Origin of the sequence: Acidithiobacillus ferrivorans, from assembly GCF_016250455.1 — a bacterium.
GTDB lineage: Bacteria > Pseudomonadota > Gammaproteobacteria > Acidithiobacillales > Acidithiobacillaceae > Acidithiobacillus > Acidithiobacillus ferrivorans.
In genome coordinates this window covers 2,975,001-3,089,702 of the sequence record NZ_CP059488.1, presented here as the reverse complement: position 1 = coordinate 3,089,702, position 114,702 = coordinate 2,975,001, and the positions used below count along the sequence as shown (strand labels likewise).

The window sequence follows — 114,702 nt, the reverse complement described above, 5'->3', positions numbered from 1 at the left end:
AGATCGCGGAGTTGGGTATCTACCCAGCCCTTGATCCACTCGACTCCTTCAGCCGTCAGCTCGACCCGGCGATTGTCGGTCAGGAGCACTACGATGTGGCCCGTTCCTGCCAGAAGACGCTGCAACGCTATAAGGAATTGCAGGATATCATCGCCATTCTCGGCATGGACGAGCTGTCCGAGGACGACAAGCTGCTGGTCTCCCGGGCGCGCAAAATTCAGCGCTTCCTGTCGCAGCCTTTCTTCGTGGCTGAAGTGTTCACCGGCAGCCCCGGCACCTACGCCTCATTGAAGGAGACGATCCGTGGCTTTAAGGCGATCGTGGCCGGTGAGTATGATCATCTGCCCGAGCAGGCCTTCTACATGGTAGGTACCATCGACGAAGCGCTTGCCAAGGCCCAGAAGTTGCAGCAGGGCTAAGCCATGGCGATGACCATAGATGTGCAGGTAGTCAGTGCCGAGGGCAGCATCTACTCGGGGGTCGCCGATATGGTGGTGGCCCCCGGCGAGATGGGCGAACTCGGCATTCTGCCGCGCCATGCCCCGCTGCTGACCGGGCTGCGTCCTGGTGAGTTGCGGATTATACATGGTACAGAGACGGAGTATCTTTTCGTCAATGGCGGGGTGCTGGAGATTCAGCCCCATCTGGTAACGGTGCTGGCCGACTCGGCAGAGCGGGCGACGGACATCGATGAAGCCAAAGCCATAGCGGCCAAGCAGGCAGCTGAAGCACGGATGGCCGGGCAGACGGATCAGATGGAGTATGCGGCGGCTCAGGCGGAATTGCTGGAGCAGATCGCGCGTCTGAAGACGGTGCGCCGTTTGCGGGAACAGGGGCTGCTGCGCTAACGCTCCGGCGAGCTCGCATGCTGGTTCAGGCGTATCATACAGACCCCAGTCGCCATCAGGCCACTGGGGTTTATTTATGGTAGGGCAGTTGGGCCGGAGTGTTGGCGGATTTTGTGGAGGTGAATAGTGCTATGTTGACGGATATCGTAATACTCGCCGCCGGGCAGGGCACGCGCATGCGCTCTGCTTTGCCGAAGGTGCTGCAAGCGCTTGGAGGCAAACCAATGCTTGCCCACGTGCTGGCTACAGCGGCGGAGTTGTCGCCACGGCGTATCCACGTGGTGATCGGTTTCGGCGGCGATGCCGTGCAGACTGCCTTCCCTGCCGCGCCGGTAAGCTGGTGGGCGCAGGTCCAGCAGCTCGGCACCGGTGATGCGTTGAAATCCGCATTACCCGGCCTCACGGGAGCGGAACGGGTATTGGTGTTGTATGGTGATGTGCCGCTCTTGACGGCTGCGACACTGCGCGAATTTCTCCAACAAACTCCGGCATCAGGACTAGGCCTGACGACTGCATCCCTCAGCGAACCCCACGGCTACGGGCGGATTCTCCGCGATGCGAACGGTCAGGTACAGGGTATTCGTGAGCACAAGGACTGTCAGCCGGACGAAAGCGTCATCCGCGAAGTAAATCTTGGGATGATGATATTGCCGGTGGCGCCTCTGCAGGGGTGGTTACAAGGACTGTCGGCCCAGAATGCGCAGGGTGAGATTTATCTGACGGACGTGGTGTTGGCCGCGCGGGCGGATGGCTATGCCGTCTGGCCCTTTACGCTGGCGGATGCGACTGAGGCCCTGGGGGTGAATGACCCCATGCAGTTGACGGATCTGGAACGCGTGTTTCAGCGGCAGCAATTGCGTGCTCTGCAGATGCGGGGATTACGGGTGGCGGACCCGGCACGTATCGATATTCGTGGTGAGGTCACCTGCGGCCAGGACTGTTGGGTGGATCCCAATGTGTTGTTTGTTGGTGCGGTGCATTTGGGCGATCGCGTACGCGTGGGTGCCGGTGCGATTTTGCAGGACGTACAGATTGGCGATGATGTGGAAATTTTGCCCTACAGCCTCATCGAAGGTGCGCGAATTGCCGCCGGGGCACGGATTGGACCTTTTGCGCGAATTCGCCCGGGAACGGAGATCGGCGAAGCCGCACATATCGGTAACTATGTCGAGGTAAAGGCCTCAAAAATTGGTGCCGGCAGCAAAGCCAATCACCTGAGCTATATCGGTGATGCGGAGATCGGTACCGGAGTGAATGTGGGCGCGGGTACGATTACCTGCAATTATGACGGCGCCAACAAGCACCGCACCATTATCGGCAATGATGTGTTCATCGGCTCGGATAGCCAGTTGGTGGCGCCGGTGACCGTCGGCGACGGCGCCACCATCGGTGCGGGCAGCACCATTACCAAAGAGGTTCCAGCGGGTGCTTTGACGCTGAGTCGCAGTCCGCAGCGTACTGTTCCGCATTGGCAGCGGCCACGGTGTGAGAAAAAATAGCGCCAGATAGTACCGGCATTGTCTTCGATTACAGGGGAGCAGGATTATGTGCGGGATTGTCGGTGGAGTGAGCCAAACAGATTTGGTCCCCATGATTGTGGAAGGGCTGCGGCGTTTGGAGTATCGCGGCTATGATTCAGCCGGCTTGGCGATCCTGAAGGAGGAAACGCAAGGCACAGAATTGCTGCGGGTGCGCAGCGTGGGGCGCGTTGCTGAGCTGGCTGCCGCCGTTGCCGAGCGTGGCTTGCAGGGCGGGGTGGGCATTGGCCACACGCGCTGGGCCACCCATGGCGGCGTCACCGAAAGCAATGCCCACCCCATGATCTCCCATGAACAGATCGCTGTGGTCCATAACGGCATCATCGAGAACTTTCATGCCTTGCGTGCGCGTCTGGAAGTGGCGGGATACGCCTTCACCTCCGAGACCGATACGGAGGTCATCGCGCATCTGGTACACCATTATCGGCAGACGGCCCCGGATTTGTTTTCGGCGACCCGCTTGGCGGTGGGTGATCTGCGTGGCGCTTATGCCATCGCGGTAATTTCGACCCGCGACCCGGAGACCGTGTGCGTGGCACGGATGGGCTGCCCGCTGCTGCTGGGCATCGCCGATGACGGATATTACTTTGCCTCGGACGTGGCAGCGTTGCTGCCGGTGACCCGGCGTGTGCTGTATCTGGAAGATGGTGATGTGGCCTTGCTGCAGCGCCGGGCTTTGCAGATTACGGATCAGGCCGGGGCGCCGCAGCAGCGTGAAGAACATTGGAGCCAGCTCAGTGCGGCGGCTGTTGATCTGGGACCTTATCGTCACTTCATGCAGAAAGAAATCCACGAGCAACCCCGCGCCCTGGCCGACACCCTGGAGGGTGCGCTGAACAGCCAGCTCGATCTGGCGGATCTCTGGGGTGCAGACGCCGCGGACGTTTTCCGGGATGTGGATAGTGTGCTGTTTCTGGCCTCCGGCACCAGTCACTACGCGACACTGGTGGGGCGCCAATGGCTGGAAAGCATTGCCGGGATTCCGGCGCAGGCCGAGCTGGGGCACGAGTATCGTTACCGGGATTCCATTCCGAACCCGCGCCAGTTGGTGGTGACCCTCTCGCAGTCTGGTGAAACGCTGGATACCTTCGAGGCCTTGCGCCGTGCCAAGGAACTCGGCCATACCCGCACGCTGGCCATCTGCAATGTCGCGGAGAGCGCCATTCCGCGGGCGTCGGCATTGCGTTTCCTGACCCGGGCCGGCCCTGAGATCGGCGTGGCTTCGACCAAGGCGTTCACCACCCAGCTGGCGGCGCTTTATTTGCTGGCCCTGTCCCTGGCCAAGGCGCAGGGGCGTCTGCACGATGCGCAGCAGGCGGATCACCTGGACGCCTTGCGGCAATTGCCGGGCAGTGTTCAGCACGCCCTGAACCTGGAGCCGCAGATTCAGGGCTGGGCGGCGCGTTTTGCCAGCAAGGACCATGCGCTTTTTCTGGGGCGCGGCCTGCACTACCCCATCGCGCTGGAGGGCGCGCTCAAACTCAAGGAAATCTCCTATATCCACGCCGAGGCTTATCCCGCGGGCGAATTGAAGCATGGCCCCCTGGCCCTGGTAGACCGCGACATGCCGGTGGTGGTGATCGCACCCAATGACCGCCTCCTCGAAAAGCTGGCCGCCAATATGCAGGAAGTCCACGCCCGTGGCGGTGAGCTCTATGTTTTTGCCGATTCGGACAGCCACTTTAACGCCAGCGAGGGCGTGCATGTGCTGCGTCTGCCGCGTCATGCCGGTCTGCTCTCCCCCATCGTCCACGCTATCCCGGTGCAGTTGTTGGCCTATCACGCGGCGCTGGTGAAGGGCACCGATGTGGACCGGCCGCGTAACCTCGCGAAGAGCGTGACGGTGGAGTGAGGTGTATGGATAAAATAAAGATGTTTGTTAACGGACAAAAAAGTATCATCCCGGACAAAATAGTTTCATCCTGAACAAAAAAGTATCATCCTGCATTTTCAGCTTTGGAATGAAGGTGTATGCTGATCCACAGATCACCAGGTTGGGGATACCTACTATGGCTCGTTGGCGTTACGAGTTTGATGAAGGCAAAATCGCGCGCTTCCAGAAAGAAGGGCGAGGGCAAGGCCGCGGTACAAGTTACAAGCCGTGGCTGACCATACAGGATGTGGCCTCCTATGGCCGCTCACATCGAATTGCCGGAATCAAGACCGGCCGCGTACACCACTTCCTCTCCGACATTGAGCGAGATACTTTTTACCAGTTTGACTGGGCGGATACCGTTACGGACATCCGCGAGCAGTATCCCCTCGACCGTGAATACACCCGCCGTATTGCCGCGGATCTCGATATAAAGCATCCGCGAGACGCCGCTACAGAAATAGTCATGACTACGGATTTTTTGGTCGATATCGCTTATGAAGGGAAGCTGAGGCAGTTGGCCCGTGCCGTCAAGCCCGCCAGCGAACTCGAGAAACCTCGCGTCATTGATAAGCTGGAAATCGAACGGCGCTATTGGGTACAGCAGGGCGTGGACTGGGGAATCATTACTGAGCGAGATATCCCCGAAGCAATAGTCACCAACATTGCATGGCTGCATCCCTATATTACACTTGACCAATTGACCGCGCCTTACGAAGGTTACTATCAAGAAAAGGCACGCCTGCTGTTGCGGGCACTCCCGTCCCATCCCGCAACCACCTTGAGGCAATTCTGTCTGGCCATGGACCAGCAACTTGCTATGCATGTGGGCGACAGTCTCCTGCTTATCCGTCACCTCTTGGCACGGAAGGCGATTTCCTGTCCCATGGATACGGCTATTACGGACACCTGGCCATTGCGTCAATTTCAGGTGCCCACGGATGAATCCAGGAGGGCCAGCGGATGAAGGATTTGTCTGTGAATCTTTTGCTGGAGTTTCCAGAGGAACACCGAGTTGAGCGTGTGCTCTGGATTGATCCAGGAATGCGGGGTCTATATGCCATCGACATTCGCGATGCCAATGCTCTGCCAGAATTCTACCAAGCGGAAGAAATAGAGAAGATGCGCGATGCCGGCGAGTGGCGTGTGGTTGAGAATGACCCATGGCTACTCGCACTGGCGGATGAAAACATATCAGAGGTCTACCGAGACAAACGCGACTCCGCTTGGGAGACGATTCGTCCGCTGATTTTTGATCAACCGGCCATTTTCGATGCCATTGCCCGTAGTGAAGCGGTTAAAAGAGGCATGGAAGAATCTGGAGTAACCAAGCAAACGATTTACCGTTTTTTGCGACGGTATTGGCAGCGCGGCATGACACCCAACGCTCTACTGCCTGATTATGCGCGGTGTGGTGGGCTGGGCAAAGACAAGTCCGTTTCTGAAAAAAAACGCGGGCGCATTCCTGATCGAGATGATCTGGGCGTCAACGTGACGTCAGAGATGCGGCAGCTATTTCGTGCTGTTGCCACAAAGAAGTTCATCACCAATAGTCAGTTGGATTTTCGGGGTGCCTACGACGAGCTGATTGCCGATAATTTTTGCGAACGCGTCATCAACGAACACACCGGCCAGCAGGAACTGGTTCCGCAAAAAGATATTCCCAGCTTGCGGCAATTCCGCTACTGGTATGAGAAGGATAACGACGTCTTCCGTCTGGATCGTATACGCCGCACCCCCAGAGTATATGACAAGGATATGCGGGCAATCCTGGGATCCTCCACGGCCGAAACCGTTGGCCCGGCATCGCGTTATCAGATTGATGCCACCATCGCGGACGTATACCTGGTTTCCAGATACGACCGCACCATGATCGTGGGGCGACCCGTACTCTATATCTTGATAGACGTTTTCAGCAGAATGATTACGGGCGTATACGTGGGCCTGGAAGGTCCGTCCTGGGTCAGCGCGATGATGGCGCTGACGAACGCCGTAACGTCAAAAGTGGCCTATTGCCGTCAGTTCGGTGTTGATATTCAGGACGCGGATTGGCCGTGTCAGGCCATGCCCGACGTCTTGCTGGGCGATAAGGGAGAAATTGCGGGCAAGACCATAGAGACGCTCATCAAGAATTATCAGGTGCACGTCGAGAATGCCGCACCGTACCATGCGGACTGGAAAGGCATCGTGGAACAGCGGTTTCGTTTGCTTCCCGGGCGTTTCAAGGCCTTTACGCCGGGCTTTGTTGCTCCGGATTACCAAGAGCGCGGCGCCAGGGACTACCGCCTCGACGCGACTCTCGATATAGACCAGTTCACCCGCATCATTCTCTACTGCATCCTGTATTACAACAATCAGCACCCGCTCAGTGAATATGAAAAGTCACCGGATATGATCGCCGACCGGGTACCGGAAATTCCTTGCGAGTTGTGGGAGTGGGGTGTTGCCCATCGTAGTGGCAGCTTACGCGCATTCGCGCCGGAAAAAGTCCAGTTGAGCTTGATGCCGAGCGACGATGCGACCGTCACCGCTACAGGAATCCGCTATGCGACCTGCTTTTACACCTGTGAAAAAGCGATGGAAGAGCACTGGTTCGAACGCGCACGCCAAAAGGGACGCTGGAAAGTTCGAATCTCCTATGATCCTCGCCACATGGACGAGATTTATCTGCACGAAGACGTCAAGCGCGGGAAATTTATCCCCTGCACGCTCACAGAGAAAAGCCGTCATCATCGGGGTCGAATGCTATGGGAAATTCTTCAGGTAAATGGCGAAGAGAGGCGAAGCCAAAGGAATCATGAGCCGCAAGCCCTTCGTGGCCGCATCAACTTGAATGAAAAAATTAAGGGGATCGTGAATGAGGCGGAAGCCATGCGATCGGAAGCACCCCCACCCTCTGGCAGCGCGCGTCAGCGGATAGGAAACATCCGCGAAAATCGTAGCAAGGAGAGTCAGGAAAACAGAAAGCGGGAGGCTTTCAGGATGCTTCCTCCCGGTGAGGAAGCGCCGGGAACTGCGGCAGTCCTGCCTTTTCCCAAAACAAAAGAGACCGACGATTATCGTCTCCCCGGGATAGCGGATATTATGCGCGGGCAACGGGAGGATCAGGGCGATGACGACCACGGCGGATGAGGACCTCACGTTGCCCGAATATCGGGATAACCCCTTTATCGCAAAATTGCCGCCTCCCATGTCCACGCATGATGCCTTGCTGGCCATGGCGGCTCCACCCACCTTCAACGCGGCGGAGCGCGATTATCCCGCGCATCTGCGCGCCCATTGCATCTCGCGGCTTAAAGGCTATTTTGAGCCGCTGGAAACCCACCTCAGCCTGGAAGCAAAATTTGGCCTTCTGATCCGTCAAGGTTATCTGTGTCGCAACCCCACCACGGCTGACTATACCCGCCGCGTCCGGGAAGGCGCTACCCGGGTATTTGAAAAGGATCTCCCGAGTTCGACAGTTAATCTCGCAACTCCTTGATATTGAAAATAGCGATTTCAAAACGCTCCACTACAACAGCGTCAATTGCTGAGACGCGGCTGGTTTTTTTACCCGGAGGGCATGCAGAACCTCGCTTTGACATTCCTGGATGGAAGACACCCCGGATACGGGTGGGGCGCCATTGAGACGAACTCGGTGATGCTGAATGCGGTGGAGTTGCTCCAAGGCTCGTTCCGGCGTCAGCCCGGTGTGACTCGCACGTAAACGACTGCGCATGACCCGATGCAGAATCAGCGCCATGAAGCAGATCGCTGCGTGCGCCCGTATCCTGTCGGGCAGGCGGTGGTAGACCGGGCCGATTTCCAGCTCGGATTTGAGCACTTTGAAGCCCCGCTCGATATCGGCGAGAGACTTATAGCGGGCCACGACCTCCGCCGGTGACAGGTCCTGCACATTGCTCACGAGCAGGAGCTTGCCATCCATCTTTTCCGCCAGGGTGCGTGCGCTTTTGTCGATGTCGTAGCTAAACTGCTGTGCGGCCATATCGACTTGGATGATGCGCGATAAATGCGCCTCGCAGACGGCATGGTAGAAGCGTGCCTTGGCACCGCTGTCGGAGAGTTTGCGTCCCCGATGCTTTTTGCCGTCGTCCTGATCATCCAGTTTGCCGGCCCACTGGTCGCCCTGAGTAATCAGCGCTTCGATCCGCGCATTCCGCTTGGCGGTCTGGTCCGCCGCCGTCATGGGATCATGGGCGATAACCAGCCGCAGGTCGTTCCAGGTGCGCTCACCGATGACTTCTTCAGTGGCAGTGTTGCACGACTCCCGCTGGAAACTATCCAGCAGATCGGTAAATTCATGGTACCGCCGCCCCGGTACGGCCAGGATAAACTCCAGCGACTGCCCGTTGGCCAGCCGGATCGCCTGCAACGCCTCCAGATTGTCCAGACTCAACAACCCGCGATCCGCGATGAGCACCAGGCGCCGCACTGTCGGAAAGCGCTCCAGCACTTTGCCCAGGGTCGGCAGCAGCGTTTTGGTCTCAGCGGTGTTGCCATCGAAGACCTCATGGTAGATCGGCAAACCTTCTGCAGTCTGCACGACCCCCAGCATGAACTGGCGAGCGATCAGACCTTCCTTGGCCATCCCGAATTGACGGACGTCCTGGGGAACCGTGACCAGGCCTTCACTGCGGATCGTGGTGAGGTCATAGAAGACCACGGACAGGTCCTGATCGATCAGGGGGCGCAACAGTCCGGCTACCACAGCATCTACGGCACTCTGTTGCTCCATCAGGGCATCCATGCTGCGCAGGAGTTGCTGGTGGGTAATCGTTGTCACGGTGACATCCGGCAAGGCGACGGTTTCCACCCAGCGCAGTACGCCCAGTTTCGATTCGGGATCGCAGAGCCGGTTGAGGACCATCACCCGGATCAGCGCTTCCACATCGGTCGTATGGCGGGTCTTGCGGAACACCTGACGTAGGGCGCTGAACCCCAGCTCCTTCCAGAGTTCGGTCAAGGCCCAGACATCGCCAAAAGCACGCGCTGCTTCAAAAGCGATGGATGGTGGAGAAATCATTGGCGTCGGGGTGGGTACCTGGCCGCTGACCTTCATCAGGCCCTGAATCACGGCATTCAACTGACTGTCGACCTGATCCAGCCGCCCAAGTGTGGCGACGGTACGCTTTTTGACCTTTCCGGCATCATCCCGGTAGGACTCGACAAGCTGGACATAGCGGCGGCTGCCGGAGGTGGTGATCTTCACATGCATGCCGCCACTTTATCAGCGTTCATAGGCATGTCAATAAAAGAGCCTAAGTGATAAAACGTGCCACCACAGAAGTTTTAGAAAATACGCGCTGAAACCCCTATGAATGCTGGGGCGACGTTACGAAATTGACGATTTTTGCCGATGAACTGTCGAACTCGGGGCGCCTGTTCGCGGATGGACCAGTCGATGCGGGTGTTTTGGCGCACGGTATCGGCCACCTCTTTTGCAATCATTTTCAGGGCATCGTCACCCATGGCCTGTACGGCGGAATCATTGGTCGCCAGGGCATCATAAAATGCCGCTTCGTCCTTGCTGAGGCCCAGTGCAGCATGGCGTTGATCCAGCGCCTGTAATGCTTTGGCCAGCTCGATGAGTTCCTGCATCACCTCAACGGTATCCACCGAGCGGTTGTGGTATTTGCGCAGGGCTTCTTCCAGCTTCTCTGAAAACGCCTTGCTCTGGATCAGGTTGCCCTTGCCCTCTTTGCGTACCTTGTCCTGCAACAGGCGACGCAACATTTCCAGGGCCAGATTCTTTTCTGGCATGGCTTGAATCTGCTCGATGAAGGCATCGGACAGCAGGGATATTTCGCCCTTGGGTAGTCCAGCCACGGCATACAGGTCCACCACACCTTCCGGGGCAATCGATTGGTCGATCAACTGGCGGATGGCATATTCCTGCTCTTCCACCAGGGATTCCGCGTCGCTTGTCTTGTCTAGTGTGGCGCGGACACTCAGGAAGAATACGATCTCGGTGCGGCAGCGTTCTACCATGTCATCGCCGTCGGCCAAAGTTGCCGCCTTTTTCAGGCCGGATGTGGCATTTCGATACCGCCTCTTGATGCCTTCTTCTGTGATCTCTTGGGACAGGATGAACTCGGTGGCCTTACGCAGGGTGGCGACCTTCTCGGAACCATCCCCAGTCAAATAGTCCTGATAATCGCAATCATGGAAAATGCTACGGCAGATATCCAGCTTTTCCAGCAGTACCTTTATCGCAGCCTGCACGGTTTCCGCTGGATTGCCCTTGCCACCGGATCGGGTGTACGTCTCAATGGCGTTTTTCAGGTCCTGGGCGATGCCGATGTAGTCCACCACTAGGCCCCAGACTTATTGGTAAATACCCGATTGACCCGTGCGATGGCCTGAATGAGGCTGTGCCCACGCATGGGCTTGTCCACATAGAGGGTGTTCAGGGCCGGGGCGTCGAATCCTGTCAGCCACATATCCCGCACGATGACGATCTCTAGGGGTTGCACCCCGGCAGGGGGGTCATCGGGATCTTTCAGGCGGTCGCCAATATCCTCACAACCTCTTTTGGTGCGGATGTGTTGCTTCCATTCGATGGGATCGCTGGCGTTTCCGGTCATAACCACCTTGATGCGGCCCTGGGTGTCGTCATCGCTGTGCCAGTCTGGACGCAGTTTGGTGATGGCATTATAGAGTTCCACGGCGATTCGGCGGCTCATGGCGACGATCATGGCCTTACCGGACAGGATGCTCTTGCGCTTTTCCCAGTGATCCAGAATATCGGCGGCAATCTGCTCGACCCTTTTCGGCGCACCCACTAGGGCTTCCAGTTGCGCCCAGCGGGTTTTCAGGCGTTCCTTACAATCGAAATGGAAAGGTTTTTCGAGCTGCCCTGCACTTGAAGTCCGCCTGGCCACTGGTACAGATACTTGTACGGGACGTGCTCAGAAACGGACCGGTCGGCAAAACGCGTGTTTACCAGCGAAGCTGGCAGCGCTGCCCAGTTCTTCCTCGATACGCAGCAACTGGTTGTACTTGGCCACCCGTTCGCCACGCGCCGGAGCACCCGACTTCAGATGCCCCGTATCCAGGGCGACGGTGAGGTCGGCGATGAAATCGTCGGTGGTTTCGCCGGAGCGATGCGAGACAAAGGCCCCCCAGCCGTGATATTGCGCCAGCCGTGTGGCGGTGATGGTCTCGGTCACCGTACCGATCTGATTGAGTTTGATGAGGGTGGCGTTGGCAATATTGTCTTCCATGGCGCGGGTGATGATTTTGGGGTTGGTACAGAAGATGTCGTCGCCAACCAGTTCGATGACGCCACCGAGCTTCTCATTCAGCAACTTCCAGCTCTCCCAGTCGTTCTCCGCGAGGCCATCTTCCAGCAGAACCACCGGATAATTGCGGACGATTTCTTCGTAGTAGGCCACCATCTCCACACTGCTGATGGCCCGCTTCTCGGTACGTAGCTGATAGACGCCGTCCTTGAAAAACTCCGAGGATGCGGGGTCGATGGCGATGCCGGCGTCCCGGCCCGGTTCAAACCCAGCCTTACGGATGGCGTCCAGCAATAGATCATAGGATTCATGGTTGGAGGACACCATCGGCGCAAAACCGCCTTCATCACCGACGCCGACGGAGAGATGTTTCTCCAGCAGGATGGCCTGCAGGGCGTGATAGATTTCCGCCCCCCAACGCAGGGCTTCACGGAATGTGTTCGCGCCATAGGGCACCAGCATGCACTCCTGGAAGTCGGCGCCTTGCCAGTGGGCGTGAACGCCACCATTGAGTACGTTGAAACAGGGGACCGGCAGGCGGGTGGCGCCTGGGCCGCCCAGATAGGCGTAGAGGGGCAGATCGCTGTAGTTGGCCGCAGCGCGGGCGCAGGCCATGGAGACGCCGAGCAGGGCATTGGCGCCAAGCCGACTTTTGTTGTCGGTGCCGTCCAGTCCGATAAGGGTGTCGTCGATGGCCTTCTGTTCCCGGACATTCAGATACTGCAGGTCCGGGGCGATGATTTCTTCAATGTTCCGAATGACTTTTTCCACACCCTTGCCGTCATAGCGACGCGGATCGCCGTCGCGCAACTCTGCTGCTTCCCTGCTGCCGGTGGAGGCACCGGAAGGTACTGCCGCCCGGGCGCGGCTGCCGTCGGCCAGGAATACTTCTACTTCCACCGTGGGATTACCCCGTGAGTCCAAAATTTCGCGGGCGATGATATCTTCAATACGGCTGTCCATAAATGCTCCTGTCTCGCCGATCTTGCGTGTCGCGGCTATCGGTAGTAAACGAGAAAAATTAGTAGAGTGTCAAACATGGGTTAGTTGCGATAGGTCAACTGCACTGTGAATCTCGCGCAGCATGTCATCATCACTATCTATGGAGACCCAGTTCCGAAAAGCACCCGAACGTGCGAGTAACGGCTCAACCGACCGAAGCACTATAATGATTGTAAAAATGTTATTTTTTAATTACTTTTAACTGCTTGACCTAGCCATCACGCTTTACTACTATAATTAACATGAGTGGCGATGGAGTCCGCCCAATAACCGCCTTTATAGGCTAATGACTGCTACTGATCCTGATCGCAAGGTCGGGCGGTGGGGAGTTGGAAACCTATATAAAGGGGGAGGCATGCTCGGCGATATCGTCTTGCAGTGTGGACAAGTCTTGACGGTGATATGGTTATCACCGCTCTTGCACGGCTTCGTTGTCACCATGGAAGAGCGCGTTCAGCGCGGACAAGGGCCGTCCATATTCCAGCCCTATCGGGATCTCTGGAAACTCTTCCACAAAACCCTGCTGATACTGGAATCTGCGTCCTGGGTGTTTTTCTGGGCGCCGGTGGTGGCTTTTACCGCCATGCTCATCGTGCTGATGCTGATTCCGGTGCTGACCAATTTCCCGCTGCCCCTGTCCGATATGGGGGATATCCTCGGCGGCGGCCTGATTCTGACCCTCGGTGGTCGGCCTGCAGGAAACCCAACGCGGCGGGCAGGCCAGTCTCTATATGCTGGCCCTGTTGGAAATCGGCGCGGTGGCGTTGTTGCTCTGCCTGGTGCTGCTCGGCGCGAGCGATACGCAGTTTGCCGTCTGGGCAGCGAGCTGGTCCACTTATGGCACGGCGGCCTTCGGAGTGGCGGTGCTGTTTATCATCGGCTTCGGCGCCAAGCTCGGCATCCTGCCCTTTTACGAATGGTATCCGGGTGCTTACGGGAGTGGCAGTGGTGCTTCGGGGGCACTGCTTTCCGGCATTGTGCTGAACGTCGCGTATTTCGCCCTGGGACGGGCCATGCTCGACTGGTTGCCGGTCAGCGCCGCCACCGGTGTGGGCATTCTGCTGGTGGCCCTGGGGACGGTATCCGCCATCCTCGCTATTCTCTACGCCTTTCAACAGGAAGACTGGCGACGCCTGCTGGCATTTTCTACGGCGGAAAATGCGGGGCTGGCGGTGGTCGCGCTGGGTGCCGCCTCCCTGTTCCGGGCCGACGGCCTGTCCATGCTGACGACTCTGGCCTGGACGGTAGGCCTGATTCATCTCGGCGGCCATAGTCTGGCCAAGGGTGCCATGATGCTCAGCGCCGATCGGGTGGCGGCGGTGCGCGGCAACTATCAGATCGCGCAGAGCCGGGTACTGGCCCTCGCCCCTTGGACTTTAGGCATCGGCGCCCTGTTCGGGGCCATGAGTCTCGCCGCCATGCCGCCCATGGCGGGTTTTGCCAGCGAATGGTACCTCTTTCAAACCGTGTTTCAGGATTTCCATCTGACTTCTTCTGCCGCCCGGGTAGCGCTGGCGCTGAGCGGTGCTGGCCTGGCCCTGACCGCTGCCATTGCCCTGGCGACCATGGTCAAAGTCTTCGGCATCGGCCTGCTGGGACGGGAGGAAAACCCGACCGAAGTCACGGGCCGCTGGCCGCTTCTGGGTCTGGGTCTTTTGGTGCTGGCCTATGCCGTGGCGCTGCCCTGGACATTAGCGGCACTGGTCCGGGACGGCTGGCCCGCCGTTCCCGCCGCTGTGGCCGCCATGGTGCGCGGCCCGATACTGGTGCCATTGACTCCTCATTTCGCCTTTATTTCGCCCCCTTTGTTGCTGCTCATGGGAGTATTACTGGCACTGATTCCCCTGGGTTTGCTGGGCTGGAGCCAGCACAGTCACGGCCGCCGCCGGGTACCCGTATGGGGTCACGGCCTGCGCCGGATACCGGCGGACAATGCGGTGACTGCGCTGGCTTTTTCCAATGCACTGCGGGAATTTTATAGCTTTGTGTACCGGCCCAGCACCAATACCGAAAAAAGCCATACGGACCGCCATTATTTCGTTCATGAGGTGCACTTCAATTACAGTCAGGCCCCCGTCTTTGGACCCTGGTTGTTTCGCCCGGCAGTACGCCTGGTGCAGAATCTCAGCGACCGGATTGGTCTGACCTTGCAAAATGGCTCACTCAACGCCTATCTCGCTTATATCGGGATACTGTTGATCGTCATTTTGGGCAGCGTCTTTTATTTGTAATAGGAAGGAGTAAGGATGTTCGCAACATTCGGATATGTTACTTTTTTTGCCTTGATTGGCGTCTGGGCGCGCTATGGTCAGAATTTGCTGGTGCAGACCGTGTTTGGCCGTAATTTTCCATGGGCGATTCTGAGTATCAATGTGATGGGCTGTTTTCTCATGGGGTTTCTGTTTTTTGAGACCTTGGATCGTATCTCTGTGAGTCCAGAATTACGCACAGGCATACTTACTGGCGGATTAGGCACCTACACCACTTTTTCGACTTTTTCTGTGGAAACACTGGTACTTTTTGAAAATGGCGAGCCGGTTAAGGGCCTCATCTATGTATTTTCGACAATGGTTTTATGTCTGGGTGCGACTTTTTCCGGTGCCTGGGTTTCGCGCAGTATTTGAGAGGTGACTCATGACAACCGTATCTGTAGTACGTATTTACATTAAAGAAGGTGACAAGCATAGCGGACACAATCTTATGCAAGATATTTTCCGCATGCTCCATGATCAGTACAAGGTGCGTGGTGTTACCGCCTTTCGCGGTATCGCGGGTTTTGGCAGCAAAGGCGAGGTTTTTGCTGATGACATTATGCATTTCAACGTCCATCTGCCGCTGGTGCTGGAATTTTTTGATGAACCAGAGACGGTGGACATCGTGATGCCGCACCTGCGGGAATTGGTGCCACCAGGCCATATTCTGCGCTGGGAAGCCGATTGCGGCTGCGAATGAACCATCATTACTGCCCGCTCTGTTATGCGGAAATGCCCATCGGCTCAATCATCTGTCCGACCTGCGGGCAAGATGTTGAGGGCTGGGAACGTCACACACCGTACTACAACCGCTTGATCTGGGCGCTGAAAAATCCCCATTCCGAAGTACGGATGGGAGCTATTCTCAGCTTGCAGAATCACAGACGTGACGGTGCGGCAGGGCCGCTGGCGGAATGCGCCATGAACTGGCCTATTGATGTGGTGCAGGGAATGGCCGTTGTCGAGGCCATAGCCAAACTGCCGGACGGCGCCGAGAAAACCGCTGCCTTACGGCAATTACAGCAACATGAAGCCCATGCAATACGCGTTGCTGCAGGAGAACTGCTGGCAAAGGGAGCAGATAACGATGGTCATTCGACTTAAACAGTCAGTGGATGCACTGGCAGAGCGCGTCGTCCGTAAAGCCAGTGAATACCCGCGTATCGGCGTAGCGCTGTGGATATGCCACAACGGATCAGCCCATGTTGTGCCTGTGAAGGATTCCGTACTGTCCGGCCCTGGCACTGCTGAGCCCTGCCTGTTGATTGGTCATTATCGGACGCCCTGTGAACCTGAGAATATTGTCGAAGATATTGAGTGGGTGGTCCGCGCCGTCCATATGGGACGGCCACATTAGAATCACAGGGAGCACTTTATAAAATGCGTATCAGAAGGCTCGTACTGGATGTTGATAAGGCTTTTGCTCAGCCCAGTCTGTTCGATATTGCCGCCGCTATCGAAAAAGTCAGCGGTGTGGAGGGTTTTAACATTTCGGTGGAAGAAGTCGATCAGGAAACAGTCGGCACACTGATCAATGTGGAAGGTGACAATATCGATTATATCGGATTGCTCGCGGCCATCGAAAAAAGTGGTGCCGCCGTGCATGGTGTCGAGGAAATTGTCGTCGGCAATCGCATGGTCGATTACCGGCGACGGGCTAGCAAATGAAAATATCGCGCCGGGAAATATTTCCCATAGTACTTGGCCTTGCCGACGGAACATGCACGGCGCTCGTGCTCGCCAGTCAAAAGATGATGACGGGCGGCATCGACGTCTGGCAGGCCTTTCGTATTGGCATTATCACCTCTGCATCAGGCTTCTTACCCCTATGGGTAGCGGAATACGCCGGGCTGCGTAATGATCTGGTACGCATGGCGAAGCAACTGAATATGGCTTCTGCCCATGCTCTGCAAAAAAGCGACCTGGGCCTGCAAACCTTGCGTAACTCCTGGTTTATGGCGAGCCTTGCAACCGCCAGCAGTTTCGGCGGGGCGGCCATACCGTTGGCCCTGGCCGTACTCTTTCCGCGACTGATTTTTCTACCGCTTGTTGCGGCTAATCTCACCCTGATGGGTGTAGGTCTGGTACTTGGTTACTGGGTACAGGGCGCGCGCTGGAAGTGGGCGCTGGGACTGATGGGCATTGGCAATGTGCTGGCAGTGCTGGGCTACAAGGTGGGTTTCTCGTGATCAGCAGGAGACACCCATGACAGCACTGGGGACGCGTTTCGCGTTAAACCTCGCACAGGTCGCTTTTTTGCTGATTTTCGCCCCCTTGGTCGAAGGTGTGCTACATCGCCTGGAAGAAATCATTCAGGGCAAACGCGGACCCAGCATCTGGCAGACCTACCGGGATATCTGGAAGCTGTTCGGCAAGGATGAAGTCATCTCCGAGGAGTCCACCTGGGTTTTCCGTTTTGCGCCGATTATCGCTTTTGTCATGCCGATGTTTGTGGTGCTGCTGATTCCGGCGCTGACTGCCTACCCCCTCTTTTTTGCCTTCATGGGGGATATGGTCGCGGTGGGCTTTCTGATGGCTGTTTCCGGGTTTTTTGTCGCGCTGGCGGGCATGGACACGGGCAATGTCTACGCTGCGGTGGGCGCCAGCCGCACCCACATGGTCGGTTTTTTGGCCGAACCGGTGTTCATCATGGTGTTTTTTAGTGTGTCCTATGTGGCGAACAGCACCATCCCCTATTTTGTGAATGCCACCTGGGGGGCATCGTGGGGCAGCATGCTGCAACCTTCGCACTTACTGGTGATTCTCGCCTTTTTCCTGCTCATTCTCGCGGATGAGGGACGCATTCCGGTAGACAGCGCCGCAGGCAAGGTAGAAATTGCCATGATCAGTCACTCCAAAGGCCTCGAATATTCGGGTACCAGCGCAGCACTCATAAAATGGGGCGGGACAACCAAACTAATGGTGCTAGCCATGATCTTCGTCAATGTATTGGTGACGCCGTGGGGGCTCGCACAGGGTACGCAATGGACGGCGATACTCGCCGCGATCGGCCTGGTGCTCATCAAGCTGCTGGCTTTTGTGATTGTGCTCGCTTTCATCGAAACCACCCTCGCCAAACTGCGGCTCTTCCGGATTTCGGAATTTTTGTCGGTGGCCTTCGTGATCTGCCTCTTTGCCGTCAGCGTGCGCCTCGTGGGAATCGGTTGATGGATGCCACTGTGAGTCCCATCGCCCTCAGCCTGGACGGCTCCATCGCCGCCCTCTTCGTCGTGCTCGGTCTCGGGGTAATGGTATCCCGACAGATGCTGGGGACCCTGCGCTTTTTCATGTGGCAATCCGTCGCGCTGACGGCCTCGGCGCTGGTGCTGGCCGATGCTTTGCAGGCCATCAACCTGCTCTGGGTGGCGCTGATCACCTTCAGCACCAAGGTCATTGCGGTGCCGCTGGTACTGCGCTGGGCTGCCGGAGAGGAGATCTATGGGCGGCGCGAAGTGGATCAGGCCTTGAGCATTTCGGCCTCGGTATTGGTGGCGGCGACACTTGCGCTGGTGGGCTGGTTCGCTGTGGCGCCGGTACTGCCGATCCTCCATGGTACTCCGTTTGCGCAACTGAATTTGCCTACCGGCCTGATCATGGTGCTCTGGGGCGCCTTTACCGTCGCCCTGCGCCGGGAAAGTGTCGCCCAGTTGATGGGCCTCCTGATCATGGAAAACGGGGCTTTCTTCGGCTCCATCGCCATCGTCCACAATCTGACGGTCATTGCCGAGATTGCCGCAGCGGTGGACGTGCCGATTGTTGCGCTGGTCATCGGCCTGCTGATTCGCAGCATCCGCCGGGTGACCGGCACCACGCGGGTGGGCGGCATGGATACACTCCATGAACGCTAGCTGGCTACCGGCACTCATCCTGCTCATACCCTTCGTCGGGGCGCTGCTCGCCCTATTGAATCGGCGGGCCGCACCCTATATGACCCTGCTGGCGGCGGCCATCACTCCGATACTCGCCATACTGGCGGCGCTACAAGTGGAAAGCCACGGCCTGCTGACCGGAACGGATGGCCTCTTTGCGCTGGATGCCCTCGGGGCGCTCTATTTGCTGCCGGTGAGCTTCGTTTATTTTACCTCATCCCTCTATGCCATTGGTTATCTCCGGGCACGCCGTCAGGAACATCCCGCAGGAACGCCACCTCGTTACCGGGAATATTTCCCCCTGATGAACATCTTCGCGCTGGTGATTTTAGCCGTGCCGCTGGTCGCCAACCTTGCTCTGATGTGGATTGCCATTGAGCTGACCACGGTATTCTCGGCCTTTCTGGTGGCTTATGAGGACCGTGCCGAAGCGCTGGAAGCGGCATGGAAGTACGTGGTCTTGACCAGTATGGGGGCGATGATCGCGTTGCTCGGCGTGCTGATGCTCTATTACGGCACCCACGCCGTCGACCAACCGCCTACCTGGGACGGACTGCTGAAGGCGGCTCCGCAAATACCCGCGCCCCTGCTGCTCCTCGCTTTTGTCCTCTGGCTGATCGGCTTCGGTGCCAAAACCGGGCTGGTGCCCATGCATACCTGGCTGCCCGATGCCCACAGCCAGGCTCCGGCTTCGGTCTGTGCCGTGCTCTCCGGCGTCGAGACCAGTGCTGCCCTCTACATGCTCTTACGCATCTATCCGGTGCTGGCATCCAACCCCGGCATTCATGATCCGGCGGCCTGGTATATGACGGCAGGACTCATCACCGTCGGCAGCGCCGCCTTCATGCTTTTGCAGGTCCATGATTTTAAGCGGATGTTTGCCTACTCCACCATCGAGCACATGGGGATCATTCTGACCGCCTGTGGCATCGGCGCCGCCGTCCACGAGCAGGGCACGGTCTATCAGCTCTTCGCCCACGGCTTTACCAAGTCGCTGTGCTTTTATGCGGCGGGACTGGCGGGGATCGTCTTCGGCACGCAGGAAATCGCCAAGGTGCGCGGCCTCATCAGTCGCGCACCCGCAGTGGGCTGGGCTCTGGTGATCGGTACCCTGGCCATTGCCGGGGCGCCACCCTTCGCGCTCTTTCTGTCGGAGTTCGAGATTCTCTACACGGGTTTCCGCACCGGCCAGTATCTGCCCACCAGTTTGCTCACCGTCTTCATCGTGCTGGCCTTCATCGCCCTGGCCTACCAAGCCTCGCGCATCGCCTTCGGGGAGCCCGCCGGCCGATCGCTGCCTAAGGTGCGCCTGCCGCGTACTAGCCTGGCAGCCATGGCCATGGCCATTATTCCGGTCTTTATTTTCGGCTTTTATCTGCCACCGCCCCTCGCCCATCTGGTACACCAGGCAGCATACCTGCTGGAGGTCCACGGATGACGGCCGGTGCGAAAATCAGTGACTGGTTGCAGCAGCAGACGGATGTCACGGTGCGCGAGATTTATGCGGGCTGGCTGCAACTCGGCTGTAAGGCCGATCAACTCGTCACCCTGACCACTGCACTGGTCAACCACTGGCGGGCGGAGTTTGCCACCCTGCTGGTGGAAGAGACCTCAGCGGAAGCCCCCCTCGCCGTGCATTATCTTTTCTATCTGCCGGAAGACGGTTGCCTGATCGAACTGAAAATTCTGGTACGTCCGGGGGAGGAATTGCCCGCCATCAGTGACACCGTCCACGCCGCTGACTGGCACGAGCGCGAGGCCTGGGATTTATACGGCCTGCGTTTCAGCGGGCATCCCTTCCTCGGCGATTTTGTACTGCATGACGACGACTGGCCGGAGGGCCTCGACCCCATGCGACACCGTTTTGATGGTCGTCGACGGCCCGACGTGCATGGCTCCGGAGCAAACTGGGTGCCGCCGAAAATTCTCCAGGAGGAAGGCTCCATCCTCTTCCCCATCGGTCCGATCTGGGGGGATTTCAACGAATCCGGCCTGTGGCTGCTGGAGACCCCGGGCGAGCAGATTCGCTATCTGCACACTCGCCTCTTTTACAAATACCGGGGCGTCGAGAAGATTGCCGAAGGGCAGACGGTGGATCGCGCCTTGCTGCTGGCCGAACGCTTTGCCGGGGCTTCCGCTTTCGCTCACGCCTGGGCCTATTGTCAGGCAGCAGAGCGAATAGGCGATTGCACGGTGCCCGCCCGCGCCCAGAGCCTGCGCCTGATCATCGCGGAACTGGAACGCATCCGTCATCACGCAGCCAATATTGCGGAAATAGCCGGCTCCACGGCACTGTCCGTGGCCAAGGCCATGGCCCAGGGAATTGTCGAAGATCTGTTGCGGCTCAGCGCGAGGCTCTGCGGACATCGTTATTTCTTCGGTTTGCTGACGCTTGGTGGCTTGAACTTTGATCTTGACCCTGCGCAGCTCACCCTATTGGCCGAGACCCTGCCGACGCTGAATGGGCGCATGCGAGAACTGGAGCTTCTGCTGGAAAACAGCTCCAGTTTTCTCGACCGTATTGAGGAAATGGGCGCCCTGAGCCCGGAGCTCGCCCACACCTATGGCGTGGTCGGTCCCATCGCCCGTGCTTCGGGACGAGCCATCGACCTGCGTCGTACCCTGCCGTACGGCAACTACCAGACACTGCCCATGGACATCCCGGTGGAGCAGGAGGGAGATGGTTATGCCCGGCTGCGGGTCCTTTTTGCCGAGAGCCGTATCAGCACTGCCCTGATCCTCCAGGCACTTCAGGACGTGCCGACCGGCCCGGTGCGAATTGCCTGCCCCCTTCGGGAAGGTCATGCCCTCGCCTGGGTAGAGGCACCCTCTGGAGCAACCTTCCACTGGCTGCGCTGCGCTGCCGATGGCCAGGTGCTGCGCCTGCGCCTCGGAACCCCTGGCTTCCGCAACTGGCATGCTTTTGAGCGGGCGGTAGAGGGTGCAGCCTTTCAGGACTTCCCCATCATCCTGGCCACCTGGGGCCTTTCCGTGGCGGAGAATGATCGCTGATGAGCTTCTGGCCTTATTACGGATTAAAACGCGGCATTCAAACGACACCTTGGCCCGCAACGGAAGAGCAGACGCCGGGCGTCACGCCAGGACGACCGCAGGCGAGCCAAGTGGTCAATGCCGAGGCACTGGCGCAGGGTTGCCCAACCGGCGCCTTACAGGCGGTCGCTGCAGGAGTGGCCGTGGACTTTGCGCGCTGCATTCACTGTCAACGCTGCCGCCACGGCGACAACGCGCTGCACTGGTCGGAGGACTTTACCTGGACCAGTACCGGCGGGATTGGGTTGCCCCCGTTGGGCAGCCGCTTCCGGCGCTCCCTGCATGTCCTCTATATCGACGCCGGAGCCTGTGGCGCCTGCGTCAACGAAGTCCGGCTGATTGATGCGCCCGCCTACAACCTGCACCGGCTGGGTATTTTTATCACCGCCAGTCCTCGGGATGCCGATGTGCTGCTGGTCGCCGGTCCCATCACCGACGCCATGCGCACCGCCATCGGCAAGGCCTACGCCGCCATGCCTGAACCGAAACGGGTGGTGGGCATGGGCGTTTGCTCCATGAATGGCGGCATCTTCGGGGAGAGCTTCGCCTGTGCCGGTGGGCTGGGAAAAATCATCCCGGTGGATGTATGGATTCCCGGCTGCCCGCCACCACCGCTGGCTATTCTGCACGGACTGCTGACGGTGGTCGGGCGTGCCATACCGACGGCCCTGAAGGAACAGCCCTGATGCTCTATATCATCGCCTACCTGCTCTTCGCCGCTGGCCCGTTGCTGGCCCTGCTCCCCGGACGCCGTATCCCGTCCGTCCTGGCTTGGAGTACCATGACCACAGGCTGCGTACTCATGGGCACTGAGGGCGTCATCGCCATCGATGGTCTTGCGGCGCAACCCCTGATTCAGTTGGCCCTGCCCATCATTGGGCCATTCGACTTCGTACAGACACCCCTCGGCGGCTTGCTCATCCTGATTACGGCTTCGGTCTTTGCCGTTGCCCTGCCCTTCGTCGCACGGGATGCCAGCGCTTTTCCTCAAGGAAGACGTGCCCTTTTCCTCGCCATTGTCATGCTCACCCTGGCGGCGATGATTGGCTTTTTTTCCGCCGCGACCATCGTCTCCTTTATTTTCTGCTGGGAACTGGCAGCCATAGCCATCTGGGGACTGATCACCTTTGAAACCCGGCAGAGCAAACCGGTGGCGGCGGGGTTGTTGACGTTGGCGCTCTCCGAACTGGGTAGTCTCGCCGGGCTGGTGAGCCTGCTGCTGCTGGCTTCTGCCGCCAGCACCCCGCAGTTGGTTGGTATCGCCGCAGCGATACCACATCTCTCACCCACCCTCATCCTCGTCGCGGGACTGCTGGCCTTTTTCGGCTTCGGCATGAAGGCGGGCATCATTCCGCTCAATGTCTGGCTACCCGCTGCTCACGGCACCGCACCGCGTTCTACCTCGCCGATCCTCTCCGGCGCCACACTGAATCTCGGCCTTTACGCTTTTTTGCGCATCGATGCTCCCATTGCTCTGCATACCCCCGATCTGGGACTGATCATCCTCAGCAGTGGCGCCCTGACCGCGCTCATCGGCATCATCTACGCGCTGGTGGAAAAGGATATGAAGCGCTTGCTGGCACAAAGTTCGGTAGAAAACATGGGCATCGCCACCGCGGGTATCGGTGCCGGGCTGACCTTCGCCGCCTACGGTCACCCACTGCTGGGCGGAGCCTCCATGGTCGCGGGCCTCTATCACATGATCAATCACTCCACCTTCAAAACCCTGCTTTTTTTGGGGGCGGGCGGCATCGACGCTACCACGGGCACCCACAATCTCGATGAACTGGGCGGACTGATGAAGCGGCTGCCCGCGCTCGGAGGATTTTTTCTGGTGGGTGCCTTTGCCATTGCGGCACTCCCGCCTTTTAACGGGTTTGTCAGTGAATGGCTGCTGCTGGAGTCCCTGCTGCGGGTAGTGGAAATTCCTGACATCCCAGTGCGCATTACTTTTGCCCTGTCCGGCGCCTTGCTCGCCCTCACCTCCGGTCTGGCGCTGACCTGCTTCATCATGCTCTCCGGGAGTGCGCTCATGGGCCTGCCGCGCTCGGAGCGTGCCGCGCAGGCGCACAAGGCCCCACGTACCGTGATCATCCCGATGGGGATGCTGGCCGTGCTCAGCCTGCTGCTGGGATTGGCCGCTACCCTCATCATTCCGGTGCTGGGACGGCTGGCCGCCCCCTTGGTCGGCGCCAACCCTACCGCTTCGCTGGTGCCAGCCTTCTTCCACCCGCGGTCCAGCATTCCCCTCGCCGTGCAGCACGCGCTGAACCCTATTGGCGTCAACGTCGGCGCCGCTTTCCTGCCCCTGCGCGGCCTCGTCGTCATGCATCTGGATCAGACCAGCGCACCGGTCGTCTACGCCATGTCGACCATGCTGGCTTTTGTGGTGTTGATCCTGATGCTCGGCGGCGTCTGGCTGCTGGCGCGGGGCCTGCGGCATAAGCGGATCACCCGCAGCACCCTCTGGGATGCCGGCTTGACCCGGCTGCGCCCGGAGATGACCTACACCGCCACCACTTTCGCCGCGCCGGTGCGTGTCGTCTTTCAGGGGCTCTTCCATCCGCACATCGAGGAAGACGAGGAACGCCAAGGTGCCTTCGTCCTTACCCGCAGCCACCGGCAGGTCATCACCAACATCAGTGACCGGCTGGTACTGAAACCGATGATCAGCGCGGCGTTTACGGTGGCAAACCGCCTCGCCCGCATGCACAAGGGCCGGGTAAACACCTATGCCGCGTACATTCTACTGGCCATGGTGCTGGTATTGATTATGGTCGGTGGGACGGGACGCTGATGGGAGGTTTGATCATGGAGAACGACACTCAGTTCTGGAAACGGGCACAAAACTACGTGCTGAGTCGTCAGTCGGCGGATAGCGGCTTCTGCTTCTACCGGGTCTGGGGGGTGGAAGAGTCCACCGCGCCAGATACCTATTACGCCATTGCCGTACTCCGCTTCTGGGGCATGGCCATTCCCCGCAGCGCCGAGCTGATCCGCTGGCTGCAATCCCTGCAAGATGATCAGGGGCGGTATTCCAGCCTGACCAATGCCAGTTTTGGTGTGCGCGCCCTGAGTCTGCTGGCAGCTGCCCCCCTCTGCGATCCTCGTCCCAATTTACTGAATTGGGCGACGCAGGCCGCAGGGCGCAATGACACTGTCAACAGCGAGACGCTGCGGGACTGGCAGCGCTGCGTCCAACTGCAGCGCCTGCTCGCCCCTGTTGAGCCCCTGCCCGAAATCATGTGTAGCGGCGCTGAAGCGATTCTGCGCGGCATGGAGGCCGCCGCCGGAGGCTTCGGCAGTCACCCCAACCTGATCGACAGCGGCAACGCCTGGGCCTTGCAGCGGCTTCTGGGCCAGCCCCATCGCCCACGGGATCAAATCTTCCTACACGCCTGCGAAGATGCCACCCTCGGCCTGCGTCTCAGCCCCGATGGCGCCAGCACCCGTTTGGAGGTCATCTTCTGGGGGGTACTACAGATGGTGCGTCTCCACATCGCGCCGCTGTATCCGCAGGCCATCATGACCTATGTGCGTGCATGCCAGCCAGTGAATGGCGGTTTCGGGCGCAGCACTGGCGCCATTGCCACCCTGGAGGGCACTTTTCATGCAGTGATGATTGCAGCGGGCTTATCCCGTAACCCGCTGTTACAGACGTTGACGGGAGCTTGAACGATCGGGGGTATTCGAAAGTAGTTAACTTAGGGGGCAGACGTTCGCACTGAGTGAGCGGGTATTTCTGCCATTCGGCTTGAAAGGACAGGAGTCTCAACGTGAAAGATCTACGCACCAACTTTTTGGACCACGTCAAAAATGGTCTTAACGGAAAACCGCTGTTTCTGCGCATCCTCTTCTGGGATGGCCATGAATACGCATTCAATCAGGACATCCGCGTTACCATGCATCTGCATTCCGCCAAGCTCATCTCGCGCATACTCATGGGCAGTGCCCTGGACGTGCTGGGTGAGGGGTATGTGGAAGGGGATATCGGTATCGAGGGGTGCTATCAGGACATTCTAGCGGTCGCCGAGCAACTCAGCGACTCCTTCCCGGCCAAAAAATCCAAGGGCGGTATCTTCCGTAAACATTACGCCGCCCACAGCAAGGCCAAGGACGCCGAAGCCATCCGCTATCATTACGACGTCTCCAATGATTTTTACCGCCTCTGGCTGGATCGCAACATGGTCTATTCCTGCGCCTACTTCAAGACGGGCGAGGAGGACATCCATACGGCCCAAGAGCAAAAACTTGATCATATCTGCCGCAAACTCCAACTCCAGCCGGGCGAAAAACTTCTGGACATCGGCTGCGGCTGGGGTGGGCTTTTGTCTTGGGCGGCCCGGAATTACGGCATTCTGGGGGTGGGTGTGACGCTGAGCGAGCAACAATACGTCTATGCCAAGGAACGCATGGAACGGGAAGGCCTGGCCGATCGGGTGGAGATTCGTCTACAGGACTACCGCGACATCCCCGAGCGGGAGCATTTTGACAAAGTATCCTCGGTGGGCATGTTCGAACACGTGGGCCGGACCATGCTGCCGGAATATTTCGGAGCCATCCAGCGAGTGCTCAAGGAGGGCGGCTGGACCCTGAACCACGGCATCACCGCCAGCCAACAGGATGATGAGGACGGCCATCACTCGGGCAGCGATTTCATGGATAAATACGTCTTTCCCGACGGCGAAATCCCCCATCTCTGGCGGGTGGTGCGGGACATGGCGGGACAATACCTGGAGGTGTTGGACGTGGAAAATCTCCGTGCCCACTACGCCCAGACCCTCATCCACTGGGTACGGCGGATGGAGGAGCGCAAGGCGGAGACTCTTGCCATGATCGGCGAGAAGCGCTATCGCATCTGGGCCATCTACATGGCAGGTTGCGCCTATGCCTTCTGGCGTAACTGGATAGCCTTGCATCAGGTGCTGGCGGTGAAGCAGACCCGATCGGAACTCACACCTCGGCCATGGGAGCGGCGCTATCAATACCAGGACGACAGCTTCCGCTTGGCCGAACCCCAGTGGGGTGACCTTTAATCGGCCCACGCGCTGGCCGGAATCGGCCGAAGCATACGGGTTTCATTTATCCAGAAAGGTGAATCATGAATCTGAAAAATATAGCGGTTGGCCGGCATGTGCCGGATGACGTCAACGCCGTGATCGAGGTTCCACAGGGTTCGAGCGTCAAATATGAGCTCGACAAACCCTCCGGAGTGATTCTGGTGGATCGCTTCCTTTTTACCGCCATGCACTACCCGGCGAATTATGGCTTTATCCCCCATACGCTTTCTACAGATGGGGACCCTACCGATATTTTGGTGGTATCCCCCCAGCCAGTACAGGCAGGCGCCATCATGCGCACGCGCCCCATCGGCGTTTTGCTTATGGAGGATGAGCATGGTACGGATTGCAAGATTATCGCCGTTCCTCACCACGAGGTGGCTGGTGGATATGATCATATAGAGGATATCGGTGACCTACCCAGCTATCTACGCGACGCGATTTTCCATTTCTTTGAACATTACAAAGAGTTGGAACAGGGCAAATGGGTAAGGTTGCAAGGCTGGCAGGGTGCGGAAGATGCGCGCACCATGATCCTGGCTGATCTGGCGCGGGCCAATGCCACGCATGCCTGACCTGGTGGTGAAGATGCCAATGGTCTGGAGCCGCTCCGTGGGTAGCCCCGGTGTTTCGAACTGTTTCTTTGTATCGGGAGGGAGGCGAAGACATGATACTCAAGCAATCGGCCGATGCCCTAGCTCTGCGTGTCGGGCCGAAAGATACCGCTATGGTGGTAACCGGGAGGTTCCGAGAAAACCCTCTATGCCGCAGGTGAGGCACGACCGCTTTTTCAGGCGCGCCTATGGCCGATGAGGGTGGTAGGTCAGAGGGCGCGCGCATGCTGCCTCTGGCGGATGACCCATCATGGTTGTTCCCGCTCTTGTGCTGCGCGGGTTTTGGGGGGCGACTAAGCTACGAAATGATCCGCAGTCCCCTGACCGCCCTCTATGCCTGGCATCTGGGGGCGCCAACGGCGGTCATCGGTCTGCTGGTTGCGGCGGCGACCATCACCGGGATTGTTGTCAAACTGCCTGCAGGTAGTCTGGCGGATCAATTTGGTTTTCGGCGGTTGATGCTGGTCGGAATGATGGTGACTGCGGTCGGGCCTTTTTTGTATCTGCTGGTGCGGATTTGGCCGCAATTGCTGGCCGTTCGTTTTTTCCATGGTTTATCCACGGCGCTCTACGCCCCCGCCGCATCGGCGCAGGTAGCCAAGTCCTTTCCGTCGCAGCGTGGGCGCAGGCTCGGTCTTTATGGGGCGGCCGAAAACGCCGGAGTCGTATTGGGACCGGTCATTGGCGCCGCAGCGATCGCTCATTTGGGTTTTGCCGCAGCCTTCGTCGTCTCGGGAGGCATTGGCCTTCTTGCACTTTTGATGATCCTGCCTTTTCCACGGGATGCGCCAGTTCATGATGGTCGGCGGTCTACCGGCGAAGTCCTCCGCGTGGCCGCCCAAGGTGTACGTCAGATCATCGGCGATCCGGCTATTCGTCTGGTTAGTCTGATAGAAGCCGCCCTCTATTTCGGCATAGGTACGCTGCAGGCGTATCTACCGCTGTATGCGCTGGATCAGCATATCCCCATCCTGAAGATCGGCTTCTTATTTGGCGCCCAGGGGATAGCGTCGATTCTCTTCCGCCCGGTCTTTGGAATGGCCTCTGACCGCGTTGGGAGAAGGCCTTTTATCGTCGCTGGGATCGGTCTGTGTGCAACGGTACTGGCAACCATCCCCCATATGGGGCAGTTCCTACCATTACTTGGCCTAAGCACGTTATTTGGATTAGGCACGGCCATGGTGACACCTGCGACGACGGCGATGATAGGAGATCTCGTCAGGTGCCGGGATTTCGGTGCGGCCATGGGCGTATTCGGTAGTCTATGGGATGCGGGACATGCCGGTGGCCCATTAATTGCGGGAGCTTTTATCGCATGGATTGGTTATCGCAGCGGATTTTCGATCATCGCCGGCGTCATGGTCGCGGCTCTGGGTATATTTCTTTGCGGCAACCGGAAAAACTCCGCAAAATAAATCCATAAACAAAGAGGGAAATAGGAATGTCAAAAGCCACGGTGAAGGTAATAAAGTATTTTTTGTTTTTTAGCATCACTCCGATGGTCGGAGTAATCATATATTTTTCATTTAAATTTTTAGGAATAGACATCAGCTTAAAATATATTTTATATTTACTAATATTGCTTCTCTTTGTGAAAATTGTTATTGGTGGAGTGATTGTCACCGCCCTTAAAAAAACTAAACCTGATTAGTACGCCAGCACACACCCGTGACTGTCGCGCATGGCGTCTATCTCGCAGCTTTTGTCTTCACAGATGTAATGGATGCCTCCCCCTACTGGACCGGCAGCGGGGAGTTTCGGAAGAGAGCCCCCGCTTGATCCGGACGGCATCAAAGTAATGGGATGAACCTCTCCTTCCCTCAGTCGTGGTCCTATGCCACGATAAGGGGTCCATTGAAGAAGGAAGATCATCCCATGAACGAGGTTAAAACCATTGGTATCGATTTGGCAAAGAATTTGTTGGCGCTTCACTGCGTTGACGCGGCCGGTAAGCCCGTATTTCGCAAAATGGCGCGCCGGGCTGACGTTGCGACGGGGGGTGGCAATGGCGGCAATGGCCGAATTCCGGTAGCTCGTGGTGCCATCACCGAACGCCCGCTTCTGGCCGACATTACTCATCCCCAAGTTGGACGGGAATGACCGGTTACGCTGCCCTGCCGCCGTTGAAGTCTGTTGGTCGGCAGCTGCATACCGCCCATTCACCCAACTATACGGTCGCTATTTTTAGTGGCTGTGGCCCTCGCATCAGTAAAATTCATCGTCGATATAATCTTCCGAAGCCAATTCGCGTCGTGCAGTCTTTATCCAGCGTTTGAGGTAGGCGGGTTGCGAAAGTCGTTTCATCTCCTGCCGTAATCCGCTAATGTCCTGTCGGGTTGCCTGAATGGTTTCCTGAATATCCCGCGACAGACCATGCGGTGAGTGTATCGCAAAAAGGGGTATACCGAGACTGCCGGCCAGATGCTGCTGAAGTGCCTGCATTTTACCTTTTAAAGTGGCCAGATGTTCCTTGAGAGCCTGGTTATACTTTTTCAAATGCGCATCGCCCAGCTTATGGACCGCTTGCGCGTCCATCAGGCCCAACTCGTGCTGGAGAGCCAGCAGTTGCAAGAGATCATTTTCCCCATAGGCCTGATTGATCCGTTGCATCAGCGCCGTTTTCTGGGCACGCATGACCGGATCCGCCTCCCGGTCGGGATGCACAGCGCTGACCAAACGCCGATAAATGCCCTGCAGGGACTGGTGGATCTGCCCCGCCTGTTCTGCCTGATGCGCTTCTTGCGCCTTTTGCCGGGCCGTTTTGGGTCTGGTACGTTGGCTTTCTCGCTGTGACTGCGTTTGTGGCGTTTCCTCTTCCGTCCATGCCTTTGGATTTTCTGAAGACCCTTTTCCATCACCCGCAGCTTCAGGGTTTAGGTTGAAAAAATCCTCCATGGACGCTTTCATCTCGGCGAACATGGCCTGTTCTTCTGCGTCGGGGCCATGCCGATCATGTATTTCTTGCAACTGTGGATCGGAGGATTCCGTCATGAGGTTCTCGGCCAAACGGGCAATCATCTGGGATAGAGTCTCGCTATCCGCTTTCCCCAGTTTCTGGGTCAGACTGATGGTGTCCAGCTGAACCAGCAGCTGAATACGCAATTGCAGATGCTGATCCCGCAACGGCAGAAGGTCCTTGAGCACACGCTGTCGCGTCGCCTCCATAGCAGCTTCCCAATCGCTCATCTGCTGGCGGGCTTTGGCAATCTGCTGGCTGAGGCGGTTAAAGTCTTTTGTTCCGGCGACAGAGAGGTGTCGGTCTGTGCCGGTGGCGTCAACACCAGCGCAGGAAATCGTAATGGGGGCATGCCGATGTCCAGAAATAGGGAAAAGGTGAACCGTGACACAAGTCTACGCCGGTGCTCTTTCATGGCGCAAACGCGCTTTCCCGGACACACCACCCTCCCGTGCGCTGTCTTTTATCTATACCGGAATAGAGGCTGATCCCGGTTATTCCAGCTTTGCTCTGGCCAGATCCGCCCATCGTGTCGTGTAGGCAGGGGACTTGTTGCCGCGTTTCATGGCCCATCCACGCGGTTCCTGCAGACCGGCCACGCCCGGCTGCAGGGTGCCGCTGCCAAAACGCGCATTCACCTGGTCCAGCGTGATCATCAATTGATTGGCGCGCGCCTCATCTTCTGCCGACGTAAAAAGGTCGGCCTGCAAGGCATCCGCCGAGGTGATCTCCAGGAGATGCACGCCCGCCTTGGCATAAGCCAATCCCGACCGATACATGTCCACCAGTGCGATGCGGCCGGCCTGCAGGAACACCCGGGTATCCTGACTGGGATGATTCAGGGCGACGGTTCTCGTGGCATGATATTGCGGTAGATGGGCCTGAAAGGGGCTGGTGTGAATAAACACCCGCAGGGCACCGGCCACCGAACCCTGACGACGCAGTTTATAGGCGGCCTTTACGGTATACAGGCTGATCGCTTCGCCCAATTCCTCTGCGCTGGTTACCGGGCGGCCGAAGGATCGCGAGGATTGAATCTCCTGCCGGGGCGGCGGGATGTCCACCATGGCGATGCAAGGTTCCCCGCGCAGTTCCCGTATGCTCCGTTCCATGAGGATACTGAAGCGCTTGCGCATCAGCGCGGGATCCGTCTGCCGGAGATCCCAGACCGTCTGAATTCCCGCCTCCTGCAATCGCGTGGTCCACTGGCGACCCACCCCCCAGACTTCGGAAACCGGCAGTTGTTGCAAGAGACGCTGCTGATCCCCTTCAGCCAGATCGTCCCACACGCAGACTCCCGCATATTCAGGCATCTTTTTGGCGACATGGTTGGCGAGCTTGGCGAGCGTCTTGGTCGCTGCGATGCCTACCCCGACCGGCAATCCCACCCATTGCCGGACTCTCTGCCGGGCCGCTTGTCCCCTGTGGAATAGTCGGTCTTGCGCAAAGCCCCGCAGATCCAGGAAGCATTCGTCGATACTGTAGACTTCCTGAATAGGGCTGAAGGTCGAAAGAATCCCCATCATGCGATTGCTCATATCGGCATACAGGCTGTAATTGCTCGACAGGGCGATGATTCCTTCCCGTTTGGCCAGCTTCTTCATCTGAAACCACGGTGTCCCCATGACCACACCCAAGGCCTTCACTTCAGCCGAGCGCGCGACAACACAACCATCATTATTGGAGAGCACCACCACGGGCCGCCCTTCCAGATCCTGGCGAAACACCCGTTCGCAGGAAACATAAAAATTATTGGCGTCTACCAGGGCAATAGCCATGGGGGCCTCAGACGCGATGCAGCACCCGGGTCACCACGCCCCAGATGCAGAGTTCTTCCCCTTCTTTGAGGATGATCGCGGGAAACTCGGGATTTTCCGCCACCAGATGCACGGCGCTGCCGATCCGGCGCAAACGTTTGACGGTGAGGTCGCCATTGATGGCCGCCACCACGATTTTGCCATCCACCGGGGTAATGGCCCGGTCCACAATGATCTCGTCCCCATCAAAAATCCCCGCGTCCCGCATGGACCAGCCGGTAACCCGCAGGATGAAAGTCGCTTCCCTGTGCTGGATCAGGTGGGTATTCAGATCAATCTGTTTTTCGACATAGTCATCGGCAGGGGACGGGAAGCCTGCGGCAATCCGGGACACCATGAGTGGAAGCGTACAGGCGCGATGATGGCCGCCCACGGGCTGTGGCGATGAGGCCAGCATGCCTTTGGCGCCCAATGTACCCTGGGATACGGGTATCGGATCACAACGCATAGGGTTGCTTCCGATCCTGGTCGTTCCCTTTTTGTTGTGCGGCGGGCGTTACCGTCATTGGGCTGGTGGCAGGCGTCCAGGTGACATGGCGGGCGTCTTGAAATACGCCGCCATTCCCGGCCGCATATTGTGGAGACTGATGGCCCAGCCAGGCGGCCAACAAAGGGGCCAGGATCAAAACCAGCAGCCATTGGGATTTCTTGATGGGTTTTGCGTTCGTTGTTTGCATCAGAATGTGCTCCGCAACCGTGTACTATATATTTATACAGTAACCGTTCTACGATGCGCAAGTATCCTCTCAACGCCAGTATTCTCAGATCATCCCATCAGTCTGGCGCCGTCCCGTTCCAAGGCAAAACCGCCTCTGGTGTATCGTAACGGGTGCTGTTCACCTGCGGAGAGACCGGAAAGCTTTCCCAGGAAAAGTCTGCAGGCCGAAAACAGGGTTCCAGGTGTGTCCGCCGCGCATGAGGATGCCACCAGAGCGGCCAATGGCTGCGATCCAGCACCAAAGGCATACGTTCATGGATGTGCTGCAAGGCAGGTAGGGCGGGGACGGTAATGATGGCGAAGGTCTCCTCGGTCTGACCTTCTGCGGTGGTGTGCTGATCCCATATCCCGGCAAGCGCCAGAATACGATGATCTTGCGCCCGGATGAGCATGGGATACTTTTCAGAAGGGTCTTCGGGGACAAAGGGCCACTCAAAATACCAGTCCGCTGGCACCAGTGCCCGCCTTGCGCGAAAGGCTTCCCGAAACAGGGGTTGGGTAGCGACGGTTTCGGCCCGCGCATTGATGGGTCGGATGTGGGTACGGGTACTCCAGCCCGGTAAAAATCCCCAGCGCATGGGTACCAACTCCAGGCCGAGATCCGGGGCCTGTCGAACGACGGGGTGTATCTGACCCGGAGCGCGATTATAACTGGGTGGGTAATCCCCGAGAACGTGCAATCTCCCCCACTCCTGCTGAAGCGCTTCAGGACTGTGAATGAAGCCATAGCGACCACACATAACGCCTCCCGACAAATACAGGCTTTGTCGGTCATGCTACCATTTTCCCAGAGTCAGCGGAGATCCGCTGCGTTCAAGAGTCTTTTTCAAATGGCTAAACCGGAGCGCCAGAAGCAGGACACCCCCAATGAACTGCTCGGTGGACTGATCGAACGGGTCACCTTTCATAACTATGGAAGCGGCTTCTGTGTGCTGCGCATCAAAGCCCGTGGCCACAAGGAATTGGTCACCGTCGTGGGGCATGCGGCCACGGTCACCGCAGGTGAATGGATCACCGCTTCAGGCATCTGGATCACCGATCGCGATCACGGCCTGCAGTTTAAAGCCGCTTTTCTGAAAATCTCCGGCATGATCCGGGGCATTGGTCCCGTCTATGCCAAAAAGCTCGTTAAAGCTTTTGGGGATCAGGTATTCACGGTGATCGAAGAAACACCGGAACGCCTGGCGGAAGTGGAAGGTATTGGCCCTATTCGCCGGGAACGCATGGTCAGCGCCTGGGCGGACCAGAAAGTGATTCGTGAGATCATGCTGTTTCTGCACACCCATGGTGTGGGTACCGCCCGGGCGGTGCGCATCTTCAAAACCTACGGCACCGATGCTGTTCGGGTCATGACGGAAAACCCCTATCGGCTGGCCCGGGATATTCATGGCATAGGCTTCAAAACCGCTGACGCCATCGCCATGAAAATGGGTATTGAACCCCATGCTCCCATTCGGGTTCGGGCAGGCATTTCCTATGCCCTCATGGAGGCACGCGACGAGGGGCACTGCGGATTACCACATGAGGAACTGATCCCTCTGGCCGAAAAGTTGCTGGAAGTCCCGACAGGCGCCATCGAAAGCGCCATTCAGGAAGAATTACGGGAAGGGGCGATCATCGCAGATCAGGTGCAGGACGCCGATTGTGTCTTCCTGGCCCCCCTTTACCGCAATGAACAGGGCATCGCCAGCCTCCTGAAACATCTACGTACTGGCAAAGCCCCATGGGCGGGCATTGCGGCCGATGCGGCTATTGATTGGGTGCAGAAGCGGCTGAACATCGCTCTCGCGGACAGTCAGCAATCAGCCATCCGTATGGTGTTGCAGGAAAAAGTGGCACTGATTACCGGCGGCCCCGGTGTGGGAAAGACCACGCTCGTGAACGCAATCCTGAATATCCTCGACGCCAAGAAACTGCGCATCGCACTGGCCGCCCCCACCGGACGTGCGGCCAAACGCATGAGTGAAACCACCGGCAAAGAGGCCAAGACCATCCACCGGCTCCTCGAAATAGATCCCAAGGGCGGTGGGTTCAAACGCAAAGAGGATTACCCCCTCGATATTGATCTTCTGGTCCTGGATGAATGCTCCATGATCGACGTGCCCTTAATGCACGCCGTCCTCAAAGCTCTGCCATCCCAGGCGGGACTGCTAATGGTGGGCGATCCCGATCAGTTGCCCTCCGTAGGCCCCGGCCAAGTGCTGGCGGATCTGATTGCCGCCAAAACCATCCCCGAAGTTCATCTGACGGAAGTCTTTCGCCAGGCGGCGCAAAGCCGGATCATTCAGGCGGCCTATCAGATCAATGCAGGGCACACGCCGGACCTGCGAAACCCGGGTGGGCTCAGCGATTTTTATTTCATCGCAGCGGATGATCCAGCGGAAGCGGCAGAAAAGCTCGTCAAACTGGTCACCACCCATATCCCACGTCGCTTCGGCCTGGACCCGCTGCATGATATCCAGGTGCTTTGCCCCATGAACCGCAGTGCGCTGGGTGCCCGCGCGCTCAATGAAGCGCTCCAAACGGCCCTCAATGGTGAAAGCACACCAACCATCGAAAAGTTCGGCCGCCGTTTCGCGCCCGGTGACAAGGTTATGCAGATCCAGAACGATTATGAAAAAGAGGTGTTTAACGGCGACATCGGATTTGTGCAAGGTGTGGACGTGGAAGAAGGCACCCTGACCGCAGACTTTGAGGGCAGAGAGGTCAGCTATGTTTTTGGGGAACTGGATCTCCTGCAACCGGCCTATGCCATCACCGTGCACAAGAGTCAGGGTTCGGAGTATCCTGCCGTGGTCATTCCCATGAGCACGCAACACTACCCCATGCTGCAACGCAATCTGCTCTATACTGCTGTTACCCGGGGCAAGCGTCTGGTCGTGCTTGTGGGTCAGAAAAATGCTGTGGCCATGGCGGCGCGGAATGGATCCGGGAAACGGCGATGGTCAAAACTGCGGGAGTGGATGCAGTAGCTTGGGACGAGTGAGGCGAATGGTCGCAATAGACTGATAGCGGCCATTGGGTTGCCCAGATGCCGGTTAGCTAATATTCGGAAATCGATCACATCATGGACGACTTGGCTCGCTGAATTGCACTATACTTTCCCCAGTACGGCATGCCAGCAGGAGAGATCACCATGGCAATGGTACGACAGGCTGTTCGCCGGGTATCCGTAATGGATACCTTCGCCGGGTATCCGTAATGGATACCTTACTATTGGGCGAGCAAAACTCACCAGACACAATGATACCCTCTGTTTGGTGGAGCTAACCGGGTGGTGACTTACAGATCCTTCGGCTCGCTCACTCAAAAGTCTCCCATATCCTCTCCCTGCGTCATCACCACTGACGCTCAGGAAGAACGTGGCTTCTGGGTTGCGAATGCAGTGCTGGTTGTGAGATCCAGGCGGCGCTCCACGTAATCATCGGCGGGAGAAGGAAATCCCGCAGCGATTTTGCTGATGAAAACTGGGCGATAACTCGGGCTCGCTGCAGGATCCGGGCAAATGACGGTGAGGCCTGCGCGTGTGAGTTTTTCGATGGTTTCTGGTTTCAGCGTCATAGCCCTGGCTCTGCGCGTTGTAGGCATAGGTTCCCACGGCCTGAGCTTCGCAACAAGTGGAGTTGGTCTGCTATTGCTGTGTGGCCTTTTCCTTCTTTGGCGCATCGGGGACCTTATGCGAAAACTCGACAACATCTCCCAGTTCCATCACCTGATTGGGCGGGAGCCGGAAAAAGTCGGTGGCATTGGCGGAAATGCGGAGCATGATGGCAAACAGGTGTTCTCTCCTTAAAGAAAGCGGCGCCTTGGCGGTCGGAATGACCCGTTGGCGAGAAACGAAATAAGTGGTATCCAATGGATTCCATAGGTTGTCTGAATTTTCAGCAGATTTCAGAATCTCAGGAATGTCTGGGTGTTCCATGAATCCATAACGGGCAGTGAGTCGGCGCACCCCCTGCCCGTAATCCAGCACTACCACGCGGTTCGCGGGAAGGACGCGGGGTTCCTCCTCAAATTTGATGGTGAGGATGATGACTCGTTCATGAAGCACCTTGTTGTGTTTCAGGTTGTGCAGCAAGGCATGCGGAATGGCCTGCTCGCGCATGGTCAGATATACCGCAGTGCCCGGGACACGGATAGGATCGCCAGGGGTGACGCCGCTCAGAAAGTCTTCCACCGAAAGGGCATCCGGGTACAGTTTGCGGGCGAGAATTCCTCGTCCCCAGCGCCATGTCGACATGGTGGTGAATACCGCCAGGCCGATTGCCAGAGGAAACCATCCCCCCTCTACGAATTTCAGCAGATTCGCGCCGAAAAAAACGCCGTCCAGCAGGACAAAGAAACCGCAGAACAGGCCCGCTTTCCACAACGACCATTTCCAACTGTGGCGGGCGACGAAGAAGACCAGGATGGTGGTCATCAACATGGTGCCGGTAACCGCCGTACCATAGGCGAAACTCAGCGCGTTCGAAGACCTGAACCAGAGGATCACCACGATAACCGCCACCATCAACAGCCAATTAAGCAGGGGGAGATAAATCTGTCCGCGTTCGGATGCCGACGTGTGAATGATGGCCTGCCGTGGCAAATATCCCAACAGCAGCGCCTGTCGTGTCGCCGAGTAGGCTCCGGAAATTACCGCTTGTGAGGCGATCACCGTGGCGATGCCAGATATCACCACCATAGGTATGGTTGCCCATGCGGGGAAAAGCATGAAAAAAGGATTCTGGATCGCTGAGGGATCAAGTTCCAGCAAGGCGCCCTGGCCGAGATAGTTGAGGGCCAAGGCGGGCAGCACCAAAAAATACCAGGCCATGCGGATAGGCCGCGCACCAAAATGACCCATGTCGGCGTAAAGCGCCTCCGCACCGGTGACGGCGAGGACGACGGCGCCCAGGATCACTAACCCACCAATGCCGTGTATTCCGAAAAATTGCAGGGCGTACCACGGGTTGAGCGCAATCAGCACTTGCGGATCTGCGACGATCCAGGTGAGCCCCGAGCCGAAAAGCAGTAAAAACCATACCAGCATGCTCGGACCAAAGAGGTGGCTGATGGCCGCCGTACCGCGTCGCTGGACCATAAAAAGTCCAATGATCACTCCCAGCGCCAGAGGGATAACCAATGGTTTCCATGCGGGGGACGCGACCTCCATGCCTTCCATGGCCGACAGCACTGAAATGGCCGGCGTGATGACACCATCTCCGTAAAAAAGAGCCGCGCCCAAAAGCCCGATACTCAGTATCCACCAGCGCAATCGATTGGAGTGCCCGGTTGCATGAGAGGCCAAAGCGGTCAGCGCCATGACGCCGCCCTCGCCTTGATTGCTCGCCCGCATGATTACCCAGGCGTATTTGACGCTCACGACCAGCACCAGGGTCCAGAAAATCAGGGAGAGAATACCCTGGAGATTTACCGCGGTAGGTTGCAGGGACATGGCGGACAGACAGGCGCTGAGAGTATACAGCGGACTCGTGCCGATATCCCCGAAAACCACACCAAGAGCGGCCATGGCCATCAGCGGAAGGGTTGCACCACCCTGCAAGGGTTTCTTCTGATCAGCCATAACATCCTCATGAAAAGACTGGCGGCGAAGAATACCACCATACCTGCCGTGATGTGGGGGTTCTGTTTTTTAGGCGCTCAAATGTCGATCCACACCCGCTCCGACGCACGGGTCACCGCCACATAGAATGCGCGATGGTACTCGTCAGCGCCAGCCTTCCTCACCATGCTATACAGGTCGTTCAGGTCCACGATAGCATAATGGAACGTGCTGCCCTGGGACTTGTGGGCTGTCGTGCGTTGACATTTGATGGACGTTGAGTTGTGATAACCTGACTAACGTTTCGAGATTGGAGTGCTGTGCGCGTTTTTCGCCTGTTCGTTCACCGGATAGCTTTTATGGTCTTGCTTCTACTGTTGCCTTGGATGTTGGCACCCGTAGACGCTGCTCCGGTTCTGTGCGCCCTGTCGATGACAGGGGTGGCCGCACACGGCACACAAATGCCGCGTTGCGAACAGGCCCTTGGTGTTCCGGCCCAGCAGCAAGGAGCTTGCCTAACTGCTTGTTGCCACCACGATATGATGACGCCGGTAGCGGAGGGTGCCCACAACGTCACCCCCGCCATGTCAGCCTTCGCCGTTTCCGTTGCATCCTGGATCACCCTCTCTTCTCCTAAGCCCGTTCCACACTTTCTCCGCGTTGCAGCCCACACTGGTCTTCCCCCACTCTCTGCAGTTCGTTTTCTCATTTAGCCTCCTGCCTGAATCCGTAGTCCTGCGCACATAGTCGCGCCGGACAGGAAATTCGCGTCTTCGGCCCTAACTCGGGCCGTATGTGGAGGCTATATGAGCGATGTGCAAAGAAGTTCTGGAAATAAATATTTTCTAACGTGGGTTGCGGCTATTCGCAGGGGCTCAGGGCCACTCTCCCTTCCCGTCATGCTGATGATGGTGTGCGGCCCTTATGCCAGTGCCGCCCCATTGAGCCTGCAGAGCGCGGAAGCGATTGCCCTGCGGCAAAATCCCGGTCTCGGCGCCCTGACCCAAAAGATTGCGGAATTGCGGCACAAAGCCGTGGCCGTTGCCCAGTTGCCCGATCCGCATCTTGATCTCGGTGCCGCAAACCTGCCCCTCAACAGCTTCTCCATGAACCAGCAGCAGATGAGCATGCTGAGCGTGGGCCTGAGTCAGACTTTCCCCTCTTTTGGCAAACTGGGGCTGGAAGGACAGCAGGCGGGGATTGAGGCCCAGGCGGCCGCCGACACCCTGCGCGGCCAGTCCGCCGAGCTGGTGTTGTTGCTGCGCCGTGCCTGGCTGCAAGCCCTTTATACCGAAAATGCCATGGTCACGGTCCGGCATCAGGAACAGTTGGAGGCCGAAAGTGTGCAAGCGGCACTGGCGCTCTACCGGTCCGCTCAAGGGTCACAGGCCGAGGTACTCCGTGCCCAACTGGCGCGCGACAGTTTGGCCAATGACATCACCAGATTGCAAGCAGAGCAGGCAAGCGATCTGGCGCAAATCGCCCAGATTCTGAATCTGCCGGAACCGCCGTCCATAGAAAAGCAATGGCCGAATCTGCCGCCACCCCCCACTCTTGCCGAAATGGAAGCCCGACTTTCCGGCCAGCCCCTCCTGCGCGCCGCCCAGGCGCAAACCCGTGCCGCGCAAATGGGCGTGCAGGTAGCCAAAACCGGCTATTGGCCGGACGTCACCGTCAGCGTCGGTTATGGCCAGGATTTCTACCCCGGCAGCCCCAACTGGCTGTCAGCGGGGGTTAACCTGAGCCTGCCGATATTCCCGGGGGATCGTCAGGACCAGGACGTTGCCGCCGCCCAGGCCAGGGCCCAGCAGGCGCAATATCGCTATGACGATCAACACCTGGCCCTGACCCAGCAGGCGCGCGCCGCCTTTGCCCGCTATGAATCCTACAAAATCCAGTTGCAGCGCATGGATCGACAACTGCTGCCCACCGCACGGAATGCCTTTTCCGCAACGCTCGCCGCCTACTCGGCGGGCGCGCCGGACTGAACACGGTGTTGCGCACCCAGAAGGAAGTGCTGGACTACGCCCTGACCCGCCTGCAATACCGCCGCGACCTGGCCATCAGCGCCGCAGAACTGGATTTCCTCACCGCCCAAGGAGAGATGCAACCATGAAGTCACGCAACTGGATCATCGGCATGGGTCTGCTCGTCCTTGGCGTAGTCCTCGGGCTGGGGTGGTGTGGTGGTTGCGGGCGCCGCCCTGCCGCGGCATCGAGCGCCAACGTCGCCGCAACCCATCCTCAGGAAAGTACCCCCAAGGGACGGCACATCCTCTACTGGGCTGCCCCCATGGATCCCAAAATCCATTCGGATCACCCGATGAAGGACAGCATGGGGATGGCATATATCCCGGTCTATGCCTCCAGCCCGAACGCAAAAAAAGAGTCCGGTCTCAGCATCGATCCGCGCCTGGCGCAAAACCTGGGGGTGCGCCTTGTAGCGGTGCAGCGCCGTCAGATGGGGCATGCCATCCATACCGTGGGCACCGTGGCAGTGGACGAGAACCGGGTCTATTCCGTCACGCCGCGTTTCTCCGGCTGGGTGACACGCTTGCACGTCCGTGCCGTGGGTGACCCCGTGCAGCGCGGCCAGGTGCTCGCCGAGATATATTCTCCCGAGCTGTATAGTGCCCAACAGGAATATCTCATTGCCCGCCGCCAGGGTGGGACGACGGAAGACCCGGCACTGCTGGCGGCCGCCAAGGCGAGATTGCGACTGCTGGGCATGCCGGAAAATCAGATCGCGGCGCTCGCCCGGCACGGCACGGCGGAGCGGGACGTGCCGCTCATGGCGCCCGCTTCCGGGGTGGTCGAGACCCTCAATGTGCGCCAGGGCAGTTATGTCTCGCCGCAGACGAATCTCTATGAAATCGCCAACCTCGACCGGATATGGGTCAATGTGGCGCTCTATTCCTACCAGTTACCGTGGGTACATATCGGCGATGCCGTGCGCTTGCATCTGCCCGCCTATCCCGGCAAATCCTGGGAGGGACGCCTGAACTTTCTCTACCCGACACTGGACCCCAAAAACCGGACGGTAACGGCCCGGCTGAGTTTTCCCAATCCCGGCGGGATGCTACGCCCCGGCACTTATAGCGACGCCACGGTTCTGGCCAGCGCTGCGGAGACTCTGGCGGTGCCCAGCAGTGCCGTACTGCGTACCGGTCAGAGAGATTACGTGATGCTGGGCGAGGGCCAAGGACACTTCCTGCCGGTACAGGTCGCCCTGGGGCCGGAGGCCGACGGTTGGGTAGCCATCGACAAGGGACTCAAAACGGGTGACCGGGTAGTGGAAAGCGCCCAGTTCCTGCTCTATTCCGAATCCCGGTTCCAGTCCGTCAAGGCCCGTATGTTAGGGGGTAACACGGCGTCCACCAAGAGCGCCATGGCCGGGATGGATATGGGTCCAGGAGGGCAGTCTCATGATTAGAGCACTCATGCGATGGTGTATGGCAAACCGCGCACTGGTCGTGATCGCCGCCTTGGTGCTGATTGCCAGCGGTCTGTTGGCGATGATCGATATCCCCCTGGAGGCTATCCCCGACATTTCGCCCACCCAGGTCATCGTCAAGACCTCCTACCCTGGTCAGGCTCCGCAGATTGTTCAGGATCAGGTGACCTACCCCCTGGAGACCACCCTGCAGGAGGTACCCGGTGCCCAAGCCGTGCGCGGCTACTCCATGTTCGGGGACTCCTATGTCTACGTCCTCTTCAAAGGGGGCACCAGCATCTATCAGGCCCGCAATCTGGTACTCCAATACCTGAGCCAGGTGCAGTCCAAGCTGCCGCCGGGGATCACCCCGGCCCTGGGGCCGAACAGTTCGGGGGTGGACTGGATCTTCGAGTACGCCCTCAGCGATCCCGGCGGGACCTTGAATCTGGCCCAGCTCACCACCTTGCAGAACTGGTTTCTCAAGTACGAACTACAGGGCATCTCCGGCGTTGCAGAGGTGGCCACGGTGGGGGGCATGGTGCAGGAGTACCAGGTGGTAGTGGATCCGCAGAAACTCCTCGCCTACCACCTGACCCTGCCGGAAGTGGAGGCCGCCATCCGTGCCGCCAACGGGGAGACCAGCGGCTCGGTGGTGGACATGGGAGAAGCCAGTTATATCGTCCGTACCTCGGGCTATATCCATTCCCTGAAAGATTTGGAAGATGCATCGCTGGCTGTACGCAACGACGTGCCCATTACGCTGCGGCAGGTGGCCCGTGTGCAGTTGGGCCCGCAGCTGCCCAATGGCATCGCCGATCTCAATGGCCAGGGCCAGGTGGTGGGCGGGATCGTGATGATGAACCAGGGCGGCAACGCCTATGCCCTCATCCACCAGATCGAGCGCAAGCTAAAGGACATCCAGCCCTCCCTGCCCAAGGGCGTGCAGGTCGTCACTACCTATAGCCAAGCCCCGCTTATCCGGCACAGCATTCACACCCTGACCGGCAAGCTGCTGGAAGAATCCCTGGCAGTGGCACTCATCTCCCTGCTCTTCCTGCTGCGCGCGCGTTCGGCGCTGGTGGCCCTCGTCGCCCTGCCGCTGGGAATACTGGCCGCCATCCTCATCATGTGGGCCATGGGTGTCCCCGCCAACATCATGTCCCTGGGCGGCATCGCCATTGCCATCGGCGTGATGATGGATGCCCCCGTGGTCATGATCGAAAACATGCACAAGCATTTGGAACACAACCCCGGCGTCGACCCCTGGGCGGCGGCGATGGCGGCGGCGGCGGAGGTCGGTCCGGCACTGTTCTTCTCGCTGATCATCATCGCCGTTTCCTTCCTGCCGGTCTTCGCCCTGGGTGGCGAGGAGGGCAAGCTCTTCGCGCCGCTCGCCTTCACCAAGACGTTTTCCGTGGCCGCCGCCGCCCTCCTTTCGGTCACCCTGGTGCCCATTTTGATGGCCTGGTTCATCCGCGGCCGCATCCGCCCTGAAAACAAAAACCCCCTGAATCGGGTCCTGGCTTTCCTCTACCGTCCGCTCATCCACGCTGTCCTGCGCGCCCCCTGGATCATTTTGATCCTGGCCCTGCTGCTCACGGCCACTCTCTTTTATCCCTGGAACCGCCTGGGATCGGAGTTCATGCCGCCGCTGAACGAAGGGACGCTGCTCTACATGCCGGTCACCCAGGACCCGGCGGTTTCCATTGGCGAGGCGGCGATGATCTTGCAGCAGACCGACCGCATCCTCAAGACTTTTCCCGAGGTAAAAACGGTTTTTGGCGAGGCGGGACGGGCCCAGACGGCGACAGACCAATCGCCCCTGTCCATGTTCGATACAGTGGTGAACTTGAAGAATCCCGACCAGTGGCCAGCCGGGATGACGATGCAGAAGCTGCAAAGCAAGATGAACAAAGCCATGAGCATTCCCGGCCTGTCGAGTATCTGGACACAGCCGCTCAAAGGACGGGTGGATATGCTGACTACCGGTCTGCAGACACCACTAGGCATTAAAATCGGCGGAACGAATCTCGATACCCTGAACCGCCTGGGGCAGGAACTCCAGACCGTCCTGCGCAAGGTACCCGGTACCCAGAGCGCCTATGCCGCTCGGGTCACCGGCGGCCGCTACATCGTCATCCACACCGATCGCGCCAAGGCCGCCCGTTATGGCCTTTCGGTGGCGGATGTGAACCGTCTCGTGGAAACGGCCATCGGTGGCAAGGTCCTGACCACCGCAGTACAAGGGCTGGAACGCTTCCCGGTGGATCTCCGTTACCCCCGGGAACTGCGCCAATCCCTGTCCACCCTGATGGAAAGCCGCATCGCCACGCCCAGTGGTGCCCAGATCCCTCTGGCCCAGGTAGCCGATCTCCGCATTGAGGGGGGCCCCGCCATGCTCACCAGCGACAACAGTCGTCTGAACAGCTGGGTCTACATCGATCTGAAGCCCGGCACCAACATCGGTGCCTATGTGCCCCGAGCCAAAGCAGCCATTGCGAAAGCTGTCAGTCTCCCGGGAGGTTATACCGTCTCCTGGGTAGGCCAGTATCAGGTCATGGAGCAGGCCGCCAAGCGCCTGGAACTGGTCATTCCCGCCGTCATTCTGCTGATCGCCCTGCTCCTCTACTTCAATTTTAAAAACTGGGTGGAGGTGACCATCATCCTGCTGACTTTGCCCCTGTCTCTGGTCGGTGGTTTCTGGCTCATCTATTGGCTGAATTACAAGCTCTCGGTGGCGGTGGCAGTGGGTTTCATTGCCTTGGCGGGCGTGGCGTCAGAATTCGGGGTGGTGATGCTTCTCTACCTGGACCAGGCACTCCTCCGGCGGCAGGCCCGTGACGCCTTGCGGACCTGGCATGACCTTCAGCTTGCCGTCATCGAGGGGACCATGCTGCGCCTACGGCCCCTGGCCATGACCTTGACCCTGGTGGTGGGTGGCCTCTTACCCATCATGTTCAGTCATGGCGCCGGTGCCGATGTGATGAAGCGCATTGCCGCCCCCATGGTGGGCGGCATGTTCAGCGCCGCGTTACTGGCGCTGCTGGTAATTCCCGCCCTTTACGCCCTGTGGCAGAAGCGGCGATTGGGCCTACGATGATGAGACTACGGATGAGGAGGAAGTAATGATGTTGGCAACGGACACCCGCTATATCCTGCACCCTGTCTGGGACCCGCTGCTGCGGGCACTGCATTGGTGGATGGCGCTTGCCATGATGGCGCAATTCACCTCAGGCGCGACCCTCCTGGCCCTGGGTAATGACATGTCCGACGCCCTGATGGGGAAGATCGACATCATCCATTATGTCGGCGGCTATGCTTTCGCCGCCGGGCTGGTGGTGCGCATCATCTGGCTCTTTGTCGGCCCTCCGACGGCGCGCTGGCGCGACCTCCTGCCCCTGACGTCAGCCCAGCGCCGCATCTGGCGGGAAACCCTCTCCTGTTATTTGAGCGGCTTCCGACGCCCGATTTCTCCCTATCGGGGGCATAACGCTTTCGCTGGCCCCGCCTATCTTGCCTTTTTCCTGATTGCCGTGGTGCAGATCGCCTTGGGAATCAGTCTCTCGCTCATGCCAGACAGTGAAGCGATGAACTCCCCGTTGATGGTGATGCATGAATGGGGATTCTTTCTGCTGCTTGCCTTCGTCATTGTCCATGTGGCGCTCGTGATCGCGCACGAGGTTGCGGGCCGCCACGGCTTGATATCGGCCATGATCCACGGTCACAAGGGGTTCACCGAGTCGGAACACCAAGCCCTTCATGCCGATTGGGACGCTGCGTTCGGTGTCCAGGCAGACCTGAGCGGCGGGACGAAAGGGCTGGACGATATTACTTCAAATAACGGAGATGTCACGAAAACCAGGCATGAGTGATGGGTAGGCGAGTGGTACGGACGGTCAAATTCGCCATGGGCGGAAAGGAAGGGCACCGGAAATTGTAGTCATAACCAAGTGCTTAATTTTTGATAAACGAACAGTTCAACAACAGCAAGGAGACAAACATGAAACGTTTTCATCTCACCCTCATCCTGGCGTGTTCGGCGGTGGTCACGCTTCCGGCATATGCGGCCACGGGCAACATGCCGGGCATGGACAATATGGGCACCGTATCAGGCCAAGCGACCAAGGCCCAGACCTTCATGGGGCAGGGCAAAATCAACAGCATCAATCCCGCTGCGAACATGGTCAATGTCGCCATGGGCCCCGTCAAGGCCCTTGGCTGGCCCAGTATGTCAATGAATTTCCTGCTCCAGAACAAGGCTATGCTCAACGGCTACAAGGCTGGAGAAATGGTGAAATTCAGTTTCGCAAAGGATGCTGCCGGGGGGTACATCATCACCAGGATCACGCCGGTCAGACAATGAAAATACGGAGTAACCCTGTAATCCGGCACATCGGGGAACACCATGGGGATATTATCGAGTTATATCATCCACTGGATTGCCACTAAATTTAGCTGAATAAATACAGTAGGATTCACCATGACACTGGGAACATCCCACCAAGAAATATGCAAAGAAAGTCAGATCATGACGATCAGATTTCGCCATGCTGCCCTGCGGGGTTTTATGATGACGATTCTTATGACCGCGCCATTATCTGCCTATGCACGCGAAGATCATGCGCCAACCAATCCAAGGTATGAGACAAAAATACTGACAGATAAAGCAGAATATTTGACACACACCATGATTGTACAGATCAAGGATGGTCACTGGACGGAAGTCGTGAAGGACGCCCGAAAGATTGCCGAGATTGGCAAACAAATACAGGCAATAAACGCTTATTGATGTAGCCGCTGGCGCCATCAGGCCTTCATGGCGGGCGGAGCGATAGCATCTACTGGCCGGATGGCTTGGTGTAACGGGATGATGCCTTTGTGGGGAAGGGATGATCGGGCGGAAAATTGGTCGTGGCGCTGAAGGCAAAATTCCCGTTATTTTGGCTGCTGAAAGTTAAAGGTGAGGAATGAATACATGCTTAATCCTAAAAACAGCAGTTCCCGTTCGCTGAAATCAGGAGATTCACCTGATAGGATGGAGTTTTTCGTTGTGAAGATGGTCACCCAACGGCTGACCACTTGGCGGTTTGCTTCTCATGGTCTTTGGGGGTGGAAACACACTTGGACGGGCACGGACTGCTTGCGGTGCTACTGCAGAACCGCAAGCCCACCCCCTGTCATCGGGTAAAGGCTGCGCGGGATACAGCCAGCAGTGCGCTGCCGCTTATTGGCGTAAGGCAAAATCACCATAACGGATTTTAGAGTTATTTTGGTGAGGTATTCGGGTATATATTCGTCGAACAGCCGGTGCAGAGGTTACGCTACCGCCAGGTACAGCAAACTCAAGGGATACCACAAATGGCTAATTGCTGTGAAGACAAAAGCTGCGAGATGGACGCCATACCGATCCCGTGGCCACAACCTAAACATGAGTTCCAGTTGGCTGTGCTCTCGAAATGACTTGATCGCCAATGTCGGTGTCTTACTCGCCGCCAGCAGGATCAGCACCACCGGGTGGCCGACCGCTGGCGGATCCATCAGCTACGGGAAGCATTGATTCAGAGCCCGTCCTTTTGGAAACGGCTCTGGCTCTTTCTCATTCTCATCGGGCCAGGAATTCTCGTTATGATCGCGGACAACGATGCCGCATGGGGTGATAACCTATGCTCAAACCGGCGCCGCCTACGGAATCGAATTTTTCATTCCGTTTCTCATCCTCATGGTCCCCGTGGCCTATGAGGGATCGGGACATAATCGCGGAATTATGGTCGTTGATTGCTGCTCTTGACGCACATAGCTGGCGTACCCTCTCAAAAACCTGCGGGGAGCCAAGTCCAGCGTCCCATAACATTACCATGAACCCGGAAAAATCAGCTGTTCCAACCTCTGCTGGGCAGATGGCACAAGACAAAATGGTATCAATTGTCCTGACAATGCAACCACCCCATCGCCTAACGAGGCATAGCAAAACGGTGGGTGCGACAATTTGCCGCATGTAAAAATATTCGAACCAGATGTAAGATTATCCACTTCGGGACGATAAACTTGGTGTCTGTTGGCAATAATCAGCGCGGGCTATAGCTTTAACAGCGTCTTTGGTGTCGTGCTGCGGTGAAGATTGGATTCCAGATCCGACCTGGGAGGTGGACGGTCCCGCTACTGTGGCCAAATACGCCGAACTTCTTTTGATGGTTAGCCGTAACGAAGCAGTCAAACCATCCGTCACTGCATGTGATGGCAATTGGGTCAAGAGTGAGAGCGACTGAACCTATGACAATTGAAAAGGACGCCGTCATGAATAAGCTCCTCATCGCGTTGCTCGTAATAATCGCTCTTGCAGGGTGTTCGCGTTCCGATGGCCTGGATGATAGCCATACCGTGAAATGGTACATGGCACACGATGCCGCAGCTAACCCCTCTTTTCTTGTTGGCTTTTTTGGATCGGCGAATTCGGGTAACAAACGCACTCCCTGCGAGGCCAGGGAGACTGAAGCGCAAAAGGCCCCGTAGGATATCGCCCCATTATTCGGGGATGATAGCGGTGACAGAATGAAAGAATAAACGAGTGACCGCTTTCGCTGCGATGCTGTCATTGGAGGTAAGAGCGCACCGGGGGTAGGACGATGGCACCCTGGTGTTCCTCGTCTTCCTCAATATACGGATGAAGCTCCAGAAATTCTGACCCGCACCCCATGAGTTTCTACTCTCTGATATCAATCGCGGGGTCAGGGAATGGCACCTTCAGACTTGCCAGTTTGGCATGCGTTACCCTGTTGAGTAGAATCCACAGTTGCGCCTTTGACAGCCTGGGGAGCAGTTGGTGGCAGGTCTCCGTGCCCTTGAGATGGACCATGAACGAGTGAACTCCATCGCTGGGTGAGGAAATGTATAATTAAATCCATCTTCTAATTAGAATGAGATCGCACCGTGCTCTAGGCATTCAAAAAGGATATTAATGACCCAGCGGCAAGTATGATATAGGCTTTACAGGGTATAAGGTGGGCACCTCGCCGGAGATTCAAGGCTTGATGACATGCGTTGCATCGCATTGGAGATCGCACGATTTTAGACGCTGGCTGCTAGCCAAAGTAGCTGACAACTGGGAGCGCTTTGTATGCTGACCGGCAGTAAGGAGCAGGCAGTTTACACGCCTAGCGAAGACCCCATGTATCGACATAATCCTTTCATTGAAGCTTTGCCGCCCATCTTGCCTATGGAAAAGGTGGCAAGTCTTCTGCGGAGGCACCCGGTATATCACCAAAGTGAGCGCGAATTAGCAGCGAGTAAACGTCTGGAGGCAGTGCAACGGATTGCGAACTATGTAGAACCGCTGCCCATTTTCCTGGAGCTTGAGCAACGCTTTTCGCGGATGCTTCGCAACGGCTATTCACCCCGCAACCCGATCTCTGCCGAGTGGATCAAACAGCTTCGCTCTGGCTTCCCTGATCTCGATTGGGATCGTGGAAAACCCGATTATCAACCCCTCGTCCGCTCTACCGCAGCGGGCTTTGCCATAATTGGTACCAGCGGAGTGGGTAAGACGACCGCCGTTGAAAGCGTACTCTCCCTTTACGCTCAGCAAATCCAGCACTCCGGCAAATATGGAGGTCACGCGCTTGATCGTGTCCAACTGGTTTGGCTGAAACTTGAGTGTCCCCAAGATGGATCATTGAGGGGGCTCTGCCTGAATTTCTTTCAAGCCGTTGATGAGATTGTCGGGACCCGCTACTACCCTAAGTTCGGTAATAACCGACGGCGATCCGTCGACGAATTGCTTCCAGAAATGGCTAACGTGGCTGCGGTACTGGGGCTAGGGGTTTTGGTCATTGATGAGATCCAAAGACTGAATGAAGCCAGTAGCGGTGGTGCAGCCAAGATGTTGAATTTCTTTGGTCAAATGGTCAATCAGTTTAGTGTTCCTGTTGTACTGGTGGGGACATTTAAAGCGCTTCCGCTGCTGAGTGGTGAATTTGCACAGGCGCGCCGTAGTGCGGGACAAGGAGATCTCGTCTGGTCCAACCTGCCTCAGGATGATGTTTGGGATTTCTTTATTGAAGGCGTTTGGCATTACCAGTGGACCAAATCGGAGACCCCGCTAACGCCGACGATCCGCAATGTCCTATACCAGGAATCACAAGGCATTGTAGATATTGCGGTGAAACTCTATATGCTGGCTCAGTGGGCAGTGATAGGACAGGAAGATGAAACAATCTCACCGGAACTGATTGGTGATGTTGCCAGAGACAGCCTGCAACTCGCTCGGCCAATTCTTGAGGCGCTCAAGAAGCGAGATCTTGCCGCACTCGGTAGGATCAAGGATATCATGCCGCCCATCAGTGACCTCGAACAATATTTACGTGGAGCACGCGAACGGGTAACACTCGAAGGAACGCTTGATACGATGAAGGCTCAGCGTGTCGCACAGCAAAAAAATGCTCATAAGGAACCGGACGAAATTTTGATGCGCGTCGCCGAGGTTTTGCTGGAAGCAGGGTTCCCTGTCGAGATGGCCCACCAATGTGCTGAGGAGGCATTGAAGCAGCATGCCGACGAAACAGAACTGGCACCGGTGATAAAGGATGCCCTGTTGCGAGCCGTCGGCGTTCGGCCTCCGTCAAGTGGTACAAAGAGAAATTTGTCACGCAAGGACCAACACCAAGAGACGCAAAAACCGGCAGTGGAAAAAGCGTTGGCTGAAATGATTAACGTGCGAAAGGGGGAGATCACGCCCCATCAGGCGCTAAATAACGCTGGGGTCATTAAGCCAATAGAAGAATTCTGGACTAACAAATGATAGCCTTCTTCCCTGAGCCATACCCTGACGAGTTACTCTACAGCATATGTGCACGCTATCATATTATGAGTAGGAATCATGACTTTAGACACACGGTAGAGGACCTTTTTGGTTGTCGCCAGGCTTGCGCTGTATACGACTTCCCTTCTCGACTTGCTGCCTTATGTGGCCGGTTACCGAGGGGCAGCTCACATACACCGGCGAGTCTGATACGCAATCACACACTATTTCCACTTTATCAGCCATTTCTAACGGACTATTCTGCCGGAAAGATTGCTAAGGACATGGCAGCCAGTAATCAAGGCGGAACCATTCACTGCTCAATTGGAGTAATGGCCAGCTCTATTAAATCGCCCCGTTTCCTACGCTATTGTCCGGTTTGCAAAGAGTCTGACATCACTGAATTCGGAGAACCTTACTGGCATCGTGCACACCAGATAGCTAATTTGCGGGTCTGTCATAAACACGGTTCACCACTTAGTGACTCTGACGCTGTGATAAGTGCACCAGTTAATAAACATGCGTTCATAGCCTTAGATTATAATCCCGTTATCCGCACAGGAAACCCGTCACATGACAACCTCGAAAGGCACATTACCGTCGCTAATGCGGTCTCCTGGATTCTTCAAAATAATTTACCCACATTAGGATTTGGTAGAATTGTTCATGCATATCATCGTTTCCTAAAATTACGGGGTCTGATAACTTGTGAAGGGCATGTTCGACAAGACGCATTTCGTCAGGCATTTTTAAACTACTATGGTGAGGATTTTCTCCAGGAAGTCGGATGCGTCCTTGTCAACGGAGGCCACCAAGGATGGCTCGCGGCCATGGTGCGGAAGCGACGTAACTCTGCGCACCCTTTACATCATTTGCTTCTAATTCAATGGCTCTGCAGCACTCCAGAGGTTTTTTACCGTGCATGCCTTCAAATACAGCCGGAGATAGTCGTGCCGAATGCCCTCAACCTGTCGGGTATACACGCGAAGCACCACCAACCTGTATCCATGGCTGCGGACAGAGAGGGTCCTGAAATATCAAAAGGAGCAGCTTTGGTTCAGAACAGCCAATTGGGAAAACGCCGACGTGAGTGGCTTGCCATCGTACGACGTTCCTCAGGCGTTTGCAGGAAGCAGCTGCGAGCGGCTAACCAGGCGGCTTTTGGCTGGCTATATCGGAATGATCACGATTGGCTGTATGACCATCTTCCTGCACCGCTACCGCGCGCTAAGGCTCAGGACCTGCGTGTTGACTGGAACCAGAGAGATCAACATTTCGCCAACGAAGTGCGGCGGTCAGCGCAGGTAATTCTAAGCGAAGCCCGGCCTAAGCAGGTGACGGTGACGGCCATAGGGACCCACATCGGTTGTCGAACACTGATACAACGTCATCTGGATAAGATGCCTGTGACGGCAGATGAACTCCGACAATGGGTAGAATCTACAGAACAGTTTCAGATGCGCCGACTGGATATCGTCGCTCGCAGACTCCAATCCGAGGCGGTGGAACTTAAGTCCTGGCGTTTGGTGAGGGTGGCAGGTTTGCGCCCCGGCTACTCTCCGGCTGTGGCAGCGCGCATCCAGGATTGGGTTGGTTAATCTATGGCTAGCATTCAAGTGTAGTATGGCAAGGAAGCTCCTTATTGCTGACTGGCCGTTTGGGCAAGGCGAACTAGCGACATTGCACTGGTTACGCTCACCTTATATGGCTGGTGATGATCGTGGCTGGTGCGTCGACGCTGTATTTCGTGGCGTGGAAACTGGGAAAAGTCATGATATCTCTCTGCCGTGGGGCATGCTGCCATACCTCAGGCTGGGCATGCTATTCGAAAATGGCAGACCAAAAACACGATCTACAGATGCAGGACAAATATCTATTGTTCGCCTTTTCAATGACGCGAGATTTGGTTTGCGGCGTGTCGGGGGGGTTGTTTTAAAAAATCTCTACCCCCTTAATACGCAAACAAATCTTGATGAGTTATGTATTAAGATTGAGAACGAAGATCAAATAATATTGGTCCCATGCATAGAAATAGCAAGGTCATTTTTTGCACAATCTAGATTTTTGTCTTACGCATTGTTGCAGCCCGACAGTTTCTCCGACTTTGTGCGGGCCTGGCACGCTGATGAAAAAGTGACTCTAGAATTTTCCAGTATAGTTCCTAAAAACATGATGAAATCAGATTTTATTATTTCAGTAGCAAAGATACTTTTTGATCAGGAATGGTCGGATAAGTGGCGCGCTGTGTGGATCCGGCGTGCAGCGAAGGCATTAAAAATAGACGATAGAAATTATCCAAAGTTAGAATGCTGGCCTCCTGTAGGACAGAACAGCAGTTGGAAGGTGCGCGGAGTCACTTGGAATAATCAGTTACTCGTCCTGGAGATATTGGGAACGAAATATCGTGGCAATTTACCTTTTCATGAAATTGAATACTCACACCCTAGGTTAAAAAAAGGGATTCTCGGAGATGAACGCTCTGTGTCGGGATCGAAGCCTGTATCGGAGGATGCCGAGGACGAAACCCTCGTGGAGAATGTGGTTTCATCACCCAGTCACTTGGGTCGGCCCATCGTTCTTTACACAGAACGAGCGGAGCATTGCTGCTTGACCGTCGTCACTCCCCAGTCAGTACGAGAAAAGGTCGTAGTCATAAATAAACTGACAGGAGGCTCTGACCGGACCTCATCGACGGGTGACATGGGAACGAAAGCAATACGGCCTGTGAGTTTACAGGACGAAGGAAGCTGCGGCGACGTGGATGCCGGAGAATTTACAGGGGGCGATAAGTCAGGTGATATACCCCCTAATTTTAAAAAGTTGATCACCGCAATGGAATGTGTTCAGGAAGCCCACTTACGTTTGCAGTTTGAATATCAAATTGGTTTGGCAGGATCCAGGATTGGCGGGGGCGACGAAGAGCCTATAGAATATTTGCTGATCACGCTAAAATATGCGGATGCTACCGGCTATATACTGGATGTGGATCAGTCCACTGGGCAGGGCATTTCTACGGTGGTTTTCGAGCTGGTTAAGCCCGATGTGGTGGTGGACAAGATCGTTAGAAAACTGGTGGACGACTGCATTGCCGCTAATGGATTCCTCAGCAAGGAGCTTTTAAAGGGTCAAGCAGGGCGGATCCGATATGCGTTGGCTAAACATACGCAGACAGATGGCTATGAATATGGCTTGAGGTTGGTCAGAAAGCTGCCTGGTATTATGAAGCAAATAGGTGAGTTAAGCTTTTATTTTGGGGGTTGGTGATCCTGGGGGTGGATAGCATCATTTCCCCGTAGGGCGTACGACTACTACTGTAATCCCTGCCCGACTAAAGTGGCGAGAGCGCATACTATAATAGTGGTAGCCCCTGAATCCCACACGTTTAGACCGCGCTTAGTATCCCTTTGCATTGTTCCGGGCTTGTTCAGGATTTACCTGCTGCAGGAAAGCTATAGTGGGTGGACGATCCAGACGCAGCAGGCTTGGTCACATCGGTTAGGCGCGCGGCGGCGAAGGGGATGGGCTTCTCATGGCGACCGCCCATCTCACAGTCAGTATACAACATTATTCTTCAACCGGCGTGCGCGTGAAATTTCTGAGTATACAACATTATTATTTTTTTCTGGAGCATGAAAAATTCCAACTTATTGACTATAAAAAGATTTCAAGTATACAACTATTTTTTATCTATACAATGTTGTTAACGGACAAAAAAGTATCATCCCGGACAAAATAGTTTCATCCTGGCGTTTCCCCTGAATTACGGGGGGCTGGACCTGCTTGACAGACGCACCCGACTCTACCGCGAATAATGCAGGCATGGTCATGGGGTGGTGGTCCTCGGCGAGGCCTTGCTCACGGACGACTGGCTGCCGTAGTATTCTCTATGATCTGATGACAGTTAAAGACTGATAGCCGTCATTCGGCTTTTTGGATCAGGCCTTGTCATCAGGTTATCTGTGGATTTGTTCCGTAGCACGATTCCTCCTACCTAATTATGCGCTATATTGCGGTGCAGGTAAGTTCAGTCTCATCCTAGACGTCATTATACTCGTAAAATTAGTAAATAGCAGGAGGGTGATACTATAATAGTATGTTTATCAATGCATTGCGGCGTTTAAGCCCTGTCCTTCCCGCTCTTGAGAGCGTCAGCCAGGCTGAGGGCGGAGAGGATGTCCACGGAGTTATAACCGGGATCGCAGAATGTCTAAGTACTATTTCCATTGAATAGGTTCTCGACCATTGTACGTCATATTTTTCCGCCGCACACTCACGCCTTCGATTCGTCTGTCCTGACTTTCAGCCCAAAATTTTGGTTGTTTATTGTCGTTACAGGAATCGGTGCCGGACTGGGAGCAGATGGATTGATGGCCCTACTTAAGGCCGTCCAGCATGTCAGCTATGGCTATGAACAGGGCCATTTTCAGACGGCGGTAGCACAGGTGTCCGCATGGCATCGGTTGGCCGTATTGATCGCAGCCGGACTGCTGGCGACTTTTATGGTTTGGCTGTTGCGTAAGTTGTCTCATGGCGCTAACAGCGACATTGTCCACGCTATTTGGTTTCAATCCGGACGCGTGAACTTCTGGCACACCATAGTTCAGGCCATGCTTTCTATGACCATTGTGGGGATGGGTGCTTCGCTCGGACGGGAGGGTGCGCCCAAGCAGGTAGGGTTGGCTATTGCCAGTGTGCTTTCCCGTTGGGAACGTCTGACATCGGCAGAAACCCGGTTTCTTGCGGCTTGTGGCGCTGGCGCCGGCATGGGTGCTATTTACAACGTGCCTCTCGGGGGCGCGCTTTTTGCGCTGGAAGTCCTGCTGGGCACCGTTGCTTTACCGCTTATTTTGCCCGCCATGACCGCTGCATTGATTGCTACAGCGGTATCCTGGATCACCCTCCCTAACCAGCCCACCTACACTATACCGGTTTATTCGTTCCATCTTGGAGAGTTGCTCTGGACCCTTCTCTTCGGACCATTGGCTGGGGTCATGTCCGTTTTATTTGTGCGGCTCATTATTTGGGTTGATGCCCATAAACCACAGTCCGGATGGTCCATGTGGGCCCCCCTACCCATGTTTGCCCTGCTTGGCATTCTCGCCATTCCCTATCCACAGCTTTTGGGGAACGGTTTGGATATCACTGAGTTTGCCTTTAGCAATCAACTCCCGTTGCTCCTGATGCTGATTCTTTTTGTGCTGAAACCATTGGTGACAGCCGGATGTCTCGGTAGCGGCGCCCCGGGTGGACTCTTTACACCCAGCATTACCTACGGCGCTGTATTTGGCGGTGCCATGGGCGATTTATGGTCTTTTATCTGGCCCGGAACCCCAATGGGGAGTTATGCCGTTATCGGTGCCGGCGCAGTGCTCGCCGCAACGATGCAGGCCCCCCTGGCGGCGGCAGTGTTGCTTCTGGAGCTCACCCACAATACGATGGCTATCATGGTCCCTATTCTGCTGGCTATCGCAGGTGCCATCATCACGGCGCGTTTACTGGATATGCGTTCCATTGATTCGGGTCCTGCCAGCATTCAGCCTTTTATTGAGCAAATCACAAAGCGCCCTTTACATACTGCGTTTAATGATCTGATAACCCCATCGCTGAATATTGTGCCCGTATCAGCCAGCTATAGCCAGCTTGTGTACTGGATGACCGCCGATAATGCTCCGCAAAATCTCTATGTGCTCGATCACAGTGGTAAGCTCGTCGGTGTAATTTCGTCAGAAAAGCTTTGGACGGCGGACGCGCTAACGCGCACCATGGGTATCGCTGCGGCCTTTGATTTGAAAATGCCCGTAACTGCCATTAGATCTGATCAAAGCCGAAAAGAGGTACTGAACCTTTTACAACAACCATCTTTTTCTCAAACACCGGTGGTTGAGGGTGTCACCATGCAATATATGGGTATCATCAAAAAACCTGAAGTTTAGACATCTATGAATCGTGCTTGTCCGGTTGATGTACCCAAAAGGTGAGGGTATGATTTCAGTCGATGCAAATGGACATTTTTCAACACGATGACCTTCCTTTTCCGCAATTTCTGCCCGAGTTTCAACGGCTGCGCTGGCCGGGCGGGTCTGTCTGCACTTATTGTGCAGAGATTGGCGATCCCAGGCGAATAGCCACGTGCCCCAGCTGAGATAGATGTCGCCAATGCCGTCGCAATACCGGACTTACCGTTGGAACGGTGATGGAAAGTTCTCACACACTTCTTCATAAAATCGGGTCTGCGGTCTTCATCCACATATGTCTTTGAGAGCCAACCGGATAAGCACAGTATGAACCTCTCCGGTTTGGCTCTCCACTTCGAGTGGGTTAAGCCGCAGATGTAAAACAGCGCCTGAGTGTGTCAAGTTTATTCATCTTTGATCAGATCGGGAATTTTATGTTTATGTTTTAGTCCATAGAGTTACGAAGCATTACAATACTCCATAGGTGGCAAATGTTTGGTGCTGTCGCATGGTCAATGGCTGACGCTGATTGGCACCCAGACAACGAAGCAGGGTCCACCCGGCGGCAGCCTGGGTTGTGGGCGGCAAGCTGCGACGTGTCGCGTCTGGTCGTTACGCAGTAACGAGCCGTCCACAAGGCTGTGGAGTTTATGGGTAAGGCGGGGCGCTAGGTGATGTGTTGTCATTGTTGACATCGCCGCCACGGAATTACATGATAGCCTCCATGAAAGCCACCTTGATCACCAGCTTCAAGGATGTTGCGCCGAACGGCGATCTCATGGAGATGGTGGTGTGGCGCGTACCAAAGCCTGTGCCGCCATGTGGGCACTGCTCAAGTACCGGCTGGTCTACGTGGTCAACGGCACAAGGGTGATCGGCTATGACAACGAGCGTGGCAAGGGCGACCATCGTCACGTCACCGGCGAGGAAAATGAATATACGTTCACCAGTGTGGACCAGTTGATTGAGGATTTCACCGCGGAGGTGGAACAATGGAAATGCGAACACTGACCATTACCGTACAACCGGACTGGAAAGCAGCCCTACGCGCTGCGGGTAAAGCTGCGCAGGCGGAAACCTACCAAGGGGAAACCCTGAACTTTGAATCGCCGGATCTGTTCCTGGGCCGACTGACCGCGCTACGATGGTCTCTGGTGCGTCAGATCATGAGTGCGGGGGAAGTATCCATCAGGGAGCTGGCCCGGCGGGTAGGCCGGGATGTGCGTCGCGTTCATGACGACGTGCTGGTGCTCGCCGAACTCGGACTGATAGAGCGCACGACCAGCGGCGGGGTGCGCTGCCCGTTCGCCGACATTCATGTGGATATGCACTTGCGCAAGGCGGGATAACGCGGTGACGGAGAAAGGAATATGACACGGCGCATGATTGTACAGACAACCGATCCTTATCAAATCCAAGAGGTCATTGAAAAGGATGGGCGGATTCATTGGGAGATTTTTGGTCCCTATGGATTTCTCAGCGATCATACATCGTTAGCTGATGCGGAAGCGAAGATAAAGGATCTCACCAAAGGTGTTACGCAGTAACGAGCCGTCTGCAAGACGGTAATCGGGCTGGTGCATGTGTGAGTACGGTCAAAGATATTGATGGTTTTGGATGCGCTGATGGTCACGTAGCGTGAGGGGCTGGGGGTAAACCCCCTCGAAGAACTTGAACAAATGCGCCTGTTGGGGGAATGTCATTTTCCAGCCAAGAAAAGGACCCCGCCAGTGTGCCATAACCTTCTGCATGATCCCAAAATATTTCAGTTGTTGTACCGCGTTGATGAGGCCCTTGCCGAAGAAGCCAGGACCACCCGGTGTGCCTGTGGTGGGAAGTGGCATCGGGCGGACTACCCCCGCAAGCCGAAAGGTTGTTTACGGGGTTTCATAATGCGGTACGCCCCGCGCTTCAGTTTCTGCTGCAGTCACTGCCGCAAGCGCAGAACGTCACCCTCCGTGCGTTTTTTCGGGCGCCGGGTCTATCTGGCCCTGGTGATCCTGCTGATGGCCGGGCGGCTGACTGCCAGAACACCGGGCGCTCAGGCGGTTTGTGCTTTGCTCGACATTCCCGGCCGCACCTGGCGAGACTGGTGGATACAGGACTTCCCCATGACGGCCCTTTGGAAGGCGGAAGTCGCCTGCTATCTGCCGCCGGTCCACCGGGAAGAAATAAAAATTGATGAGCCCCTCTGAATATACTAAACTATTTTCAATTTAGGCTGAAAACGGGGTAGTCTGGTGTCCTTTTCCCACGACCCTCGACAGAATTACTTACTCGCGGCGTTGCCGTCAGACACACATGCCGCAGCTCTTTTTCCCAAACTGGAATTGATCGCGATGCCGCTCGGGATGTCAATCTACGAATCCGGCAGACCCATACAACATGCCTACTTTCCTACCACCGCCATCGTGTCATTACTGTATGAGACAGAGGATGGCGATTCCGCCGAAATCGCCATCGTCGGCAATGATGGCGTGGTCGGCATTTCTCTCTTCCTGGGGGGGGGGACGACTTGTAATCGGGCCGTTGTGCAGAGTGCTGGTTACGGCTATCGACTGCCCTGCCAAACGCTAAAGGATGAATTCTCACATGATAGTCCGATGCAGCGTCTCCTGCTGCGATACACGCAGGCATTGGTGACGCAGATGGCACAGACTGCCGTGTGCAATCGGCTTCATACTTTGGATCAGCAGTTTTGCCGATGGTTGCTACTAAGCCTTGATCGCCTGTCATTCAATCACTTGGTCATGACCCAACAACTGATCGCCAATATGCTCGGAGTGCGCCGTGAAAGTGTTTCTGTGGCTGCCGGAAAGCTGCATGAGGCGGGCTTGATCGACTACAGGCGGGGCCACATTACCGTCATCAATCGCCCCGGACTGGAAGCACGCGTCTGTGAGTGTTACTCCGTGGTAAAAAAAGAGACAGACCGCCTGCTTTCTGACATCTGTATTCCGTGACCGAAGATTCATGGTGAGATCGTTGCACGGTCAAATGCTGTTACGTCCATCGCAATCCCAGGTTCAAAAGGAGCTTTTATCCCGTGGTCACTCAGGGCGATCTGAAGAACTGCTCCTGATGGAACGTAGGGCATAGGAAGTGTCGGCACCTCTCTGCTATCGTGGGAAGTTCTAACGCTTTTCACTCAAGAAAGAGGCCCGCCCCTCGTATCGTATCCAGCATTCTGTCTCTGCAACAGCCTATCGACACCCTTTCCCGTACCCCAGAGATCTATCGGCCTGTCCGCTGTTCCCATTGTGGGCTCAAGTCTCCATGGCGCCACGGTTGCTATAGCGGCACATATCCCGCCACCCACCAGCTCCCAGCACCCCATACAAGAATCCAAGCCACAGCACCCAGGAAACTCCACCAAGCGAAGCGCCAGAAACCCATCTTGGCATTGCCCGCCACATAACCCTGCAATTGCCGCAAGGGAACGAGGAAGCGCCCCAGCATGACGGCCATCGGACCATGTCGTTTGAAAAAACGATCCGTCTTCTCCAGGCGCGACGCGGTGATCCCAATCCACCGACCCCAGCGCAGCGGAACAAGGTGACCGAACCGGCTGCCGAGGCCGTAAGCCCCATAATTTCCCAGAGTGGCGGCGATAACGGCCACCGGAATAAGCGGCCAGATGGAGAGTGCGCCATCCCTGACTAAAAAGCCCACTGCCACCAGTATGGATTCCGCAGGCATGAAGAGCACCCCGAAACTGTCAAGGAAGAGAGCTCCAGATATGGCCCACAACCCGTATCGATGGAGGATGGGCAATGCCGAGTGCGCGGCAGAAAGCAAAAACGGCGGAATATTCACGGATTATCTTCCTTGACGGGGTTTCATCATCGCTATCAAATCCGGTTTTCGTCAATTATTTCTGGCCCTCCGCATCCCGGACCATGACGACGAGGGCAGGTTTGGACCATCGCCAATCCCACGCACTCACCATACGCGTGTGCCGGTAAACCGATTTCCTGCCATAAGGTGGAGTGGTCGGTGGTTTACGGTTGTCTATCCAATGTGATGCAAAGCACAGAGGATACGTCGCGGTTGATTTACCATCCCTCATATCTCCTGCTTCAGGTCCATATCATGTCTCATATTCAAGACGCACAACAGTGCCATCGGTTGCCGCCTGATATCGGCCAGCGCGTTTATTCTCCCGGTCCGTTTCCCGTTACCATGGATTTCACTACAGCCTCTGGCAAACCTTTGAGGGTTCGGGTTCCTCGCAGCGTTTTTGATCAGCTGTGTCTCCACCACGGAAATGCCTATAAAGCAGGCTGTTGGATTACGGTTCGCTGTTGTGAGGTCGAAACATTATCCATAGAAACGATTGCACGCTATGTGAATATGATGGCAAAAAACATGCTGAATCGTGATGGGACCATGCCACAAATGTTGCCCATTGAGGTTTCCTCCACCATACTCTCCACCGTGGGCAATTAGGTTGCGCTGTCAAAGCCCCCTAATTTTATCCATGGATGTCCAATCGTTCATTATTGGTCCGGTCTGAAAGTGTGCGTAAGTGGAAACGGTCAACTGATCAGGGTGACTGGTGTTAAGCAGGCCAGTCCGCCCACCAAGGCAATCCCACTTCCAGGCAAGGTGAACCCCATAAAGCACCATGCCTTCCTGCAGCCCCCCTCAAAAGCCCCATCGAGGGCGGGATAATGGCTTTTCAGAAGAAAAAATATGTATTATTTATAATGTGCTCCACATTTTGGCTGCTATAGGGACACGTGGTGGGCGATCAATTGCTGCAATCTGTGGCAAGAACAGGAAAAGTGCGTCATTGGTGGATTTGGCATCATCCAAGGTACGGACATGGGACCACAACCTCCCCTGTAGACTAGTAGAACAGACCCGCGCCATGAAATGATTGGGCGCCATAAAAAGTCGCAAGGCCTTATCAAGAATTCTCAGATGTCTGTGTCCAGTGTCTCCATACGGCGCGCCCGGCTGGCTCGGGTCAGAATATCCCGCTCATCTGCCAATGCCCGCTTGGCCACCTGAATGGCCTCTTGCAGATCCTGGCGCTTGGACTCAACCAGGTCACCACCAGCATCCATCAGGCGTGCGGTTTTCTCCTGGATTTCATCAATGAGTACGCCGATACGTTCTTCCGCCAGCGACTCCAGATTACGCAAGCGATCCCGTCCCTTATCCATAGCGCGACGCAGCTCCTGGCGCGTCTCTGCGCCACTGGCCGGGGCCAGCAACAGGGCACCAACCGCACCAACCAGCACTCCGATAACAAAGCCTTCCGCATTCTTCATAGTGCTCTCCTCGCTGTTTCCAGCTAATGTTTCCGGGAAAAATAACGCCATCCCGTGCGCAGCGCACGGTACCATAAGCCCAGTTCGTGAAGCGGCTGAACCAGGGTATCCGTCGTGTCCATAATCTCCTGACTCAGATATTTGAGCGTGGAATCCACTCGTCCCATCTGTGCACGCCCAGTCTGGGTGATATGTTTAATGTCCGCCAAGGCTATCTTAATATCAAACATCAGCGGTCCAAGATCCTGCTCAACCCTGGCCAACAGCCTTTCCAGACGCAAGTGAGTCCGTAGGAGTAAAATTGCAGATACCGATATGATGCGCACAGGCTTCACTAGAATGGCAATACATGCCCCATCACCGCCAGTCCGGCGATACCAAGGACTGATGGTCCACCATATTCCGCACCCCAACATCTTAAAAGCCACGCAATGAACCGCGTGGCCCAGGGAGCCTATGACTTACCGGTAAAACGTAAGGCTCGCTTCGAACTACCTACAGTAGTAGGCATGGACCTGATCTGACCAAGTTTTATCCGCCATGTTCGGCCAGTCATTTTTATCGAAACCAGGAGCACCTTTAAGATATTCCTTTTCTACATTCAGCACAAAATACCTGTTCTTTGCGTCGAGTGTTAAGCTTATCCAAGGCACTGCGAATAACTTTTCCCCCATTCCCAGAAAACCACCGAATGACAGAACGGCGTATGCCACCTTACCATCATGCAGGTTAAGCATGATTTCTTTGATACTGCCGATGTTCTCAGACTTGTGGTTGTAGACATCACTCCCGATCAGCGTTTCAACGCCCATAAAAGCGGGGGCGGGGCTATTTTCGCCGGCAGATGTGGTTATGCCCTTTGCACGACTTTTGTATATGCCATATTGATCACGATCTTCGTAATTCATGAGAACTCTCCTTTGTGAACGAAATACTACTTCAGTCCTTATTTTTTATTTTTAAATCGTTTTTGACCATTTTCACGCCACCGACAGCCGCTGCAATACGAACAGCGTTTTCGGACTCTTTCATGTTCTTAACAGTCCCAGTCAAGGTCACGGCACCTTGCTTAGTATCGACGTGTATATTTAAGCTCTTGAGCATTTCATCTTTCATCAGCATGGCCTTCACTTTTGTCGTAATGACCGCACTGTCCATATAACTACCCACACTGCCATTCTTCGACGGCATTTGTTTCTGCTGCGCCATGGCTGGCGTTTGGCCCGATGTTGTCCCATAACCGGCAGCCTGCCCATTGGCATCGACCGCAGCTGTTAAACACAGGAAACAACCAACAATGGGAACCAATTTCTTGTATGAAATATTAGTAGACATTATATAACTCCTTTGTTTATACATAAATTACAGGATGGTCGCATACCGTTTGAAGCTGGTTTCTGATGCAGGCATGCTATATTTGCACGGCACAACGGAACGTCAAGGGCTTCGCAGTGCCGTCTCGCGGATTCGGCGGCGTTCCAAGAATGTACCAGGAGAGCGCCTATGGCCTGGCCGACGAAAAGTAGGACGTAGTTATTTGGCATCCAATAAGATACCGAAAAGGCAAGCAACAAATTGGCATTATGTACAGCGCGAGATTGGCTAAGGTAAACCCTATTATGTTCCTGGCACGGTCCTGTAATGACAATGGATTAGCCTGATTCTGGTAGTTTGCGTTAACATTCATTGAATTATGCCTTTCGCTGATGGACGGTATGCGTCCAATTGAACAGCGCGCTAATGTTCATTACCTTGACTGTACCCAACCAGGTCTGGCCGATATGGGTTGAAAACGCCAGCATCTGCGATATACCCGAATTCTGCTATTGAGTAGCAACCAGGAAAGTGATGTCCACTATTACCTAGTGCTGAATGTGTTAGCATGTTTCTTGCCTGCATCTTTTCCATGCTCTTGGGCAAAAGCCGAATGCCCATTGGCTGAATGTGCCTGATGCGCGGCACCCGCAGGATCGCCTGCTTCATAGAGCTTCCTTATGATGCTCCTGTGTCTTCATTTTTGATGCGTCCTTCATCGTTTCCAGCGTCATATGATGTCTCCGTATTAAGCTCTGTAATGAGCCAGATACAATAAGATAATCATGTTATGATTAACGCACAGCGTAAGGTGTTCTATGAAGTCTGTCTGTGTGGTTTATAACATATAAATTTAATTTAACTGATGTTCTCTGCCTGGCAATGCGCCGCCAAGTGAGGCGCGCTACGGAATAAAATAAACTCTATGCGTCTGACCAGCGCTCTGCAGAGCGTCAAAAAGAGCGGCTAGACCCTGAAAAAAGCAAATAAAAAACACGCATAGAGCATGCGTGTCAAATGCACAGGGCAAGAAAATCTCTACTACCGCGTCAGGTGGACTTGCGCAGAGAGTTCAGCAATATCGACCCACACCATTCCCGTGCTTCGGGCTGAGCGCATCTTAAATATGCTGGGATGGATGAGTTCGACTACATTCCGCGACCACCAAGGCCTCGATCGTCTGTGTGAGCGGCTGCACCATAAAATGCATCTATGGATTTTGACCAGGTGTGGTCTGTCATATTAGGCCACTGATCCTTGTCAAATCCGGGCGCATCTCTCAAGTAATCTTTCTCTACGTTCAGAATGAACCGTCTGTTCGTCGTATCGAGCGTGAGTGCAGTCCACGGTACCGCAAAAAGCTTTTCTCCCATGCTCAGGAATCCCCCGAACGAAAGCACCGCATAGGCGACCTTTCCACTACGCATGTCCAGCATGATCTCCTTGATGCTACCGAGATCTTCCTCTCTCTGATTATAGACGTCATTGCCAATAAGCGTGTTAGCACCCATCAGCGCGGGAACGTAATCATCCCCTACGCGGGTCCCGGTAGTAGCGGATGCTCTGTTTTTGTATATCCCATACGGATCACGTTCTTCATAGTTCATAGCACTACTCCTCATTAAATTATTATTTAGATAGCTTTGACTTTAAATCTCCAAAGTCGCCCCGAATCTTCCCGCGGAGTTTTTCTACTCCCCCATCATGTTCCTGCTCTTTGCGGCCAGTAAGTTTACCAATCTCTTCTTTGACCTTGCCTGTAGCTTCTTTACTACGGCCTTTTACTTGATCTCTGTTCATGATTGCCTCCATGTTTTACTATTCGTAAATACGCCGTGCCCTCGATTGAAATATCGAGAAGTAGCACTCTTTAACCGGAATGCAGATGAAATATGCCAAAAAAGCTGAGCAACCACATGATTACGACAATAACCACCACAATATTCAATATCGTCTTAATCGAAGAAGCCATGGGTAAGAAGCTGTTAATTAGCCAGAGCAATACCCCGACGATGATCAGAACCAACACCACATAAATTAAAGCGCTCATAATCTCTATTCTCCAGCGCTATCCGGCGCAGGGTAACATGTATCCATCCACCCACCCACCCTTAGATCTGCGGGACCCCATCCTCTATCCATCTGCCGGACAGGGCGGGGATGGTGTACTCCACGATGGCGCCTAGTTTTGGGTGGTCTTTGCCTTTACGGAAGCTATTTCATGCTTCAGTTTGACAATCTCCGCTTTTCCGGCTTGTATCCGTTTGGTCTCCATGGCAGCGGCTTTCCTGTTATGGTGATAAAACGATAATTCATGGTATAGCTCCTTATCTGTATTCAGTTCCGAGCGATTTCTCCGAGGTCCAGCAGCCTTCCTACCGAATCCCCCTTTATGCGTTATATTTACAGACAGAGTTTGCCTCGTGTCTGTACGTTAATTAACATTGCGGTAAAGCTCTGCATCAGAATCCGGTAAATTCAAGTGCTCAACACCAGCTTTTCTGCAGACACTGGCAACCTGCCCGTGCAAACAGGCCCCATATTCCTTGTAAACTTTTTCCAGCGGCCTTGAGGTGGCTGTCTGTCTCAGCCAATATGTTGGCTAACGCACATATTACTAGCTTGAAATGGCCTGGAAATTAAAATATGGTGCTGTATGGTTGTCGCATGTTTGGAATGGTGGCATCGCTGATTTATGCTACACTTCGGATGGGAGGAAAGTATCCGTAGTGTGCAAACATCGTCTATCTGATTAAAGCGACAATGGTTGCATGCATGCGAGTTACGAGAATTACGTGATGAACATTAGCCATCAAGTTATAACTCCTTGCATTTGATGCGGTCATGGAGCGCGCATTCGGCTTCATTGTGGAGCGATGTTTTCTGCTTGGGTTTGGCCGGATAGGCAAGGGGAAGTCCATGGTGAAAAAAATTATTCCGAGACATGTTGGATTTATCCCGGACGGGAACCGTCGCTGGGCCGTAAGTCAAGGTCTACGGAAAGAAGCCGGCTATGCGCACGGCGTAAACCCTGGGCTACTTCTGCTCGAAAGATGTAGGGAGTATGGGATCAGCGAGGTGTCTATCTATGGATTTACTCAGGACAACACCCGGCGGGTCACCGTCCAGACGATCGCATTCAGAGAGGCTTGTGTTAAATTTGCCTTTGAAGTTGCGCGGCGTGGCGCAGCACTGCTTGTTGTTGGTGATGAGACGTCAGTACAATTCCCTGATGCGTTAAAGGAGTTTCGGCAGCGACGTGGTTCTGGAATGAAGGTAAATTTTCTGGTCAACTACGGTTGGGAGTGGGACCTGGCTGGTCTTGGCTGTGGCTGTCTGCGCTCCAGTGACGTTTCACGTATGGATTTGATCGTACGTTGGGGCGGGGGGCGGCGGTTAAGCGGTTTTCTTCCGGTTCAATCTGTGTATGCGGATTTCTATATTAGAGATGAATATTGGCCTGATTTTGATATAAAACATTTGGACAAAGCGCTTGATTGGTATAATAAACAGGACAGGACGTTAGGGGGTTAAGCAAATACCACATTAATTGTTACTTACGCGAGGACTTGACATGATTGGCATAATTCTTCTGGTAATACTTGTTATGATTTTGTTAGGCGTATTTCCAGCATGGCCACACAGCAGAAGCTGGGGATATGGTCCGAGTGGTATCGTTGGTGTAATACTTGTCGTACTAATTATCCTACTTCTTCTTGGCAGAATATAAGAGCTGGACTTTATTTCTGTGACTTTTATGGAGCTGGAGCGTGTGTGAAACAGCGAACCGGTCTCTTAGAAGCCTTGCTGCTAATGCGTCGCCATGGTATCAAAAGTTGAGCGGTAGAATGCATGTTTATCTCAAGCATGGCAAGTTCGTTAATTCGTGGAATCCTCCCCTTGAAAAGGGGGGTTTTTACCCTGTTGGCGCATTGATATAATATCAGCCACCCCGTTTTAAGCTACAGGAAATGGGAATGTAATTCGTCGTTTATTTCTCAATTTTCACCTGGGCAAAAGGAGTTGGCATAATGGGTTGATGATATGGCTTTTCAGGTTGGTGATAATGTCCTATGGGTTGGTGATGGCAAGCATTATTCTATTGGTTTTATAGCTAAGGCCGCAGCGACTGATGGTAACACTATTCACATCAGATATCCCATGTCTTACATTTTAGCAAGGGCCGTATGGATGGACGGTTCGCCGGCCCTGAAGGTTCTCACTCCGGTCCAGAGGAGCAAGGAAGATCCATGAAAATAAAATGGTTTGATAAGCCGCAAAAACATGATTACCCAGCTGCCGCCTCCTATTTGAGCTTGACGATGAATCAAGGTGAAGCGGAGTCCATTGTAGACGAATTGAAACAAGCCGATATAACCGAATTTGCAGCCAAAGATATTTTCAGAGCCTCTGAACTATCTCTGCTGGGGGTGAGCAATAGCCATGTCGAGCAAGATACGGCTCAGATTATTCGCGGCGAAAAATTATCCCCTCTGTTGCTTTATAGAAACAAGATCAATGGCAAATTAATCATTGCAGATGGCTATCATAGACTCTGTGCCGTTTATAAATTTGATGAGGATGCCATGATTCCCTGCAAAATTATTTGAGTCGAGGTGGAAACGATGACCAATGAGCCTCGTCAGCACGTTGTATCTCTACCCGAACGGCGCATGCTGCATGCCCCCCTGTACCGCCTGATTTTCTAGAGCCATCGCACGAGTGGCGGCGTCTGTTTTCGGAGGCTTGGGGTACATTTCTTCTCGTGGTTGTTGCGGCCGGCTCTGTCGTTGTTGGCGCCTGGAGTCATGGCGCAATATCACTGAGCATGATGGTCGTCGCACCCGGCTTGATGGTCATGGCCATCATCTATTTCATGGGTGCCGTCGGCGGTGCGCACCTGAATCCGGCGGTCACACTTGCATTTGCGGTGCGCCGTAATTTCCCATGGAAACGGGTTCCTGGCTATATCTTTTCCCAGTTCGTCGGGGGCATCGCCGCGGCCCTTTTCTTAAGGGCGATGTTCGGCACAGTCGGCCTATTGGGAGCCACTGTTCCTGGAAAAGGGATCAGCGATTTCAAGGCACTTGTCATGGAAGTATTGTTAACTACCGGCTTGGTCAGCACCATACTCGGCACGGCCTCAGGGGCGCGCAATATTGGCTCCAACGCGGCGCTCGCCATTGGCGGTTACATCGCACTGGCTGGGCTTTGGGCGGCGCCAATCAGTGGCGCTTCGATGAATCCAGTCCGGTCTTTTGCCCCCGATCTGATACGCGGTGACTTGCGTACATGCTGGATTTACATCGTCGGCCCAATTATCGGTGCGATGATTGCCGTGGGATTCGAATGGATACTCAAAGGCAAACCCACCGCCGCTGGAACAATCGCGGCGGAGGGAAGCCTCGACTAATGCTGAGGCGATCCCACCCTACGGAGCTGTTGACCGAGGGTCGGTCTTGGTCAGCTTCTGATATATGCCGAGTCCAACCAAGGCAAGAACGGATGCAAAAATAATGATGGCCGGGTAGGGTAATAATGAAATGTTTTTTAACCCCGCCTTAAATAGGTAAACCAGCCCCTCAAGTCCTACAGAAATAATAATGATTACAAATATTTTCACTACGCCTCCCGTGATTTCTTTCTGACTCAGTGGATCCTGCGTTCTTGACAGATAGATCTCTTCTTCGATGATGTAACGGCCGACTTCAATGACTGCCATCGCGATCACCACCACGCTGATCATGTTCAGAAGCCCTTCTGATATGGATCCGCTATAGATTAAAGCAATCAATAATTTCCATATCGACCAAGCCATCAGCGACCAGGCTGACAGAAAAAGCAAACAGGCCGTAATAATAAAGCTGATGGCGATAAGCTTCTCAAATATTGTTTTCAATTTTTGATCCCTCACTGTGGAGTCTAGGCCGTAAGCGGCAACTGAGCGGCGTATCTTGTGGTTTACCGGGATATGTTATAGAGGTCGGTCTCTGTGGTCCAGCGGAACGGAAAACCGGGTAAACTGGCCGAAATGGATAGCCAAATATAATTTTTGTGAACTTAACAGAAGCAATGGCGGCAATCCTGGGGAGCTCGGCAACATGCGGTTTTAACTGACGTCTTTTACGGATGAGATCGAAGTACGGCTGTTTGTGGGTGCGAAGGCCACGCTACGAATCGATGGTATTGAGGTTGTAGAATTGGATACCCCAACCATGGTAACGAAACGGTGCCGTAAGACGTGATTTCGCACCAATAAACGGTAAAAGTCATATGAAAATTTTCTGTCGTTTGTTTAAGTTCACTCAATGTTAATTGCCGCACAGACACAAGACAGATCCCGCCTGTAGACTGTAACGCTTAAAACCTGATTCTCCAGGATAGCTGCTGGATCTCGAGGATTTCACTCGGAACTGCATAGGAGTAACTATACCATGAAATGTCGTATTATCACCGTGATCCGTGCCGACGCTTTCGGAACCATTCTGGTCGCTCTTCAGGCGGATGCAGTAACGGTCTGCTGCCCAACTATATGAACACCACACATTTGATTATTAAATCCCGTACTGTCGCTACGCAACTACAGAAAACGAATCCTAGTGCCGCGCGACATCTGATCAAGCTGATTGACCGCTGGGATGCCTTGCGTTTTGCGCAACGCAAAATATGCGATCGGAATCCCATGTGTGCGCTACCTTCTCCGCATAATGGGACACAACTTCTCAAGGAGATTCATGTCGCTAGCAATAGAACTTTATTTGTTATGCTGAATCACCAGTTATTTGATGCTCTTTGTCTTTGTGTCGGCAATGCTTACAAAGCTGATTCTTGGCTTGCGAAACGGGTGCAAGAGGTTGGTGATCTGTCTGACGACACGATTAGGTCATATCTTATGGTCATGTTTAAGGAAGTATTATCAAGACACGAACCTATCCATTTTAAAAATAATGAAGAGGCGGCAATAAGTTCTGTGATAAGCCACATTATTCAGTAGACTGGTGCCAATCAGCGTCTTTGCCCGGCTTAGTCAACGCCTAGGCAGCAACTACAAGGCAGACTGCTGGATTGTGGTTCGCTGTAGTGAGGTGAAACCTCTCTCAGCTGAAACCGTTCAGCAATACATCAATATGATGGTCGGAGAGATCGTTTGTCAGGAGAATGACCGTCGCACGCAAATCACACCAAATATTGAGGTGCGATTTGCTTAACCGTCTGGCTATACCGTAACCGTGCAGTCCCGGACAGCGACCATCACACAATTTGTATCATGCTGTCTCATGGAAACTTGCATTATGCTTCACGAAGAACTATTTTTGAGTAAGGTATAGCTTTGAGAGAGATGCCATGTGTGCTGCCCCCCCAGCAGACAGCTTGCAAACCCTCAAGGGACTCCAAGAAGCATTTCAGCCTCTGGCGTGCTCTATAAAAAAGTTCTTTGGGGTTGCGCAACTTTCCGTTACCACATGATAAAAGACCTTCTGGAGCACTGTCCAGATGAAGAAGTGGCCGATCTTGCTCACGATCTCTGGAAATCGTTGACAATGGAAATCACCTTTCTAGTCGGACAAGAAGGGTTTGATACGCTCTATGCAAGAAGCGTGTTTCTCACGGAAAACGCCTCACCCTGGCAGGATCATTCTGCACCTCAGCCTTTGGATAGACCCATAACAGATCCCTTACTACCCTCTGCTGAAATTCCCCTGACCCCTGCACAAATCCGCGTCACGACCCGTCAGTTGTTGAACGTTTTTATTGGTGTATTATCAACACTGATTGGAAACCAGGTCACTGCGCGAATTTTAGATGTTGCATGGAAGAAGTTCATGATGCATCCGGTTAAAGAGTAAAATGATGAACGATAACGTGATGATACGTCAGTTACCCACTGGTGTGCCTGGCCTAGATGCCCTGCTGGGCGGAGGGTTGCCGGAATTCTCCTTCAATCTGATCGCGGGCGCGCCCGGTGGCGGGAAAACCACTTTGGCCCATCAGATCATGTTCAGCCAGGCAGGACCGGATCATCGCGCAATCTTTTTTACGGTGTTAGGTGAACCAACCCTTAAAATGCTGCGCTATCAACAGCAGTTCAGTTTTTTTGATACCAGCAAGGTGAACGCATCCATTCGCTACGTCAATTTATCGCAAGACCTGCAGCAGGGGGACTTTGACCAGGTGTTGACCCGCATTGTGGATGAGGTGCAAGCCTACTCACCAAGCCTGGTTTTTGTGGATTCATTTCGTTCCGTGATGCAATCGGGTCCGCACGATCAATTTGCCATGCAGCGTTTCTTGCAACAACTGGGCATGGCAATGACCAGTTGGCAGGCCACCACCTTTTTAATTGGGGAGTACACCCCGTCAGAGGCGGCCTCCAGCCCCATATTTACCGTGGCGGATGGCATTATCTGGATGACTCAGAATCTGTACCGGGACACCATGGTGCGCAAAATACAGGTACTGAAGATGCGTGGACAAAGTCAGCGAACAGAGCAGCACACTTTTCGGATTCAAGAGAATGGCCTGGAGATTTTCCCTCGCGCAATTGCGGAATTGAGTGGCCAATTCCACTCCACTGCAGTGCCCGGTCACGAAAAACGCATGGCGATGGGTGTACCGGGGCTGGATGCGATGCTCGGTGGGGGGCTACCCACAGGATATGCGCTACTTGTGGTAGGCCCATCCGGATCTGGGAAAACGATTCTCGCCACAGAATTCCTGGCAGAGGGGGTGCGCCTGGGCGAACCCGGTGTAATTGCTGCCTTCGAGAAAAGCCCCAGTCAGTTGTTGAATAAAACCCTGTATAACATGGTGCAAAGCGGCCAGGTCGGAATGATCGACGCCCGCTCTCTGAGCCTGTCGATTGATGAAACGCTCCATAATCTGATCACCCGCATTCAGCACTTGCAGGCCAAACGGGTGGTTATTGATTCTCTGTCGGGCTTTGTGCTCGTTCTAGCCCCAGAGTTTCATGAAGAGTTCCGCAGTGCCTTATACCGCATGATTGCGGTACTCACCGGTATGGGGGTTACGGTGTTGATGACCTCTGAATTGGAAGATCGCTACACCGATTTGCGCTTTAGTCCTTTTGGGAGTGCATTTCTGGCCGATGCCATTATTGTACAACGATATGTGGTGATTGCTGGCCGCTTTGAACGGGTCTTATCCGTCGTCAAGGTTCGTGGCAGCGCACACAGCAAGGACATTCGACTGTTTGAAATTACGGATAAGGGCATTGTCCTCGGTGCGCCGCTCTCCGAGTATTCCGGTGTTTTGTCGGGAAACCCGATATTGGATGCGGGGCTGGGATACGCAGAAGAAGAGCGTGGCCCATGAGCGCGCATCCGCCAGTGGATGATTCCGAAGCAGAGCATTCTGACGAACACGAGCTTTTTTATCTTCGTCAGCAGAAGCAAATCTCAGAAGATGCCTCTGTCTCTGCTCGGGAACTAGCAGCCAGAACTCGGGAAGCTGTAGCGTATGCACGTGAAGAGGTTGTACACCAGCGAGAGGACTCAGTTCTTGTCCGAGAAGATTCTGTCATCTCTCGGGAGCAGCATAATAATGCCGTAGAGCTGCACCAGAGCATTATTGATGAGCAGCTGCTACTCTTGCGACAAGCCAATGCCCGGTTAGTGGTTGCGATGATTGAGGCTCACGAACTGGCTGATCAGGTGCAGGCAGCCAGAGATCAGCTCGACTACACCGCACAACATGATGCACTCACAGGATTACCGAACCGGGTTCTTCTGCAGGACCGACTGAGCCAGGCGATTGAGATCGCGCAGCGACAGACACGACCACTGGCAGTGATGTTTCTGGATCTGGATCGCTTTAAGCACATCAACGACTCCTTGGGGCATGGGATAGGTGATCTATTGCTCCAATCCATAGCCCACCGCCTGAAGGGTTGCCTGCGGCACTCCGACACCGTCTCCCGGCAGGGAGGGGATGAATTCGTGGTGCTACTCCCCAACATTGAGCATGCGCAAGACGCCGCACTTTCTGCCGAGAAAATCATTGCGACACTGGCACCTTCTCATCTGCTGAACGAACATGAAATACATATTGGTGTGAGCATCGGTATCAGTATTTATCCGGATGACGGAGGCGACACCGATACTTTGCTCAAAAGTGCAGATACGGCCATGTACTATGCCAAAAACAATGGAAGGGATGCCTATAAGTTCTTTGAGCAGGAGATGCATGCACGGGCCTTGCAGCGGCACGCGACAGAAGTCGACTTACGTCACGCCCTGGAACGGCGGGAATTTATCCTGCATTATCAGCCCGTGGTGCATCTGCGCAGCGGTAAGATAGTGGGATTTGAGGCACTGGTGCGCTGGCAGCACCCAGAACGAGGTCTCCTGCTCCCCGAGGAATTCATCCCTATTGCTGAAGAGAGTGGTCTGATCCTACCGCTGGGTCGTTGGGTACAGCATCAGGCTTGCAGTCAGGCACAAAAGTGGATCATGGCGGGCTTTGCACCCATGACCGTCGCCCTGAACACTTCGGGCTTTGAGTTCCGAAACAAGGATTTTGTAACCAGTGTTCGAACCATGCTTGCAGAAACAGGCCTGGAGCCACGATTGCTGGAACTGGAACTGACTGAAACCGTTCTCATAAACAATACGGAATCCACTCAGGCGGTACTATCCGCGCTGGTAGAGATGGGCGTAAAACTGACTATCGATGACTTTGGCACGGGTTACTCCAGTCTACGCTACCTGCAGCAATATCCTATCTATGCACTAAAGATTGATCAGTCATTTGTCAGTCAGATGGTCATCAGTGAGGCCAGTAAATCGATCGTCCACGCGGTGATCAGCCTGGGCTCAAATCTGAAGATGCGGACCATTGCCGAAGGGATCGAGACCGCAGAGCAGTATGCGTCACTCTTGGCGCTCCATTGCGATGATGCACAAGGTTATTTCTTTTCAGAACCCGTAACCGCCGAAGCATTTGCAGCACTGCTGCATGCTGATATGTCGCATTAAAGGCAACACGCCGGACAAGATAATTGTCGCTGAGCATAGCCATATGCCTCGTAATCATTTGCTGGCACCCAATTTATTTATAAGGAACGGATAAATTTCGCGGATTCGGGCGTATAGAACCCCACTGAGGAAAAAGTGAGTCATGCGGCCTTTTTGCGGGGTAGGTCATCGGTATCTGCCCAAAAGGCGGAAGTACTGCATTGTAATTTTCCGGTCTAAACTAGAGGCATTTATGGCAAAAAAGATATTCCTCTACGCGCTTCCCACGCTGAGCATGCTCATGTCTGGCTGTGCTTCAAACCTGCCGAACGCTGAACGCTTGGCGGCATTGCCGGTGACCGGGCCACCCAAGATCCAAAGCAACGGAAGGGAACTGCCTCCGGCCAAGAGCAAGGCGCTTATGGACAACCTCGAGAAGGAATCAGGCGCCACGAGCATCCTGACGCGGCAGTTAAAGCTGATGGAGGAGATAACCGGCAAGCCGATTATCGCGGGCAACGAAGCGATGCTTCTGACTGGACCCGAGGCCATTGCAATGATGCTGAAGGCCATTCGCGGCGCAAAAGACAACATAAATCTTGAGACGTACCAATTCAGCAACGATAAAACTGGCCGGAAATTCGCTGGTCTTCTACTTCAAAAGCAGGCTGAGGGTGTGCAGGTAAACCTTATATACGACAGCATCGGCAGTATAGATACGCCCGCCGCCTTCTTCCGACGCTTGCGGGCGGGTGGTGTCAACGTCATCAAATACAACCCAACAGATCCTTTCCACCGCGATCACCGCAAGATATTGGTGGTTGACGGAAAGACGGTATTCACGGGCGGCGTCAACATCACCAGCGATGAGGCTAGCAGCGGGGACGAAAAAAACGCGGCAAAACCTTGGAAGGACGCGGACGTCATGATCCAAGGCCCGGCGGTCGCCGCATTCCAGAGACTGTTTCATGATACCTGGAAACGGCATAAAGGCCCCATATTACCAGAACAGGACTACTTTCCTCCTCTCAAGAAAGAAGGCGATGACTACGTCATGGCCATAGGGAGCAGACCCGGGGAGCGGAATCGCCTGACTTATTTGATGTATTATACCGCTTTCTCAAATGCCACAAATTACATCCACGTTACAGCGGCTTATTTCGTGCCGAATAGGGCAATTATAAACGCACTAACCGGCGCAGCAATGCGGGGGGTAGACGTCCAATTAATACTTGCGACCGAGAACGACGTCCCGATCGCAGTATATGCCGGGCGCTCTTACTATACCCATCTTCTTAAGTCCGGAGTCCGAATCTACCAGCTGAAAGGGCGTATCCTCCATGCGAAAACCGCAGTGATAGACGGTATATGGTCAACCGCAGGTTCCACGAATCTGGACATGTGGAGCTTCGCAAACAACAAGGAGGTTAACGCCGTCATAGTAGGGAAGGACTTTGCAGGCAAAATGGAGGCGATGTTCGAAAACGACTTGCGGAATTCAAAGAAGATAACTCTGAAGCAATGGCGGAAGCGGTCGATCTTTGAAAGATTCAAGGAATCGTTCGCACGCCTGTTCGCGAACTGGCTTTAATCCGCGAAATTGGAGTCCGGCAGAGGATTTCGAGGAAGCTGCGCCGCGAGCGGGTCGGCACGACCTCCAAAAAGCAGGAAAACCGCTCCAAGAGGCGGAGAGAAACGAGACAATAAAGGGTATGGTAGTGATTCCGACTTTTTACCAAGGGTCGGTCGCACAGCACCATTACGGTGTCAAGCACTCTCACCGGAGAAAATGGCAACGGGTGGTTTTCCCAAGTTGCGTTTCTGGGAGGATTACTTTTTCTTCGAGAAGGCCATTATGGTGGACCCATGGGTCCACCATACTTTGGGTATCCCCCACCCTACGCGATCGGGTCGTGCAGACGGCAACGATGATGGTCATAGAACCAATTTTCGAAGCTGATTTGCAGCCCGAGCAGTATGCATATCGGGCGGGGCGGAATGCGCTGACGGCGGTGCGGGAAGTGCATAGTCTGCTGAAAACGGGTCACAAACAGGTCGTGGATGCGGACTTGTCGAGCTATTTCGACACGATCCCGCACGCTGAGCTCATGAAATCAGTGGCGCGCCGGATAGTAGATCGGCATCTGCTGCATCTCATCAAGATGTGGTTAGATGCCCCGGTGGAAGAAGGCGATGGGCGGGGAAATATGCAACGAACGACCGTGAACCGGGATCAGGGGCGAGGCACCCCGCAGGGTGCTCCCATCTCACCATTACTATCCAGTATGTATATGCGACGGTTTATTTTGGGATGGAAGCAACGCGGATACGAAGAGCGCTTCGGGTCGCGAATCGTCTGTTATGCCGATGATCTCGTCATTTGCTGTCGGTGGCAGGCGGAACAAGCCATGGCCGCCATGCAGGATATGATGGGGAGGCTGAAGCTGACGGTGAACGCAGAAAAGACCCGGATATGCCGGGTTCCGGAGGCTTGCTTCGATTTTCTGGGCTATACCTTTGGGCTGTATCACTCGGAAAAGACAGGGTATTCCTATGTTGGTATGCGTCCATCCAAGAAGAGTGTGCAGCGGATGGTCGCCGCCATTAGCGCGGAGACGACGTCACAAAAGGGATTGTTGGATGCCAAAACGGTGGTGGAACGTCTGAATCGGATGCTGGAGGGCTGGGCCAATTACTTTTACTTGGGCCCTGCCCGGAAAGCGTACCGCGCCTTAGACGAACACGCCACCCGACGGCTCCGCCGGTGGTTGTGCATGAAGCATAAGGTGGCGAAAAGCGGGGGAACGCGCTTCCCGCATAAGTACCTATACCAGGATCTGGGATTGGTACGCCTACCTGAGCGGATGCGGAACCTTCCGTGGGCGAAAGTGTGATGTCTTGTCCGAGAGCTGGGTGCGGTAACACCGCACGCCCAGTTCGATGAGCGGGATGTGGAAACGGGGTTATGGTTCGGCTATTGAGACACCGCAAACGAAAGGGCGGACAACAGAGTAGGCCATACCTAACGCTACCGCGTCACATCTCGACTCTACGTCATTGGGTGTAGCGCAAGCACAAGGGATGCCCGTAGGCGCCAGGATGAAACTTTATTGTCCACCATCACCGGGTCGGCAAAGGCGGTGGGGCTACTCAGGATGATACTTCGTGAAACGTGGAAATTGTTCAAAACGTAGAATCAATGGGATACGGCTGATCCAGGATGATACTTTTTTGTCCGTTAACAGGAATGACTCATGAGTAACGCCAGGACAACACCTGTCTTCGCCACCACTCGCGTGGACTATGAGAGAGTTACCGGCCGGAATGAGGCGCATTGGATTGTGGTGGATCAGCCACAAATGAATTATATTTAGTCTGGAAATGTAATTCAGGAGAGGGGCATGCGAAGCACGATCACAACACGCGGGCAGACGGTGATTCCCATTGAAATCCGCAAGCGTTTTGCGCTGGGGCCAGCGGATGGTTTGGAATGGATAGTGGAAGGAAAAGAAATTCGCGTGGTGCCATTGCCGCGCGACCCGGTTGCGGCATTCCGTGGGCAGGGCAGGGGGCAATCCACTGAGCGGTTGCTGGATGACCGTGATTGGGATCGACGGCAGGAATGAGCGCGTCGGTCTGGATACTGGATACGTCTGCGCTGTTGACCTTGCGTGACGACGAGCCTGGCGCGGATCGAGTAGCTGACCTATTGGAGCAGGCCAAGCGGAGAGAAGTGGCGTGTTGTGCGTGCTTTATGACCGCGATGGAATTGCTCTACCGCGTCTGGAAGGACGAAGGAGAATCTGCGGCACGGCTGGCCTACGAACAGGCGCAATCGTTACCCATTGTCTGGGTACACGAGAGCCCGGAATTACTGGTGGCCGCCGCCGAAATCAAGGCAAAGCATCGCCTATCGTTAGCAGACGCATGGATTGCGGCAACCGCCCGTCTGCGCAACGGGACTTTAGTCCATAAAGACCCGGAGTTCAGCAGCCTCCATATCCAGCAGGAAGCCCTACCCTTCAAGTAGGAGATACCCATGTCACAAAGCAGTGGATTACTGGTCATTGACCTGCAATACGGATTTTCGCCCAAGCCGGATCTGGTGGAGCGTATCCGGGATGCCGCCCAAGAGTATTCTGTCGTCGTGGCCACCCGATTCGTCAACCTACCCGGCAGTCTGTTCACAACCCGCTTGAACGATGGCCACGATGGCGGAGCGGTGATCGACGTGGGGCATGAAATCGTCCTTGAAAAAACGGGTTACGGGTTGAACCAGGCGGCAATCGACGCCTTGCGGGAATTTCCGGAGATCACCGAATGGGGCTTGGTTGGTAGCCGGACCGGTGCCTGCATTATGGCCTGTGGTTTTTCTCTGTGGGATGCGGGCATTCCCTTCCATGTAATTCGGCACCTATGCGTGGAGGAAAAAGGACCATTGTGCGAAGTGGTGGATGCGGTTTTGCAGCGGCAGTTTGGGGTGTGATTTATGGAAGCGAACGAGAAGCCTGTGGCAATAGCGATGCCCGCGAATGGCTCTCGGATCTGCGGGAACTGGCGATGAACAACATCCAGCAGAAACAGCAGCAGGCGATGACGGTTATGCAGGCGATGCATACTGCCGCGCAGAGTGATCCCCTTAACAGGGTGCAACCCTATTATGCACAACAGCAGAATCCCGGTTGGTGGCCAGGGTACCAGGGGATGCTCCAGCAAGGCTTCGCACAGCCGCAACAGCAGGGCGATGGTGGGTTCTTCTCGGAGTTTATAAACTCCGGCTTTGGCCGTGCCATCGAGATAGGCGCGGGATTCGGGATCGGGGACGACCTGATCAATAAGCTGTTCTGATGCTCCACTGGTTTCTCACCACCCTGGCCGCCCTGATTCATGCCGCCAGTCCGATCCTCAAAGCCTACGGCCTGCCGGCGATGTTCGCGTTACTCTTTGTCGAGAGCGCGGGCGTGGTCTTCGCGCCCGGGGAGGCTATGATCGTGGCTGCTGGATTCCTCGCGGCCAAAGGGCTGTTCCCGGTATGGGTGGTGCTGCCTCTGGCGATGGTCGCGGCGACCCTGGGCGGATATGCGGCCTATGGTCTGGGGGACCGCTACGGACACAAGGCCTTGCTGCGCTATGGCCGCTATATGGGCATCAAACCGCCCATGGTGGATAAGGTCCATACCTTCTTCTGTCGTTTCGGCGCGCCCGTGGTGCTGGTCGGACGCTTCATCGTGCCGCTGCGCCAATTGCAGGGTTACATGGCCGGAGCCTCGGAAATGGGATTCCGGGCGTTTGCAATATGGAGCGCGATAGGTGCCGTGCTGTGGGTGGCTGCCTGGGGCGGTGGGGCATTTTTGCTGGCGGAGAGGATCCCTGTGTGAAGCTGTTCGCCATGATGGCTCTGGCCATCTTCGGTCCACTGGTGGTTTTTGGTGGCGGAATAGCCATTTTTATGGAGTAACCCTGAATCAGGGCAACGCCTCGACTTATAAGATGGCTATTTTACTTCCTATAGAATGGATTATTGGTACTGGAGCAATTTTCATCAGCCTGATCGAGAAAACAGCTAAGACATGAAAGGCAAACCATTAGGCTCCCTTCTCTTTTTCTCGTTGGTAGAACTATATTTCCTGCTTACGCTTGCCATCGGCATCTGGGAAAAGAAAATACCCGTCATGCTCGGTCATTTTGATTATGGTGATGCGTCATTTACCGCGCATCCTGTGTGGTATACTTTTGGCGTGATGGAATGGGCGGTACTTTGCATGTTTTGTGGCTTCATTATTTGGCGGGTATGGAAAAGAGGATAACGTATGCTGGTACGAAAGCTCGCTGCTAGGCCAGATTTGGATATTCCACTATTTCTGGGCGCGTTGTTGCTCCCCGTTGCGACGTTCATGCTGTGCTCCGTAGTCCCGCCGCTGGATTTTACCCGAGCCTTGGCACACAACGGTAAACCCGGCTTCGGGGTCGTATTGCTTATCGGATCGGTTGTGGCTGCTGCCAGCTTCTTGCTGGTTCTCAGGGAAGCCAGATCGGTTCGTGCATGGCAAAAGCATGCGGATCACGTGATTCGAGAAGAACCGAGATTTAAATCCGTACCATCTGGAGAAGTGGCGACTCCATCTTTGGCTGATCCCGAAAGCGTGTTTATGTCCAATAAGAAAAGCGAAGTCCTGCTTCAAAGCTGGACCAGCACATGGTTTTTGTTATTCGGCATCATGATCGGTGGTTTTGCGTTGATGAACCCGCCAGCTTCGCATCCGTTTGCGTGGCGTATCGGGGGAGCGGCTTTCTTTTTTGTTGCCTTCTGGTTTTTTCTGATGCGCTTCAGATGGTCTCCATGGGGCATTCCAGAAGTGGAGATTACGCGAGAAATCATCAAGGTACCTAATCCATCGTTTGTATCCATAGATGGCGCGACGAAACTGGTGTCCAAGTATCAAGAGCGAAAGCAATATATAGGTGTGTTCTCTATCCCGTTAAAAGAAATTACGTCCATTTCCTGGGCCGCTATCGGTTATAAAGGAGCGGCTGAACTGGTTATTCATGCAGGCGGATTTACCGTGGCCCACCCTTTGAGCAAAAAACCGCCTCTGGAAGTGATGCACAAGGCTTGCGTTATTCGGTCTTCCTTATCGGCCAGCGGCATTACACCAGATGCCATCGTGGTTTTCGCGGAACGCCTTATCGAGCAGGCCCATGGGGAACTCACATGATCTGGATATTCTCAGGTAAAAGGCATCACCGGGTTGGCGATTCCTATTTTGATATGGCCGAAGAAGGAGCAATACCTTGGGCTGTTGGAAAATCTGGTGTGACGGCGCTTGTGCCCCGAGTAACCCTGGTCCTTGTGCCTGGGGATCGGTGATTCAGTCTCCGGACGGCGTCCGCACGGAACACTTCGGCTTCATTCAGGCGGTGGGCACCAACAATATCGCCGAACTGACCGCCGCTGCGGAATATGACCGCATTGATGCCCGTACTATCTGAGGAGTCAATCCATGGAAATCAAAGCCATTCATGAGGAGTGTGATTATACGGCGGCGTTGACCCTGGTAGATCGCCTGTGGAATGCCCCAGCGGGCAGCCCGGAAAGTGACCAGTTGGAAGTGATCGCCATACTCATTGCGGACTATGAGCGGCAGCAGCACCCTGTTGATGATCCCGATCCTATTGCCCTGCTGGAGCATGTCATGGAGGCCCGTAGTCTTTCCCGTAAAGATCTCGAACCCTGCATTGGCTCTCGGGCACGGGTTTCCGAAGTGCTGAACCGACGGCGGCCACTCACCCTGGAAATGATTCGCCGCCTGTCAGAGCAACTGGATTTACCCGCCGAAATACTGGTGCGCCCTTATCCGACACGATCCCACGCTGCTTGGCCTGCCCCAGCCTGACCCGGCTGGTGAAGATACTGCCGCCAACAGTTACGTCTTTGAACGCCGCGTCGATATGGCCAAACCCGACGGTAGCGTCACCCGCGGTTATATCGACCTCTACCGGCGTGGAAGTTTTATCCTCGAAGCCAAGCAGACCGGGCAAGTGCTGGACAGCCACGGGTGGGAAAAGGCTATGCTTGCTGCTCACCCGGCTCATCATCAAAAAATGGGGAAATAACCTGGGCGTCAGACTACCCGCTACCATTGCCAGCGAAGCTCATCTCCGTGCGGGCCAAGAGGTAAGACTTTCGGTTGAGCATGGACGTATTATCGTTGAGCCAGTCAGCATAATCGCCAATCTGACGCTGGCGGATCGTCTCAATCTTTTCGATCCCGCCTTACATGGTGGTGAGGTCATGGCGGCTGAACAAGTTGGCGCTGAATTGTGGCGATGCCAGTGGGCTGGGTGCCAAATCCGGTAGGAAACCCTATGGATCGACTGCAGCCCTCATGCCGGAAAGGAAATGAGGTGTAACGGCTTGCAATCGAAAACTGCGTGCTCGCAATCAACAGGGATCGTCACCTCTTTCTGGTGTTATCTCCGTTACAACTTTATTTTTATCCTACAGCGGTGGGTCGAGGACCACATCCGGGACTCCGGATAAGACGGTTTCTATGGCCATGTGGTACGTATCCACCATCTTCAGAAAGCGCAGGCAGCAGTATGGGCGAAGGCGGATGGCAATTTACTCATGCACGGGTAGAAGAACTTCAGTTTGTATGTTATCGGCCATCGCACCCCGCGCGCGTTTTCGTGAACACCCCACCAAGCCATATCTCTGGTTGCTGCCTCCTGAAGTGTAGCAAAGAACTTTCCTGCTTTTTCGTTCAGGGACCCCTGCGACCAGTAGTTGGCTCTAATGGGTGGATACACGCCTTGCAATAGTTACTTGAGCATATTGATTACACTTTGATTCCAATGGCCACCGATCATTGTATATCCCTTTTTGGCTGCAGCGCACGAGGCAACCGTCATTTGTGGGTTATTTTTGGCACACCACACCATTTGAGTATGTAAAGCATCCGCATTTTTGCCCCGCGCAAACCAGGTAGCGTTATGTCCAGAATAAGGTCCCTGCCCTGCATGTGTGGAAGAAGAGCATCCAGCCAGACCAGTGACAAGCAGGCCGGTCGCAAATAGTGTCAGGAATTTTTGCCATCGCAGGTTTTGGATACCCGATAAATCAGCACCTGGGTGATCAGGTGACCCGAACACCGGTGACGCGAAAGGCACCGCTTGGTTATTATGAATAAATCCCTCTTTCCGGAAAACAGGTATTTTCATCATTCCTCTCCTTGATTGACGTGATTAAAAGATAAACAGTCAGAATTACGGCGATCATGAAACAGAAATGCGACACATGCTTGCCAGACCTGCACATCCTGCTGTTGACATAAATATTTCAGACGAGCAAACGACCAGCTTCAAGATTAGGATGAAGAATCTGGTCCTATAATATACGACGCTTTACCTGCTTGAAAACAGAAAATAGCCTGGTATGGGGGAACTCGCCAAAAACCAGAACCATTTAAAAAACCATATAAATCACAAACAAAATTATTGATAACGCATAAAAATAGTCTGATGATGGCAAGACTTCCGCTATTCGAGATTCTCCGTAGCTATAACGACCGGCAATAAAGGCTACCGTGTGCTGTTATCGCCAGATAAGGAATCCTCGTCTTTCAGGCAGGGGTGCTGTCAACGACCCTTAAATAGCGAGAGACCGGTTGTTTTAGAAACACCAATAATCGCGCCAGCGAGAATGGTCTTTATAAAAAGAATTAATAACAGCATGTACAGGACATACATAAGGCTAATGGTTATCCCAAACGCTTGGAATGAAATATACACGATTAACGCAACCATGGGAGTGATACTAAAAATTAAAAGATAATTTATTGCGTTGCTTGTAGACTTTGACATTTTCATGCCCTCCTGTTCTGTGGAGACGTGAAACGTTGTCTAATAAGTTATAACGTTGTTGCGCCCCCAATCCTGTACGGGAAGCTTATGGCTCTCGTGCCAATTACGCTATTACCGTTGTTTAGTATAGCACATTTTGGTCAGTTCACAGGGGGTGAACCTTTCCGAGGCGCCAGCGTTCGACAGCAATCTTGCAACTTATTGACGAATCTGGTGATGATGAATACGGCGGGGTTGCTCCAAAGGCCCGTTCTGGCGCAGTCCGGTGTAACTCGCACGTAAACGACTGCGCATGACCCAATGTAGAATCAGTGCCATGAAACAGCTGGACCAGATCAAGGCGTCTATGTTATAGCGACAGACTAACGCATAGCCTTACCGAATAGAAAGCCACTTTTCATCCAGGCACTACCAAGGAGTTTACATTGGTGGATCAAGACTCACAGCCTTCATTGATATGCAGTGCCACCCCGGCAACGCCGTCGAGTGGCCAAAACCTTGGGATCGTGACGCTCACCATGATGACTGCGGCGCTCTTCTTTACTCTGCGCAACATGCCAATGATGGCTGCTACCGGTCTGCAAATGATCTTTTTCAATATCGTCACTGTGTTTGCTTTCCTGGTACCCATAGCATTGGTGGCTGCGGAACTCGCCACCACATGGCCTAAAAATGGGGTATTTCACTGGGTGGAAGAGGCCTATGGAACGCAATGGGGTTTTACGGCGGTCTGGCTGCAATGGGTTCAGAGCGTATTTGGTATCGCATCTATTCTTGCTTATATTGCCGCAAGCCTGAGCTACGCCTTTGCACCGCAGTTCGCTAGCAACCGCTGGTTCGTTTTCAGCGTGATCATCCTGGTATACTGGGTTGCCACCTTAGCGAATCTCCGAGGCACCCGCGCTTCTGGCATCATTTCGGCGGTATGCCTGAGCAGCGGGGTGCTGGTTCCCAGCTTGGTTTTAATTGTCATGGCCATTATTTACGTGATCACTGACCATCCTGTTCATCTGAACCTAGCGCTCACCCCGGACAACTGGTTGCCGCTTTTGAATCCGCAACACCATCTTTTACTCTTTCTCAGTTTCATTTTCGGGGTGGTGGGCATTGAGGTATCCGCTGGGCACGCCCGAGAAGTCAAAAACGTGCAACGCAATTACCCCATTGCCGTATTCGCTGCCGCCATCATCGGCTTTATCATTACCCTGCTGGGGGGACTCGCGGTCGCTATCGTAGTGCCTGCCACCCGGCTAAATATGGTGTCCGGCACGGTACAGGCACTTCAACACCTATTTACCGCATGGCATCTGGGCATGTTGTTGCCTTTCGCCGCCATACTCATAGCTTTTGGCGCTGCTGGACAGGTAAGCACCTGGATTTTGGGGCCTATCAAGGGAATATGGGCCGCTTCCCGTACTGGAATTTTGCCTACATCATTTCAGGAAGCCAACCAGCATGGGGTTCCTCGCAACCTGCTTCTGGTTCAGGCTGTTTTCATGAGCACCGTGGCCCTGCTCATTCTCGTGATGCCTTCGGTAAACATGGCGTTTCTGCTGCTTACCTCACTCGCGGTGGTGTTGTATTGCTTTATGTATTTATTGCTTTTTACAGCAGCTATACGGCTACGCTATACCCATCCGGATGTACGGCGCCCTTATCGTGTACCCGGGGGACGCAATTGGGGTCTTTGGTTAGTTGCCAGTACCGGTTTTCTGACATCACTCACCTGTCTCTTCATTGGATTAATTCCGCCAGGACATATGCGGGAAGGCATTTATGCCCCAGCCATACTGGGATCTCTCGCGGTCATGGTCCTGTGCCCACTACTGCTGTATCGCTTCCGGCACCTCCCTTCTGCGAAGGCGTCCATCTGAAATGCTGAACACCCACTGTCTTCAAGGTACTGCCACCATCGTATAATTAAGGAGTTACTGCATGGTTAAACACTTCACCGAAGATAGCAATCTTACTCCTGCTTATGGTTCACGCACTATGGACCATACGATTCCTAAATACCGTCTGCCAGACAACGAGATGCCCGCCCAGACCGCCTATCAGCTCATCCATGACGAGTTGATGCTGGATGGTAATGCCCGCCTGAACCTGGCCACTTTCGTTACCACCTGGATGGAGCCGGAAGCCGAAAAGCTCATGGCAGAAACTTTCGATAAAAACATGATCGACAAAGATGAATATCCTCAGACGGCGGAAATCGAAACGCGCTGTGTAAATATGCTGGCCCGTTTATTCAATGCGCATCCGGATGAACACCCGGTGGGTGTTTCTGCCATAGGCTCCAGTGAGGCGGTCATGCTGGCCGGCATGGCACTCAAGTGGAACTGGCGTAAGCGTCGTGAGAAGGCAGGGGCATCGGCAGCCACCCCCAATCTGGTGATGGGTCGCAGTGTGCAAGTGGTCTGGGAAAAGTTCTGTCGCTATTGGGAGGTGGAGCCGCGCTATATCCCGATGCATGAGGATCGTTACACCCTTAAATCAGAGGAAGTGCTGGCACTGGTAGATGAAAACACCATTGGCGTGGTGACGGTGTTGGGGACGACCTTTACCGGTGAATTCGACCCTATTGCCGAAATACATGACGCACTGGTTGTCCACAACCAGAAGACCGGTTTGCAGGTGCCCATCCACGTGGATGCCGCCAGCGGAGGCTTTGTCGCGCCTTTTTTGCAGCCGGATCTGCTTTGGGATTTTCGTCTGCCTAATGTCGTTTCCATTAACACATCAGGCCATAAGTATGGTTTGGTATACCCGGGCGTGGGTTGGGCTCTCTGGCGTGGCGAAGCCCACCTGCCTGAGGAACTGGTATTTCATGTCAATTATCTGGGTGGAGATATGCCCACTTTTACCCTCAATTTTTCACGACCGGGTAACCAGATTGTTGGTCAGTACTACAACCTGCTGCGCTTGGGTCGTGCGGGCTATACGCGGATTATGCGTAATCTACGTGATACGGCCTTGTGGCTTTCTGGGAGTATTGCCCGCATGGGTCCCTTCGTGCTGCTCAGTGACGGTAGCAGTATTCCGGTGTTCGCCATGCGGCTCAAAGACAGTTCACGCTTCACGGTATTCGACTTGTCGCGACAGTTGCGGATGCGTGGCTGGCAGGTGCCAGCCTATACCTTGCCGGAAGACGCCACGAAATTGGCCGTATTACGGCTGGTCATTCGCGAGGGGTTTTCCCGGGATATGGCAGATTTGCTGTTGAAGGATTTAAAACAGGCCGTCACCGATCTGGAGCAGACACCACCGACACAAAAAAGTCAGGACGATGGGCGGCGCTTCCACCACAATTAAAAAATGACAACGCATGATCTGCGCGGTCCGCCGATCATGGGCACCCCGAAAAGCGTACATCCTGGTCACCGCCATTTTCTGCTCAGGTGGTCACGATGGGTCAACTTTTGGTCTTTTTCGTGAGCGTCACGATGATGACGCAGGGAGTCTCCCTTCAAATCCAATTGGTGGGCACTTTGCAGCAGTCCGTCCAGTAACGCATCGGCCAAGGTGGGCTCGCCCAGATATTCGTGCCAATGATTCACCGGGAGTTGGCTGGTAATCAGCGTGGCTTGTTGGTTCACCCGGTCATCTAAGATAATCAAATCCACCTTGGCGAGCGTATTCAGATAACGCCCGAAGCTGCCATTACCACGCCACCGTCGTCTATCTCACCTAGCACCACATGTGCCGATGATCCTACGCACCGCCTGGATCATGCGCGATATTTGCGGGGTTGCCCTATCGTCGGGTGCCGTGGTCAAGCATGATTCATGCCGCAGTCGGCAATCTGGCCCCTACTGCCGCGCGCATTGTGGATGCCGTCCGGGACGCCCACATGGCCCATTTCGATGAAACCGGGATGCGGATCGCAGGCAATCTCCGCTGGCTGCATACGGCCGCGACACAAACCCTGACCCGGGGCGGTTCAGCACAGGGTGGCGTTATTACACGGCACCCGTTGCCATAGCCTATTCAAGTCGTAGCTGCGATGACCGCACGTAAGCGCTCTTCGTCATAGACTTTGCTTTCCACCTTGCAATATACCGCCCCTTCATCAGGAAACACGGCCACCTCCGCCACACCCGGCAACTGCAGGAGCCGCTGTGTCAGACCGTCAATATCCCTATCATCATCAGGTAATGGGAATATCCGCGTTGCCACATAACGCGGCGACCGCATGGTCAAGGCAACCACCAGCCAGATCAGGTAAATAGCGGCAACAGCCCAGAAGACGTCACTGTAGTTGCGTTGACCTGGCAAGTAGAGCAAACCTCCGAGGAGCCCGCCACAAAAGGCCCCGAAGAATTCAGCAGTCGTATAGACTCCCGTCGCGGTCCCTTTGGCTCCGGGGTGTGAAAACTTGGCGACCAGGGAAGGCAAACTCGCCTCGAGGATATTGAAGCCCACAAAGAACAGAAAAAGGGCGATGGCGATAGACCAAATATTATGGCCGGAGAGCGCCATCCAGACCACGGACGCCACGAGAATGGCAACGGCCAGGACAAACACTTCCTTGAGCTTGCGTTTGGCCTCGCCCACGATGATGAAAGGCACCATAGCTACGAAGGAAAGCAACATCACCGGCAAATACAGCATCCACTGGTCAGCCTGAGATAAGAGTGGATGATGGGAATCCACCAAAACCAAGGGCAAAACTACAAAAATAGCGGTCAGCCCGGTGTGCAGGGCAAAAATGCCGTAATTCAGACGCAACAAATTCGGATCCCGCAACACGGTTCCAAGAACTGCCGGGTTCATCTCTGCATCTCGGTGAAAGCGTGCTGGGACTTCCGGTATCACCTTATACAAAACACCGATAGCAAGAACGGAGAGTACCGCTGTCACCCAGAAAATCCCCTGCACACCAATCCAGTGCGCCAAAGGCGCGGAAAGCACCAACGAAACACTGAAGCTTATGCCAATGGTGATGCCGATGATGGCCATGGCCTTCGTCCAGCGCTCCTCGCGCACCAGGTCGGCGGTCAATGCGATGATGGCGGCTGCCACCGCCCCAGCTCCCTGAACGATACGCCCTACCAGCAGCCATTCGATACTGGTGGCCTGGGCGGCGATGACGCTGCCAATGGCGAAGATTAACAATCCGGTGGCGATGACTGGTTTCCGTCCCCATTTATCGGACAGTTTGCCAAAGGGAATCTGGAACATCGCCTGGGTCAAACCGTAGGCGCCCAAGGCGATGCCGATAAGGGCCGGATGCTCCATAGCCCCATGCAATCCATGGGCATAGACAGAGAAGACCGGTAATACCAGAAACAAACCTAAAAGACGCAGACCGAAAATCCCGGCCAAGGCGAAAATAGAGCGACGTTCCCGTCGCTCCAGCACGTTTTGCACTGCGGCCATACTTGTTCTCCTTATATGTTTGTTGGAAACAAAATTAACTCAAAGCCTAAGACAACGAAGCGTCACAATGGTTCTCCAATAAAATACATCAAGAATTACAATATGAAACACCACTTCCGCACTAAAAATTTAACAAATATCGGGTCCATCGTCAGATCGGGTGGGTAGATCCAGTCCCTATGAGACCATCTAATGCCTATCATTTGCAGCTTTTATTGTGCCAATAAAAATTGCACGAAAGACAGGATCACCCTTTACTTGATGGAGAATAGCTGCTGAAACGTGACCAATCCAATAAACCCATGCCATATAAGAAATGTATCTATGGATGCCAGAAAGCGTGGTAAAAGCAGCGGCTCCAGCAGGGGACGAGGATGCGCCGCGCCCACCGGGTATTACGAGAAAAATAAGCACACCGGTAATTGCTAATGCGGTCATGATAAGTATCCCAATACCATGCCAGAAACCAGGCAAACCAACGGTGCGTCCTGCCTGCGGCAGCCTCCCTTTAAATAGGGTGGTCATGTCCGCTTTTATCATGGATAACCCGCTAGCGTTCCATGGGAAAAGAATGGACGACTGCCCATCCGCATAGATCCATAACCACTCTACCAATAGGATGGCAGCGGCTAAAAGCCCAACCCATTCGTGAATAATGAAGTACATCCTAGTATTCGGGTCAGAGGTCCAAAAGCCTTCGAACAATTCAAAAGTCAATGTGCTTGACAATCCCATATGCAACCACCTGGTGCCACTATTCCATGATGTTTCCTGCATGAAGGTCTCCTTTTCATCGTTCGCAATAAAATTTAATTTTATGGGCCGGATGATTCATAGCCACATGCAGTCTATATGCGTTGACAGAGAATGCCGACAATGTCGGCCAAGACGAAAATGGAGCGATGTTCCCGTCCCTCCAGCGCGCTTTGTACTGTAGTAATATTCTATCTCCTTGTTAGAGCCTCCAGGAATATAAACATCAAAAGTTGATGCACACTCCTTGCTGTTGAGCAAAAAAGTCTGGGTCGGTGCGTAGATCACTTGTCTGCCATATTTTCCTCTACCGCATAATAATTTTCCGGTATCGACAAACCTTCACGATGCAGCGGCAGGGTATATATGCTGTCACGAAGGAATGCGCGGCGTACAGCAAAAGCAGTCAGGGCTGTCACCATGGCCGGCAGCAGAACATGGTAGTTTCCGGTTAACTCCACCACCATCACGGGCGCACTGAGCAAAGCCCCGGTGGTGGCCGCCACCATGCCGGCCATTCCACACAGGGCGAACAAGGCCGCCAGATGCGGGACACCGATAACGGGTTCCAGAAGCATTCCCAAACAACTGCCAAGTGCGGCCCCCATAAACAGGGAAGGCGAGAAAATCCCCCCGGAACCACCGGTACCGATCGTCAGGCTGGTCGCAATGGCCTTGAGGGCTAGCAAAAGCAGCAGGAGCAGCGGCCAATGCATCTGGTTGAGCAATATGCCGGATATCCCGGCATAGCTGCCGCCGATCAAATAGTAATGGCCCGTCAGCCGACTGGTGATATAGAGCAGGATGCCCACCAGCAACATGCCGGACATATGGCGCGCATAAGGATTTTGTAGCCGTTTCCGACTATAGGCATCGACACGGTCCATCAGCCGGATAAAGCCGAGACTCATCAGTGCCATGAGACTGCCCACCACGGCAAAAGTCGGCAACATGAGGCTGCCGTTCCAATGGCTGATGTAGGCATGGGCAAGGAGATGATCGCTCCCGAACACCTCCTGCGTCATCCAACTGGCAGAGACTGTTGCCACGAGTGTGGAAAGGACGGTCCAGGGCCGCCAGTCGGGCACAATCACTTCCATAGCCAGAAACCACCCACCCAGAGGCGCATTGAAGACGGCGGCGATACCGGCACCGACACCACAACCCAACAAATGGATGCGTCGGTGATCCGGCACCCGAAAAAGATGCCCTACCAGGGCACCGATAGCAGCACCGAACTGCATGGCCGGACCCTCGCGGCCAGCGGAACCGCCCGTGCCAATGGTGATGGCTGTCGCCACCGGTCGTATGATCGCAATCACCGGCCGCATATGGCCCTGATCGGCATGCACCGCACGTAGTATCTGGCTGACACCGGCACCCTGCGCTTCCGGTGCAAAGTTGCGCACCAGCACGGTTACCAGCAGGGCGCCGATCACCGGCACAAGAATAATCCATGCGCCCCACGGGGAGACGGGAGTATGTTCCCGTGCGTTTTGCGCAATACCAAAAGTGCCTAAAATCGCTGCATTATGAATGCCGGCAATCAGATAATGGAAAAGTACGGCACCCAACCCGGTCAATAAACCCACTCCGGCACCCAGCAGAATCAAACCAGGACCTTCGTGATGCGGCTTGCGATGAAACCATGCGGAAAGTTCCATCAGAGTACCCCTATCATTGCGCCGTGTGAGGGCGTAGCAAGCGCATGGGCAGGGAGGTGTAGGCCAGCACATCCTCAACCGTCACAATAGCTATAACATCTTCGTGATGTTCCGGGGGATCAATCCGGCAGAGTAGCGCGCATTCCTGATGGGTGGCACGGAATCGGGCGACCAAGTCATATATTTGGTAATCCACAGGAACACTAAACCAATCCTCGCTGGCGAAATTTTCTATGGGGGTCGAGGTTTGTCGGTGTCGCAGCAACTCACGTACGCGTGGAGCGGTCAGTACCGCACGGGGTTGCGTCCCTTCGATGATCAGGATGTGCGGTATTTCACGGCCGCGATGGAGCAGCACCGCGATATCTGCCAGCGTCCGGCTACCTTTTGCCCGGATCAGCGGAGTTTCAATAAACTCTCCAGCCGGACGCATCAGGTAGAGGTTGCTGTGCCGCGCCTCAGGAATGGAATGACCGCGGCGGATCAGTTTGCGCGTGTAAATCGTCTCCCTTGTTATCAGTCGACGGACTCCAAAGGCCAGAGAGGCGACGATAATCAAGGGAATAATAATGTGGTAGTCGCTGGTCATTTCAAAAATCATTACGGCACCAGTAACGGCGGCACCGGTAGATGCGGCGACCATCCCGGCCATCCCCAAGGCGGCCGCGATGGTCATACTGACCCCGATTCCCGGCAGTAAATGATTGGCGATGACGGCATATAGCCCACCCAGCACAGCTCCGACATACAGCGCAGGAGAGAACACACCGCCCGACCCACCGGAACCCAGCGTAACGGAAAAAGTCAGGATCTTCAGTAAAAGCAGGAGCAGGAGAAAAACGGGCTGCGTAATGACGCCGTCGAGGATATCCTGAACCGTCGCATAACCCACGCCTTCTACGTAGTAATGACCAGTAAAGGTGATCATGAAATAAATGATCAAGCCTACGCCCAGCATGCCCGCGGCGTGTCGTGCGTAGGGATTTTTGATCCAGTGGTCGAAGCGATCCTCGGTCCAATACAGACTGCTTGTGAACAACAAGCCGGCCCCGCCTGTCAAAAGACCGAGCAGAACATAGGCGCCATAGGCCCCGGCACTTTGATGCAAGGTCCGGTTGATCATGTGCTGAGAGATGATAAACGACGGATAATTACCCAGAAATAGGCGTGATACGAAGGCGGCGGTACCTGTGGCGATCATGACTGGAACAAGGGTCCGTGCACTGACTTCCACCAGCATAAGCTCGATCGCAAACAATATGCCGCCCACCGGGGTGTTGAATGTTGCGGCAATACCGGCGCCCGCTCCCGCCGCAATCAGTCCCAGTCTCTGCCATTCTTGCAACCGCAACCACTGGGCCAGGCTGGAGCCGAAGGCGGCTCCGATCTGAATAATCGGCCCCTCCCGTCCTACCGATCCGCCACTGCCGATACTGATAGAAGACGCGAGCGCCTTCACCAGAACCACCACGGGCCGAATAACGCCGCTCCCATAATAAATGGCATCCATAACTTCAGGTACGCCGTGCCCCTTGGCTTCCAGCGCAAAAGTTCTGACGAGCCAGACCACCACAAGCCCGCCGAGAACGGGGACCAGCACCACCCCAAAACCCCAGAAGCTGGCTGCGGAATGCTGCAAGTCATCAAAGCGTGAGGAAATCTGACCGAAGAAGAAGGCATTATGCATCAGGCCGATAAGACGCCGGAAAGCGACCGCACCCAAGCCCGCGACAATCCCCACAAAGAACGCCAGAATCAGATGAAAAGCCGGGTTCGTCCGAAACACCCCCTGCCATCCCTTGACGTGGTGTTCCATGACGAGGGTATCCATATCGGCGGCTAGGGACGAATCTTCAGGCATCAGGGCACTTTGGTCAGGTTTTTTTAAAAATTACGCTATACTCAAGGCTTAATCAAATCGATTTAACTGAAAACAATATCGGAGAACCCGATGACGATAGATGCCGAGCAGTTGCTCACCCTCCTCACGGTTGCAGAAACCGGCAGTGTCAGCGAAGCCGCGCTACGCCTGGGACGGGGACAACCGGCCATCTCGGAACGCCTGCATAAACTGACACGGGAAATCGGTGAGCCTTTATATGTCCGTGAGGGAGGTGGTATTCAGTTGACTCCGGCAGGGCAGGCACTTATTCCCGATATCCGGCAATTACGCGCGAAATTGCAAGACATTGAGAACCTGCTGATGCGCCAAAAATCCTTGCAAGTGGGAGAACTCCGCATCGCTTCTACCAGTCTTATCGCCAATTATTTACTACCACAATATTTGCAAAGCTTTCAGAAGAAAAATCCAGGGGTTAATCTCTTTATAAAAAGCGGAGTGGCTTATTGGGAACATATCAACCTTTCCGAACTGGACGTCTTCTTTTTTGAAGGAGAGATGGATATACCTCATCTACCGGACAGTTATGAAATACAACCATGGCTGACAGGCGAAATCATCGCGGTCATGCCCAAGACGCATCCACTGGCATCGGCATCGGCGCTGAGCCTGAAAGACGTGCAACCTTTTCCTGTCGTCTGGCGTGAACCTTCTTCCGGAGTCCGGAGGATACTGGAGAAGGCATTCAGAAAAAAGGATATCCTGCCTGCGCATTTCATTGAAGTAGCCGATGTGGAGTCCGTGGGCGCTATGGTGAAGGCGGGTTTGGGGATAGGTTTTATGACGCGCACCGTGTTTGAGCAGAGACCAGATTGGGACCTGATCTCTCAGCCTATCACATCCTCGCAGTTGATATGGCAGAGTTATATAGCTATTCCCAATCCGGCAAGACGTTCACGTACCTTGTCTGTTTTTCTGGATATTGTGGATTCATCTATGTTGATGGGCCGAGTTTTTGCTGAGTCAGCGCTATAAAATCCTGGTGTCTGGGCGTTTTGAGTTCCAAATGCTTATAGACCCTGATCTTGGCCCAATCCTCAATGAATATCCAAAGAATGCAATAGATCCATACTGCACCGGCCTCCCCCCAGGTGATAGAAGGCACCTGCCCCATGGGATAGACTACAAACAATGTCGCCGCGGCTTTGGTCAGAATGGCCGACCAGAGGAGGATCGCCGAGGGGTAAGGTTTCCGAAAGAAGGGCTTGCGCGTGCGTGTAATGAACAAAGTCAGGTGCCCGGCGATTGCCAGTTTGAGAAAAATCAGGGTTTGCAGATACGCGATGCCCATATGGAAATAATCTTTGCCAATGAGCAGCATGCCGAAGGTTTGCAGAACTCCTATAAGCCCCAAGACAGTGGACACCGTGAGAACACGATGCATATCCCAGCGCACCGGTTTGGGATCCAGCCAGGTGTACCTAGAGTCCCTGCGCTGGCCAAAAGGCTTTGTTTGAGCCCATGACCTGCCCGGCACCCAATACCGAAACGATCGAGAAAGTGGCATCGAATCCGCTTATTAGCTGCCGTTGTCAACCAATAGTATAAGCATGGATCAAACAGTTGGTCTGTCCGCTGAAATACTTATGGGGCATGGGCGCTTCACGTCGGAGCGACTGTATTTGCAGTCTCGAGCCTTATACACTGGGCAAGCAGCTGTCGATTGCCAACTTGATCAAGCTGAACAAGTTGCAACCTGATCAGGAGATACAACATCAATTGCGGCAACGCAATACCCTGGTCCGGCACTTCAAAAATCCAGAATTCTCGACTTCCTGCGAATCTCGGCAGGGACTGTGGAGCAATGCGAAATGCTTGTGCATGCACTTCTGGAAATCATTGTGTCTGCTACATCAGATGTTACTTGCTGACGTGCCAGAACGCCTGACTTGAAGGGGTTAATGATAAATATGCAATGGCTATATCTGGCAATAGCAATCGTATCCGAGGTTGTTGCAACTTCTGCCCTCAAGGCAGCAAATGGTTTTACCCGCTGGGAAGCATCTCTTCTTGTGGTGGCCGGATATGCGTCAGCGTTCTACTTTCTTTCGCTCGCGCTACGTACTATCCAGCTTGGTGTGGCCTACGCTATCTGGTCTGGTGTCGGTGTTGCCTTGATTATACTGGTTGGTTGGGTAATTTACCGTCAGCCTCTTAATGTGGCATCATTCATCGGTATCGTACTCATTGTCTCTGGCGTGATAGTGCTCTATCTTTTTTCCAGATCGGCAACACACTGACGCCGTGTTTAACAAGAGCGAGAGGGGAGTGCCAAAAGTGACTCCAAGATGACCGTTTATGGCTAATATTAGGACGACATATGACATTGACGGTAACTATAAACCGGGCCAGTGCAGATGGTTCTCATGAAGTCGCCGTAATGGTTGGCGAGTTGCTGAGTGAAATCATGAACGTAATTGGCGTTCAGGCTTTCCACTTTGATCTGGTAGAAACAACGGACCGATTGACAAACTTTCTTAACCAAGAAAAATACTTCGTATTTGTCGCGCGCAACGATGACGGAGATGCCGTTGGCTTCGTGGCACTCTATGAAAGCTATGCGCTTTATGCTGAGGGTTCCTTTGGAACGATCCCGGAACTCTATGTCCGCCCCGAATACCGTTCGGAACAGGTGGGATCCCAACTGATATCTTGCGCAAGGTCCTTTGGCACGTCACGGGGTTGGAAACGTCTGGAGGTCACAACGCCACCCCTTCCTCATTTTGATAAAACGTTGGTATTTTATGAGCGGGAAGGCTTCGCCGTTACTGGTGGTCGCAAGCTGAAGATGACTCTATGAATTGTTGGTCTAAACAGTGCGTTCAGTCAGCGCTGGTTTCGCCAGATTCCTCTGAGCCACATATTCTGCATGTCGGGCGTCGGTTATGAAAATCCTTGCTCTATCCGGTAGCCTGCGCGCCAATTCAATCCATTCAGCACTCCTACGGGCGGCCGCCAGACTTGCTCCTGTGGAAGTAAGCGTAACGGTATACCGTGGACTGGGGGATCTCCCGCTATTCAATCCAGATGTCGAAGATCAACCTGTTGAAGCGGTCACGAACTTCCACGCTCAAGTGGCCAACGCCGATGCCCTACTCATCGCTAGCCCGGAGTATGCGCACGGTGTCACAGGAACCATCAAGAACGCGCTGGACTGGCTCGTCAGTTTCGCGCCGTTTACCTATAAGCCGGTGGGCATACTCAATGCGTCGCTGCGCGCGCAACACGCGGACGCGGCGTTGCGCGAGATTCTGAAAACGATGGCCGCCATGGTCGTGGAGGAAGCCTCAATGACCATTCCACTTCTCGGCGCCAACCTCGATGAAGACGGTATGGTTTCCACGCCATCTGTCGCGGCACCCATCCGGGAGGCGTTGGTCGCATTGTCCGAAGCAGTCGTTCGGGCAGCGGAACAACAACAGGAATCATAATGTACCAGATCGAAACGGAGATAGAGATCGCCGCATCACCCGAACGGATATGGTCGATCCTTATGGATTTTTCCGCCTATCCTGAATGGAATCCCTTCATCCGGTCGCTCAGCGGTGACGTCACTCCAGGGCAGTTGCTACGGGCAAGTATTCAGCTCCCTGGGGCAAAAGCCATGATCTTCCGCCCAAAGGTGCGGGTGGCAGAACACTTGAAAGAGCTGCGCTGGCTGGGTCATTTGCTGTTGCCGGGACTGTTCGATGGGGAGCATTATTTTCAACTTGCTGCCCTCGCCAATGGTCACACGCGATTCGTACAGGGAGAGAAATTCTCCGGTATTCTGGTGCGCCTGTTTGCCGCCCGGTTGGGGGTTAGCACCAAAGCGGGCTTTGTGACGATGAATGCGGCCCTTAAGGCTCGGGCGGAACGTGAAGCCGGGGATGGGTCGATGCATCAGGAAATATCCGGCTGATAAAACAGCCGATTTGGAGCGAGGGAGTGCACGTGAACCAATATCATCCGCCCGTAGCGGACTTTCTCATGAATACGGCAGTCGTTGATTGCAAGCATCCGCAGATTCAGATCCTGGCGGCCTCTTTATCCGGTCAGACGCCCTTAATAAGGGCTAAAAACTGCTTTGATTGGGTGCGTGATCATATTGAACACAGTATTGATTTTCATCGTGAGGAGGTTACCTGTAAGGCATCCGATGTGCTGCGTATCGGCACCGGTCTATGCACCGCGAAAAGTCATCTACTGGTGGCCTTATGGCGCGCCAACCAAATCCCTGCGGGATTCTGTTATCAACGACTGACGCTGGATGGCCCCAATCCGCCCTATTGTACACACGGCTTCACCGCGGTCTGGCTGGATGATTGGGGCTGGTATCGTTGTGATGCACGCGGCAACAACAGCAAGCCCGGAATCCACTGTGCATTCACGCCCGGACAAGAAAACCTGGCCTATCCGACTATTTATAACGGCGAGCAGACCTATCCGGATGTTTGGGCAGAGCCTTGGCCAGACCTGCTTGCCGCCATGGAGAAGCTGCAAAGCATATCGCAGTATCGGAGCGATCCCAATTGACGCCTGCCCGCCCGTCGCTGACCTGTGCGTAAGCGAGCCTACAGCGCCGAACATACATAGCGCGGAGACCGGCCATGTACTGCCCTGACCCGTTTGCAGAAACCCGCCCAGAGGTTTTACGGGCACTGATTCAGCGTTATCCCTCGCGACACTGGTCAGTGTGGGCGGTAATGGTCTGGAGGCAAATCATATTCCCTTGTACCTCGCAGCCGGAGGAGGAACGCAACCGGTACTGCAGGGACATGTGGCGCGCGCTAATCCGCTGTGGCGGGAGGCGCCCCTGGACGGCGAGGTGCTGGTCATCTTTCAGGGGCCGCAACACTACATCAGCCCCTCTTGGTATGCGACCAAGGCGGAAACCGGTAAGGTGGTGCCTACTTGGAATTATGCTGTCGTCCATGCCTATGGTCCGTTGCAGGTCAGGGACGATCCCGATTGGGTACGGCAACAGATGGTCGCCCTGACCGCGCAGCAGGAGAATGGCTTTACCCTGCCCTGGCAGGTGGATGATGCGCCCCAGGACTTTACGGAGCGGCTTATCGGGCAGGTGGTGGGCATCGAAATCCTCGTCTCCCGCTGGATGGGTAAGTGGAAAGTCAGCCAGAACCAGCCGCTTGGCAACCGTGACAGTGTCGTCGCGCACCTGGAGCAGCAAAACCGGTCTGATTCCGGGGCCATGGCTGAATACGTTCTGGCCAGCCTGAAAGACGGCAAAAAGGAGCGCCTTGAATGACGATTACCGTGGGTTTTCTGGTGTTCCGAGGTATTCATCCGCTGGATCTGGCGGCTCCCTCGGCGCCATATCCGTCAGAGGGTGTGCTAAGAGGTTGATAAACAGGTCTGACGAAACATTGAAAGGACGACTTCTGCCTTGATAGCGATATGAAGCATTCACTCACCCTGGATTCCGGCCAGGTTGTATCCTATGAAGATGTTGGCGATCCGAACGGGAAGTTGCCGGTATTGTTCTTTCACGGTACCCCCGGCTCCCGCCTACAACTGGAGTTGCTGCCTGCGGCCCTGCGTGAGGGGCTGCGCTGGATCGCCTTTGACCGACCGGGTTACGGAGAATCGGATCGGCAGTCAGAATCGACCCTGACCGAAGTGGCGACCATAGGCCGGGCCTTGGTAAATCGTCTGGGGCTTGACGCCTTTCATGTGCTGGGTTTCTCCGGCGGTGGCCCTTACGCGCTGGCCTGTGCCTACGCTATGCCGGGGCGGGTGCGCAGTGTGCACCTGGCGAGCAGCGCGGGACCGACCGCGCTTCCCGAGATCTGGTCTGCTTTGCGTCGCCAAGACCATATCCTCTTTGTCCTGGTGCGCGGGGCGCCGTGGCTCTTCAGGGTTTTGTTGCGCCTCAGTATGGGGGGCGTGCGCCAGGAGCCGGAGCGTTTCGTGGCGCAGTGGGCGGCAAAGATGAGTGCGGGTGACCAGTCGTTGTTGGCAGCACCTGACGTCCTGGCGAAGCTGTGCGACGATTTGCGGGAGGCGTTGCGGCAAGGAACAGCAGGAATGGCTGATGATTTCGTGATACTCAATCGCCCTTGGCTTTTCCGTCTGGAGGATATTCGGGTGCCGGTGCATATCTGGCAGGGCGCCCAGGATCAGGTGATCAGTCCACAGATCGGTTTGGCGCTGGCTGCACACCTGCCTACGGCGCAGTATCATCTGCTGGAGTCGGGTACGCATATGATTTTACTGACCCACGCTGCGGAAATTAGGGCGGAGATCCAGGATGTATTGCCTTGACCCGTTTAGGTCTGAGTATGAGACGGACGGCATTGCAGTAGGCCCGCACCCGGAAGGGGTTGGCGTCCTCTATCTCCAAAAGGTCGGCTATTTCGTCGAATATGCGCGCAATGTCAGAATTGAGAACCGGCATGGTTTATGGCTACACCGGCGGCGGTGTTTCGCGCAAAATCTGCAGTACCTCATCGTCCTTAACTTCCCGGAAGTCCGTAAAGAACTCTCCTACCGCACGAAACGGCTCTGGGGCCGCCAGGTAAACCAGATCATCGGCCAGAGGGCGCAAGCGCGCGATGGTGTCGGGAGGGGCCACGGCAAAGGCGGCGATCAGGCGGGCAGGTCGCTGCTGGCGAAGGAGACGCAATGCAGCCCCCAGAGTAGCGCCGGTGGCGACGCCATCGTCAACCACAATAACGATCCGCCCCTGTGGGTCAATGGCCGGGTGAATCGGCGTGTATTGCGCGCGCCGCGCTTTGATCACCTCCAGTTGCCGGGCCGCTTCGTCGCGGATGTACTGCCCGTCGATACCAAGACGACTGACTATAGGATCGGTCAATATCCGCCCATCCTCATCGACGGCGCTTATGGCGTATTCGGGGTTGCCTGGCGCGCCGATTTTGCGCACCAGGACCACGTCAAGATCCCCGTGGAGGGTATTGGCGATGATGCGCCCCATGGGCAGCGCTCCGCGTGGAATGGCGAGCACCAAGGGATATTTGCCATCGTAAGCGGCTAGGCTAAGGGCCAGTAATTCCGCTGCCGCTTCACGGTTTGCAAAATGTTCTGGTACTGTTCGCGCGCTCAAATCTTCCATCCCCGTAACCGCTCCAGCAAGTCCACCGCCAGCGCCGCGCCCGCCATGTCGATCTCCAGATCGCGACTGAGGCGGCGACTGAGACGGGCGCGGTAAAGATCGAGGCTGCGGAAGCGCCAGTGCTGCGGGCCACTGCCCTCGGGATGGATGACGCCGTAGCGCACCAGTTGCACGGCTTCGCCTTCAGCGCAGTGGAGCAGGGTGCAAAAATGCGGAAAATCGAAGCAGAAATCGCCCTCTTCCAGCAATTCCGCTTCGATGACGGTGATCGGTGGTGAAACCATGGGGTATCTCCTCTGTCTTCTGGTTAGCGGCGGGGATGGAAGTCGGATATCTCCGCCAGTTGGTTCCACAGGGCTTTTTCCGGCTCACTGATTTTTTTGGGGACGACAATCTGGATCACCGCATACAGATCGCCGGGCGTTTTGCCGCCAGAGCCCGGCAACCCCTTCTGGCTGAGCCGTAGCTTCTGCCCGCTGGTGCTGCCGGCCGGAATCTTCATACGTACGTCGCCATCCAGGGTGGGGACCTCGACGCTGGCGCCCAGCGCCGCCTCCCATGGGGTGATGTGCAGGTCGTGGTACAAATCGCTACCCTCTACCCGAAACCTGGGGTGTGGCTGGAATTGGATGTGCAGGTACAGATCCCCATTGGGACCGCCGCCCATGCCCGGTGCGCCCTGCCCGGCCATACGCAGCCGCTGACCTGCGCGGATGCCCTTAGGAATTTTGACGGTCAGGTGCCGCGCTTCCCGGCGCATACGGCCATCGGATCCCATGGTGGGCACTTCCAGGCTGATCTCGCGCTGGGCGCCGTGGGTCGCATCCTCCAGACTGACCTGGATAGTAGCCTCGCTGTCTTCGCCCTGGCGGCGGAATCCGCCGCCCCCGCTGCCACGAAAGCCACCACCCTGCTGCTGGCGGAACATGGACTCGAAAAAATCACTGAATCCGCCGCCCCCAAAATCCGCACCACCACCGCCCGCCTGCTGTCCCCAACCGGGCGGTGGACGGAAATCCTGACCGGCGCGCCAGTTGCTGCCCAATTGGTCATAGGCGGCGCGCTTCTCCGGGTCTTTGAGCACCTCATAGGCTTCCTGAAGATCCTTGAAGCGGTCTTCTGCATCCTTTTCCTTGCTGACGTCAGGGTGATATTTGCGCGCCATTTTGCGATAAGATGCCTTGATCGCGTCGGCATCAGCGCTACGTTCGACACCCAGAATCCTGTAATAGTCCTTGTATTCCAATTCATCCCCCTTATCATTGGTTATAGCAGACAGCGGCCTGACTGCAAGTCTGCTTTCACAATGCGGTCATTATGCCGTATTTTCAAGCGTGGATACCCAAGCCCGAGGAGTTGCTGTGTCTGAATGGTCTGCTCTCAATCCCCGCCAACTGGAGGCGGTGACCCTGCCGCCCGGCCCGGCGCTGGTGCTGGCCGGGGCGGGCTCGGGCAAAACGCGGGTGCTGACCAGCCGCATTGCCCATTTGCTGGAAGGAGACGTACACCCCGGCGAGATTCTCGCGGTGACCTTCACCAACAAGGCGGCACGCGCCATGCGCGGGCGCCTGGATGCCATGGTGGCCATGGATTTGCGGGTCTTGTGGATGGGGACCTTCCACGGCCTCGCCCACCGCCTGCTGCGCATGCATCACGCGGCGCTGGGCTTGCCCACGGATTTTCAGGTTCTGGATGCCGATGATAGCCAGCGTTTGCTGCGGCGGATCATGCGTGAAGCGCAAATGGATGAGAAGCAGTGGCCGCCGCGGGCTATGGCCGGGCGTGTCGGTCGCTGGAAAGACGAAGGTTGGGGGCCGGAGCAGGTGCAACAATATGAGGGCCTGGCAGCGGCACCCTTCATTCCCATCTACAGCGCCTATGAAGCGGCTAAAAAGCGCTCCGGGTTGGTGGACTTCGGTGACCTGTTGCTCTATGCCCTGCGTCTCTGGGAGTCGCCGGAAATCCTCGATCATTATCAGCGGCGTTTTCAACATATTCTGGTGGACGAGTTTCAGGACACCAATGCAGTGCAATACGCCTGGCTGAAGGGACTGGCGCGGCATGGGCAGATTTTCGTGGTCGGCGATGACGATCAGTCCATTTATGCCTGGCGTGGTGCGCGCGTGGAGAATCTGCTGCGCTTCAGTGAAGACTTTGCCGGAGCACAGGTGGTGCGGCTGGAGCAGAACTACCGTTCGACGGCACCTATCCTGCAAGCCGCCAATGCGGTCATCGCCCACAACCCTGATCGTCTCGATAAAACCCTGTGGACGGCGGAGCCGGGCGGTGAGGCTATTCAGCTCTATACGGCCTACAATGAGGTCGATGAGGCGCGCTATGTGGTGGGCCGCATTCAGCGCTGGCTGGAAGCCGATGGTCGCCGTGCCGAATGTGCCATCCTCTATCGCTCCAACGCCCAGTCGCGGGCTTTTGAAGAAGTGTTGGTGCGCGAAGGCATGCCCTATCGGGTCTATGGCGGCCTGCGTTTCTTCGAGCGTGCCGAGATCAAGGATACGCTGGCCTACCTGCGCCTCACGGTCAATCACCATGACGATGCCGCCTTTGAGCGGGTGGTGAATGTGCCCGCGCGCGGCATCGGTGCGGTCAGCGTCGAACGTCTGCGTCATCTGGCCCGTGCGCGTGGCCTCTCGCTCTGGCAGGCGGCCGGAGAACTGGGTCAACCGAAAATCAACGCCTTCCTTAATCTGCTGGATGATCTGGCCGCGCGGACGGCAGAGACGGATCTCGGCGAGCGGGTGGAGACCGTGCTGGCCCGCACCGGCCTGCGTGAGTGGCACAGCCGCGAAAGCGATCGTGCCGAGGGACGGCTGGAAAACCTGGACGAGTTGATCAGCGCCGCGCGCAGTTATGCCCAGGACTGGGCTGCCGACCCCAATCTGGGTGATCTGGTGCCGCAACCGGGGAATATGCTCTCGGAATTTCTGACCCATGCAGCGCTGGAGGCTGGGGATGGCGCTGGCGATGCCTGGGAAGACTGCGTGCAATTGATGAGTTTGCACAGCGCCAAGGGCCTGGAGTTCCCACTGGTGTTTCTGGTGGGGCTGGAAGAAGGGCTCTTCCCCCATCAACGCTCTCTGGAAGACCCTCAAGGACTGGCCGAGGAACGGCGTCTTTGTTATGTGGGCATGACCCGCGCCATGCGCTTGCTGGTCATCAGCCATGCCGAGAGTCGCCGCCTGCATGGCAGTGAACGGATGACCATGCCCTCCCGCTTTTTGCGGGAGATTCCCCAGGAACTCCTGCAGGAACTGCGGCCGCGGGCGCGGATCAGCCGACCGGCTATACCCGTGCGGGCAGCGGCACCGGATATGCCCTTTCCGCTGGGCTCGCGCCTCCAGCACCCGGTCTTTGGCGAGGGGATGGTGCTGGACTATGAGGCAGGCGGTCGCCAGGGCCGGATTCAGGTGCAGTTCGCCTCGGGCAGCAAGTGGCTGGCGCTGGGGGTGGTGGCTTTGGAGCGGTTGCCTTAAAAAAGGAGTGGAGCGTGATGAAAACAGGATTACGTGGACTTTTGTGCTTGTTGTTCCTGCTGTTTGCCCCTGCCGTCTGGGCGTCGGTGAATATCAATACTGCTGATGCTGCGGCACTGGATACGCTGCCGGGTATTGGTCCGGCCAAGGCACAGGCGATGCTGGAATACCGGCAGGCGCATGGACCTTTCAAGCGCGTGGATGATCTCGCCAGTGTCCATGGCATCGGTCCCAAGCTGTTAGAGCACTTGCGCCCGATGCTGAGCCTCAGCGGCGACTCGGTCTTGCCGCAAAAAGCGGCCCGACAGGCTGGTCACTCTCATGCTGCAGTGCCGGTGGGGGAGGAGCGCGTCGTTCGGCGCGGAAGTCACGGCTATATTCTGGAAAGCTCTCCACAGAGCAATGCCTTCTCGCTCAAGGACTAAGCTACCCCGCAATGATCTGGCTGTATTTCATCCGGATTAGGCCTTGCCCGCCAGCGAGGATTTGTTCTTCGGCATTGCGCTTAAATCCTGAAGTCATGATCTTGTTAATGATGTTGCGGAGCCGTGGCGGGCTGGTGTTTATACCATCTGCCGACGCTGCAAAAGAATCTGCCGGTATTCCTCCGGGTCTTTGCATTGGGTGATGGTACCGGGGCGACGAAAATGTATGGCATCCAGGCGCAGAAGCCAGAAGCGTAGGGCGGCGGCGCGCAGCAGGGGGAACCACAACACTTCCTCGCCCGCCTGCAGGGGGCGAGTGGCCACATAGGCATCCCATAACGCACGGACCAATACGGGGGTAAGGTGACCATCGGTCTCGGAGCACCAGGAGTTGGCCACTACCGCCAGGTCGTAGAGCCAGACATCATCCCCAGCGTAGTAAAAATCGATGGTGCCCGAGATCCGGCCGTTCTCGAACAAAACATTATCGGGGAAAAGATCGGCATGCACGACACCACCGGGGAGCGCTGTGCGATCCCGGGTGCCCTGATAGGCCAGCTCCTCAGCAATGAGGGCATTATCCTCGCGGCTCAGGTGCGGTACCAGATGTCTGGCCGTCTCCTGCCACCAGGAGAAGCCGGCAGGATTAGGGTGCCGCTCGGGAAAGCCTTCCCCGGCCAGATGCATCCGTGCCAGCAAGGTTCCAAGCGCGCTGATTTCGGCAATAGAGGGCGCCCGCCCCTCGATGGACGTACCGCGCAGACGCTGAACGATGGCGGCGGGTTTGCCACATAACGTGCTGAGACTGTTTCCTGCCAGGGTGTGCATGGGACGCGGGCAGGGAATGCCGTGCAGGCTCAGCCATTCGGTGAGATCAAGAAAATAAGGAATTTTGCTGCGCGGCAGACGCTCGAAAAGCGTCAGGACAAAGTGACCTTTTTCAGTATCGAGGAAATAGTTGCTGTTCTCTACGCCAGCGGAAATACCAGTCAGCGCGAGGGCGCCACCGAGGTCGTAATCCCTGAGAAATTGCGCGAGTTCGAGGTCACTGACACTGGTATAAACAGACATGAACGGTACTCAGTTACCAGCGGAAAATAACCCACTGAGGCACACTCAGGTGTTCAGCCGCCGTTTGTGGTACTTCGGTGAAACGGCCGGTGCCGCCCTTGTCTTCCAGATAATAAGGCGGAAACGGCTTGGGTGGAATGACCTTGACCATGTACACCTTGCCATTGACCTTATACTGCTCAATCTTGGAGCCTTGTGGCACCTTGATCTCGGCTTTAGGCCTAGCCTTGGCATCGGGGGCCAGGGTGGGCAGATGCAGTTTCTGAATATCGTCCGCTGCCCACGCGGAGAGGCTGCTGCCTAACGCAAAGCAGGTACCGACAACTAGGGCGAATATGCGTATGGACATGGTAATACTCCCTGGGGGTCCTTAAAGGTTGAGAAGGGCCTCTGTCTCAGCGGCGGACGGCGCAAAGCCGCGTTTTTCATAGTGATTAAAAATGGCCGATACCACTTCGTCGGTGTCGTCGATCATGGTGATGAGATTGAGATCTTCCGGCCTGATGGTCCCCGCCGTCAACATGGATTCCCGCCACCAGTCGATCAGTCCTTTCCAAAAACTGGACTCCACCAGAATGATCGGCATCTTGCGGGTCTTGCCGGTCTGTACCAGGGTCAGACACTCGGCAAGTTCGTCCAGTGTTCCGAAACCGCCCGGCATCACCACATAGGCGACCGCGTATTTCACGAACATGACTTTGCGTGAGTAAAAATGCTCGAAGGATATGGAGACATCCTGGTAAGGGTTGGTATGTTGCTCATGGGGTAGTTCGATATTGAGCCCGATGCTGTAGCCCGTGCCGCGAAAGGCGCCCTTATTGGCGGCTTCCATCACCCCGGGACCGCCCCCGCTGATGACAGAAAACCCGGCATTGGAGAGTTTCTCGGCGATCTCCTGGGTTTTCAGATACCAGGGATGCTCCGGGTCAATGCGGGCGGAACCGAAAATGCTGACACAAGGGTCGACGTCGGCCAGTTTTTCGTAACCGCGCACAAATTCGGCCATAATCTGAAAGATTTTCCAGGCCTCGCGGGTGAGGCGGCCCTCGCCCTTGTCGCGCAGCTTTTCCTCTTCGAGATGTGCCCGCATCCGTCATTCCCGTGTCAAAGGTGGTAATTTTCCGTATTATGACGGAAATCCGCAGAGAAGTCCCAAACTATGCCTCAAGACCCCCGTATCCTCGTCGACGCCTCCAGCTTCCTCTATCGTGCGTTTCATGCGCTGCCCGACTTGCGTGCGCCGGACAACCTTCCGACCGGGGCTATTTACGGCGTCGCCAACATGCTCCGTCGCCTACTGAAAGAGTATCCGAGCGACGAAATCATCGTCATATTCGACGCTCCCGGTGGCACGTTCCGGGACAGGCTCTATCCTGAGTATAAGGCACAGCGGCCCTCCATGCCGGAGGAGCTACGGGCTCAGGTTTCGCTGCTGTACGAATGGATCAGGGCCATGGGGTTGCCGCTGGTCATCGAACCCGATGTCGAGGCGGACGATGTCATCGGCACGCTGGCCCAGGCGGCGGCGCCTGATCAGGAGGTGCTCGTCATCACCGGTGACAAGGACATGGCGCAATTGGTAAGCCCGCGGGTGCGTCTCATCGACACCATGAAAGGCGTGGCAACGGATGTGGCGGGGGTCGAGGAGCGCTTTGGTGTGCCGCCGGAGCGCATTGCCGACCTGCTGGCCCTGACTGGGGATAAGGTCGATAACATTCCCGGCGTACCGGGTGCCGGACCGAAAACCGCCGCCAAATGGCTGATGCAGTATGGCGATCTGGACGGCGTGCTGGCCCACGCCGGTGACATCAGTGGCAAGGTGGGTGAAGCGCTGCGCGCCGCCGCACATTATTTGCCCTTGAGCCGCGAGCTGGCGACCATTCGCTGTAATGTGACGCTGCCAGCCGCGGCTTACGCACGCCGGGAGGCGGATGTGGCCACCCTGCGCGCGTTAGCGCGGCGCCTGGGTTTCCACGCCTGGCTTAAGGACCTGCCGGTGGACGAGACTGGGGAAGTGCCGGAAAAGCAGAGCAGTGATATTGAGCGCGCGGCCTACCTGGCCATCACCACTGTGGAAGCGCTGAACATGCTGCTGCGCGCCCTGAAAACGGCCGATGTGGTCGCTCTGGACACGGAAACCACGAGCCTTGACCCGCTGCATGCCGATCTGGTGGGGATTTCCTGCGCCTGGCAGGCCGGTGGTGACAATCAGGCAGTCTACATTCCCGTTGGCCACCGTGACGGTAGTCCGCAACTGGATCGGCAGACCGTGCTCACCGCCTTGCGCCCGTGGCTGGAAGATCCGCAGGCCGCCAAGCTGGCCCAGAACGCTAAATACGATTGGCGGGTTTTCTGGCGACATGGTATCCACCCCGCTGGCCTGCTGCGCGACACTTTGCTGGAAAGCTACGTCTTTAACAGCAGTCACAATGGCCATGATCTTGACAGCCTCGCCGAGCGCTATCTGCAACATCAGAACATCCGCTACGAAGAGGTGGCCGGCAAAGGCAAGTCAGCGCGTAATTTTGCCGATGTGCCGGTAGTGGAGGCACTGCCCTATGCAGCAGAAGACGCGGATGTCTGTCTGCGGGTGGATGCGCGGCTCTGGCCACAGTTTGCCAGCGAGCCGGGCTTGCAGCGGGTGTTGATGGAAATAGAAATGCCGCTGGTGCTGGTGCTGGCGCGCATGGAAGAAGCGGGTGTTAAAGTCGATCGCGTCCAGCTCGAAGTGCTCAGCACGGAGTTGAGCAAGGATATGGCGGACTGTGAACAGAAGGCCTTTGTCCAGGCGGGGCAGTCCTTCAATCTCAACTCCCCCAAACAGATTCAGGAAATCCTTTTCGACAAAATGCAGTTGCCGGTACTCAAGAAAACCCCCGGCGGTCAGCCGTCGACCAATGAAGATGTGCTCGCCCAGCTCGCTGTTCACGCCGATCTGCCGCGCCTGATTCTCGATTATCGCGGCATGGCCAAGCTCAAGAATACTTATGCGGACGCACTGCCGCAGATGATGAATCCCGACACCGGCCGGGTCCATACCCATTTTCAGCAGGCGGTGGCGGCCACTGGACGGCTCTCATCCAGTGAGCCGAATCTGCAAAACATACCGGTGCGTACTGAACAAGGCCGGCGTATTCGTCAGGCCTTCATTGCCGAAGCCGGGCACTGGCTGCTCAGTGCGGATTATTCCCAGATAGAGCTGCGCATTATGGCTCACCTCTCTAAAGATGCGCGCCTGCTGCAAGCCTTTGCAGAGGGTCAGGATATTCATGCCGCCACCGCTGCCGAGGTCTTTAATCTGGCGCCGGGGGCGGTGGACAGCGCCGCGCGTCGTGCCGCCAAGGCCATTAACTTCGGCCTGATTTACGGGCAGACCCCTTATGGTCTCGCCCAGCAGTTGGGCATTGATCAGGCCACCGCCAGACAGTACATGGACCGCTATTTCGAGCGCTACCCCGGCGTTCTTGCGTATATGGAGCAAACCCGCATCCTGGCGAAAAAGCAGGGCTATGTGGAGACGCTCTTTGGCCGCCGTCTGTATGTACCGGAAATTCGCTCCAGTAATCCGGCCCGGCGTAATTATGCCGAGCGTGCGGCCATTAACGCACCCATGCAGGGCACTGCGGCAGATCTCATCAAGATGGCAATGATTGCGGTAGATAGCTGGTTGCAGGAGGCCCCGGAGCGCGGTCGGATGATTCTCCAGGTGCATGACGAACTGATTCTGGAAGTGCCGGAGGCCAGTCTGGCGGTTGCGCAGTCGGTGCTACGGGAACGTATGGAGGGCGTTGCGGAGTTGGCCGTGCCTTTGCTGGTAGAACTCGGTGTCGGCAGGCACTGGGACGAAGCCCACAGTTGATCTCAGCCCTTCTTGTCCGCCTCTGTCCCACTGCTGCTGAAGCGGAACATCTTCATCACCGCATTGCTGTCCAGTTGTTCACCGTTGAGAGCCATCGCCAGCAGTTCGCCGCCGAGCACCTGGGGGGCGATAATCATGTCCGGCTGTACCCGGCGCACCCGGCCCAGATTTTTGCTGTCATTGACGGCGGCTACTGTTTTGGCCGACCCCTCCATTTCTTTGACTGCCAGCACGACAAAGGCGTTTTCTGAATCATCCGCGCGCAGGGCGAGCACGGCTGCGGCCTGCTCGGCCCCGGCGCTACGCAGCACATCCGTATCGCTGGAGTCGCCGATGATCAAATCCTCTGGCTGATAGATGGAGTCATCAGGCTGGTGTCCCATAACCACTACTACGGGCAGATTGCGGCCTTTGAGTTCGCGATAGCTGTTGCGTGCCAGCGGGGTGTCCCCGGCGATAATATAGTGGTCTTTACGGATCATGCGGCGTTTTTCTCCTCGCAGGGCCGATTGCAGGCGGTTGTTTACTGCCGGAACGATAATGGCTGAAAGCGAAGTAGCAAATACCGTTATCCCCAGCACAATCAAAGATACCACAAAAAGTCGCGATTCGTTGCTGACCGGCAGGATATCTCCATAGCCCACAGTGGCCATGGTAACCACCGAAAAATAGAGCGCCGTAGAAAGGCTGTGAATTTGCGGTTTGAATCCGTCCCCCAGAATATATGCGCCAAAGACGCCATAACTCACGACCATGATGGCACCGACTAACGCAAACAATGTACCAGTTGCCAGGCTGCTGCGATTGAAACGGCCGCGGAACACCCACAGAAAAAGCACCAGGGCGGCATTGTAATAAAGCAGCACGGAGATCTGATAGGGGTGCCGATAAATCCCGAAGGCAAGGATGGCCATCGCCATAATCAGGACAAGGGCCCAGGCAAAACGGGAGCGAAAGAGCAGACCCAGGGACATGATGAGCAAGATGACGCCTGCAGCGCCCTGGGGAATACCGCGAAAGGCATCGAGCACAAAGCTGTGGGAGACAGCTGCCAGACTGCCGACGTAGCTCAGGCCCAGCAGATGCTCCAGCGCCGGGAGGATATTGAAGATCCCGAGAAAACCTACTGCCGCCGCGATGGGGAAATGCGGATACCAGTCCTCCAGGTGGAGGAGGTTCGCCCAGCGCTGCCCGCGCACGCGCCAGCGAACATGCCAGTCTGGCCGCACAGGCCAGGGGTGACGTTCACTGAACTTTTTGGGCACGCTTCACTCCAAAGCCGTGGATAGCCTATTGGTTGTCTGGATCCGGTCTATCCTCCCTGGCCGGATCATGAGTCCTCCCCTCCCTTTGAGGGCTCGCTATTGGCCCCGGCATCCGCCGGGGGCTTTTTTTCCGCTTCTGGCGTGAGCCAGGTCGCTATACGTTCATGTAAATCATCTATACCAAGCCCTGACTGGGCAGAGAAAAGCTGCATGGCGATCCCCCGCAATTCTGGAATCCGCCGCAGGCGGGCCATTTCTTGAATGGCCGCGCCGCGACTGAGTTTGTCGGCTTTGTTCAACAAGACATGCACTGGTCTTCCGCAGCCCGCCGCGAAGGCAATGAGATCGGCATCATGAGGGCCGTAGGGGTGGCGGATGTCCATCACCAGGATCAATCCGCGCAAGCTGCCGCGCCGCCGCAGATATTGTTCCAGCAGCGGTCCCCAAGAACGCCGTAGCGCTTCGGGTACCTTGGCATACCCATAGCCAGGCAGGTCCACGAGGCGCTGACCAGGATCGAGGTCGAAAACATTGATGGCTTGGGTACGGCCCGGAGTACGACTGACTCGCGCCAGTGCCCGTCGTTCAGTCAGCATATTGAGGGTGGATGACTTGCCGACGTTGGAGCGACCGGCAAAAGCCACTTCGACGCCATCATCGGCGGGTAACTGTTCCGCTTGGGTCACACTCAGGCGATAGGCAGCCCGCCGTAGCGGCGCGAAACGAAAGGAATTGGGGTTAGTATGGTCCATGCTTAGAGCATAGTCGCCGCCTACCCCGTCTGGCAATGCGGAACCATAACATTGCGCCCGTCGCGGTCTGGGCGAGGTCATAGGCTGCGGATGTTGCGGGTCTCGCGCCGAGTGCAAGAGGCGCTGTCGTTGCCTCGGTTGTTTCCTGATCTTGTCACCTGTGTGGCGTCATTTCTTTTCTAAAAAATCGCTGAAAAAAATACAAATACGCACCTTGCAGTACCCCCGCAATGAGAAAGGGTGTTACCAGCATCTCTGCCTGAAAGAGCGTAGCGGCAATCGTCGGACCAATGGCACGCGGGGCCTGTACAGACAGGCTGTTCACCGTCGCGGCCAGGCCCCGTCGGTCCTCGTCCACCAAGCCGAGAAATAGCGCCTGCCGTGAACCTATGTTCCCTTGATTCAATGCCCCGCGGGCGATAAAAATCAGCATCGCCAGCCAGAAAAACGGCGAGAACGGCAGAACCAGCAACAGAAGCAGTCCGAGCAGGCGCATGCGCAAAACCGTTCCCACCAAGCCAAAGCGCCGGGTGAGGCGCAGACCGATCAGCGACATGAAAGCGGCACTGACGAAGGCGAGTGCCATCGCGCCACCAATCGCCGCTGGTCCCACCCCAAAGCGCAGGTGAAACCAGTACGCCATCAACGGCCCCACCATACCAATTCCCAGACCATTCAGGGCATTAATGGTGCCGAAAGTCAGCAGCACCCGCCAGATGGGCTTGCGCGCCGCTGGAGGGGCTGTCTGTATCTGCTCACTTTGCTCCGCTGGTGCCGCAGCAGTCGGCGACTCTTCTGCGGCATGCAAAAACAGCAGGCAGATAAGCGAACCCAGCAAGACAACCAGGAAGAGTGGTCTGTAAACCTCAGCACCCGGCAACACGCCCGCTAAAATACCGGGTAGGGTGGCCAGTGTGGCACCCGCCGCCATCCCAAAGAGTCCGACGCTGGTATTAAAGTGAAAAATCTTTCCCCATTGCTCGCTGGCCACACTTCGCGACATCCAGGATTGCTCCGCCGGGGCGAAGGGACCGGCCCCGCCGTTGGCGCCGCGACCGAAAGCCCCGAGAATGGCAGCCAGAGTAAGCCAGACAGGTTGCGCGGTACTGAGCGCGATGGACGCAGCGATGAGTTGAATTCCTTCGTAGCCCAATAGAAAGCCTTTGGCGCCAAAGTGATCACTCAAGGGACCCACCAGCAGGGTTGCTAAAGCGCCGACCAGTAGGCTAACCGAGTATAACACGCCAATACTCAGCGTTGCCCAGTGCAGGGCATGCAAATAGAGTGCGAAATCCACGACCAGCGCCCCCTGCCCCACGCTGCGGGCGGCGCGCGCGCTCATCAGCAGCCGAGTATTACGGGGTATCCCCTTCAACAAGGGGTTCACCGCTCAGGCAGAGGCGGGATCAATCTGCTGACTGCGTCGGGTTATGCGATTGTGCTCATCCACGTACACTAGTTGCGGCTGGAAACCGGCAACCTTCTCTTCCGCTACCTGCGCATAGGCCGCAATGATGAGGATGTCCCCCAAGGCCACCCGCCGCGCCGCCGCGCCATTGACCGAAATGATCCCCGACCCGGTCGGGGCGCTGATCGCATAGGTACTGAAACGATCCCCATTATTCACATCGTAAATATGTACTTGCTCATAAGGATGGATGCCTGCCGCAGCCAGCAGATCGCTGTCAATCGCGCAGGAGCCTTCGTATTCCAGTTCGACGGCAGTGGCCCGCACCCGATGCAGTTTGCCCTTCAAGAGGGTCAATAAAATCATGGCAGATCCTTATTCTGAAGTTGCTGTTTCGCCAGATGGTTCACCCTCCAGGCGACGGACACGAGGATAATAGGTGTCCCTACCATAAGCACCATTTCTCCCCAGAGGCTTAACATAACGCCATGCTCCCAATGCAATGCAATCGGCTCAGTTTACTACCAGTATGGGCTGTGGGGGAATCTTCGTGGTTTCAGGGTTCTATACTTGAGTGAATATAAAAGATATCGGGATAGCGGAATATGCCGGAAAACACCTGTGACGGACTGAGTAGCGACGAGGCGCGGCAACGGTTTGCCCAATATGGCCCCAATGCGGTCGCCGAAGAAAAACCCAAAAACTGGCTGCTTTTTCTCCACAAGTTCTGGGCACCCGTGCCCTGGATGCTGGAAAGCACCCTCATTCTGGAAGCCATATTGGGTAAGTGGCCAGAAGCCATCATCATCACTTTGCTCCTCATTTTTAACGGCGCGCTCGGTTTCAGTCAGGAGCGCAAGGCGCAGAGCGCGCTGGCACTGCTGAAAGAGCGACTGCGGATTCAGGCCCGCGCCTGTCGCGACGGACAATGGCAAAGCCTCTCGGCCTCTGACCTGGTACCAGGTGACCTGGTTCATGTGCGGGTCGGCGACATCGTCCCCGCCGATCTGCATCTCAGCGATGGCAGCATACTGGTCGACCAATCCGCCCTGACGGGAGAATCCATGCCCGTGGAATGCGCCGTGGGCGACACCCTCTATTCCGCATCCGTCGTGCGTCGCGGTGAAGCGTCAGGTGAGGTCACGGCGACCGGTGCCAGGAGTTATTTCGGTAAAACCGCAGAGTTAGTGCGCGGCGCCGGTGCCAAAAGTCACTTGGAAGAATTGGTTCTCTCCATTGTCCGCTATCTGATAATAATGGACGTTGTTCTCGTCGCCGCGATCCTGATTTACGCAGCCGCCAACCATATCTCTCTTGCGGAAATACTTCCTTTTGCGCTCATCCTGCTGGTTGCTTCAGTGCCGGTGGCGCTGCCTGCCACCTTCACTCTGGCCACCGCCATCGCCTCCCTGCATCTGGTGCACCGTGGGGTGTTGGTCACCCGTCTGGCCGCTGTGGAAGAAGCTGCCGCCATGAGTGATCTCTGCAGTGACAAAACCGGCACGCTCACCCAGAACCGCCTCAGCCTCAGTCAGATAAAAACGTGGCCCGGCGTAGAAGAGACGCAACTGCTCAGTATGGCCGCCATGGCCAGTGACAGTGCCACCCAGGATCCCATTGATCTCGCCATCCTCCGGAAGTCGGCAGCCCGGATCGCAGCGCTGCCTGATCGCCAGCAATTTGTGCCTTTTGATCCTGCCACCAAGCGTTCTGAGGGGGTTTTCATGCAGGGTGACGCATCATGGCGCGCACTCAAAGGCGCCCCCCAGATCATCGCCAAACTCTGTAGCAATACGGGCTGGGAAGAAGCGACAACGGATCTCGCCGCCAGCGGCGCACGGGTACTTGCGGTGGCGGCCGGCCCGGATGGTCAACCGCGTTTTCTCGGCCTGCTCGCACTCGCTGACCCGATTCGTCCGGATGCCGCCGAAGTTGTTCAGCATTTGCAGGAGCTTGGCGTTCGGGTCCGCATGGTCACCGGTGACAGTTTGCAGACGGCAAGAAATGTCGCCACATCGCTGGCCATCACGGGTAGTGTTTGCGACCGCAACGCCTTGGCTGAGGACTGCGCGGTCTACGCCGGTGTCTTTCCCGCCGACAAATTCCATCTGGTGCAAGCTTTACAGAAAAAAGGCCGGATCGTCGGTATGACGGGCGATGGGGT

General features: G+C 55.5%; 117 protein-coding genes, 3 pseudogenes and 1 riboswitch (2 of these 121 running past the window's edge). Of the genes and pseudogenes, 80 read left to right on the top strand and 40 right to left on the bottom strand.

Annotated elements, in window-relative coordinates; genetic code table 11:
* From atpD to H2515_RS15485, 7 genes are all read left to right on the top strand, one after another.
* Positions 1-419, top strand: partial view of a F0F1 ATP synthase subunit beta gene (atpD, locus tag H2515_RS15515; protein ID WP_014030481.1) — the end only. 991 nt of this gene lie to the left of the window's left edge; the window shows 419 of its 1,410 coding nt (coding positions 992-1,410); the start codon falls outside the window, past its left edge; it ends in the stop codon at positions 417-419.
* A 3-nt stretch (positions 420-422) separates the two neighbouring features.
* The gene (locus H2515_RS15510) at positions 423-848 is read left to right on the top strand and encodes a F0F1 ATP synthase subunit epsilon (RefSeq protein ID WP_065414033.1); all 426 of its coding nucleotides are present in this window, start codon (positions 423-425) and stop codon (positions 846-848) included.
* A 131-nt stretch (positions 849-979) separates the two neighbouring features.
* Positions 980-2,347: a bifunctional UDP-N-acetylglucosamine diphosphorylase/glucosamine-1-phosphate N-acetyltransferase GlmU gene (gene glmU / locus H2515_RS15505; RefSeq protein WP_065414034.1), complete on the top strand. Its 1,368-nt coding sequence runs from the start codon at positions 980-982 to the stop codon at positions 2,345-2,347.
* 46 nt (positions 2,348-2,393) lie between these two features.
* Positions 2,394-4,238 carry a glutamine--fructose-6-phosphate transaminase (isomerizing) gene (gene glmS, locus H2515_RS15500; protein ID WP_198660571.1) on the top strand — a complete coding sequence of 615 codons (1,845 nt, stop codon included), beginning with the start codon at positions 2,394-2,396 and terminating at the stop codon, positions 4,236-4,238.
* Between the two features lie 157 nt (positions 4,239-4,395).
* The gene (locus H2515_RS15495; protein WP_198660570.1) at positions 4,396-5,226 is read left to right on the top strand and encodes a TnsA endonuclease C-terminal domain-containing protein; all 831 of its coding nucleotides are present in this window, start codon (positions 4,396-4,398) and stop codon (positions 5,224-5,226) included.
* Complete coding sequence (locus tag H2515_RS15490) at positions 5,223-7,391, top strand: Mu transposase C-terminal domain-containing protein (RefSeq protein ID WP_198660569.1); 2,169 nt, start codon at positions 5,223-5,225, stop codon at positions 7,389-7,391. The genes H2515_RS15495 and H2515_RS15490 overlap by 4 nt, the downstream gene beginning before the upstream one ends.
* Complete coding sequence (locus H2515_RS15485; protein WP_198660568.1) at positions 7,372-7,740, top strand: hypothetical protein; 369 nt, start codon at positions 7,372-7,374, stop codon at positions 7,738-7,740. The genes H2515_RS15490 and H2515_RS15485 overlap by 20 nt, the downstream gene beginning before the upstream one ends.
* Before the next feature lie 30 nt (positions 7,741-7,770).
* On the opposite strand, the gene H2515_RS15480 is transcribed toward H2515_RS15485, so the two are convergent.
* The 4 genes from H2515_RS15480 to eno form a co-directional block, all read right to left on the bottom strand.
* Positions 7,771-9,474 (bottom strand): IS1634 family transposase, encoded by a 1,704-nt coding sequence (locus H2515_RS15480; protein ID WP_198660567.1) that lies wholly within the window; start codon positions 9,472-9,474, stop codon positions 7,771-7,773.
* A 74-nt stretch (positions 9,475-9,548) separates the two neighbouring features.
* A complete protein-coding gene (locus tag H2515_RS15475) occupies positions 9,549-10,568 on the bottom strand; it encodes a DUF3387 domain-containing protein (RefSeq protein WP_198660566.1) in 1,020 nt (339 codons plus the stop codon).
* 2 nt (positions 10,569-10,570) lie between these two features.
* Complete coding sequence (locus H2515_RS15470) at positions 10,571-11,140, bottom strand: type I restriction endonuclease subunit R (protein ID WP_198660565.1); 570 nt, start codon at positions 11,138-11,140, stop codon at positions 10,571-10,573.
* 27 nt (positions 11,141-11,167) lie between these two features.
* Positions 11,168-12,463, bottom strand: a complete 1,296-nt coding sequence (gene eno / locus H2515_RS15465; RefSeq protein WP_198660564.1) for a phosphopyruvate hydratase — start codon at positions 12,461-12,463, stop codon at positions 11,168-11,170.
* Between the two features lie 278 nt (positions 12,464-12,741).
* A riboswitch (Fluoride riboswitch) is annotated at positions 12,742-12,805 on the top strand.
* A 172-nt stretch (positions 12,806-12,977) separates the two neighbouring features.
* Here eno and H2515_RS16225 point away from each other — a divergent pair.
* From H2515_RS16225 to H2515_RS15370, 19 genes and pseudogenes are all read left to right on the top strand, one after another.
* Positions 12,978-13,076 (top strand): annotated as a pseudogene (locus H2515_RS16225) (respiratory chain complex I subunit 1 family protein); the annotation flags it as partial.
* A gap of 109 nt (positions 13,077-13,185) precedes the next feature.
* Positions 13,186-14,733: a proton-conducting transporter transmembrane domain-containing protein gene (locus H2515_RS15455; RefSeq protein WP_232821450.1), complete on the top strand. Its 1,548-nt coding sequence runs from the start codon at positions 13,186-13,188 to the stop codon at positions 14,731-14,733.
* 15 nt (positions 14,734-14,748) lie between these two features.
* The gene (locus H2515_RS15450; RefSeq protein WP_198660563.1) at positions 14,749-15,126 is read left to right on the top strand and encodes a fluoride efflux transporter FluC; all 378 of its coding nucleotides are present in this window, start codon (positions 14,749-14,751) and stop codon (positions 15,124-15,126) included.
* A gap of 10 nt (positions 15,127-15,136) precedes the next feature.
* A complete protein-coding gene (locus tag H2515_RS15445; RefSeq protein WP_198660562.1) occupies positions 15,137-15,454 on the top strand; it encodes a DUF190 domain-containing protein in 318 nt (105 codons plus the stop codon).
* Positions 15,451-15,858 (top strand): HEAT repeat domain-containing protein, encoded by a 408-nt coding sequence (locus tag H2515_RS15440; protein ID WP_198660561.1) that lies wholly within the window; start codon positions 15,451-15,453, stop codon positions 15,856-15,858. Before H2515_RS15445 ends, H2515_RS15440 begins: the two co-directional genes overlap by 4 nt.
* Positions 15,842-16,111, top strand: coding sequence for a hypothetical protein (locus tag H2515_RS15435; protein ID WP_198660560.1), 270 nt, complete (start codon positions 15,842-15,844; stop codon positions 16,109-16,111). The genes H2515_RS15440 and H2515_RS15435 overlap by 17 nt, the downstream gene beginning before the upstream one ends.
* Positions 16,112-16,134: 23 nt before the next feature.
* Complete coding sequence (locus H2515_RS15430) at positions 16,135-16,422, top strand: DUF211 domain-containing protein (protein WP_198660559.1); 288 nt, start codon at positions 16,135-16,137, stop codon at positions 16,420-16,422.
* Positions 16,419-16,943 carry a hypothetical protein gene (locus H2515_RS15425; RefSeq protein ID WP_198660558.1) on the top strand — a complete coding sequence of 175 codons (525 nt, stop codon included), beginning with the start codon at positions 16,419-16,421 and terminating at the stop codon, positions 16,941-16,943. The genes H2515_RS15430 and H2515_RS15425 overlap by 4 nt, the downstream gene beginning before the upstream one ends.
* A gap of 16 nt (positions 16,944-16,959) precedes the next feature.
* On the top strand, positions 16,960-17,922 hold the full coding sequence (locus H2515_RS15420; RefSeq protein WP_198660557.1) for a respiratory chain complex I subunit 1 family protein: 963 nt from the start codon (positions 16,960-16,962) through the stop codon (positions 17,920-17,922).
* Positions 17,922-18,602: a hypothetical protein gene (locus H2515_RS15415; RefSeq protein ID WP_198660556.1), complete on the top strand. Its 681-nt coding sequence runs from the start codon at positions 17,922-17,924 to the stop codon at positions 18,600-18,602. Before H2515_RS15420 ends, H2515_RS15415 begins: the two co-directional genes overlap by 1 nt.
* The gene (locus tag H2515_RS15410) at positions 18,592-20,061 is read left to right on the top strand and encodes a proton-conducting transporter transmembrane domain-containing protein (protein ID WP_198660555.1); all 1,470 of its coding nucleotides are present in this window, start codon (positions 18,592-18,594) and stop codon (positions 20,059-20,061) included. Before H2515_RS15415 ends, H2515_RS15410 begins: the two co-directional genes overlap by 11 nt.
* On the top strand, positions 20,058-21,635 hold the full coding sequence (locus H2515_RS15405; protein WP_198660554.1) for a hydrogenase large subunit: 1,578 nt from the start codon (positions 20,058-20,060) through the stop codon (positions 21,633-21,635). The genes H2515_RS15410 and H2515_RS15405 overlap by 4 nt, the downstream gene beginning before the upstream one ends.
* Positions 21,635-22,360, top strand: coding sequence for an NADH-quinone oxidoreductase subunit B family protein (locus H2515_RS15400; protein ID WP_198660553.1), 726 nt, complete (start codon positions 21,635-21,637; stop codon positions 22,358-22,360). The genes H2515_RS15405 and H2515_RS15400 overlap by 1 nt, the downstream gene beginning before the upstream one ends.
* Entirely contained in the window at positions 22,360-24,471 is a 2,112-nt protein-coding gene (locus H2515_RS15395) for a proton-conducting transporter transmembrane domain-containing protein (RefSeq protein WP_198660552.1), read from the top strand. Before H2515_RS15400 ends, H2515_RS15395 begins: the two co-directional genes overlap by 1 nt.
* A gap of 14 nt (positions 24,472-24,485) precedes the next feature.
* Positions 24,486-25,349 carry a prenyltransferase/squalene oxidase repeat-containing protein gene (locus H2515_RS15390; RefSeq protein WP_232821449.1) on the top strand — a complete coding sequence of 288 codons (864 nt, stop codon included), beginning with the start codon at positions 24,486-24,488 and terminating at the stop codon, positions 25,347-25,349.
* A gap of 101 nt (positions 25,350-25,450) precedes the next feature.
* Positions 25,451-26,710: a class I SAM-dependent methyltransferase gene (locus H2515_RS15385; RefSeq protein WP_198660550.1), complete on the top strand. Its 1,260-nt coding sequence runs from the start codon at positions 25,451-25,453 to the stop codon at positions 26,708-26,710.
* Positions 26,711-26,775: 65 nt separating this feature from the next.
* On the top strand, positions 26,776-27,309 hold the full coding sequence (ppa, locus tag H2515_RS15380) for an inorganic diphosphatase (protein WP_198660549.1): 534 nt from the start codon (positions 26,776-26,778) through the stop codon (positions 27,307-27,309).
* 227 nt (positions 27,310-27,536) lie between these two features.
* Positions 27,537-28,763, top strand: a complete 1,227-nt coding sequence (locus tag H2515_RS15375; protein ID WP_198660548.1) for an MFS transporter — start codon at positions 27,537-27,539, stop codon at positions 28,761-28,763.
* A gap of 460 nt (positions 28,764-29,223) precedes the next feature.
* The gene (locus tag H2515_RS15370; RefSeq protein ID WP_198660547.1) at positions 29,224-29,448 is read left to right on the top strand and encodes a hypothetical protein; all 225 of its coding nucleotides are present in this window, start codon (positions 29,224-29,226) and stop codon (positions 29,446-29,448) included.
* Positions 29,449-29,553: 105 nt separating this feature from the next.
* On the opposite strand, the gene H2515_RS15365 is transcribed toward H2515_RS15370, so the two are convergent.
* From H2515_RS15365 to H2515_RS15345, 5 genes are all read right to left on the bottom strand, one after another.
* On the bottom strand, positions 29,554-30,534 hold the full coding sequence (locus H2515_RS15365; RefSeq protein ID WP_232821448.1) for a J domain-containing protein: 981 nt from the start codon (positions 30,532-30,534) through the stop codon (positions 29,554-29,556).
* 264 nt (positions 30,535-30,798) lie between these two features.
* Positions 30,799-32,082 (bottom strand): Y-family DNA polymerase, encoded by a 1,284-nt coding sequence (locus H2515_RS15360; RefSeq protein ID WP_198660546.1) that lies wholly within the window; start codon positions 32,080-32,082, stop codon positions 30,799-30,801.
* Between the two features lie 7 nt (positions 32,083-32,089).
* Positions 32,090-32,569 (bottom strand): LexA family protein, encoded by a 480-nt coding sequence (locus H2515_RS15355; RefSeq protein WP_010642674.1) that lies wholly within the window; start codon positions 32,567-32,569, stop codon positions 32,090-32,092.
* Positions 32,559-32,798, bottom strand: a complete 240-nt coding sequence (locus H2515_RS15350; protein ID WP_014028193.1) for a hypothetical protein — start codon at positions 32,796-32,798, stop codon at positions 32,559-32,561. The genes H2515_RS15355 and H2515_RS15350 overlap by 11 nt, the downstream gene beginning before the upstream one ends.
* A gap of 97 nt (positions 32,799-32,895) precedes the next feature.
* Positions 32,896-33,579 (bottom strand): SOS response-associated peptidase, encoded by a 684-nt coding sequence (locus H2515_RS15345; RefSeq protein WP_198660545.1) that lies wholly within the window; start codon positions 33,577-33,579, stop codon positions 32,896-32,898.
* Positions 33,580-33,669: 90 nt separating this feature from the next.
* On the opposite strand from H2515_RS15345, the gene recD2 reads away from it, so the two are divergent.
* Positions 33,670-35,811 carry an SF1B family DNA helicase RecD2 gene (gene recD2 / locus H2515_RS15340; protein WP_198660544.1) on the top strand — a complete coding sequence of 714 codons (2,142 nt, stop codon included), beginning with the start codon at positions 33,670-33,672 and terminating at the stop codon, positions 35,809-35,811.
* A 659-nt stretch (positions 35,812-36,470) separates the two neighbouring features.
* Here recD2 and H2515_RS15335 read toward each other — a convergent pair.
* Entirely contained in the window at positions 36,471-38,405 is a 1,935-nt protein-coding gene (locus H2515_RS15335; protein WP_198660543.1) for a potassium transporter Kup, read from the bottom strand.
* Positions 38,406-38,482: 77 nt separating this feature from the next.
* On the bottom strand, positions 38,483-38,596 hold the full coding sequence (locus H2515_RS16595; RefSeq protein ID WP_408626792.1) for a hypothetical protein: 114 nt from the start codon (positions 38,594-38,596) through the stop codon (positions 38,483-38,485).
* Between the two features lie 594 nt (positions 38,597-39,190).
* Between H2515_RS16595 and H2515_RS15325 the strand changes: the two are divergent.
* From H2515_RS15325 to H2515_RS15260, 14 genes and pseudogenes are all read left to right on the top strand, one after another.
* Positions 39,191-40,500, top strand: a pseudogene (locus tag H2515_RS15325) (TolC family protein).
* Positions 40,497-41,816, top strand: coding sequence for an efflux RND transporter periplasmic adaptor subunit (locus tag H2515_RS15320; protein ID WP_198660542.1), 1,320 nt, complete (start codon positions 40,497-40,499; stop codon positions 41,814-41,816). Before H2515_RS15325 ends, H2515_RS15320 begins: the two are co-directional and overlap by 4 nt.
* A complete protein-coding gene (locus tag H2515_RS15315; protein ID WP_198660541.1) occupies positions 41,809-44,919 on the top strand; it encodes an efflux RND transporter permease subunit in 3,111 nt (1,036 codons plus the stop codon). The genes H2515_RS15320 and H2515_RS15315 overlap by 8 nt, the downstream gene beginning before the upstream one ends.
* A gap of 25 nt (positions 44,920-44,944) precedes the next feature.
* On the top strand, positions 44,945-45,691 hold the full coding sequence (locus H2515_RS15310; protein WP_198660540.1) for a cytochrome b/b6 domain-containing protein: 747 nt from the start codon (positions 44,945-44,947) through the stop codon (positions 45,689-45,691).
* A 128-nt stretch (positions 45,692-45,819) separates the two neighbouring features.
* Positions 45,820-46,182, top strand: coding sequence for a copper-binding protein (locus tag H2515_RS15305; protein WP_198660539.1), 363 nt, complete (start codon positions 45,820-45,822; stop codon positions 46,180-46,182).
* A gap of 117 nt (positions 46,183-46,299) precedes the next feature.
* A complete protein-coding gene (locus H2515_RS15300) occupies positions 46,300-46,608 on the top strand; it encodes a hypothetical protein (RefSeq protein ID WP_010642724.1) in 309 nt (102 codons plus the stop codon).
* A 2,325-nt stretch (positions 46,609-48,933) separates the two neighbouring features.
* On the top strand, positions 48,934-50,613 hold the full coding sequence (locus tag H2515_RS15290; RefSeq protein WP_198660537.1) for an ATP-binding protein: 1,680 nt from the start codon (positions 48,934-48,936) through the stop codon (positions 50,611-50,613).
* A complete protein-coding gene (locus H2515_RS16405; RefSeq protein WP_198660536.1) occupies positions 50,610-52,211 on the top strand; it encodes a TnsD family Tn7-like transposition protein in 1,602 nt (533 codons plus the stop codon). The genes H2515_RS15290 and H2515_RS16405 overlap by 4 nt, the downstream gene beginning before the upstream one ends.
* A gap of 25 nt (positions 52,212-52,236) precedes the next feature.
* A complete protein-coding gene (locus H2515_RS15280) occupies positions 52,237-53,877 on the top strand; it encodes a hypothetical protein (protein ID WP_198660535.1) in 1,641 nt (546 codons plus the stop codon).
* Positions 53,878-54,980: 1,103 nt separating this feature from the next.
* Entirely contained in the window at positions 54,981-56,546 is a 1,566-nt protein-coding gene (locus H2515_RS15275) for a chloride channel protein (protein WP_198660534.1), read from the top strand.
* 68 nt (positions 56,547-56,614) lie between these two features.
* Positions 56,615-56,821, top strand: a pseudogene (locus H2515_RS16215) (IS1595 family transposase); the annotation flags it as partial.
* Positions 56,822-57,359: 538 nt separating this feature from the next.
* Positions 57,360-57,578, top strand: a complete 219-nt coding sequence (locus H2515_RS15270) for a toxin-antitoxin system TumE family protein (RefSeq protein ID WP_198661508.1) — start codon at positions 57,360-57,362, stop codon at positions 57,576-57,578.
* Positions 57,560-57,916 (top strand): HVO_A0114 family putative DNA-binding protein, encoded by a 357-nt coding sequence (locus H2515_RS15265; protein ID WP_081919462.1) that lies wholly within the window; start codon positions 57,560-57,562, stop codon positions 57,914-57,916. Before H2515_RS15270 ends, H2515_RS15265 begins: the two co-directional genes overlap by 19 nt.
* Positions 57,917-57,937: 21 nt before the next feature.
* Positions 57,938-58,114 (top strand): hypothetical protein, encoded by a 177-nt coding sequence (locus H2515_RS15260; protein ID WP_172804386.1) that lies wholly within the window; start codon positions 57,938-57,940, stop codon positions 58,112-58,114.
* A gap of 48 nt (positions 58,115-58,162) precedes the next feature.
* Here H2515_RS15260 and H2515_RS15255 read toward each other — a convergent pair whose 3' ends face one another.
* Complete coding sequence (locus tag H2515_RS15255) at positions 58,163-58,411, bottom strand: hypothetical protein (RefSeq protein ID WP_172804387.1); 249 nt, start codon at positions 58,409-58,411, stop codon at positions 58,163-58,165.
* 48 nt (positions 58,412-58,459) lie between these two features.
* Between H2515_RS15255 and H2515_RS15250 the strand changes: the two genes are divergently transcribed.
* Complete coding sequence (locus H2515_RS15250; RefSeq protein WP_232821446.1) at positions 58,460-58,762, top strand: hypothetical protein; 303 nt, start codon at positions 58,460-58,462, stop codon at positions 58,760-58,762.
* Between the two features lie 45 nt (positions 58,763-58,807).
* The gene (locus tag H2515_RS15245; RefSeq protein ID WP_198660532.1) at positions 58,808-59,530 is read left to right on the top strand and encodes a Crp/Fnr family transcriptional regulator; all 723 of its coding nucleotides are present in this window, start codon (positions 58,808-58,810) and stop codon (positions 59,528-59,530) included.
* Between the two features lie 328 nt (positions 59,531-59,858).
* Here H2515_RS15245 and H2515_RS15240 read toward each other — a convergent pair whose 3' ends face one another.
* Positions 59,859-60,383 carry a DedA family protein gene (locus H2515_RS15240; protein ID WP_014029480.1) on the bottom strand — a complete coding sequence of 175 codons (525 nt, stop codon included), beginning with the start codon at positions 60,381-60,383 and terminating at the stop codon, positions 59,859-59,861.
* Between the two features lie 276 nt (positions 60,384-60,659).
* Here H2515_RS15240 and H2515_RS15235 point away from each other — a divergent pair, with 276 nt between their 5' ends.
* On the top strand, positions 60,660-61,016 hold the full coding sequence (locus tag H2515_RS15235; RefSeq protein ID WP_232821445.1) for a hypothetical protein: 357 nt from the start codon (positions 60,660-60,662) through the stop codon (positions 61,014-61,016).
* Between the two features lie 473 nt (positions 61,017-61,489).
* Here the strand turns inward: H2515_RS15235 and H2515_RS15230 are convergent, their stop codons facing one another.
* The 8 genes from H2515_RS15230 to H2515_RS15195 all read right to left on the bottom strand — a co-directional run bounded on the left by H2515_RS15230 (position 61,490) and on the right by H2515_RS15195 (position 65,210).
* Positions 61,490-61,846, bottom strand: coding sequence for a YtxH domain-containing protein (locus H2515_RS15230; RefSeq protein WP_198660531.1), 357 nt, complete (start codon positions 61,844-61,846; stop codon positions 61,490-61,492).
* A gap of 23 nt (positions 61,847-61,869) precedes the next feature.
* Complete coding sequence (locus H2515_RS16210; protein ID WP_232821444.1) at positions 61,870-62,076, bottom strand: hypothetical protein; 207 nt, start codon at positions 62,074-62,076, stop codon at positions 61,870-61,872.
* A gap of 261 nt (positions 62,077-62,337) precedes the next feature.
* Complete coding sequence (locus tag H2515_RS15220; RefSeq protein WP_198660530.1) at positions 62,338-62,754, bottom strand: PRC-barrel domain-containing protein; 417 nt, start codon at positions 62,752-62,754, stop codon at positions 62,338-62,340.
* 31 nt (positions 62,755-62,785) lie between these two features.
* Positions 62,786-63,181, bottom strand: coding sequence for a BON domain-containing protein (locus H2515_RS15215; RefSeq protein ID WP_198660529.1), 396 nt, complete (start codon positions 63,179-63,181; stop codon positions 62,786-62,788).
* Positions 63,182-63,583: 402 nt separating this feature from the next.
* The gene (locus tag H2515_RS15210; RefSeq protein WP_198660528.1) at positions 63,584-63,829 is read right to left on the bottom strand and encodes a hypothetical protein; all 246 of its coding nucleotides are present in this window, start codon (positions 63,827-63,829) and stop codon (positions 63,584-63,586) included.
* Between the two features lie 479 nt (positions 63,830-64,308).
* Complete coding sequence (locus H2515_RS15205; RefSeq protein ID WP_198660527.1) at positions 64,309-64,767, bottom strand: PRC-barrel domain-containing protein; 459 nt, start codon at positions 64,765-64,767, stop codon at positions 64,309-64,311.
* A gap of 22 nt (positions 64,768-64,789) precedes the next feature.
* Positions 64,790-64,960, bottom strand: coding sequence for a CsbD family protein (locus H2515_RS15200; protein WP_014029472.1), 171 nt, complete (start codon positions 64,958-64,960; stop codon positions 64,790-64,792).
* Positions 64,961-65,030: 70 nt separating this feature from the next.
* Positions 65,031-65,210 carry a Thivi_2564 family membrane protein gene (locus H2515_RS15195; protein WP_065412499.1) on the bottom strand — a complete coding sequence of 60 codons (180 nt, stop codon included), beginning with the start codon at positions 65,208-65,210 and terminating at the stop codon, positions 65,031-65,033.
* A gap of 869 nt (positions 65,211-66,079) precedes the next feature.
* Here H2515_RS15195 and H2515_RS15190 point away from each other — a divergent pair.
* The 4 genes from H2515_RS15190 to H2515_RS15175 all read left to right on the top strand — a co-directional run bounded on the left by H2515_RS15190 (position 66,080) and on the right by H2515_RS15175 (position 68,573).
* Positions 66,080-66,694 (top strand): undecaprenyl diphosphate synthase family protein, encoded by a 615-nt coding sequence (locus H2515_RS15190; RefSeq protein ID WP_065412503.1) that lies wholly within the window; start codon positions 66,080-66,082, stop codon positions 66,692-66,694.
* Between the two features lie 40 nt (positions 66,695-66,734).
* On the top strand, positions 66,735-66,890 hold the full coding sequence (locus tag H2515_RS16590; RefSeq protein ID WP_014029468.1) for a DUF3309 family protein: 156 nt from the start codon (positions 66,735-66,737) through the stop codon (positions 66,888-66,890).
* Between the two features lie 520 nt (positions 66,891-67,410).
* A complete protein-coding gene (locus H2515_RS15180; protein WP_065412502.1) occupies positions 67,411-67,770 on the top strand; it encodes a hypothetical protein in 360 nt (119 codons plus the stop codon).
* A gap of 155 nt (positions 67,771-67,925) precedes the next feature.
* On the top strand, positions 67,926-68,573 hold the full coding sequence (locus tag H2515_RS15175; RefSeq protein ID WP_232821443.1) for an MIP/aquaporin family protein: 648 nt from the start codon (positions 67,926-67,928) through the stop codon (positions 68,571-68,573).
* 18 nt (positions 68,574-68,591) lie between these two features.
* Here H2515_RS15175 and H2515_RS15170 read toward each other — a convergent pair whose 3' ends face one another.
* Complete coding sequence (locus H2515_RS15170; RefSeq protein WP_198660526.1) at positions 68,592-69,059, bottom strand: hypothetical protein; 468 nt, start codon at positions 69,057-69,059, stop codon at positions 68,592-68,594.
* 633 nt (positions 69,060-69,692) lie between these two features.
* On the opposite strand from H2515_RS15170, the gene H2515_RS15165 reads away from it, so the two are divergent.
* The 17 genes from H2515_RS15165 to H2515_RS15085 all read left to right on the top strand — a co-directional run bounded on the left by H2515_RS15165 (position 69,693) and on the right by H2515_RS15085 (position 81,991).
* Positions 69,693-70,154: a hypothetical protein gene (locus H2515_RS15165; RefSeq protein ID WP_198660525.1), complete on the top strand. Its 462-nt coding sequence runs from the start codon at positions 69,693-69,695 to the stop codon at positions 70,152-70,154.
* A gap of 421 nt (positions 70,155-70,575) precedes the next feature.
* Positions 70,576-71,007 carry a hypothetical protein gene (locus H2515_RS15160; RefSeq protein WP_232821442.1) on the top strand — a complete coding sequence of 144 codons (432 nt, stop codon included), beginning with the start codon at positions 70,576-70,578 and terminating at the stop codon, positions 71,005-71,007.
* 1 nt (position 71,008) lies between these two features.
* Positions 71,009-72,493, top strand: coding sequence for an ATPase domain-containing protein (locus H2515_RS15155; protein WP_232821441.1), 1,485 nt, complete (start codon positions 71,009-71,011; stop codon positions 72,491-72,493).
* A complete protein-coding gene (locus H2515_RS15150) occupies positions 72,490-74,154 on the top strand; it encodes a putative bifunctional diguanylate cyclase/phosphodiesterase (protein WP_198660523.1) in 1,665 nt (554 codons plus the stop codon). The genes H2515_RS15155 and H2515_RS15150 overlap by 4 nt, the downstream gene beginning before the upstream one ends.
* A 232-nt stretch (positions 74,155-74,386) precedes the next feature.
* On the top strand, positions 74,387-75,724 hold the full coding sequence (locus H2515_RS15145; RefSeq protein WP_198660522.1) for a phospholipase D-like domain-containing protein: 1,338 nt from the start codon (positions 74,387-74,389) through the stop codon (positions 75,722-75,724).
* A gap of 121 nt (positions 75,725-75,845) precedes the next feature.
* Positions 75,846-77,027, top strand: coding sequence for a reverse transcriptase domain-containing protein (locus H2515_RS15140; RefSeq protein ID WP_269802052.1), 1,182 nt, complete (start codon positions 75,846-75,848; stop codon positions 77,025-77,027).
* A gap of 507 nt (positions 77,028-77,534) precedes the next feature.
* Positions 77,535-77,759 carry an AbrB/MazE/SpoVT family DNA-binding domain-containing protein gene (locus H2515_RS15135; protein ID WP_198660521.1) on the top strand — a complete coding sequence of 75 codons (225 nt, stop codon included), beginning with the start codon at positions 77,535-77,537 and terminating at the stop codon, positions 77,757-77,759.
* On the top strand, positions 77,756-78,163 hold the full coding sequence (locus tag H2515_RS15130; RefSeq protein ID WP_198660520.1) for a PIN domain-containing protein: 408 nt from the start codon (positions 77,756-77,758) through the stop codon (positions 78,161-78,163). The genes H2515_RS15135 and H2515_RS15130 overlap by 4 nt, the downstream gene beginning before the upstream one ends.
* 9 nt (positions 78,164-78,172) lie before the next feature.
* Positions 78,173-78,619, top strand: a complete 447-nt coding sequence (locus tag H2515_RS15125; protein ID WP_198660519.1) for a cysteine hydrolase family protein — start codon at positions 78,173-78,175, stop codon at positions 78,617-78,619.
* Positions 78,616-78,981, top strand: a complete 366-nt coding sequence (locus H2515_RS15120; protein WP_232821439.1) for a hypothetical protein — start codon at positions 78,616-78,618, stop codon at positions 78,979-78,981. The genes H2515_RS15125 and H2515_RS15120 overlap by 4 nt, the downstream gene beginning before the upstream one ends.
* Entirely contained in the window at positions 78,981-79,511 is a 531-nt protein-coding gene (locus H2515_RS15115; protein WP_198660518.1) for a DedA family protein, read from the top strand. Before H2515_RS15120 ends, H2515_RS15115 begins: the two co-directional genes overlap by 1 nt.
* Positions 79,512-79,703: 192 nt before the next feature.
* Positions 79,704-79,940 (top strand): hypothetical protein, encoded by a 237-nt coding sequence (locus H2515_RS15110; RefSeq protein WP_065412573.1) that lies wholly within the window; start codon positions 79,704-79,706, stop codon positions 79,938-79,940.
* 3 nt (positions 79,941-79,943) lie between these two features.
* Positions 79,944-80,849: a hypothetical protein gene (locus H2515_RS15105; RefSeq protein WP_198660517.1), complete on the top strand. Its 906-nt coding sequence runs from the start codon at positions 79,944-79,946 to the stop codon at positions 80,847-80,849.
* 76 nt (positions 80,850-80,925) lie between these two features.
* Positions 80,926-81,123: a ribonuclease H family protein gene (locus H2515_RS15100; protein ID WP_232821438.1), complete on the top strand. Its 198-nt coding sequence runs from the start codon at positions 80,926-80,928 to the stop codon at positions 81,121-81,123.
* A gap of 11 nt (positions 81,124-81,134) precedes the next feature.
* Entirely contained in the window at positions 81,135-81,527 is a 393-nt protein-coding gene (locus tag H2515_RS15095) for a helix-turn-helix domain-containing protein (RefSeq protein ID WP_065413052.1), read from the top strand.
* A gap of 55 nt (positions 81,528-81,582) precedes the next feature.
* Entirely contained in the window at positions 81,583-81,747 is a 165-nt protein-coding gene (locus tag H2515_RS15090; protein WP_197052791.1) for a hypothetical protein, read from the top strand.
* Positions 81,707-81,991: an AbrB/MazE/SpoVT family DNA-binding domain-containing protein gene (locus tag H2515_RS15085; RefSeq protein WP_232821437.1), complete on the top strand. Its 285-nt coding sequence runs from the start codon at positions 81,707-81,709 to the stop codon at positions 81,989-81,991. Before H2515_RS15090 ends, H2515_RS15085 begins: the two co-directional genes overlap by 41 nt.
* Positions 81,992-82,455: 464 nt before the next feature.
* Here H2515_RS15085 and H2515_RS15080 read toward each other — a convergent pair whose 3' ends face one another.
* Positions 82,456-82,857, bottom strand: a complete 402-nt coding sequence (locus tag H2515_RS15080) for a hypothetical protein (RefSeq protein WP_141672336.1) — start codon at positions 82,855-82,857, stop codon at positions 82,456-82,458.
* Positions 82,858-83,924: 1,067 nt separating this feature from the next.
* Between H2515_RS15080 and H2515_RS15075 the strand changes: the two genes are divergently transcribed.
* Both H2515_RS15075 and H2515_RS15070 read left to right on the top strand, forming a co-directional pair.
* Entirely contained in the window at positions 83,925-85,370 is a 1,446-nt protein-coding gene (locus tag H2515_RS15075) for an amino acid permease (protein ID WP_198660516.1), read from the top strand.
* 61 nt (positions 85,371-85,431) lie between these two features.
* Entirely contained in the window at positions 85,432-86,808 is a 1,377-nt protein-coding gene (locus tag H2515_RS15070; protein ID WP_198660515.1) for a glutamate decarboxylase, read from the top strand.
* Between the two features lie 65 nt (positions 86,809-86,873).
* Here H2515_RS15070 and H2515_RS15065 read toward each other — a convergent pair whose 3' ends face one another.
* Positions 86,874-87,113 carry an ATP-binding protein gene (locus H2515_RS15065; RefSeq protein WP_269802051.1) on the bottom strand — a complete coding sequence of 80 codons (240 nt, stop codon included), beginning with the start codon at positions 87,111-87,113 and terminating at the stop codon, positions 86,874-86,876.
* A 161-nt stretch (positions 87,114-87,274) separates the two neighbouring features.
* Here H2515_RS15065 and H2515_RS15060 point away from each other — a divergent pair, with 161 nt between their 5' ends.
* Positions 87,275-87,478 carry a transposase gene (locus tag H2515_RS15060; protein WP_198660514.1) on the top strand — a complete coding sequence of 68 codons (204 nt, stop codon included), beginning with the start codon at positions 87,275-87,277 and terminating at the stop codon, positions 87,476-87,478.
* A 5-nt stretch (positions 87,479-87,483) separates the two neighbouring features.
* Here the strand turns inward: H2515_RS15060 and H2515_RS15055 are convergent, their stop codons facing one another.
* The 4 genes from H2515_RS15055 to H2515_RS15040 form a co-directional block, all read right to left on the bottom strand.
* Positions 87,484-88,875 (bottom strand): MFS transporter, encoded by a 1,392-nt coding sequence (locus H2515_RS15055; protein WP_065413047.1) that lies wholly within the window; start codon positions 88,873-88,875, stop codon positions 87,484-87,486.
* Positions 88,876-89,064: 189 nt separating this feature from the next.
* Complete coding sequence (locus H2515_RS15050; protein ID WP_065413046.1) at positions 89,065-89,652, bottom strand: cytochrome b/b6 domain-containing protein; 588 nt, start codon at positions 89,650-89,652, stop codon at positions 89,065-89,067.
* Positions 89,653-89,912: 260 nt separating this feature from the next.
* Positions 89,913-91,292 (bottom strand): chloride channel protein, encoded by a 1,380-nt coding sequence (locus H2515_RS15045; RefSeq protein WP_065413045.1) that lies wholly within the window; start codon positions 91,290-91,292, stop codon positions 89,913-89,915.
* A gap of 13 nt (positions 91,293-91,305) precedes the next feature.
* Positions 91,306-93,153 carry a chloride channel protein gene (locus H2515_RS15040; protein WP_198660513.1) on the bottom strand — a complete coding sequence of 616 codons (1,848 nt, stop codon included), beginning with the start codon at positions 93,151-93,153 and terminating at the stop codon, positions 91,306-91,308.
* Positions 93,154-93,243: 90 nt separating this feature from the next.
* On the opposite strand from H2515_RS15040, the gene H2515_RS15035 reads away from it, so the two are divergent.
* Entirely contained in the window at positions 93,244-94,167 is a 924-nt protein-coding gene (locus H2515_RS15035) for a LysR family transcriptional regulator (RefSeq protein ID WP_083091438.1), read from the top strand.
* Here the strand turns inward: H2515_RS15035 and H2515_RS15030 are convergent.
* A complete protein-coding gene (locus H2515_RS15030; protein WP_198660512.1) occupies positions 94,127-94,576 on the bottom strand; it encodes a hypothetical protein in 450 nt (149 codons plus the stop codon). The two genes, H2515_RS15035 and H2515_RS15030, sit on opposite strands and share 41 nt — an antisense overlap.
* A gap of 526 nt (positions 94,577-95,102) precedes the next feature.
* Here H2515_RS15030 and H2515_RS15025 point away from each other — a divergent pair.
* The 7 genes from H2515_RS15025 (at position 95,103) to H2515_RS14995 (ending at position 99,456) form a co-directional block, all read left to right on the top strand.
* Positions 95,103-95,432: a DMT family transporter gene (locus tag H2515_RS15025; protein WP_198661492.1), complete on the top strand. Its 330-nt coding sequence runs from the start codon at positions 95,103-95,105 to the stop codon at positions 95,430-95,432.
* Between the two features lie 80 nt (positions 95,433-95,512).
* Positions 95,513-95,992: a GNAT family N-acetyltransferase gene (locus H2515_RS15020; protein ID WP_198660511.1), complete on the top strand. Its 480-nt coding sequence runs from the start codon at positions 95,513-95,515 to the stop codon at positions 95,990-95,992.
* A gap of 85 nt (positions 95,993-96,077) precedes the next feature.
* Positions 96,078-96,623, top strand: coding sequence for an NADPH-dependent FMN reductase (locus H2515_RS15015; RefSeq protein ID WP_198660510.1), 546 nt, complete (start codon positions 96,078-96,080; stop codon positions 96,621-96,623).
* Positions 96,623-97,093, top strand: a complete 471-nt coding sequence (locus tag H2515_RS15010; RefSeq protein ID WP_198660509.1) for an SRPBCC domain-containing protein — start codon at positions 96,623-96,625, stop codon at positions 97,091-97,093. Before H2515_RS15015 ends, H2515_RS15010 begins: the two co-directional genes overlap by 1 nt.
* Positions 97,094-97,125: 32 nt before the next feature.
* Positions 97,126-97,707 (top strand): transglutaminase-like domain-containing protein, encoded by a 582-nt coding sequence (locus tag H2515_RS15005; protein WP_232821436.1) that lies wholly within the window; start codon positions 97,126-97,128, stop codon positions 97,705-97,707.
* Between the two features lie 196 nt (positions 97,708-97,903).
* A complete protein-coding gene (locus H2515_RS15000) occupies positions 97,904-98,440 on the top strand; it encodes an FMN-binding negative transcriptional regulator (RefSeq protein WP_232821435.1) in 537 nt (178 codons plus the stop codon).
* A 149-nt stretch (positions 98,441-98,589) separates the two neighbouring features.
* Positions 98,590-99,456: an alpha/beta fold hydrolase gene (locus H2515_RS14995; protein ID WP_198660508.1), complete on the top strand. Its 867-nt coding sequence runs from the start codon at positions 98,590-98,592 to the stop codon at positions 99,454-99,456.
* On the opposite strand, the gene H2515_RS14990 is transcribed toward H2515_RS14995, so the two are convergent.
* The 4 genes from H2515_RS14990 to H2515_RS14975 are packed head-to-tail and all read right to left on the bottom strand — an operon-like array spanning position 99,425 to position 101,513.
* Complete coding sequence (locus tag H2515_RS14990) at positions 99,425-99,589, bottom strand: helix-hairpin-helix domain-containing protein (RefSeq protein ID WP_232821434.1); 165 nt, start codon at positions 99,587-99,589, stop codon at positions 99,425-99,427. The two genes, H2515_RS14995 and H2515_RS14990, sit on opposite strands and share 32 nt — an antisense overlap.
* A gap of 9 nt (positions 99,590-99,598) precedes the next feature.
* Positions 99,599-100,267: a phosphoribosyltransferase gene (locus H2515_RS14985; protein ID WP_198660507.1), complete on the bottom strand. Its 669-nt coding sequence runs from the start codon at positions 100,265-100,267 to the stop codon at positions 99,599-99,601.
* Complete coding sequence (locus H2515_RS14980; protein WP_035191454.1) at positions 100,255-100,551, bottom strand: chaperone modulator CbpM; 297 nt, start codon at positions 100,549-100,551, stop codon at positions 100,255-100,257. Before H2515_RS14980 ends, H2515_RS14985 begins: the two co-directional genes overlap by 13 nt.
* A gap of 23 nt (positions 100,552-100,574) precedes the next feature.
* Positions 100,575-101,513, bottom strand: coding sequence for a DnaJ C-terminal domain-containing protein (locus tag H2515_RS14975; protein WP_198660506.1), 939 nt, complete (start codon positions 101,511-101,513; stop codon positions 100,575-100,577).
* Positions 101,514-101,628: 115 nt separating this feature from the next.
* On the opposite strand from H2515_RS14975, the gene H2515_RS14970 reads away from it, so the two are divergent.
* Both H2515_RS14970 and H2515_RS14965 read left to right on the top strand, forming a co-directional pair.
* On the top strand, positions 101,629-103,758 hold the full coding sequence (locus tag H2515_RS14970) for a UvrD-helicase domain-containing protein (protein ID WP_198660505.1): 2,130 nt from the start codon (positions 101,629-101,631) through the stop codon (positions 103,756-103,758).
* 17 nt (positions 103,759-103,775) lie between these two features.
* Entirely contained in the window at positions 103,776-104,183 is a 408-nt protein-coding gene (locus tag H2515_RS14965; RefSeq protein ID WP_065413036.1) for a ComEA family DNA-binding protein, read from the top strand.
* A gap of 138 nt (positions 104,184-104,321) precedes the next feature.
* On the opposite strand, the gene H2515_RS14960 is transcribed toward H2515_RS14965, so the two are convergent.
* The 3 genes from H2515_RS14960 to H2515_RS14950 are packed head-to-tail and all read right to left on the bottom strand — an operon-like array spanning position 104,322 to position 106,344.
* Entirely contained in the window at positions 104,322-105,254 is a 933-nt protein-coding gene (locus H2515_RS14960; RefSeq protein WP_035191461.1) for a homoserine kinase, read from the bottom strand.
* 13 nt (positions 105,255-105,267) lie between these two features.
* Entirely contained in the window at positions 105,268-105,603 is a 336-nt protein-coding gene (locus H2515_RS14955) for a DUF2782 domain-containing protein (RefSeq protein ID WP_035191463.1), read from the bottom strand.
* A 21-nt stretch (positions 105,604-105,624) separates the two neighbouring features.
* Positions 105,625-106,344, bottom strand: coding sequence for an LOG family protein (locus H2515_RS14950; RefSeq protein ID WP_198660504.1), 720 nt, complete (start codon positions 106,342-106,344; stop codon positions 105,625-105,627).
* A gap of 69 nt (positions 106,345-106,413) precedes the next feature.
* Here H2515_RS14950 and polA point away from each other — a divergent pair, with 69 nt between their 5' ends.
* Complete coding sequence (gene polA, locus H2515_RS14945; protein ID WP_198660503.1) at positions 106,414-109,113, top strand: DNA polymerase I; 2,700 nt, start codon at positions 106,414-106,416, stop codon at positions 109,111-109,113.
* A gap of 2 nt (positions 109,114-109,115) precedes the next feature.
* On the opposite strand, the gene kch is transcribed toward polA, so the two are convergent.
* The 4 genes from kch to panD all read right to left on the bottom strand — a co-directional run bounded on the left by kch (position 109,116) and on the right by panD (position 112,904).
* Entirely contained in the window at positions 109,116-110,378 is a 1,263-nt protein-coding gene (gene kch, locus H2515_RS14940) for a voltage-gated potassium channel protein (protein ID WP_065413033.1), read from the bottom strand.
* A 65-nt stretch (positions 110,379-110,443) separates the two neighbouring features.
* Positions 110,444-111,130: a ribosome biogenesis GTP-binding protein YihA/YsxC gene (gene yihA / locus H2515_RS14935; protein WP_035191471.1), complete on the bottom strand. Its 687-nt coding sequence runs from the start codon at positions 111,128-111,130 to the stop codon at positions 110,444-110,446.
* 154 nt (positions 111,131-111,284) lie between these two features.
* The gene (locus H2515_RS14930; protein ID WP_198660502.1) at positions 111,285-112,472 is read right to left on the bottom strand and encodes an MFS transporter; all 1,188 of its coding nucleotides are present in this window, start codon (positions 112,470-112,472) and stop codon (positions 111,285-111,287) included.
* Positions 112,473-112,520: 48 nt separating this feature from the next.
* Positions 112,521-112,904, bottom strand: a complete 384-nt coding sequence (panD, locus tag H2515_RS14925; protein ID WP_332873291.1) for an aspartate 1-decarboxylase — start codon at positions 112,902-112,904, stop codon at positions 112,521-112,523.
* Positions 112,905-113,143: 239 nt separating this feature from the next.
* Here panD and H2515_RS14920 point away from each other — a divergent pair, with 239 nt between their 5' ends.
* Positions 113,144-114,702 carry the 5' portion of a plasma-membrane proton-efflux P-type ATPase gene (locus H2515_RS14920; protein ID WP_065413031.1) on the top strand. 733 nt of this gene lie beyond the right edge of the window, so the window shows 1,559 of its 2,292 coding nt (coding positions 1-1,559); the start codon lies at positions 113,144-113,146; its stop codon lies off the right edge, out of view.

What these genes read in the sequence shown, in the direction of transcription:
- H2515_RS15510 (WP_065414033.1), top strand. Translation starts at nt 423, where the DNA reads ATGGCGATGACCATAGATGTGCAGGTAGTCAGTGCCGAGGGCAGCATC.
- glmU (WP_065414034.1), top strand. Translation starts at nt 980, where the DNA reads ATGTTGACGGATATCGTAATACTCGCCGCCGGGCAGGGCACGCGCATG.
- glmS (WP_198660571.1), top strand. Translation starts at nt 2,394, where the DNA reads ATGTGCGGGATTGTCGGTGGAGTGAGCCAAACAGATTTGGTCCCCATG.
- H2515_RS15495 (WP_198660570.1), top strand. Translation starts at nt 4,396, where the DNA reads ATGGCTCGTTGGCGTTACGAGTTTGATGAAGGCAAAATCGCGCGCTTC.
- H2515_RS15490 (WP_198660569.1), top strand. Translation starts at nt 5,223, where the DNA reads ATGAAGGATTTGTCTGTGAATCTTTTGCTGGAGTTTCCAGAGGAACAC.
- H2515_RS15485 (WP_198660568.1), top strand. Translation starts at nt 7,372, where the DNA reads ATGACGACCACGGCGGATGAGGACCTCACGTTGCCCGAATATCGGGAT.
- H2515_RS15480 (WP_198660567.1), bottom strand. Translation starts at nt 9,474, where the DNA reads ATGCATGTGAAGATCACCACCTCCGGCAGCCGCCGCTATGTCCAGCTT.
- eno (WP_198660564.1), bottom strand. Translation starts at nt 12,463, where the DNA reads ATGGACAGCCGTATTGAAGATATCATCGCCCGCGAAATTTTGGACTCA.
- H2515_RS15450 (WP_198660563.1), top strand. Translation starts at nt 14,749, where the DNA reads ATGTTCGCAACATTCGGATATGTTACTTTTTTTGCCTTGATTGGCGTC.
- H2515_RS15445 (WP_198660562.1), top strand. Translation starts at nt 15,137, where the DNA reads ATGACAACCGTATCTGTAGTACGTATTTACATTAAAGAAGGTGACAAG.
- H2515_RS15440 (WP_198660561.1), top strand. Translation starts at nt 15,451, where the DNA reads ATGAACCATCATTACTGCCCGCTCTGTTATGCGGAAATGCCCATCGGC.
- H2515_RS15435 (WP_198660560.1), top strand. Translation starts at nt 15,842, where the DNA reads ATGGTCATTCGACTTAAACAGTCAGTGGATGCACTGGCAGAGCGCGTC.
- H2515_RS15430 (WP_198660559.1), top strand. Translation starts at nt 16,135, where the DNA reads ATGCGTATCAGAAGGCTCGTACTGGATGTTGATAAGGCTTTTGCTCAG.
- H2515_RS15425 (WP_198660558.1), top strand. Translation starts at nt 16,419, where the DNA reads ATGAAAATATCGCGCCGGGAAATATTTCCCATAGTACTTGGCCTTGCC.
- H2515_RS15420 (WP_198660557.1), top strand. Translation starts at nt 16,960, where the DNA reads ATGACAGCACTGGGGACGCGTTTCGCGTTAAACCTCGCACAGGTCGCT.
- H2515_RS15415 (WP_198660556.1), top strand. Translation starts at nt 17,922, where the DNA reads ATGGATGCCACTGTGAGTCCCATCGCCCTCAGCCTGGACGGCTCCATC.
- H2515_RS15410 (WP_198660555.1), top strand. Translation starts at nt 18,592, where the DNA reads ATGAACGCTAGCTGGCTACCGGCACTCATCCTGCTCATACCCTTCGTC.
- H2515_RS15405 (WP_198660554.1), top strand. Translation starts at nt 20,058, where the DNA reads ATGACGGCCGGTGCGAAAATCAGTGACTGGTTGCAGCAGCAGACGGAT.
- H2515_RS15400 (WP_198660553.1), top strand. Translation starts at nt 21,635, where the DNA reads ATGAGCTTCTGGCCTTATTACGGATTAAAACGCGGCATTCAAACGACA.
- H2515_RS15395 (WP_198660552.1), top strand. Translation starts at nt 22,360, where the DNA reads ATGCTCTATATCATCGCCTACCTGCTCTTCGCCGCTGGCCCGTTGCTG.
- H2515_RS15390 (WP_232821449.1), top strand. Translation starts at nt 24,486, where the DNA reads ATGGAGAACGACACTCAGTTCTGGAAACGGGCACAAAACTACGTGCTG.
- ppa (WP_198660549.1), top strand. Translation starts at nt 26,776, where the DNA reads ATGAATCTGAAAAATATAGCGGTTGGCCGGCATGTGCCGGATGACGTC.
- H2515_RS15375 (WP_198660548.1), top strand. Translation starts at nt 27,537, where the DNA reads ATGGCCGATGAGGGTGGTAGGTCAGAGGGCGCGCGCATGCTGCCTCTG.
- H2515_RS15370 (WP_198660547.1), top strand. Translation starts at nt 29,224, where the DNA reads ATGAACGAGGTTAAAACCATTGGTATCGATTTGGCAAAGAATTTGTTG.
- H2515_RS15365 (WP_232821448.1), bottom strand. Translation starts at nt 30,534, where the DNA reads ATGAGCGATTGGGAAGCTGCTATGGAGGCGACGCGACAGCGTGTGCTC.
- H2515_RS15360 (WP_198660546.1), bottom strand. Translation starts at nt 32,082, where the DNA reads ATGGCTATTGCCCTGGTAGACGCCAATAATTTTTATGTTTCCTGCGAA.
- H2515_RS15355 (WP_010642674.1), bottom strand. Translation starts at nt 32,569, where the DNA reads ATGCGTTGTGATCCGATACCCGTATCCCAGGGTACATTGGGCGCCAAA.
- H2515_RS15350 (WP_014028193.1), bottom strand. Translation starts at nt 32,798, where the DNA reads ATGCAAACAACGAACGCAAAACCCATCAAGAAATCCCAATGGCTGCTG.
- H2515_RS15345 (WP_198660545.1), bottom strand. Translation starts at nt 33,579, where the DNA reads ATGTGTGGTCGCTATGGCTTCATTCACAGTCCTGAAGCGCTTCAGCAG.
- recD2 (WP_198660544.1), top strand. Translation starts at nt 33,670, where the DNA reads ATGGCTAAACCGGAGCGCCAGAAGCAGGACACCCCCAATGAACTGCTC.
- H2515_RS15335 (WP_198660543.1), bottom strand. Translation starts at nt 38,405, where the DNA reads ATGGCTGATCAGAAGAAACCCTTGCAGGGTGGTGCAACCCTTCCGCTG.
- H2515_RS15320 (WP_198660542.1), top strand. Translation starts at nt 40,497, where the DNA reads ATGAAGTCACGCAACTGGATCATCGGCATGGGTCTGCTCGTCCTTGGC.
- H2515_RS15315 (WP_198660541.1), top strand. Translation starts at nt 41,809, where the DNA reads ATGATTAGAGCACTCATGCGATGGTGTATGGCAAACCGCGCACTGGTC.
- H2515_RS15310 (WP_198660540.1), top strand. Translation starts at nt 44,945, where the DNA reads ATGATGTTGGCAACGGACACCCGCTATATCCTGCACCCTGTCTGGGAC.
- H2515_RS15305 (WP_198660539.1), top strand. Translation starts at nt 45,820, where the DNA reads ATGAAACGTTTTCATCTCACCCTCATCCTGGCGTGTTCGGCGGTGGTC.
- H2515_RS15300 (WP_010642724.1), top strand. Translation starts at nt 46,300, where the DNA reads ATGACACTGGGAACATCCCACCAAGAAATATGCAAAGAAAGTCAGATC.
- H2515_RS15290 (WP_198660537.1), top strand. Translation starts at nt 48,934, where the DNA reads ATGCTGACCGGCAGTAAGGAGCAGGCAGTTTACACGCCTAGCGAAGAC.
- H2515_RS16405 (WP_198660536.1), top strand. Translation starts at nt 50,610, where the DNA reads ATGATAGCCTTCTTCCCTGAGCCATACCCTGACGAGTTACTCTACAGC.
- H2515_RS15280 (WP_198660535.1), top strand. Translation starts at nt 52,237, where the DNA reads ATGGCAAGGAAGCTCCTTATTGCTGACTGGCCGTTTGGGCAAGGCGAA.
- H2515_RS15275 (WP_198660534.1), top strand. Translation starts at nt 54,981, where the DNA reads ATGGCCCTACTTAAGGCCGTCCAGCATGTCAGCTATGGCTATGAACAG.
- H2515_RS15265 (WP_081919462.1), top strand. Translation starts at nt 57,560, where the DNA reads ATGGAAATGCGAACACTGACCATTACCGTACAACCGGACTGGAAAGCA.
- H2515_RS15260 (WP_172804386.1), top strand. Translation starts at nt 57,938, where the DNA reads ATGACACGGCGCATGATTGTACAGACAACCGATCCTTATCAAATCCAA.
- H2515_RS15255 (WP_172804387.1), bottom strand. Translation starts at nt 58,411, where the DNA reads ATGCCACTTCCCACCACAGGCACACCGGGTGGTCCTGGCTTCTTCGGC.
- H2515_RS15250 (WP_232821446.1), top strand. Translation starts at nt 58,460, where the DNA reads ATGCGGTACGCCCCGCGCTTCAGTTTCTGCTGCAGTCACTGCCGCAAG.
- H2515_RS15235 (WP_232821445.1), top strand. Translation starts at nt 60,660, where the DNA reads ATGTCTCATATTCAAGACGCACAACAGTGCCATCGGTTGCCGCCTGAT.
- H2515_RS15230 (WP_198660531.1), bottom strand. Translation starts at nt 61,846, where the DNA reads ATGAAGAATGCGGAAGGCTTTGTTATCGGAGTGCTGGTTGGTGCGGTT.
- H2515_RS16210 (WP_232821444.1), bottom strand. Translation starts at nt 62,076, where the DNA reads ATGTTTGATATTAAGATAGCCTTGGCGGACATTAAACATATCACCCAG.
- H2515_RS15220 (WP_198660530.1), bottom strand. Translation starts at nt 62,754, where the DNA reads ATGAATTACGAAGATCGTGATCAATATGGCATATACAAAAGTCGTGCA.
- H2515_RS15215 (WP_198660529.1), bottom strand. Translation starts at nt 63,181, where the DNA reads ATGTCTACTAATATTTCATACAAGAAATTGGTTCCCATTGTTGGTTGT.
- H2515_RS15210 (WP_198660528.1), bottom strand. Translation starts at nt 63,829, where the DNA reads ATGAAGCAGGCGATCCTGCGGGTGCCGCGCATCAGGCACATTCAGCCA.
- H2515_RS15205 (WP_198660527.1), bottom strand. Translation starts at nt 64,767, where the DNA reads ATGAACTATGAAGAACGTGATCCGTATGGGATATACAAAAACAGAGCA.
- H2515_RS15200 (WP_014029472.1), bottom strand. Translation starts at nt 64,960, where the DNA reads ATGAACAGAGATCAAGTAAAAGGCCGTAGTAAAGAAGCTACAGGCAAG.
- H2515_RS15195 (WP_065412499.1), bottom strand. Translation starts at nt 65,210, where the DNA reads ATGAGCGCTTTAATTTATGTGGTGTTGGTTCTGATCATCGTCGGGGTA.
- H2515_RS15190 (WP_065412503.1), top strand. Translation starts at nt 66,080, where the DNA reads ATGGTGAAAAAAATTATTCCGAGACATGTTGGATTTATCCCGGACGGG.
- H2515_RS16590 (WP_014029468.1), top strand. Translation starts at nt 66,735, where the DNA reads ATGATTGGCATAATTCTTCTGGTAATACTTGTTATGATTTTGTTAGGC.
- H2515_RS15180 (WP_065412502.1), top strand. Translation starts at nt 67,411, where the DNA reads ATGAAAATAAAATGGTTTGATAAGCCGCAAAAACATGATTACCCAGCT.
- H2515_RS15165 (WP_198660525.1), top strand. Translation starts at nt 69,693, where the DNA reads ATGAACACCACACATTTGATTATTAAATCCCGTACTGTCGCTACGCAA.
- H2515_RS15155 (WP_232821441.1), top strand. Translation starts at nt 71,009, where the DNA reads ATGATGAACGATAACGTGATGATACGTCAGTTACCCACTGGTGTGCCT.
- H2515_RS15150 (WP_198660523.1), top strand. Translation starts at nt 72,490, where the DNA reads ATGAGCGCGCATCCGCCAGTGGATGATTCCGAAGCAGAGCATTCTGAC.
- H2515_RS15145 (WP_198660522.1), top strand. Translation starts at nt 74,387, where the DNA reads ATGGCAAAAAAGATATTCCTCTACGCGCTTCCCACGCTGAGCATGCTC.
- H2515_RS15140 (WP_269802052.1), top strand. Translation starts at nt 75,846, where the DNA reads ATGGTAGTGATTCCGACTTTTTACCAAGGGTCGGTCGCACAGCACCAT.
- H2515_RS15135 (WP_198660521.1), top strand. Translation starts at nt 77,535, where the DNA reads ATGCGAAGCACGATCACAACACGCGGGCAGACGGTGATTCCCATTGAA.
- H2515_RS15130 (WP_198660520.1), top strand. Translation starts at nt 77,756, where the DNA reads ATGAGCGCGTCGGTCTGGATACTGGATACGTCTGCGCTGTTGACCTTG.
- H2515_RS15125 (WP_198660519.1), top strand. Translation starts at nt 78,173, where the DNA reads ATGTCACAAAGCAGTGGATTACTGGTCATTGACCTGCAATACGGATTT.
- H2515_RS15115 (WP_198660518.1), top strand. Translation starts at nt 78,981, where the DNA reads ATGCTCCACTGGTTTCTCACCACCCTGGCCGCCCTGATTCATGCCGCC.
- H2515_RS15110 (WP_065412573.1), top strand. Translation starts at nt 79,704, where the DNA reads ATGAAAGGCAAACCATTAGGCTCCCTTCTCTTTTTCTCGTTGGTAGAA.
- H2515_RS15105 (WP_198660517.1), top strand. Translation starts at nt 79,944, where the DNA reads ATGCTGGTACGAAAGCTCGCTGCTAGGCCAGATTTGGATATTCCACTA.
- H2515_RS15095 (WP_065413052.1), top strand. Translation starts at nt 81,135, where the DNA reads ATGGAAATCAAAGCCATTCATGAGGAGTGTGATTATACGGCGGCGTTG.
- H2515_RS15090 (WP_197052791.1), top strand. Translation starts at nt 81,583, where the DNA reads ATGGCCAAACCCGACGGTAGCGTCACCCGCGGTTATATCGACCTCTAC.
- H2515_RS15080 (WP_141672336.1), bottom strand. Translation starts at nt 82,857, where the DNA reads ATGATGAAAATACCTGTTTTCCGGAAAGAGGGATTTATTCATAATAAC.
- H2515_RS15070 (WP_198660515.1), top strand. Translation starts at nt 85,432, where the DNA reads ATGGTTAAACACTTCACCGAAGATAGCAATCTTACTCCTGCTTATGGT.
- H2515_RS15060 (WP_198660514.1), top strand. Translation starts at nt 87,275, where the DNA reads ATGATTCATGCCGCAGTCGGCAATCTGGCCCCTACTGCCGCGCGCATT.
- H2515_RS15055 (WP_065413047.1), bottom strand. Translation starts at nt 88,875, where the DNA reads ATGGCCGCAGTGCAAAACGTGCTGGAGCGACGGGAACGTCGCTCTATT.
- H2515_RS15050 (WP_065413046.1), bottom strand. Translation starts at nt 89,652, where the DNA reads ATGCAGGAAACATCATGGAATAGTGGCACCAGGTGGTTGCATATGGGA.
- H2515_RS15045 (WP_065413045.1), bottom strand. Translation starts at nt 91,292, where the DNA reads ATGGAACTTTCCGCATGGTTTCATCGCAAGCCGCATCACGAAGGTCCT.
- H2515_RS15040 (WP_198660513.1), bottom strand. Translation starts at nt 93,153, where the DNA reads ATGCCTGAAGATTCGTCCCTAGCCGCCGATATGGATACCCTCGTCATG.
- H2515_RS15035 (WP_083091438.1), top strand. Translation starts at nt 93,244, where the DNA reads ATGACGATAGATGCCGAGCAGTTGCTCACCCTCCTCACGGTTGCAGAA.
- H2515_RS15030 (WP_198660512.1), bottom strand. Translation starts at nt 94,576, where the DNA reads ATGCATCGTGTTCTCACGGTGTCCACTGTCTTGGGGCTTATAGGAGTT.
- H2515_RS15025 (WP_198661492.1), top strand. Translation starts at nt 95,103, where the DNA reads ATGCAATGGCTATATCTGGCAATAGCAATCGTATCCGAGGTTGTTGCA.
- H2515_RS15020 (WP_198660511.1), top strand. Translation starts at nt 95,513, where the DNA reads ATGACATTGACGGTAACTATAAACCGGGCCAGTGCAGATGGTTCTCAT.
- H2515_RS15015 (WP_198660510.1), top strand. Translation starts at nt 96,078, where the DNA reads ATGAAAATCCTTGCTCTATCCGGTAGCCTGCGCGCCAATTCAATCCAT.
- H2515_RS15010 (WP_198660509.1), top strand. Translation starts at nt 96,623, where the DNA reads ATGTACCAGATCGAAACGGAGATAGAGATCGCCGCATCACCCGAACGG.
- H2515_RS14995 (WP_198660508.1), top strand. Translation starts at nt 98,590, where the DNA reads ATGAAGCATTCACTCACCCTGGATTCCGGCCAGGTTGTATCCTATGAA.
- H2515_RS14990 (WP_232821434.1), bottom strand. Translation starts at nt 99,589, where the DNA reads ATGCCGGTTCTCAATTCTGACATTGCGCGCATATTCGACGAAATAGCC.
- H2515_RS14985 (WP_198660507.1), bottom strand. Translation starts at nt 100,267, where the DNA reads ATGGAAGATTTGAGCGCGCGAACAGTACCAGAACATTTTGCAAACCGT.
- H2515_RS14980 (WP_035191454.1), bottom strand. Translation starts at nt 100,551, where the DNA reads ATGGTTTCACCACCGATCACCGTCATCGAAGCGGAATTGCTGGAAGAG.
- H2515_RS14965 (WP_065413036.1), top strand. Translation starts at nt 103,776, where the DNA reads ATGAAAACAGGATTACGTGGACTTTTGTGCTTGTTGTTCCTGCTGTTT.
- H2515_RS14960 (WP_035191461.1), bottom strand. Translation starts at nt 105,254, where the DNA reads ATGTCTGTTTATACCAGTGTCAGTGACCTCGAACTCGCGCAATTTCTC.
- H2515_RS14955 (WP_035191463.1), bottom strand. Translation starts at nt 105,603, where the DNA reads ATGTCCATACGCATATTCGCCCTAGTTGTCGGTACCTGCTTTGCGTTA.
- H2515_RS14950 (WP_198660504.1), bottom strand. Translation starts at nt 106,344, where the DNA reads ATGCGGGCACATCTCGAAGAGGAAAAGCTGCGCGACAAGGGCGAGGGC.
- polA (WP_198660503.1), top strand. Translation starts at nt 106,414, where the DNA reads ATGCCTCAAGACCCCCGTATCCTCGTCGACGCCTCCAGCTTCCTCTAT.
- yihA (WP_035191471.1), bottom strand. Translation starts at nt 111,130, where the DNA reads ATGGACCATACTAACCCCAATTCCTTTCGTTTCGCGCCGCTACGGCGG.
- H2515_RS14930 (WP_198660502.1), bottom strand. Translation starts at nt 112,472, where the DNA reads ATGAGCGCGCGCGCCGCCCGCAGCGTGGGGCAGGGGGCGCTGGTCGTG.
- panD (WP_332873291.1), bottom strand. Translation starts at nt 112,904, where the DNA reads ATGATTTTATTGACCCTCTTGAAGGGCAAACTGCATCGGGTGCGGGCC.